The 91,841-nt window shown below is 50.0% G+C and carries 86 protein-coding genes, 1 tRNA gene, 1 other RNA gene, 1 pseudogene and 1 riboswitch; of the genes and pseudogenes, 51 read left to right on the top strand and 38 right to left on the bottom strand.

What is annotated here, in order from left to right; genetic code table 11:
• The 3 genes from IEX98_RS25980 to IEX98_RS25970 all read left to right on the top strand — a co-directional run.
• The coding region (locus tag IEX98_RS25980; RefSeq protein ID WP_188892601.1) for a BclA C-terminal domain-containing protein at positions 1-804 on the top strand (804 nt) is incomplete at its 5' end.
• 75 nt (positions 805-879) lie between these two features.
• A complete protein-coding gene (locus IEX98_RS25975) occupies positions 880-1,986 on the top strand; it encodes a tetratricopeptide repeat-containing glycosyltransferase family 2 protein (RefSeq protein WP_188892600.1) in 1,107 nt (368 codons plus the stop codon).
• The gene (locus IEX98_RS25970) at positions 1,979-3,562 is read left to right on the top strand and encodes a glycosyltransferase family 2 protein (RefSeq protein WP_188892599.1); all 1,584 of its coding nucleotides are present in this window, start codon (positions 1,979-1,981) and stop codon (positions 3,560-3,562) included. The genes IEX98_RS25975 and IEX98_RS25970 overlap by 8 nt, the downstream gene beginning before the upstream one ends.
• Before the next feature lie 58 nt (positions 3,563-3,620).
• Here IEX98_RS25970 and IEX98_RS25965 read toward each other — a convergent pair whose 3' ends face one another.
• Positions 3,621-4,670 carry an NAD(P)/FAD-dependent oxidoreductase gene (locus tag IEX98_RS25965; RefSeq protein WP_188892598.1) on the bottom strand — a complete coding sequence of 350 codons (1,050 nt, stop codon included), beginning with the start codon at positions 4,668-4,670 and terminating at the stop codon, positions 3,621-3,623.
• Between the two features lie 212 nt (positions 4,671-4,882).
• Here IEX98_RS25965 and IEX98_RS25960 point away from each other — a divergent pair, with 212 nt between their 5' ends.
• The 9 genes from IEX98_RS25960 to IEX98_RS25920 all read left to right on the top strand — a co-directional run bounded on the left by IEX98_RS25960 (position 4,883) and on the right by IEX98_RS25920 (position 16,241).
• Complete coding sequence (locus IEX98_RS25960) at positions 4,883-6,040, top strand: YhgE/Pip domain-containing protein (RefSeq protein ID WP_229692398.1); 1,158 nt, start codon at positions 4,883-4,885, stop codon at positions 6,038-6,040.
• Positions 6,041-6,103: 63 nt separating this feature from the next.
• Entirely contained in the window at positions 6,104-6,640 is a 537-nt protein-coding gene (locus IEX98_RS25955) for a PadR family transcriptional regulator (protein ID WP_188892597.1), read from the top strand.
• A 162-nt stretch (positions 6,641-6,802) separates the two neighbouring features.
• Positions 6,803-7,990 carry a GntR family transcriptional regulator gene (locus tag IEX98_RS25950; protein ID WP_188892596.1) on the top strand — a complete coding sequence of 396 codons (1,188 nt, stop codon included), beginning with the start codon at positions 6,803-6,805 and terminating at the stop codon, positions 7,988-7,990.
• A gap of 200 nt (positions 7,991-8,190) precedes the next feature.
• Positions 8,191-10,167 carry an ABC transporter substrate-binding protein gene (locus tag IEX98_RS25945; RefSeq protein ID WP_188892595.1) on the top strand — a complete coding sequence of 659 codons (1,977 nt, stop codon included), beginning with the start codon at positions 8,191-8,193 and terminating at the stop codon, positions 10,165-10,167.
• A 118-nt stretch (positions 10,168-10,285) separates the two neighbouring features.
• Positions 10,286-11,284 carry an ABC transporter permease gene (locus tag IEX98_RS25940; RefSeq protein WP_188892594.1) on the top strand — a complete coding sequence of 333 codons (999 nt, stop codon included), beginning with the start codon at positions 10,286-10,288 and terminating at the stop codon, positions 11,282-11,284.
• A 6-nt stretch (positions 11,285-11,290) separates the two neighbouring features.
• Positions 11,291-12,520: an ABC transporter permease gene (locus IEX98_RS25935; protein ID WP_188892593.1), complete on the top strand. Its 1,230-nt coding sequence runs from the start codon at positions 11,291-11,293 to the stop codon at positions 12,518-12,520.
• Positions 12,478-13,599: an ABC transporter ATP-binding protein gene (locus IEX98_RS25930; RefSeq protein WP_308421832.1), complete on the top strand. Its 1,122-nt coding sequence runs from the start codon at positions 12,478-12,480 to the stop codon at positions 13,597-13,599. The genes IEX98_RS25935 and IEX98_RS25930 overlap by 43 nt, the downstream gene beginning before the upstream one ends.
• Complete coding sequence (locus IEX98_RS25925) at positions 13,592-14,590, top strand: ABC transporter ATP-binding protein (RefSeq protein WP_188892592.1); 999 nt, start codon at positions 13,592-13,594, stop codon at positions 14,588-14,590. The genes IEX98_RS25930 and IEX98_RS25925 overlap by 8 nt, the downstream gene beginning before the upstream one ends.
• A gap of 145 nt (positions 14,591-14,735) precedes the next feature.
• Positions 14,736-16,241, top strand: a complete 1,506-nt coding sequence (locus tag IEX98_RS25920) for a Vps62-related protein (protein ID WP_188892591.1) — start codon at positions 14,736-14,738, stop codon at positions 16,239-16,241.
• Between the two features lie 74 nt (positions 16,242-16,315).
• On the opposite strand, the gene IEX98_RS25915 is transcribed toward IEX98_RS25920, so the two are convergent.
• From IEX98_RS25915 to IEX98_RS25905, 3 genes are all read right to left on the bottom strand, one after another.
• Positions 16,316-16,975, bottom strand: coding sequence for a hypothetical protein (locus tag IEX98_RS25915; RefSeq protein ID WP_188892590.1), 660 nt, complete (start codon positions 16,973-16,975; stop codon positions 16,316-16,318).
• The gene (locus IEX98_RS25910) at positions 16,975-17,874 is read right to left on the bottom strand and encodes an alpha/beta fold hydrolase (protein WP_188892589.1); all 900 of its coding nucleotides are present in this window, start codon (positions 17,872-17,874) and stop codon (positions 16,975-16,977) included. Before IEX98_RS25910 ends, IEX98_RS25915 begins: the two co-directional genes overlap by 1 nt.
• A gap of 65 nt (positions 17,875-17,939) precedes the next feature.
• A complete protein-coding gene (locus tag IEX98_RS25905) occupies positions 17,940-18,479 on the bottom strand; it encodes a YcxB family protein (RefSeq protein ID WP_188892588.1) in 540 nt (179 codons plus the stop codon).
• Positions 18,480-18,654: 175 nt separating this feature from the next.
• Here IEX98_RS25905 and IEX98_RS25900 point away from each other — a divergent pair, with 175 nt between their 5' ends.
• Entirely contained in the window at positions 18,655-19,953 is a 1,299-nt protein-coding gene (locus IEX98_RS25900) for an amidohydrolase (protein WP_188892587.1), read from the top strand.
• A 19-nt stretch (positions 19,954-19,972) separates the two neighbouring features.
• Here the strand turns inward: IEX98_RS25900 and IEX98_RS29320 are convergent.
• Both IEX98_RS29320 and IEX98_RS25895 read right to left on the bottom strand, forming a co-directional pair.
• A pseudogene (locus IEX98_RS29320) lies at positions 19,973-20,095 on the bottom strand (GNAT family N-acetyltransferase); the annotation flags it as partial.
• Positions 20,096-20,499: 404 nt separating this feature from the next.
• Positions 20,500-20,658, bottom strand: a complete 159-nt coding sequence (locus IEX98_RS25895) for a hypothetical protein (RefSeq protein WP_188892586.1) — start codon at positions 20,656-20,658, stop codon at positions 20,500-20,502.
• A gap of 498 nt (positions 20,659-21,156) precedes the next feature.
• On the opposite strand from IEX98_RS25895, the gene IEX98_RS25890 reads away from it, so the two are divergent.
• A complete protein-coding gene (locus IEX98_RS25890) occupies positions 21,157-21,819 on the top strand; it encodes a hypothetical protein (protein ID WP_188892585.1) in 663 nt (220 codons plus the stop codon).
• 775 nt (positions 21,820-22,594) lie between these two features.
• On the opposite strand, the gene IEX98_RS25885 is transcribed toward IEX98_RS25890, so the two are convergent.
• From IEX98_RS25885 to IEX98_RS25845, 9 genes are all read right to left on the bottom strand, one after another.
• The gene (locus tag IEX98_RS25885) at positions 22,595-23,659 is read right to left on the bottom strand and encodes an NAD(P)-dependent alcohol dehydrogenase (protein ID WP_188892584.1); all 1,065 of its coding nucleotides are present in this window, start codon (positions 23,657-23,659) and stop codon (positions 22,595-22,597) included.
• A 54-nt stretch (positions 23,660-23,713) separates the two neighbouring features.
• A complete protein-coding gene (locus tag IEX98_RS25880) occupies positions 23,714-24,829 on the bottom strand; it encodes a Gfo/Idh/MocA family protein (RefSeq protein WP_188892583.1) in 1,116 nt (371 codons plus the stop codon).
• 30 nt (positions 24,830-24,859) lie between these two features.
• Positions 24,860-25,684: a carbohydrate ABC transporter permease gene (locus IEX98_RS25875; RefSeq protein WP_188892582.1), complete on the bottom strand. Its 825-nt coding sequence runs from the start codon at positions 25,682-25,684 to the stop codon at positions 24,860-24,862.
• A gap of 3 nt (positions 25,685-25,687) precedes the next feature.
• Positions 25,688-26,551 (bottom strand): carbohydrate ABC transporter permease, encoded by an 864-nt coding sequence (locus IEX98_RS25870; RefSeq protein WP_188892581.1) that lies wholly within the window; start codon positions 26,549-26,551, stop codon positions 25,688-25,690.
• A 64-nt stretch (positions 26,552-26,615) separates the two neighbouring features.
• Positions 26,616-27,953: an ABC transporter substrate-binding protein gene (locus IEX98_RS25865; protein WP_229692397.1), complete on the bottom strand. Its 1,338-nt coding sequence runs from the start codon at positions 27,951-27,953 to the stop codon at positions 26,616-26,618.
• Between the two features lie 197 nt (positions 27,954-28,150).
• Positions 28,151-29,173 carry a LacI family DNA-binding transcriptional regulator gene (locus IEX98_RS25860; protein ID WP_188892580.1) on the bottom strand — a complete coding sequence of 341 codons (1,023 nt, stop codon included), beginning with the start codon at positions 29,171-29,173 and terminating at the stop codon, positions 28,151-28,153.
• 91 nt (positions 29,174-29,264) lie between these two features.
• Complete coding sequence (locus tag IEX98_RS25855) at positions 29,265-29,717, bottom strand: GNAT family N-acetyltransferase (RefSeq protein ID WP_188892579.1); 453 nt, start codon at positions 29,715-29,717, stop codon at positions 29,265-29,267.
• A gap of 16 nt (positions 29,718-29,733) precedes the next feature.
• Complete coding sequence (locus IEX98_RS25850) at positions 29,734-30,183, bottom strand: hypothetical protein (protein ID WP_188892578.1); 450 nt, start codon at positions 30,181-30,183, stop codon at positions 29,734-29,736.
• Positions 30,184-30,241: 58 nt separating this feature from the next.
• Positions 30,242-30,691: a hypothetical protein gene (locus tag IEX98_RS25845; protein ID WP_188892577.1), complete on the bottom strand. Its 450-nt coding sequence runs from the start codon at positions 30,689-30,691 to the stop codon at positions 30,242-30,244.
• A 745-nt stretch (positions 30,692-31,436) separates the two neighbouring features.
• On the opposite strand from IEX98_RS25845, the gene IEX98_RS25840 reads away from it, so the two are divergent.
• On the top strand, positions 31,437-32,675 hold the full coding sequence (locus tag IEX98_RS25840) for an extracellular solute-binding protein (RefSeq protein WP_229692401.1): 1,239 nt from the start codon (positions 31,437-31,439) through the stop codon (positions 32,673-32,675).
• Between the two features lie 81 nt (positions 32,676-32,756).
• Here the strand turns inward: IEX98_RS25840 and IEX98_RS25835 are convergent.
• The 5 genes from IEX98_RS25835 to IEX98_RS25815 form a co-directional block, all read right to left on the bottom strand.
• Positions 32,757-32,831: transfer RNA gene (locus tag IEX98_RS25835), tRNA-Arg, on the bottom strand.
• Positions 32,832-33,403: 572 nt separating this feature from the next.
• Positions 33,404-33,883 carry a hypothetical protein gene (locus IEX98_RS25830; protein WP_188892575.1) on the bottom strand — a complete coding sequence of 160 codons (480 nt, stop codon included), beginning with the start codon at positions 33,881-33,883 and terminating at the stop codon, positions 33,404-33,406.
• A 104-nt stretch (positions 33,884-33,987) separates the two neighbouring features.
• Entirely contained in the window at positions 33,988-35,814 is a 1,827-nt protein-coding gene (locus IEX98_RS25825) for an ABC transporter substrate-binding protein (RefSeq protein WP_188892574.1), read from the bottom strand.
• Positions 35,815-35,955: 141 nt separating this feature from the next.
• On the bottom strand, positions 35,956-37,464 hold the full coding sequence (locus IEX98_RS25820) for an ABC transporter permease (protein ID WP_188892573.1): 1,509 nt from the start codon (positions 37,462-37,464) through the stop codon (positions 35,956-35,958).
• Between the two features lie 14 nt (positions 37,465-37,478).
• Positions 37,479-38,924 carry an ABC transporter permease gene (locus IEX98_RS25815; RefSeq protein WP_374705384.1) on the bottom strand — a complete coding sequence of 482 codons (1,446 nt, stop codon included), beginning with the start codon at positions 38,922-38,924 and terminating at the stop codon, positions 37,479-37,481.
• 217 nt (positions 38,925-39,141) lie between these two features.
• Here IEX98_RS25815 and IEX98_RS29465 point away from each other — a divergent pair, with 217 nt between their 5' ends.
• Both IEX98_RS29465 and IEX98_RS25805 read left to right on the top strand, forming a co-directional pair.
• A complete protein-coding gene (locus IEX98_RS29465; RefSeq protein WP_188892572.1) occupies positions 39,142-40,878 on the top strand; it encodes an ABC transporter ATP-binding protein in 1,737 nt (578 codons plus the stop codon).
• Positions 40,879-41,226: 348 nt separating this feature from the next.
• Positions 41,227-41,436: an aspartyl-phosphate phosphatase Spo0E family protein gene (locus tag IEX98_RS25805; protein ID WP_042170997.1), complete on the top strand. Its 210-nt coding sequence runs from the start codon at positions 41,227-41,229 to the stop codon at positions 41,434-41,436.
• 26 nt (positions 41,437-41,462) lie between these two features.
• Here the strand turns inward: IEX98_RS25805 and tadA are convergent, their stop codons facing one another.
• Complete coding sequence (gene tadA / locus IEX98_RS25800) at positions 41,463-41,930, bottom strand: tRNA adenosine(34) deaminase TadA (RefSeq protein WP_188892571.1); 468 nt, start codon at positions 41,928-41,930, stop codon at positions 41,463-41,465.
• Between the two features lie 231 nt (positions 41,931-42,161).
• On the opposite strand from tadA, the gene IEX98_RS25795 reads away from it, so the two are divergent.
• The 3 genes from IEX98_RS25795 to rluF are packed head-to-tail and all read left to right on the top strand — an operon-like array spanning position 42,162 to position 45,575.
• Positions 42,162-44,042 (top strand): PAS domain S-box protein, encoded by a 1,881-nt coding sequence (locus IEX98_RS25795; RefSeq protein ID WP_188892570.1) that lies wholly within the window; start codon positions 42,162-42,164, stop codon positions 44,040-44,042.
• A 59-nt stretch (positions 44,043-44,101) separates the two neighbouring features.
• Complete coding sequence (locus IEX98_RS25790; RefSeq protein ID WP_188892569.1) at positions 44,102-44,875, top strand: NAD(P)H-binding protein; 774 nt, start codon at positions 44,102-44,104, stop codon at positions 44,873-44,875.
• Positions 44,865-45,575 (top strand): 23S rRNA pseudouridine(2604) synthase RluF, encoded by a 711-nt coding sequence (gene rluF, locus IEX98_RS25785; protein WP_188892568.1) that lies wholly within the window; start codon positions 44,865-44,867, stop codon positions 45,573-45,575. Before IEX98_RS25790 ends, rluF begins: the two co-directional genes overlap by 11 nt.
• A gap of 67 nt (positions 45,576-45,642) precedes the next feature.
• On the opposite strand, the gene motB is transcribed toward rluF, so the two are convergent.
• Both motB and motA read right to left on the bottom strand, forming a co-directional pair.
• A complete protein-coding gene (motB, locus tag IEX98_RS25780) occupies positions 45,643-46,455 on the bottom strand; it encodes a flagellar motor protein MotB (RefSeq protein ID WP_188892567.1) in 813 nt (270 codons plus the stop codon).
• Positions 46,439-47,239, bottom strand: a complete 801-nt coding sequence (motA, locus tag IEX98_RS25775) for a flagellar motor stator protein MotA (protein ID WP_188892566.1) — start codon at positions 47,237-47,239, stop codon at positions 46,439-46,441. The genes motB and motA overlap by 17 nt, the downstream gene beginning before the upstream one ends.
• A gap of 177 nt (positions 47,240-47,416) precedes the next feature.
• Here motA and IEX98_RS25770 point away from each other — a divergent pair, with 177 nt between their 5' ends.
• Positions 47,417-47,710, top strand: a complete 294-nt coding sequence (locus IEX98_RS25770; RefSeq protein ID WP_188892565.1) for a hypothetical protein — start codon at positions 47,417-47,419, stop codon at positions 47,708-47,710.
• Positions 47,711-47,865: 155 nt separating this feature from the next.
• Complete coding sequence (locus IEX98_RS25765; protein ID WP_188892564.1) at positions 47,866-49,086, top strand: EAL domain-containing protein; 1,221 nt, start codon at positions 47,866-47,868, stop codon at positions 49,084-49,086.
• Here IEX98_RS25765 and IEX98_RS25760 read toward each other — a convergent pair.
• A complete protein-coding gene (locus tag IEX98_RS25760) occupies positions 49,083-49,610 on the bottom strand; it encodes a GNAT family N-acetyltransferase (protein ID WP_188892563.1) in 528 nt (175 codons plus the stop codon). The two genes, IEX98_RS25765 and IEX98_RS25760, sit on opposite strands and share 4 nt — an antisense overlap.
• A 155-nt stretch (positions 49,611-49,765) precedes the next feature.
• On the opposite strand from IEX98_RS25760, the gene IEX98_RS25755 reads away from it, so the two are divergent.
• From IEX98_RS25755 to IEX98_RS25745, 3 genes are all read left to right on the top strand, one after another.
• Positions 49,766-51,025 (top strand): MFS transporter, encoded by a 1,260-nt coding sequence (locus tag IEX98_RS25755; protein ID WP_188892562.1) that lies wholly within the window; start codon positions 49,766-49,768, stop codon positions 51,023-51,025.
• Positions 51,026-51,988: 963 nt separating this feature from the next.
• A complete protein-coding gene (locus IEX98_RS25750; RefSeq protein WP_188892561.1) occupies positions 51,989-52,387 on the top strand; it encodes a VOC family protein in 399 nt (132 codons plus the stop codon).
• Entirely contained in the window at positions 52,371-53,135 is a 765-nt protein-coding gene (locus IEX98_RS25745; RefSeq protein ID WP_188892560.1) for a class I SAM-dependent methyltransferase, read from the top strand. The genes IEX98_RS25750 and IEX98_RS25745 overlap by 17 nt, the downstream gene beginning before the upstream one ends.
• A gap of 123 nt (positions 53,136-53,258) precedes the next feature.
• On the opposite strand, the gene IEX98_RS25740 is transcribed toward IEX98_RS25745, so the two are convergent.
• From IEX98_RS25740 to IEX98_RS25730, 3 genes are all read right to left on the bottom strand, one after another.
• Complete coding sequence (locus tag IEX98_RS25740) at positions 53,259-53,726, bottom strand: C40 family peptidase (protein ID WP_229692396.1); 468 nt, start codon at positions 53,724-53,726, stop codon at positions 53,259-53,261.
• A 5-nt stretch (positions 53,727-53,731) separates the two neighbouring features.
• Positions 53,732-53,899, bottom strand: a riboswitch (cyclic di-AMP (ydaO/yuaA leader).
• A 450-nt stretch (positions 53,900-54,349) separates the two neighbouring features.
• The gene (locus tag IEX98_RS25735) at positions 54,350-55,162 is read right to left on the bottom strand and encodes a hypothetical protein (protein ID WP_229692400.1); all 813 of its coding nucleotides are present in this window, start codon (positions 55,160-55,162) and stop codon (positions 54,350-54,352) included.
• Between the two features lie 18 nt (positions 55,163-55,180).
• Positions 55,181-57,196, bottom strand: a complete 2,016-nt coding sequence (locus IEX98_RS25730; RefSeq protein ID WP_188892558.1) for a M1 family metallopeptidase — start codon at positions 57,194-57,196, stop codon at positions 55,181-55,183.
• A gap of 104 nt (positions 57,197-57,300) precedes the next feature.
• Here IEX98_RS25730 and IEX98_RS25725 point away from each other — a divergent pair, with 104 nt between their 5' ends.
• The 6 genes from IEX98_RS25725 to IEX98_RS25700 all read left to right on the top strand — a co-directional run bounded on the left by IEX98_RS25725 (position 57,301) and on the right by IEX98_RS25700 (position 61,608).
• Positions 57,301-57,837: a YwhD family protein gene (locus IEX98_RS25725; RefSeq protein WP_188892557.1), complete on the top strand. Its 537-nt coding sequence runs from the start codon at positions 57,301-57,303 to the stop codon at positions 57,835-57,837.
• Positions 57,837-58,454 (top strand): NAD(P)-dependent oxidoreductase, encoded by a 618-nt coding sequence (locus IEX98_RS25720; protein WP_188892556.1) that lies wholly within the window; start codon positions 57,837-57,839, stop codon positions 58,452-58,454. The genes IEX98_RS25725 and IEX98_RS25720 overlap by 1 nt, the downstream gene beginning before the upstream one ends.
• Positions 58,455-58,615: 161 nt before the next feature.
• Entirely contained in the window at positions 58,616-59,173 is a 558-nt protein-coding gene (locus IEX98_RS25715; protein ID WP_374705386.1) for an RNA polymerase sigma factor, read from the top strand.
• Positions 59,170-59,775 (top strand): zf-HC2 domain-containing protein, encoded by a 606-nt coding sequence (locus IEX98_RS25710; RefSeq protein ID WP_188892554.1) that lies wholly within the window; start codon positions 59,170-59,172, stop codon positions 59,773-59,775. The genes IEX98_RS25715 and IEX98_RS25710 overlap by 4 nt, the downstream gene beginning before the upstream one ends.
• 34 nt (positions 59,776-59,809) lie before the next feature.
• Positions 59,810-60,979 carry a hypothetical protein gene (locus tag IEX98_RS25705; RefSeq protein ID WP_188892553.1) on the top strand — a complete coding sequence of 390 codons (1,170 nt, stop codon included), beginning with the start codon at positions 59,810-59,812 and terminating at the stop codon, positions 60,977-60,979.
• The gene (locus tag IEX98_RS25700; protein ID WP_188892552.1) at positions 60,976-61,608 is read left to right on the top strand and encodes a hypothetical protein; all 633 of its coding nucleotides are present in this window, start codon (positions 60,976-60,978) and stop codon (positions 61,606-61,608) included. The genes IEX98_RS25705 and IEX98_RS25700 overlap by 4 nt, the downstream gene beginning before the upstream one ends.
• A 70-nt stretch (positions 61,609-61,678) precedes the next feature.
• Here IEX98_RS25700 and IEX98_RS25695 read toward each other — a convergent pair whose 3' ends face one another.
• The 9 genes from IEX98_RS25695 to IEX98_RS25655 all read right to left on the bottom strand — a co-directional run bounded on the left by IEX98_RS25695 (position 61,679) and on the right by IEX98_RS25655 (position 70,907).
• Complete coding sequence (locus tag IEX98_RS25695) at positions 61,679-62,323, bottom strand: peptidylprolyl isomerase (protein ID WP_188892551.1); 645 nt, start codon at positions 62,321-62,323, stop codon at positions 61,679-61,681.
• 152 nt (positions 62,324-62,475) lie between these two features.
• Positions 62,476-62,802 (bottom strand): cytochrome o ubiquinol oxidase subunit IV, encoded by a 327-nt coding sequence (gene cyoD / locus IEX98_RS25690; protein ID WP_188892550.1) that lies wholly within the window; start codon positions 62,800-62,802, stop codon positions 62,476-62,478.
• Between the two features lies 1 nt (position 62,803).
• Positions 62,804-63,430 (bottom strand): cytochrome o ubiquinol oxidase subunit III, encoded by a 627-nt coding sequence (cyoC, locus tag IEX98_RS25685; protein ID WP_188892549.1) that lies wholly within the window; start codon positions 63,428-63,430, stop codon positions 62,804-62,806.
• Positions 63,431-65,407, bottom strand: a complete 1,977-nt coding sequence (locus IEX98_RS25680; RefSeq protein WP_188892548.1) for a cbb3-type cytochrome c oxidase subunit I — start codon at positions 65,405-65,407, stop codon at positions 63,431-63,433. It lies immediately after the preceding gene.
• A 23-nt stretch (positions 65,408-65,430) separates the two neighbouring features.
• Complete coding sequence (gene cyoA / locus IEX98_RS25675) at positions 65,431-66,420, bottom strand: ubiquinol oxidase subunit II (protein ID WP_374705385.1); 990 nt, start codon at positions 66,418-66,420, stop codon at positions 65,431-65,433.
• 322 nt (positions 66,421-66,742) lie between these two features.
• Complete coding sequence (locus IEX98_RS25670) at positions 66,743-67,033, bottom strand: hypothetical protein (protein WP_188892547.1); 291 nt, start codon at positions 67,031-67,033, stop codon at positions 66,743-66,745.
• Between the two features lie 200 nt (positions 67,034-67,233).
• Positions 67,234-68,346 (bottom strand): NADH:flavin oxidoreductase, encoded by a 1,113-nt coding sequence (locus IEX98_RS25665; protein WP_188892546.1) that lies wholly within the window; start codon positions 68,344-68,346, stop codon positions 67,234-67,236.
• 85 nt (positions 68,347-68,431) lie between these two features.
• Positions 68,432-68,743 carry an ArsR/SmtB family transcription factor gene (locus IEX98_RS25660; protein ID WP_188892545.1) on the bottom strand — a complete coding sequence of 104 codons (312 nt, stop codon included), beginning with the start codon at positions 68,741-68,743 and terminating at the stop codon, positions 68,432-68,434.
• A gap of 52 nt (positions 68,744-68,795) precedes the next feature.
• The gene (locus tag IEX98_RS25655; RefSeq protein WP_188892544.1) at positions 68,796-70,907 is read right to left on the bottom strand and encodes a transglycosylase domain-containing protein; all 2,112 of its coding nucleotides are present in this window, start codon (positions 70,905-70,907) and stop codon (positions 68,796-68,798) included.
• A gap of 234 nt (positions 70,908-71,141) precedes the next feature.
• Here IEX98_RS25655 and speE point away from each other — a divergent pair, with 234 nt between their 5' ends.
• Both speE and speB read left to right on the top strand, forming a co-directional pair.
• Entirely contained in the window at positions 71,142-71,969 is an 828-nt protein-coding gene (speE, locus tag IEX98_RS25650; protein WP_188892543.1) for a polyamine aminopropyltransferase, read from the top strand.
• A 17-nt stretch (positions 71,970-71,986) separates the two neighbouring features.
• The gene (gene speB / locus IEX98_RS25645; RefSeq protein WP_188892542.1) at positions 71,987-72,856 is read left to right on the top strand and encodes an agmatinase; all 870 of its coding nucleotides are present in this window, start codon (positions 71,987-71,989) and stop codon (positions 72,854-72,856) included.
• 68 nt (positions 72,857-72,924) lie between these two features.
• On the opposite strand, the gene IEX98_RS25640 is transcribed toward speB, so the two are convergent.
• Positions 72,925-73,359: a hypothetical protein gene (locus IEX98_RS25640; protein ID WP_308421830.1), complete on the bottom strand. Its 435-nt coding sequence runs from the start codon at positions 73,357-73,359 to the stop codon at positions 72,925-72,927.
• A 475-nt stretch (positions 73,360-73,834) separates the two neighbouring features.
• Between IEX98_RS25640 and IEX98_RS25635 the strand changes: the two genes are divergently transcribed.
• The 3 genes from IEX98_RS25635 (at position 73,835) to argS (ending at position 76,654) form a co-directional block, all read left to right on the top strand.
• Positions 73,835-74,347: a DNA-deoxyinosine glycosylase gene (locus IEX98_RS25635; protein ID WP_188892541.1), complete on the top strand. Its 513-nt coding sequence runs from the start codon at positions 73,835-73,837 to the stop codon at positions 74,345-74,347.
• Positions 74,348-74,420: 73 nt separating this feature from the next.
• Positions 74,421-74,876 (top strand): DUF1934 domain-containing protein, encoded by a 456-nt coding sequence (locus tag IEX98_RS25630; RefSeq protein ID WP_188892540.1) that lies wholly within the window; start codon positions 74,421-74,423, stop codon positions 74,874-74,876.
• Positions 74,877-74,974: 98 nt separating this feature from the next.
• The gene (argS, locus tag IEX98_RS25625; protein WP_188892539.1) at positions 74,975-76,654 is read left to right on the top strand and encodes an arginine--tRNA ligase; all 1,680 of its coding nucleotides are present in this window, start codon (positions 74,975-74,977) and stop codon (positions 76,652-76,654) included.
• A gap of 111 nt (positions 76,655-76,765) precedes the next feature.
• Here argS and IEX98_RS25620 read toward each other — a convergent pair whose 3' ends face one another.
• Positions 76,766-77,899: a S8 family peptidase gene (locus IEX98_RS25620; protein ID WP_188892538.1), complete on the bottom strand. Its 1,134-nt coding sequence runs from the start codon at positions 77,897-77,899 to the stop codon at positions 76,766-76,768.
• Positions 77,900-78,315: 416 nt separating this feature from the next.
• Between IEX98_RS25620 and rpoE the strand changes: the two genes are divergently transcribed.
• From rpoE to IEX98_RS25545, 15 genes are all read left to right on the top strand, one after another.
• A complete protein-coding gene (gene rpoE / locus IEX98_RS25615) occupies positions 78,316-78,897 on the top strand; it encodes a DNA-directed RNA polymerase subunit delta (protein ID WP_188892537.1) in 582 nt (193 codons plus the stop codon).
• A gap of 433 nt (positions 78,898-79,330) precedes the next feature.
• Positions 79,331-80,935 (top strand): CTP synthase, encoded by a 1,605-nt coding sequence (locus tag IEX98_RS25610; RefSeq protein WP_188892536.1) that lies wholly within the window; start codon positions 79,331-79,333, stop codon positions 80,933-80,935.
• A 136-nt stretch (positions 80,936-81,071) separates the two neighbouring features.
• The gene (locus IEX98_RS25605; RefSeq protein ID WP_042171102.1) at positions 81,072-81,470 is read left to right on the top strand and encodes a response regulator; all 399 of its coding nucleotides are present in this window, start codon (positions 81,072-81,074) and stop codon (positions 81,468-81,470) included.
• A 217-nt stretch (positions 81,471-81,687) separates the two neighbouring features.
• Positions 81,688-82,542, top strand: a complete 855-nt coding sequence (fba, locus tag IEX98_RS25600; protein WP_042171104.1) for a class II fructose-1,6-bisphosphate aldolase — start codon at positions 81,688-81,690, stop codon at positions 82,540-82,542.
• Positions 82,543-82,659: 117 nt separating this feature from the next.
• Positions 82,660-83,925 carry a UDP-N-acetylglucosamine 1-carboxyvinyltransferase gene (locus IEX98_RS25595; RefSeq protein WP_188892535.1) on the top strand — a complete coding sequence of 422 codons (1,266 nt, stop codon included), beginning with the start codon at positions 82,660-82,662 and terminating at the stop codon, positions 83,923-83,925.
• A gap of 102 nt (positions 83,926-84,027) precedes the next feature.
• Positions 84,028-85,392 carry a transcription termination factor Rho gene (gene rho, locus IEX98_RS25590; protein WP_188892534.1) on the top strand — a complete coding sequence of 455 codons (1,365 nt, stop codon included), beginning with the start codon at positions 84,028-84,030 and terminating at the stop codon, positions 85,390-85,392.
• A gap of 23 nt (positions 85,393-85,415) precedes the next feature.
• On the top strand, positions 85,416-86,669 hold the full coding sequence (locus tag IEX98_RS25585) for a radical SAM protein (RefSeq protein WP_188892533.1): 1,254 nt from the start codon (positions 85,416-85,418) through the stop codon (positions 86,667-86,669).
• A 118-nt stretch (positions 86,670-86,787) separates the two neighbouring features.
• Positions 86,788-86,985, top strand: coding sequence for a 50S ribosomal protein L31 (gene rpmE / locus IEX98_RS25580; protein WP_042171114.1), 198 nt, complete (start codon positions 86,788-86,790; stop codon positions 86,983-86,985).
• Positions 86,986-87,054: 69 nt separating this feature from the next.
• Positions 87,055-87,474 (top strand): hypothetical protein, encoded by a 420-nt coding sequence (locus IEX98_RS25575; protein WP_188892532.1) that lies wholly within the window; start codon positions 87,055-87,057, stop codon positions 87,472-87,474.
• Positions 87,475-87,572: 98 nt separating this feature from the next.
• Positions 87,573-87,841: signal recognition particle sRNA large type (gene ffs, locus IEX98_RS25570), an RNA gene on the top strand.
• Positions 87,842-88,028: 187 nt separating this feature from the next.
• The gene (gene dnaX, locus IEX98_RS25565; protein ID WP_188892531.1) at positions 88,029-89,837 is read left to right on the top strand and encodes a DNA polymerase III subunit gamma/tau; all 1,809 of its coding nucleotides are present in this window, start codon (positions 88,029-88,031) and stop codon (positions 89,835-89,837) included.
• Positions 89,838-89,900: 63 nt separating this feature from the next.
• The gene (locus IEX98_RS25560; RefSeq protein ID WP_188892530.1) at positions 89,901-90,212 is read left to right on the top strand and encodes a YbaB/EbfC family nucleoid-associated protein; all 312 of its coding nucleotides are present in this window, start codon (positions 89,901-89,903) and stop codon (positions 90,210-90,212) included.
• A 52-nt stretch (positions 90,213-90,264) separates the two neighbouring features.
• Entirely contained in the window at positions 90,265-90,864 is a 600-nt protein-coding gene (recR, locus tag IEX98_RS25555; protein WP_042171125.1) for a recombination mediator RecR, read from the top strand.
• 183 nt (positions 90,865-91,047) lie between these two features.
• Positions 91,048-91,341 (top strand): DUF2508 family protein, encoded by a 294-nt coding sequence (locus tag IEX98_RS25550; protein ID WP_229692395.1) that lies wholly within the window; start codon positions 91,048-91,050, stop codon positions 91,339-91,341.
• Positions 91,338-91,601: a pro-sigmaK processing inhibitor BofA family protein gene (locus tag IEX98_RS25545; RefSeq protein ID WP_188892529.1), complete on the top strand. Its 264-nt coding sequence runs from the start codon at positions 91,338-91,340 to the stop codon at positions 91,599-91,601. Before IEX98_RS25550 ends, IEX98_RS25545 begins: the two co-directional genes overlap by 4 nt.
• Positions 91,602-91,841: the final 240 nt, after the last annotated feature.

The raw sequence follows: 91,841 nt of genomic DNA, 5'->3' as shown, positions 1-91,841 counted from the left end.
GGAGCGACGGGAGCCACCGGAGCCACAGGTGGAACAGGAGTCACCGGAGTAACCGGACCAACAGGAGCCACAGGAGCCACAGGAGCCACAGGAGCAACAGGAGCCACAGGAGCCACGGGAGCAACAGGTGCGACAGGAGTCACAGGAGCAACGGGAGCGACAGGACTAACAGGTGCAACAGGAGTGACAGGGGCAACGGGAGCAACAGGAGCAACGGGAGCCACAGGTGGAACAGGAGCGACGGGAGCCACCGGAGCCACAGGTGGAACAGGAGTCACCGGAGTAACCGGACCAACAGGAGCCACAGGAGCAACAGGAGTAACGGGAGTAACTGGAACCACAGGAGCCACAGGAGCGACAGGTGCCACGGGTGAAACAGGTGCGACTGGTACGAGTACAACAAGCGTGTCGGCCTTTGCAGCAAATACAACAGGGGCCATCATTGCCGTTGTCCTGGTAGGAACGCTGGTGCCGTTGCCCAGCTCGCAAAATATAGGACCAGGCATCACCATAAACGGGGCTAACAACACGTTTACTGTAGCGCCAGCCGGTCGCTACTACATCACCTATCAAGTCAATTTGACTGCTGGTCTGCTGCTCGGCTCACGTCTTATAATCAATGGCGCAGCAAATCTGGCATCGACCATAGCGCCGGTGTTAAGCCTCTCCAGCTTTAACAATGATGTTATTGTTACACTGCCTGCAAACTCTACCGTGTCGCTTCAGCTATTCGGGCTGCTGGGCGCAGCGACTTTAATCAATAACGGTGCCGGCGCAGCGCTTACGATTATTGAGTTAAGTTAATGAATAAGAGCCGAACATGGACAATAGCACAGGAATAGGATGAAGCAACGTTATGACTCCAGGAGAGTGATGATAATGCCGAGTATTAGCCTGTGCATGATTGTCCGTAACGAAGAAAAAAGCTTAGGCCGCTGCCTCTCATCCGTCGCCCAGGCCGTCGATGAGATTATTATCATCGATACAGGATCGACGGACCGGACGATAGAGATCGCGAGATCTTACACGAATCGGATCGAATCATTTGAATGGATTGACGATTTTGCGGCGGCACGTAATTATGCATTTTCCCATGCAACGATGGACTATATATTGTGGCTTGATGCCGATGATATATTGACCCCGCTTGACTTGCGTGCCTTGCTGGCTTTGAAAAGAACGCTCGCTTCCAACGTCGATTCCGTATCGATGTACTATGATCTTGCTTTCGACGAATACGGGAAAGTAACCTCCAGACTAAGGCGAAATCGACTGGTCAAAAGAGAGCGGAATTATCGCTGGATTGGTGCCGTTCATGAGTATCTCGAGGTTTTCGGAAACATCATGCCTTCGGATATTGCCGTAACTCATCAACCGGATGAGCAGGATTCGGACAGCAATCGCAACCTTTCTATTTATGAGAAAAGACTAGCCAGAGGGGAACGTTTCTCCCCCCGCGACCTGTATTACTACGCCAATGAACTGAAGGATCATGGCAGATATGAAGCTGCTATCCGTTACTATGAGCAATTTTTGGGTACCGGGAAAGGCTGGATTGAGGACAATGTTGCCGCTTGCGCCAAGTTGGCCGATTGTTACTCGGAGCTTGAAGAGTCTCGGTTGATGGTCGATTCGCTATTGCGTTCCTTTTATTATGACCATCCGCGCCCGGAATTTTGCTGCCGGTTAGGTTTTTATTTCCTTCAGCAAAATGAACCAAAGACGGCAGCTTACTGGTACCGTTTGGCTGCAGAGGCAGACAAGCCCGAGCAGGACTGGGGCTTCGCCAGTATGACATGCACAACATGGCTGCCGCATTTGCAGCTTTGCGTTTGTTATGACCGCCTGGGCAAATACGATGAAGCTAACCATCATAACGAGCTGGCGGCTCGCTATCGTCCTGAAGACCCGCGCATTATCTCTAATCGGGAATATTTACAGAATCGTATAAGCCGCAAAGGGGAAGGGGGCGTGCTGCTTGGCTGACCGTGCGAACAGACGGGTGCTCGTCGGCTGTCCCGTGTATCAGCAAGCTAATGTACTATCCCTGTTTCTCACCTCGTTGAACCGTTTGCGGACAGAGGGAATCGACCTCCATTATTATTTTGTAGATGATAACCAGGAAGAGGCAAGCAGTGAACTGCTGCAGCGATTTTCCGAACAACAGGGAAGCGGGATCGTTACGATACGAAGCTCGGGCAAAACAGATCTATATAACCGGTCAGGAGTAACGCATTGCTGGAATGAGCATCTTGTGTGGAAAGTAGCCGATTTCAAAAATGAAATGATCGCCTACGCCCTGGCAGAGCGATTCGATTACCTGTTCTTAATCGATTCCGACCTTCTGCTGGAAGAGCAAACCTTGCTCCAGCTCATGTCCGCGGAGAAAGAGATTATATCCGAAATCTTCTGGACGAGATGGCAGCAGGATTCGAGACCTCAGCCGCAAGTGTGGCTTCGGGATGAATATAAGCAGTGGGAGCAGCAACGAGGGGAGCAGTTGAGCAACGATCAGATAGGGGAACGTCTGGAGCAGTTTCTAAGCCGTATGCAGACGCCCGGCATCTATGAGGTTGGCGGACTTGGCGCCTGTACATTAATAAGCCGCACGGCATTGGAGAAGGGTGTACACTTTGGTCCTATCCGCAACGTTTCGTTTTGGGGCGAGGATCGCCATTTTTGCATTCGAGCAGCTGCATTAGGCTTTTCTTTGTTCGTGGACACGCATTACCCCGCTTACCATATTTATCGGGATGAAGATCTGCCGGGAGCTGAGCGGTTTCTTCAGAAGGATCATGCTCCAGAGTCATCCCTGACATCGACGATTACGATTATAGAGCCTGCTACCCCCTCTTCGTCTTCAACAAGCCCGCGGCTTACATTATCGATGGTCGTTCGCAACGAAGCTGATCGTTACTTGAGGGAAGCATTGGGGAGGCATCGCCGCTATATTCAGGATGCAGTCATTATCGATGACGGCAGCACCGACGGTACGATCGAAGTCATTCAAGAAATGCTTCAAGGTATTCCGGTTCGGTTAATCTGCAATGAAACATCGAAATTTAGCAATGAAATCACGCTTCGCAAGCAGCAATGGGAAGAGACGCTCGCTGTGGAGCCAGAGTGGATACTCAATTTGGATGCGGATGAATGGTTTGAAGACCGGTTCGAACACGAGCTTGGGTTGCTGTTGTCTCAACCGGATACCAAGACCTACAGTTTTCGGCTCTATGATTTTTGGTCGCCAACGGCTTACCGGGACGACCAATACTGGAACGCCCATCATCGTTTTCGCCCTTTCCTGCTGCGGTACGAGCCGGGATTCCAGTACAGATGGAAAGAGACTCCGCAACACTGCGGCCGATTCCCGGAAAATATTTTCGAGCTGCCGAACCGGCTCTCTGGGCTGCGTCTGAAGCATTTCGGCTGGGCGGATGCCAGGCACCGGCAAGAAAAGCTGAACCGTTATATGCGGCTTGATCCTGAAGCCAAGTATGGATGGAAGGAGCAGTATATGTCCATTCTTGATCCTTCTCCCCGGCTGGTGGAATGGCAGGAGTAGCAGGACCCGCAATAAAAAAAGAAACTGCAGTGTTGTGCAGCTTCTTCCATCATAAATCTTAATGATCATCCTCATCCACAAGGACGCCAAGCTGCCGGTTCTTTTCTTTGAACCTCGAATTGTGGGAGGATACATAAGCATATTTATCGGCGGCCGGATCAATATATACTTTGGCGCTATTGAGGGCATTGACGGCATCAGTGAACGTACCGGCGATCAGATGAACTTTGCTATCATGTTTGACGAAATCGCCTGCGGCAAATATACCGGGAATATTCGTCTCCATCTTGCTGGATACATTGGCGTTCCAATCGCCCATATCCAGTCCCCATTCCTTGATCGGCCCAAAATTATATCGCAGGCCGTGGTTGACGATGACCGCATCGACCTCAATACGCTGTTGTTCGCCCGTATCGACATTGCTGATCGTTACCTCATCAATTTCCGCTCCATTCTTGCTGTGAAGAGAATCGACGGCGTAAGGTGTAAGAATCGTTGCAGAAGAAGACTTCATCTGTGAGACATTTCGTTCATGTCCGCCAAACTGATCGCGGCGGTGAACGACGGTCAAGCTGGACGCAATCGGTACCAAAGCATTGGCCCAGTCCACAGCGGAGTCGCCGCCCCCGGAGATAAGCACCCGTTTGCCCCGGAAAACCTCCAGTTCTTGAACCGTATAGTGCAAATTGCTGACTTCAAAGCGGTCCGCGCCTTCAATATCCAGCTTAGCTAATTGAAGAATGCCGTAGCCAATAGCTAGGACGACGGTTTTCGTCCAGTGGCGCTCTCCGCTCGCTGCCGTCAGAATGATCGTATCGTCAGCTTGGCGCTCGAAATTCGTAATATGCTGACCTAGGATAATAGTGGGATCGAAGGTTTTGGCCTGCTGAATGAGCTGCTCAATCAGCTTCTCCCCCAGTGTAGGCGTAAGACCGCCCACGTCCCAAATCATCTTCTCCGGATAGATAAGCACTCTGCCGCCAAGCTCTTCTCTTGCTTCGATCAGCTTCGTCTTCAAATCCCTCATGCCGCTGTAAAAGGCGGTGTACATGCCGGCAGGCCCTCCGCCGATTATGGTCACATCGTACAATTCCAATGCTTCGTTCATGTCCCGATCCCTCTTCCTATATCAACTGCACAAATGCAGTGATGTTTATAGTTGTTATTCCCATTATATTGATAACGATTATCATCGTCAATTTTATTTTGCCATAGGGATCGATAACCATTTGACAAGCGCTGCTATTTAGGACTAGAATAATCTCATCAAATTACTTTATACAGAGTAATAGATACAGAGTATTATGGAGGAGGAGCAGGATGAGAACGATGCTGGCTTTTTTAAAGAGCAAAACGCTGCTGGGAGGAGCGTTTATGCTTGTGTTTTACCAGATTATATTTGTGGGGATATTCATTGCCGGCTATAGCGCTGTTCCCAAGAACGCAACCGATCTAACGGTCGCGATCGTTAATGAGGATACGCAATATGGATCAGAGATCGCCAAGCAAATCCAAGAACAGCTTCCTTTCCATCTCAAAACAGATCTTTCTTACGAGGAAGCCAAAGAGGAGCTGAATGGACGCGATGTTCATCTCGTCGTGCATATTCCGAATGATTTTACACAAAAACTAACGCAACAAGGTGAGCAAGTCCAATTGGATTTCCTCATTAATCAGTCGAATCCACAGCTGGTAAGCGGGACGATGCAAAGCGTGGCTTCGCAAATTACGGACAAGTTAAGCCAGCAACTAACGGTAGAGAACATTAAGGGCGTGTTGCAGGGCTTGAAGCTGCCTGAGGACCAAGCGGCGCAGCTAGCAGATCAAGCTGCGAATAAATTTAAATCCAATATGATTTTGTCCAATCCGCAGCCGGCGGGAATGCACAATCAGATGGCGCCTATGTTCGTGACCATGGTCTCCTACGTTGGGGCGATGATTTACTCCATGATGGCAGTTAGCACTTTAGGACAGGTAAGGTCGAAGTTCGGGAAATGGAGAGCTTTCCTAGGGATGCAGGGTGTGAATGCACTCATTTCGTTAATTGCGCCATTAATCGGCTTATCGATTTATTTCAGCGTTCAAGGCTACGGGGCAGATGTCTTTGTGCAAATGTGGCTTACGCATGCGCTGGAAATGTTCGTCGCGATGGAAGTTACTTCAGTATTCTGCATGCTGCTCGGTCAAGCTGGTATGATGCTCAACCTGCCACTCATGCTCATTCAGACCATCAGCGGCGGCTCCGTTATGACTCAGGAAATGATGCCTGGATTTTTTAAGTTTTTCAGCACCTTTTCCGTCATGTATTACAGCACGCAAACCGACTACAACCTGCTGTTTGGCGGCAGCGGCACCTGGAAGTCGATCGTGATGATGGCGGTTATTGGATTGGGTGCCCTTGCAATTAACAGTGTCATCCATCAATTTAAAAAGGTCAGCGATAGCAAAGATTCGATTCAGCAGCCTCTTATGATGTAAACTATAGAGAGGACCGTCCAAGGAAACGGCCGGTTCTTTCTTTATACCAAGGAGGATTTCAGAATGTCCCTGCAAATTTTCATTCTCGGCGTGTTAAACAGAGCGGAGCATCATCCCTACGACGTGAAGAAAATGATTCTGGATAACACAGATAATGTGGTAAATATTACAGACGGCAATTTGTATTATAATTTCGAAGTTTTGACGAAAAAAGGCCATATTGAGAAGGTACAAGTCGTCCAGACGGATAATCGTCCCGAGAAAACGACGTATCGCATTACGGAATCGGGTAAAAAAGCGCTGGAAGAAGAAATTTACGCAAGCTTTAAAAATGCGAAAACGGTGCTGTCGCTTTATGCTTCCATCGCGTTTATCGACTTGGTGGATAAAAGCCGGCTCGCTTTCCTGGTAGAGGAAGCGATTGAAAAGCTGCAGAAGCGAATCGCTATGGTGGAAGACAAGCTGACCACGAAAATTCCGGACGGCATCGTCAATAAGCCGCAGCGTTATGGCCGGTTTATCGCTACACATACGCTGGACACGTTGCACACGGAGTTGAAGGCGTATGAAGCTTTATTGGAAATTTTACGGAGTGAATGAAGAAGGATAGACGAAGGATCGGGCGTAGGCTGCCCGGTCCTTTTCTGTATATCAGGCGGCAAATTAACATTAACTTAAAATGCGAAAGCATATACCAGTGATATAATGGCGCTGTATGAAACGATTGCAAGATATCATACTAGCGAGGGATGGGCTATAGCGATGGTCGAAAAGCAGCAGAGTCCGAGTGCAGGAAACAAGCCGCTGAATGTCAGAATTGCCGAAAATGTGAAAGCATTGATCGAGGAGCTGGGATTGCGTCCCCATGAGCCAGTTCCCTCCGAAGGCGAGCTGGCAAAGCTGTTCGGCGTCAGTAAGATGACGACGAAGCTAGCACTGGAGCGGCTTGCAAGTGAAGGCATCGTTTATCGGATGCCGCGCAGAGGAACCTTCCTATCTCCATATCAGGATGAGAGCCTTCCGCTTGAAGAGGCAACTAAGCCCGTTGCAGCGGCTGAACCTAATGTTGGATCCGCCGCCAAGCAGACAGCATCTGCTCGTGCAGATATGATTGCAATTGTGGTGCCGAACTTGGACGATTACGTGTCCCAGATCGTTGTGTCGGTCGAAGCGGAAGCTCGAGCGAGCGGCAAAGGACTGCAGCTTGTCGTCGCAGGGGCGCGGGAGGATGAATGTCTGGCGGAGCTTGCCAAGAGCGGTGTCGAAGGCATTATTTTCTACCCTCGTGATCCGAAGACCTGCAGTGATCAAGTGCTGCGGTTAAAGCTGCAAGCGTATCCGATCGTTATTATTGACCGGATTTTTCGTGATATCCAGATCGACAGCGTCTATCACGATCATTACACAGGGACGTATAACCTCGTCGAGTATTTACTGAACAAGGGGCATCGGAATATCGGCTATATTTCGAGCCCAATCGACGGCATTACGAGCCGTGAGGAACGCTATCACGGGTATATCCAAGCAATGCTGTATAACGGTTTATCCGTGAACCAGTCGTACATTATGCTGGACTTCAACCGCGAGCATGAGATGCGGTTTCTCGAGCGTAACGAGCAGCATGCTGCCTATTTGAAGCTCAATCCCGAGATTACAGCAGTAGTGTGTGCGAATGATTATTTTGCCGCTTCCCTTATCCATACTGCACTGCTGGATGGCATAGCCGTACCGAAGGATCTATCGGTCGTCGGCTTTACCGACTTAGCCTTGTCCGCACTGCTGTCTGTCCCGCTTACGACAGCCCGGCAGCCGACAGACCAGCTTGGCATGCGCGCCGTCCGGCTGCTGCTGAAGCGAATTCATTACGGCACCGCGCAGCCGATATCCGAGCAAATTCCGATTGATATTGTCGAACGGGAATCGGTTCAGGACTTGACGCTGGGGCGCTGACGATCATATCTGTTTCATAACAAAGAGCTTGTATTTCTGCCAATATCGGCGGGAAATGCAAGCTCCTTTTTTGTATTTACATATTCTTCAATTCATAGACCATTGAATATACCAGTGGTATAAAATACCATATTAGCTGTCGACTGGGAGTGTCTGGTTGAACAGGAAGTATCAAATTGATGTGGGGAGAGAAGTTTCGAATGGCAAAGAAATGGGTCTTATGCTTCATGGTTGTTTTAATGGCAGCATCCTTGTTGGCAGCCTGCACGAGCAACAATACCGGAAGCAATGGGAACAAGGGCAATAAAGGTGCCAACACCGAGCAATCGCCATCGCCTGCGGCAACCGTTAAGGCGGAAATCGCTCCAGAGGCGCCAATGTTGGCCGAGCTGGTTAAAGCGGGAACCTTGAAGCCGGTTGAAGAGCGTATGCCAGTCAAAGAAGACATTATGATTGAGCCTGTCTTCGAAGAAATCGGCCAATACGGCGGCGAGTGGAATTTCCCATGGAATGGTCCAGACGACAAATGGGGAATCTCCATGGCAACAGAAGAAGCGATGTTCCGTTTCAAGGAAGACGGTACAAGCGTAGAGCCTAACGTAGCTAAAGGATATGATGTCAACGCTGATGCGACAGAATACAAAATCTATCTTCGTCAAGGCATGAAATGGTCCGACGGTGTTCCATTTACGGCTGACGACGTCATCTTCTACTGGGAGCACATGCTGATTCCGGAGACATTCGGTAAAGCGCTGTATGACTGCTACTACTCCGTAGACCCGGTAACAGGTGAGAAAGCCCGCGCCGAAATCGTCAAAGTGGATGATTACACGGTTAAAGTTACGTTCAAGCATCCGAGCGTTTTGTTCCTGGAGCGTCTTGCCATCGACAACAAATGGTTCTTCGCACCGGCTCATTACTACAAAACGATTCTTCCTGAGTTTATCGGCGAAGAAGCAGCTCTTGCGAAAGCAAAAGAGTACGGCTTCGAAGATCTGAAAAACTTCGGGATCTGGACTGGTTACTACTACTGGCTGTACCCGCAGCGTCCGACTTTGCGCGCTTGGGTTGCCAAAAACGATATGAACAGCGACCGTTTCATCATGGAACGGAATCCTTACTACTTCAAAACCGATTCCGAAGGCCAACAGCTGCCTTACATGGATCGTATCGTATTGACGAAAATGCAAGACAAGAGTCACAAGCTGCTTGAGACGATGGCTGGGCATGTAGAAGTCGGTTCGTTCGACTTTACGGATTACACCGTACTGAAAGAAAACGAAGCGAAAGGCAACTACCGCGTTATTCCTTGGTCGACGCCAAACTGGTCGAGCACAGGCGTGCAATTGAACCAGACGACAGAGGATCCGAAGCTTCGTGCGCTGTTCCAAGACATCCGCTTCCGTGAAGCGTTGTCGCTTGCAGCGGACCGCAAAGAAATTTCGGAAATTATCACGAACGGTCTCGGCGAAGCAAGCCAAGCGTCGATTCAAAAAGGATTGCCGAACTATCAAGAGGGCTGGTCGAATCAATGGGCTGCTTATGATACAGACGGCGCTGCCAAGCTGCTTGATGAAATCGGCTTGAAATGGGATGCGGCTCATAAATACCGGACGTTTGCTGACGGCTCTGACCTGACGCTGACGATCTACCGCGAAGATCCATCCGACAATGAGAAGTTCATCGAACTGATCCGCAAGTATTACGAAGGCGTTGGTCTGAAAACTGATGTGAAAATCGTCGACCAAGGCAGCTTCTTCGACCTGAAATATGCGAATAAAATTCCGGTTACGGTGAAAACGGTCAGCGTTCTGAACGTTGCATTCCGTCCGGACGAGCTGGTTCCGCTCCGCGTAATTACGCCGTGGTTCGGTCACTATGGCCTGTACACTTCTTCGCAAGGCAAAGAAGGCGTGAAGCCTGAAGGCGACGTTGCGAAAATTCTTGAAGATTGGGATAAATTGAAGGCGTCCAAGACGAAAGAAGAAGTACAGAAGTGGACAGACGACATTATTAAGCTCCACCAGAAAAACCAATGGGTAATCGGCTATACGGCTCCAACACCAGGACTCGTGGTTGCCAGAAACGATGTAAGAAACGTGCCTTCGCTCATCGCCAGCGATGAAACTCGTTATATCGGTCATGCGCACCCGGCTCAGTTTTTCATTAAAAAATAATTGATTTGATAAGCGGCCGGCCTGTGGATTTCGTCCTCAGGCCGGTAGGATCGCCGCCGCGCTCCACAAATGCGGCGGCGGTTTCCGCTTGTTTATAGCCGGGAGGAGTTATCTGCTTATGCTTCGATATATGCTGCGAAGAACGTTGATCATGGTTCCGGTCACCTTATTCGTATCGATGATTGTATTTATTATTATTCAATTGCCGCCTGGAGACTTCGTCAGCGGGTATGCCGCCAAGATGGCGACGAGCGGTGAAATTATGGACGAGCAGGCGATGGCGCTGCTTCGTGAATCATACGGCTTGGACAAGCCGTGGTACGTGCAGTATTTTACATGGATGATCGGTATTCTTACGGAGGGCGACTTTGGCTACTCGCTTAGCTACAACCGTCCAGTATCGGATATTATCGGGCAGTACATGGGCATTACGATCATTGTCTCGCTGGTCTCAATGGTCTTCACTTACGTGGTGGCGATTCCGATCGGTATTTTGAGTGCAGTCAAGCAATATTCATTCTTTGACTATCTGGCTACCGGGTTCGGATTTCTCGGTATGGCAACGCCTAACTTCCTGCTGGCGATTATTCTCATGTTCATCTCCTTCCAGTGGTGGGGCGATCCGATGCTTGGCTTATTCTCGGCCGAGTTTACCGATGCGCCTTGGAACTTAGCTAAGTGGATGGACTTGTTTAAGCATATGATCATTCCGGTTATCGTAATCGGAACCTCCAATACATGCGAATTGATTCGCGTCATGCGCGGTCAAATGCTCGATGAGATGACGAAGCCGCATATCTTGACGGCCCGGGCTAAAGGACTGCCGGAATGGCGCATCTTGCTCAAGTATTCAGCTAGAGCGGCAATTAACCCGATTGTTAGTACGATCGGCTGGTCGCTTACGACGATATTTACGGGCTCCACTATTACGGCGATTGTCCTCAATCTGCCGACACAGGGTCCGGTTATGCACAAGGCGCTGCTTAGCCAGGATATGTACCTGGCCGGAAGCTGGCTGCTGCTGATGGCTGTGTTTACGCTGCTCGGCACCTTGATTTCCGATATTTTGCTGGCATGGCTGGATCCGCGGATTCGCATGACACGGAAGGGGACTTAGCGGTTTATGGTCACACAAGCGAAAGCGCTTATGCAGCGGTTCGTCCAGCGGCGCGCTAAGAAGGGTGCAGGACAGGATTATGCAACGTCCCACTGGAAGCTCATGTACCGGGAGCTGAAACGGCATAAGCTGGCTCGAATTAGTCTTTATATTCTTGGATTTTTTTATCTCGTCGCTCTGCTGGGCGGGTTTATTGCACCGCAAGGCCTTGAAAGCTATAGCGGCGAGTATATGAACAGCGCGCCAACCAAGGTGCGTATGGTTGATGCTAATGGAAAGTTTCATATTCAGCCGTTCGTATATGGACTGAAGTCGGAGCGTGATCCCGAGACACTGCGGAAACGCTTTGTCGAGGACCCCGAGCAGGTCTTCCCGGTGAAGCTGTTCGTTCATGGATCAGACTATTCCTTTCTAGGCCTCTTCAAGACGGATATTCATCTGTTTGGCGTAGACGAGCCGGGCCGGATTTTTCTATTCGGCACGGATAGCATGGGCAGGGATATGTTCTCCCGCGTCGTGCTTGGCAGTCAGGTATCGTTGACGCTGCCGCTTGTCGGCGTATCGATCAGCTTCTTGCTGGGGCTGCTTATCGGCGGTATTTCCGGCTACGCCGGCGGACGGGTGGATGCGATTATTCAGCGGTTCATCGATATTGTCCGCTCTTTCCCGACGCTGCCGCTTTGGATGGCACTGGCGGCGGCTATTCCTCCGCGTGTCGGAGTCGTGGAAATGTTCTTCTACATTACGATTATTATGGCATTCATAGAGTGGACCGGGCTTGCCCGTGTCGTACGAAGCAAATTTATTTCCTTGCGTTCTGAGGATTATGTAACAGCGGCGAAGATTGCAGGCGTAAGCGATTTACGCATTATTTTCGCCCATCTCGTACCAGGCTTTATCAGTTATCTGGTCGTAGCAGCAACGCTGGCGATTCCGGGTATGATTATCGGCGAGACGGCGATGAGCTTCCTTGGCCTCGGTATTCGTTCACCGGCTACAAGCTGGGGAGTGCTCATGCAGGAAGCGCAGCAGATTGAGAACGTGGCGCTGTATCCGTGGAAGCTCATTCCGCTTCTATTCGTTATTACAACGGTGCTGGCATTCAATTTCCTCGGGGACGGTCTTCGCGACGCAGCGGACCCTTACAGTCATGGCAATGGGGCTAAATCGGCGAAAAGAAAGGGGAAGCGCAAGTGGGTGAGCTTAAGGTCGAAGAAAAAACAGCTAGAGGTCTAGCAGCAGCGGCTGCGCCGGTCGTTGAAGTAAACGCCCTGCGTGTCGGTTTTCGGACGCAAGCTGGCGTCGTGCAGGCAGTAGACGGCATTGATATGAAGATCGGTGCCGGCCGGACGCTGGCATTGGTTGGCGAATCGGGTTGCGGCAAGAGCGTAACGGGCAAAGCGCTGCTGGCGCTTCAACCGAAGCATGCCGAGGTAACCGGCGAAATCTTGCTGTCGACTGCGGATACGAAAGGCAAAGAACGGCTTGATCTGGTGAAGCTGAAGCCGGACAGCAAAGAGATGAGAGCGGTGCGCGGCGGCTCTGTATCGATGATCTTTCAGGAGCCGATGACGGCTTTGTCGCCTCTCCATACGGTTGGCGATCAGATTATGGAGAACGTCCTGCTGCACCGGACGCGCAATCGGAAGGAAGCACGGCGGATTGCGCTGGATATGATGAAGCGCGTCGGCATCGGCAATGCCGAGCAGCGGCTGGATCAATATCCGCATGAGTTCTCCGGCGGGATGCGGCAGCGGGTTATGATCGCGATGGCGTTGTCCTGCAATCCGACGCTGCTGATTGCGGACGAGCCAACGACCGCGCTGGACGTAACGATTCAGGCGCAGGTGCTGGATTTGATGAGAAAGCTGCAGCGAGAGCTGGGCATGGCGACGTTATTCATCACGCATGACCTTGGCGTCGTTGCAGAAACCGCTGACGATGTGGCGGTCATGTATTTGGGACGAATCGTGGAGACGGCTCCGGTAAGGGAATTGTTCAGCAATCCGAAGCATCCCTATACGAAGGGTCTCATGAAGTCTATTCCAAGAATCGGCAGTGAGACTGGGCGTCTGGCTTCCATTGAAGGGACCGTGCCGCTGCCGCTTAACCGGCCGCCGATGTGCGGCTTTTATGAACGCTGCACGGATCGGATTGAAGGAGTGTGCAACGCCATGGACGTTCCAGAGACGCAGATCGGTCCAGCTCACCGCGTACGTTGTTTCCTTTACAACGATGAAGGTTCGAATGCGGTCAAGACCGGACATAGCGGCAACGGAAATAGGGATGCGAAGGAGGGGAAGACGCATGGCTGAACCGCTGCTGAAAGTAGAAGAGCTGACGAAGCTGTATCCGGGCGAGCGTAAAGATTCTCCTGTACAAGCTGTTGGCGGAGTATCGTTTGAAGTACAGCGTGGCGAGGTGTTCAGCATTGTAGGCGAATCGGGCTGCGGCAAAACCACGCTGGGCCGATGTATCGTACGAGGGCTTGAGGCAAGCTCAGGCAGAGTGCTGTATACGCCTGCCGATGGCGGAACGGTCGATTTTCTCCGTGCGGAGAAGCGTGACTTCAAACGGCTGCGCAAGGATATCCAGCTGATTTTCCAAGATCCGTATTCCTCGCTGAACCCGAGAATGACGGTATTCGATATTATTAGCGAGCCGTTGAAAGCGAATTTCAAGCTGAGCAAACAAGAGCTGGAGGAGCGGGTAACCGCCATCGCGCAGAAAACGGGGCTCAACCCGCAATATTTGCGCCGTTATCCGCATGCTTTCTCCGGTGGACAACGGCAGCGTATCGGTATCGCCCGTGCGCTGGTAACGGAACCGCAGCTCGTCGTATGTGACGAAGCGGTATCGGCGCTGGACGTATCTATTCAGGCGCAAATTATTAATTTGCTGAAGGATTTGCAGGAGCAGCTGAAGATGACCTACATCTTCATTTCCCATGACCTATCAGTTGTCGAGCATGTATCGGACCGGGTTGCGGTTATGTACTTGGGACGGATCGTCGAGTTGTCGCCCAAGAAAGAATTGTTTGCGCGGCCGCTACATCCGTATACGGAGTCGCTGCTGTCGGCGGCACCTGTGCCGGACCCTGACGGCAAACGCGAGCGCATTCTACTGGAGGGTGAGGTGCCGAATCCGGCGGACCCGCCAACCGGCTGTCACTTCCATCCGCGCTGCCGGTTCCGCACTTCCTTGTGCGAGACGAAGGTGCCGGAGCTTCGCGAGGTTTTACCAGGACGGATGGCGGCTTGTCATTATGGAGAGGAGTTGATGCTCAAAGGAATCGACAAGGGCTAGGGCCAAGAATAAGAGCTATACAGCTCCCGGAGTGCGAATACACCACGAGTCCTATAACTTCTGATGCCGGGTGAACGGTAAAACGCTTAGAAACAGCAGCTTGCATTCATTATCGGTTAAAACAGGAGAGGGAGTGGATGAAATAATGAAGTTGAAATCGGGTATGACGAAAAGATGGGCTAGCGTAATGGCGGCAGTTCTCTTTGTCACCTCATTGGCTGCTGCCGGCAGTACAGCGAAGGTTAGCGCAGCAGGGCCGGTTACGATCTATCGCGACGGCAATTTTTCGGGTGTTTCCCAGGAGCTGACCGCTGGCTTCTACAATGTCAATGAGCTTAAAGCCGTTGTCGGCAATGACCAGATTTCCTCTGTTCGGGTTTCGCCAGGGTACCGGGTAACGCTGTACAAGGATTATAACTTCTCCGGCGGTTCCAAGGTCATCACTGCCGACACCGAATGGCTTGACGATTTCAATGATGAAGTATCCAGCTTGAAAGTAGAAGTCATCGGCGGACCGCATAAGCCGGTTACTGTATATGCAAATGCGCCTTACGGCGGGTTGGAGCAGGAGTTTGATGTTGGCAGCTACAACGTAGAGGCGCTCAATGTTGTCGGCAACGATCAGATCTCCGCTATGCGGGTTGCTCCGGGTTATAAAGTAACGCTGTATAAAAATTCGAATTTCTCCGGCGACTCGAAAGTCTATACATCGGACGCGATTTACCTCGATGGCTTCAATGATGTCGTATCCAGCTTGAAGGTGGAGGCGATCTCGCCGCTTGACGCTACTGCCGTTGCCGTACCGGGCAATGCTTACTCGGAGAGCTCAAAGCGTGAGCTGCTGCAAACTTTTGCGCCTAGAATCTGGTTTGCACAAGGCGAAGTGTACTTCCCGTCCTCGGTGGAATACACATTCCCCTATGTCGACCGGTACTTGAACCCAAGCTCCGGCAAATACGAGTTGAAGACGAAAACCGAGTTGAATCCGTACGACAAGAAGCTGCCTTACTTCCAAGGCGATCTGGCGAATGCACCAATCTATTCATTCTGGGTAGAGAAGGAATATGGCAACGTTGACTTGGTTTACTTCCAGTTCAGCGCTTATGATCTTGGTAAAACCGTTGTTGGTCAGGAGTTCGGCAACCATGTTGGCGACTTCGAGCGCGTAACCGTCCGTTTGGCCAAATTCGAGCATGAAGGTACGAAATACCTGAAGCCGGTTCAAGTGTATTACGGTGCACACTCCTTCGGAACGACTTACAATTGGAATGAAGTGGATAAAATCAGCGGGACGCATCCCGTTGCCTATTCCGCATTTGGCTCGCATGGCATGTGGAAGGATCAAGGCAGTCATGTGTATCAAAACATCGTCGTTGCGCAGTTAACGGACGTTACGAATCAAGGAACGGCTTGGGATACGTGGAACCGCGTGCAGGCATTCGAATATTTCCCGCTGCAGTCAACGGGAGTTGGCTTAGGCAACCCATGGCCGACTTGGCTGAACAAGGACTATACGAATCCGAATAGCGGTGCAATCTACCGATTCGGCAACCCGTCGCAAGGCTCGCTGTTCGGCCAGCCGTTGCTGGCAGGCGGACCTTCCGGCCCGCAAGAAAAAACGTCCCTGACGAGCGACGTTATACTCGATTAGTACTGAGGAGAAGAAAGGCTGTCCAAAGCACGCGGTGTGCGCTGGACAGCCTTTTTTTGCATGAATATGTTCGGCTAGAGCTGGGCTTGTTGAGATGCGGCGGGTTCGAGCAGATTCAGCGCAATGAGCTTGTCGATGACCTGCTTCGCCATCTCATCCGCCGATTGGAGCCCGTCCAGCAAAATATCGCAGTCCGGTGACACGGCTTCAAACATTTTCAGATAGGAGATGCGTCCGCCGCGAAGATATTCCTCCAGAAAGTCTTCTACATATTGAACGCGCTCCTCTAATGGGAGATGAGTGAAATCATGGCGCAAATTCCGCAGCAGCCTGCGGGCTAGAGCAGTGTCTAAGGGAAGCTCGATGCATCCGACGAAATCGGTCAGATCCGCCATGCCTAGCCGGTTTTTCCCAAACGGTTCTTCGAGAATAATATATTTGGCAGGCTGCAGCTTGCGGTTCCAAGCATCGGTAACTTCGGCTCCGTGGGCTAACGCGTGTAAGTCGCGGAAGAAGATAGGGCTTTCGATAAGCTGGACATCGACTTCTCTACCATCCGCCAAGTCTTGATAGAGATTGGGAGGATACACGGTTGTTTCTTGATAAGCATCGAAGAAAAAAGTCACCGAATCCGGTATGAGCTCGCCTAACCGGGTGACGAGTGTGCTTTTGCCGACAGCGGAAGCCGAGCCGCAGATTGTAATAATAGTGCTTCTTGTTTTATCAAGGGTCATTAGGTCTGATCTTCTCCTCTCAAGAACAGATCTAGCTTCGAATTCACTTCATCCGGTTTCTCCAAATTCATCATATGTCCGGCGCCAGAGACCATTTCGGCCTGCAGGTTGAGTCCTAGGTTTCTGGCTCGTTCGAACGCTGAGGAAGCATCACTGATCACTTCCTGATCGCCAAGCAGAAGCAGGACAGGCATCGTCAGCCGGTGAAGCTCTTCATCGCTATATACACGGGGTGCAACTTGCAAGGACAACGTTCCATACTTGAAAGCGGCATAGAATTGCTCAGCCAGCAGCTTATTCAGACGATGGCGGGACAGCCATCTGAGGAACAGGTTTACATTCCATTTCACCGGCAAGGCTGCCATTAGAATGATGCGGTAAATAAAAACCTTATGCAGCGGGACGAAGGAGGCTGCTGGACTTAACAGAAATAGCTTCTTCACGCGCTGCGGCGCATGGCTTGCGAAATTGATGGCCTGGAACGCCCCGTAGGAAATACCGCCGAGCGTGAAGCTATCCACATGCAGCGCTGCAAGCGTCTCCTCCAGCCATTGCGCGCATTGCTTCAGACTGGCAGGCAGATTGCTCGGCCGGCTGTTATTCAGATCGCCGATAAAATCAAGGGCATAGACGCGATGTTGTTTGGCCAGCGTCGTGATGTTAGGCTGCCAGACTGTTGAACTAAATCCCATCGCGTGCAGCAGTACCAGCGGTTCTCCATCCTCGGGACCGCAGACGATGACATGGGTATCGCCAAAGCTAGTTGGCACATAGATGGTGGAGTGCGGAACCTCCCACTGGGCAAGGCTTTTCGCATATTGGTCCTTGTAGCGGCATTCTTTCTTTAAGGTTTTGAAATGAAGCGGGTTCTCTGATGGGGTGGTGGCAGTCTGTGGCATCACATAATCCCTCCTCGCGGTATTTGGAAGCTTCCGACTGACAGGATGGCGGTTACTGATTTTTTTCAAGACGCCTTGCGAAGCTTTAATTTGTCCTTGGCTACATTTGCGTTAAGGATAAGCTTCAAAGCGGCTACACCTTGCGGCAACTGGTTCGTAATCGTGGTTTTCGGCAATAGGAGTGCGCGATTGCTTCCCACATAGATACAAATTAGAAATTTAGATTCCGTAACTTTAAAAATTTCCTTCCAATTAATATGATAGGCTCCGGAATTAGATGCTGTGGATATACCCGTATTAGAGAAAGTGTAGGAATGATTATGTTGAAGAAGCGCATCCGACTGATACATCCGATTGGAGCGGAAAGTGACGAACAGATACATCAGGCCGCTGACAAGTACGCCTACAGCTGCTCCGCCTAGTATAGCAATCGATACGGCAAGCCCATCCAAGGGCCTGTTTTTTGCCATGAACATGACCGCAAATAGTAACCAATAGACAAAGACACTAATGACTAATAATTTCTTCTGATGCTGCAGATTGAGATGTTGAATATCTTTCCGGGTGAGACGGATATCAAATGATAGTTGTTGTGAGTCTTTCATGCTGCGGTTCCTCCTGAATGTAGTAAATCATTGATTAATAGAAGAAAAATATAGATATATAGGCAGAATATCCTTATTTTAACCTAACTCTTGCAGATGCAGCAACACATGATCGTATTGACTTTGCCGCAACGTCATCGTTTATCCTCCGATTATCCAACATCTTAGGAGGTATATGATGAGAATACGAATTAATGACGTCTTCATTCTGACCATGGCAGAGGGCGATGATTGTCCTGTACGGGGAGATATTCTAATTGAAGGCGATACGATCACGAAGCTGAGTCCGGAAATTGTGGAGGAAGCGGATGAGGTTATTGAAGGCGGGGGCAGGTTTGTTGCTATGCCGGGGCTTATTAATGCGCATCAGCATACGCCAATGAGCTTATTGAAGGGCTTCTCGGATGATCTTAAACTAATGGATTGGCTCGAACGGAAGATGCTGCCCGCAGAGGCTAGAATGACGCCCGAGGATATTTACTGGGGAGCTAAGCTTTCGATGGCCGAGATGATTAAGTCGGGAACGACCGCTTTTGCCGATATGTATATCCATATGAATGAAATTGCCACGGCAATAGATGAAGTAGGGATGCGGGCATCTTTAACCCGAGGGCTCGTGTTTCTGGAGGATGATGGGGGCAAAAGATTAGCAGAGGCACTCGAGCTTGTGGATCGCTGGCATGGAAAAGCAGAAGGAAGAATCACGACGATGCTGGGTCCGCATGCTCCTTATACCTGCCCGCCTGAGCCGCTATCCAGAGTGATTGGGATGGCTGAAGAGATGAAGCTTCCTGTCCATATTCATTTGGCCGAGACGAAAGAGGAGATTGCTAAAATTAGAGAGCAATACAATCAGACGCCTGCAGAGTATTTGTACAATCTCGGACTTTTTGAAAAAGCGCATGTTCTGTTGGCCCATAGTGTGCATTTGAATCGCAGGGATATTGGTTATTTAAAAGGAATGCGCGGTGGCGTGTCGCATAACCCGGTCAGCAATTTGAAGCTGGGCTGCGGTATTGCACCTGTTACTGAAATGATAAAGCAAGGGATTACAGTAGGGCTGGGTACCGACGGGTCGGGGAGCGCCACGACGGTCGATATGTTTGAGGAGATTAAGGCCGCGACATGGCTGCAAAAGCTGGATTATGGCGATCCGACAGTGCTTCCCGCAGGCCAGGCACTCCGCATGGCGACAAGCGAAGGGGCCAAGCTTCTGAATATTGCTCATCAAGCAGGTACTCTTGAGGTTGGGAAGAAGGCCGATCTAATCTTGATTGATATGAACAAACCGCATTTGCAGCCGCTTCATAATGCCGAATCTCTGCTGGCCTACAGTGTAAATGGTGCCGACGTAGATACGACAATCGTCAACGGGAGGGTGCTGATGCGCAATAGGAAGCTAACGACGATTGATGAAGAGGAGTTGATGAAGCAGGTCTCTGTTCGCTCTAGAAGAATTGTAGATGGGATCTGAAGCAGAGGCGTTGCTTTTATTATAGGTTGAGCTTCATACCCTCATGGCTCGCGACAAACCCAAGCCGCTCATAGAAACGATGGGCGTCCCCGCGCTGTTTATCCGTTGTCATCTGCACAAGTCCGCATCCTGCGGACTTGGCATCATGAAATACTTAAACGTTTCCTCATCTCGTTCGTTCAACTACCTTTAATTGTTTAGCGTCTCGTAACTATATTCGGCTTGCTCAAGCAGGTTAGCATCAACACTGCATCGTACTATCCGACATCTGCAGCCTTCCCCCTTCGTTAGCTCATATTACCTTCTTCCATTAAGCGATCATTGCGATGATCTAAGCAGTAACGTTTTTTATCTAAGCTTCAAAGAGTAAATGAGGATACTTACTTGCTTTGTTTTCAGAAGTTGGACAGGAAAGCGGAACGTAATCTGTTAGTCCGTTCAGAATATATTCAATTAGATGATAACATTCAATTCTATCTTTTCTGTAGTAGCACTGGTTATGCTATCCATAAGAATACCTTTAGAAATCTCTATAGTATAGTCAGTTCAATTCTTATTTTTTTTTATTAAAGCAAATACTTTTACTTTTATTCTATCAAAGAAGTTGCTTAGATATTTTTTAACTAGAAAACCTACCAGAGCAAAGAGTAGTGAAATAACTATTATAAACATAAATAGTTTTAGTCCTGTTTCTATAGATTCCATTTAAATACAGCGCCTCCTTTTCATTTAGTATTATATACTTAACATCCACTCTTAAGCCAATATCAAGAAAAAAATTAGGATTACAAGAAAGTTTTTTTCTATAGAAATTGAAATTTGTATTTTTATAAGTCGAACTAAAGAAATCAACAGTAACATCCTGATATAGAAGCAGAGGTTACCTTGGCCATAAGTAGAATAATAGGGAGGATTTGAGATTTTTCGTTAATTGGTCGAACTACGGAAATTTTTATCAAAATGTAAACATCAAATTGAACCTAGGGATGTTAGTATCCGCGAATAAGGAATTCAGAATATATAGATAAAGAAATGTTCATTATCCTTTTATCGAGATGTAAGAATATATCGACCCAATAACAAGTGACAGTAAACTAAAAAAAGGTAAATGTTCACAACATGTTCATAATTAAAAAAAATAAATATAAATACTGGATAATATGTTGTTATAGTGTTAAGATGGTGAAAAAAGGAGGTTTTATAATGTTGAAAAAGATTACTAGTTTATGTACTACTCTATGTCTATCTATCGCTCTAATTTTACCGGTTAGTGCACCGGTAAGCGCAAGTGGAACACTATCACCGGACACCATTGTAACTAAAGAAAATGTAAACCAGGTAGTGGAATATTTGGGGTTAGATCCTAGAGATTTGAAAAAAGCTAATGCTTCAGATGAATCTGTCACTGTTACCGTGGGGGAATTGCAACAAGTCATTAATCAATTAAAACAAGCGCCAAAAGAAGTTACATCAACAGAGAACCTCAATGTAATAGCTCCTCTAGCTTCGTCTGATTTTTGTACTGGATTAAAAATGTTATATTATACAACTAATCTTGGTGGATCGTTTGAATTATCATATGAAGTAGCTGCAAATTACTCGTGGAACAAATTTACTTCTGTAAATAATGCGACCGTTTCAGTAATAGATAACGATGACAATCTCCTTACTACTTTTACAATATCTAGTAGAGAAGTTGGGGCTAAAGTTATTAGTTCCGGTGCCAAAGTTGAACTGACAGCTAAGGTTAAAGTAGATTCGTGGTTATCAGTTGGAAACGTGGGAATTATCAAGGTAATGACAACATCAGTTAATACATCAAAGGAATGGAATACTACACAAGCAGGAATCCCAATGTGCGTTTAGTAGAATATCTAGTATTTCTTGTGTCTTCATTCTAGGTCTCATATTTCTTGTTACCCTTAGTCAAGCAGTGATATTAGCGCTGCTTGACTTTTATCTTTAGGAATGAAACATGGTTAAGAACTTAATTGCTAAACAGTAGCCAAACCAATGATGTATTGCGAGGTTTGCCGCTCTTTTTGTTTATCATAAGCACAATTTAATGAGATGCTCCTTTAAATAGAAAGTGGTAGCTATTTTCAGGAGAATCGTAATATAATTTCTTTTATATTCAAATGCTAAATGAAATTCAGTATTCCTTTTGAGTAATTCCTCAGAGACTCTTCGGTTTCATATAAACAATTAACTTTCTAATAAATATCAAAATTAATTGTAATTTTATGAATCAATATTTCGCGCAAACTATATGCTGTACGAGCTTTTGTCTACGATCTTCTACTTCTATATTATCCCTAATTAAAACAAAAAGAACCAAGATAATGCGGTTCTGAACATTCACATATATGGTGTGCTCGATACGATTTGAACGTAGGACCTCCAGTTTAGGGAACTGTCGCCGGGATTCCTGTTGAGGGCACGGGGTAAATTCAGTTGTATTAATGGTTATTCATTTCGATCAAGAACAATAGACTACGTTTGTAATATGCTTCCCAAATAGTAGACAGCGGGTATTTAGGGCTGCAGCAGAAATTGCGGACTTTAACCATACAAAAAGGGAAGACGGAGCATCCGGCAGCAGCCAGCCCGTCTTCCCTTTTTTATATCTAACGCCAATCAGTTATTCGTTCGGATACACCATGACTTTAAGGCTGCCCGCCTTGTTCGTCCGGGCTCTCTCCATCGCTTCTTGCGTTTGGGCAAGCGGATAGCGGTCGGTAATGAGTGACCCGACATCGGAAATACCGGAAGCAAGGGCGGCTATGCCGCTTGGATACGTATTGGCGTAACGGAATACGCCATATAGATCAAATTCATTGTCAGCAATAGAAGGAATGTTGAGCGGAATTTCGGCCTGGGCCGGGAGTCCGACGATAGCCAGCTTACCGCCGCGGCGAAGCGAACCGAGAGCTGCCTGCAAGGCGTGGGGACTGCCCGCCGTTTCCCAAGCGACGTCGACGCCAATACCGCCTGTTACCCTGCGAATTTCCTCTATTGCATTATGGTCGCGTACGTTGATAGCATGGTTTGCGCCGAGCCGGAGTGCTGCCTCCAGACGAATCGGCTCCAGATCCGTAACGAAGATTTGACTTACGCCGTAGGCTTTAGCCGCGACAACCGCCATAAGGCCGACAGGACCCATGCCCATAATGGCAATTGTCGAACCTGGCTTGAGCTGCGTGCGTGCAGCCGCATGAAGGCCAACGGAGAAGGGCTCGTTCAACGACGCTTCCTCAAAGCTCAGGTGGTCAGGAATGTGGAATAAGTTGTCCTCGCGCATGATGATGTACTGAACAAAAGCACCGTCAACGGGCGGAGTAGCCAGGAATTGTACCTCCGGACACAGGTTATATCTTCCTTGCTTACAGTATTCACAGCGGCCGCATACGATGCCGGGCTCCACCGCCACCCGGTCGCCATTCCGGAAGCGGGAGACCTTTTCTCCGGTTGCAGCAACGATACCCGCGCATTCATGTCCGAGTATGATCGGATTCTCGACAACATACGGACCGATCTTGCCATGCTCGTAGTAGTGAATGTCTGAGCCGCAGATTCCGACAGCCATTACCTTAACTAGCACCTCATCGGGACCAGGCTGTGGAACGGGAAGCTCCTGAATGACGATTTCTCCCGGTTTCAACATGACAGCCGCCTTCATAACGGCAGGAATTTCTGATTGTACCATAGCGTTGTACGCTCCTTCTGTCAGAATGGAAAGAAAGGCTGCCTCGGTAAAAAACTATACAGCCGCTGCTGCTTCTTGTTCGATCAGAGAGTCGATGATCATTTTGAAGATGGCCAGGTCATTTTTATAATCCTCGGGAGTTGTCTTTATTTCCGTACCCTTCGTAATCGCGTCATAGAAGTACCGAAGCTCTCGCGTATAGGGGTCGGTAAGTGTTGGACGAACGACGGATTGCTTGAAGGTTTCACCTGCAGTCTCGACGATATGCAATTCGGTCGGCAGATGACGGATATAAGGCGAGTTGTATTGAATCCGCACCGATTTGGTGCTGGAATACAGCTCAATATGGGCATCAAACCGGCCCTGTGCATCAACGCCAGTCTCGAAGGTTACGCCGAAATGGCCATAGTCGAGAATAGAGCTCAGGAAGTTGCCCCCTGAAGCGGTTGGAATCTCGGACAGCTTGGAGCCGATAACCCGTTTCGGCATACCAATCAATTCCCTCATAGCGGAGAGGTCATGGCTGGATAAGCCGCACAGTAGGCGATATAGCGAGCTGTATGGGGAAGAGGCGTCCAGTCCCGTCGCTTCTTTGACGAGCCGTTCTGCACGGACTCGCTTGTCCTCCTTCAATTCATCGGGAATATCATGGAAGGTCAAGACGTTGCTGGATTGTTGAACGAAAAAGCTGTTTGGCCCAATAATGTCACGTACGCGAATATAGTGGATGTTGTCAAAGCCGCCAATTTCCACTACCGCCTCTTCGAATGCTGCCGCGTAGCGTCTCATGTAGCCGACCATTACTTTGACGTTGTTCCGGTCTCGGGCTTCAATAATAGCGTCCGCCTCCGATTGCGTCAGCGTCATTGGCTTTTCGACAAGCACATGCTTGCCCTCGTTGGCTGCCGCAATAACACATTCGGCATGATACTCATCACTGTTCAATACAAATACGGCATCGATATCGGCTTGCTTAACAAGCTCAGAGGCTTCCGTATATAGATTCGTTACCCGATACTTCTCTCCCATGGCTGCGACCAGCTGAGGTGAAATATCGCAAAGGGCGACGATTTTGTATTGCTCAGGCAAGGAGTCCAGTACGGGCAGGTGAATGACTTGTGCGACTTCTCCGAGTCCTATAATGCCGACATTAATAATGTTCGTGTTCATCGAGTTTCTCTCCTTATGTGTTTTCAAGTATTAGCCTTTGACAGAGCCGGAGGCTGCGCCGTAAGCGATATATTTTTGTACGAATAGCAGGAAGATCAGTATAGGCAAAGCCGACAGTGTCGCTGCAGCCGTCAGTCCGCCCCACTGCGTGGCGTTCTGCTGCATGAACATTTGCAGTCCAAGCGGCAAGGTCATCAGGCTTTCTTTCTTAATGAAGATATTCGGAATGATATAGTCGTTCCAGGACAACAGAATCGTAAAGATCGATACCGCTGCAATGCCCGGACCTGAGATCGGGAGTACAATTCGGGTGAAGGTACTCCAGCGGTTACAGCCGTCCATCCAGGCCGCTTCCTCAATTTCGCCCGGGATGGAGTCGAAGAATCCTCTGAACATGAGGACGGACACCGGCAGACTAATCGAAGTCTGGATCAGGATAACTCCTGTTAACGTATCGATCAGATGCAGCGATCGGAACGCCAGGAACAGCGGGAGCATGATCAGCACGAAAGGAAACATTTGCAGCAGCAGCAGAACGACCGAGAAGGAGCCCGTCAGTCTTGTACGGAAACGTGAAATCGCATAGCCAGCCAGAGCGCCGATTAGGATGGTTGCCACTACGGTTAGAGAAGTTACAATAATGCTATTGATAAACTGCTGCCAGAAGGCAGATTTGTCGTTGACAAACAGATAATTTTCCATGGTCCAATGCTGCGGCATCACCTGTGTTGAGGTCATAATTTCTGTATTCGATTTGAAGGAATTCAGCACCATTGTGATGACGGGCAGGTTCACGACAATGGATATGACCAGCAAAAAGAGGAACACAAGAGCAATTAGCGGTTTTTTAATCATCGTCTAATCCTCCTTCTTCTGGACTCTCATTAGAATCAGTGCAAGAGCCAGCAGAACGATCAAGCTCAGAATGCCGAGTGCCGAGCCGATGCCGGTTGAGCTTTTGATAAAGGCATATTTATAGCTCATAATAATCAGGTTTTGGGTAGCATCAAGCGGTCCGCCAGATGTCAGCAGCCACAGGACGTCAAAGTCATTGAAGCTCCAAATGCTCATCAGAATCCAGCTTACGAAGGTTGCAGTCTTGAGCTGTTGCAGCGTAATGCTGACAAAAGTCCGCCATTTGCCGGCCCCGTCAATGCTCGCCGCTTCGTACATATCGTTGTTAATCGTCTGTAAGGTTGCCAGCAGGGAGACCATCATGAACGGGAAGCTTCTCCAGATTTTGACCATGATAACGGAGAATACGGCCCATTTTTCCGAGCTTAGGAATAGAATCGGTTCGAAGCCAAACGCTTGAATGACAGTATTGACTAGTGCGGTCTGATCTCCAATCATCGAGCGCCAGCCGACCATCGAGACGACGGAGGATACGACCCAAGGCACGAGCAAGGCTACACGGAATAGGCCTCTGCCCGGAATGTTCATATTGAGCAGCACGGCGAGGAACAGTCCGACCACATAGCTGCCTAGAACGGAGCAGATCGTAAATCCGATGCTGAAAGTGAAGGCTTTCCAAAATTCACTCATTCGGAATATCTCCGCGAAATTCGCGAAGCCGACGAAGGATCCGGAATTCAGCAAGGAGCCGTCTTTCAGACTATAGATAATGCCGGAGATGAAAGGATACAGACTGACAAGGGATATAAATAGGATTGCCGGGCCCAGCATGCGAAGCTGCAGCCACTTCACGCCTTGTTCTTTCATGGATGTCACTCACTTTCCCGGATGTGGAGGAAACGCCTCTCGGCGTTCCCCGCATCCAAGTTCATCATTTTTTGTTGCCCATGATTGTCTCGTATTTCTTGGCGGTTTCTTCCATCGATTCTTTAACAGGTTTGCCAGACATCAGCTTTTGAATCATCGTCAGCGTCGTTCCGTCGCCTTCAATCTCATTCAGCTCAGGGAATCCGCCAGTAGCTTGGAAGCCTGTCGTTTTCATAATGCCAAGGTATTTATCGGCAATAAGCTTGAGGATCGGATTGTTCTGCCAGTAAGGATCTTGGGTGAACGATTGTTTAACCGGGAATCCGCCTTGTTTGCCTTCCGTCCAGAGCGTTTTGTTGTTCTCGGACCACCACTTAAGGAAGGTTTTCGCCTCATCCGGGTGCTTGGTCGCTTTATAGATCATAATGTTGTTAACCCAGCCGAGCGTAGCTTTATCGCCATGCGGTCCAGCGAGCGGCTCCAATACGCCGATTTTATCAGCTAATTCCGGGAAGCTGTCCGGCAAGCTTGGTGTGTGAATGAACACGCCGCCACGTCCGGCGCCGAATTCTTTGACGCCGCTGTCGCCGTTGAAGCCCAGCATAGCTGGATTGACGGAGCCGTCGCTAACGATATCGGCCAAGAATTGAGCTGCCTCGACGTTGCGATCGTTCAGCAGGTCGACTTTCTTGTCTGGCGTGAAGATGCCGCCGCCGTTGTTCAGCATAAGGGAGAACAGCGCTTGAAGGCCCAGGTTCGGATCATTGCCCGGCAGTACAAGGCCGTATTTGCCGTTGCCGTTGATTTTCTTCAAGTCGGCTCTCAGCTCATCCCATGTCTTCGGAAGCTCGGTAATGCCAGCCTCTTGGAAAACATCCTTGCGGTAAAAAGGAACCCGGATGTCAATCATCCACGGGAAAGCGACATAATGTCCGTTATACTTGAGCGCCTCGACGCTGCCTGGCACGAAATCATCCAGCTTGCCTTCGCTTCGCAGCTCTTCAATAACATCATCAATTGGAAGGATGGCATCATTGTCTGTGAACTGGAATGCCTGGTAGCCTGCGCCCGTGCTGATATCTGGCGGAGCGCCTGCTGCGATTGCGGTCGTAAAGGTCTGATACCAGTTGTTCCATGGCGTGGACTGGTAGGTCACTTTAATATTCGGATGCTCGCTGTTGAATTGTTCAACCAGCTTTTGCGCGGCCTCTACATAAGATGGAGGACCCCAGACCATATCCCAAAAATTAATTTCTACAGGCTTCTCTGCAGTGCCGCTTCCCGGCTTGGAGCCGTTCGTCTGCGGTTCACCGTTGCTGCCACTGCTGCAAGCGGTTACAGAAAAAGCAATTACGATAATGAACAAAACCGTCAACCATTTCTTCGACATTCTTTTAGACATTTACATTCACCCCTGTTTATGTTCGTAGTAGCCTCTTGCCGATTTCGTAGCCGTTAGACGGGTCTGTCATCACCACCTTAGAATAATATAAAACGTTTAATTATAATTAGAATAACATGTTAAAACGCTTACAACTATAAATAAAATTGAAACGTTTATATTTTGAAGAATAGCCTATCGGCACCCATCTGTCAATATTAGATTTGGGCGCCGCTGCTTTCTCGAATAATCAGCTTCATAGGGAACGTGACTGTTTTCGCAAAATGATCGGTATCCGGCTTCTCAATTTGCTCAATCAGAATGGTAACGGCAGAGCTCGCCATCTCGGTAATCGGCTGTCTGACAGTCGTTAGAGCAGGACGGTACAGGCTGGCCATATTAATGTCATCAAATCCAACCACAGCTTTATCTGTTGGGACATGCATGCCCATATCCTCAAAGGCTTTGATTGCGCCAATTGCAATGAGATCGTTCGAGCAGAAGATCGCAGTGAATTCCACGTTATCCTTGCAAAGCTTCTTGGCACAGTCATAGCCGTACTGGCTGAAGAATTCAAATTTCTCTTCCTGTCCGCTGATCATGAGCCGTTCATCAACAGGAATCCGATTCAGCATCAGCGAATTACGGTAGCCCAGCTCCCGTTCAATGCCGCTCAAATAAGACCCGATATAGGCGATCTTCGTATGGCCAAGTGAAATCAGATGATCGACAACCTCCATGGAGCTGGCCATGTAGTCACCCCATACGGTCGTCAGCTTCTTCTCGTAAGGGTGGAAGGAAACGAGGGGGATGCCCCATTCCAGCAGCGCTTCAACATAGCGTTTGTCGGCCTTGCTTCCAAGGCCAAGGGATGCGATAATAACGCCGTCGACATTTCGCTCTTTGAGCGTGTTCAACGAAATTTGCTCCACTTTAGGGTCGGATTCGGTCGTTAAAATAAGCAGGGTGTAGCCGAAGTTGAGCAATTGTCTTTGTATATTGCCGGCGAGAGAACCCCAGAATTCATTGGAAAGGGAAGGGACGACCATGCCGATTGTGTTGGTCTTCTTCCGGATCATCGTTCGGGCAGCTTGATCCGGAACGTAATTCAGCTTTTCAATGACTCGCGTTACCTTTTCCCGCGTCTCTTTCTTTACAATATCCTTGCCGTTAATGACATTGGAGACAGTAGCGATGGATACTTTGGCTTCTCTAGCGACATCTTTAATGGTAGCCTTCATGATTGCCCCCTTGAAAAATTTAAACGTTTAATATTATCTTTAAATATTCGCAGGGGATTGTCAACCTAATTGTTGAGATGAGGCTTGCCCTCTATTCAAGAATGAGCTTCATACCCTCATGGCTGGCGGTAAATCCAAGCCGATCGTAGAAGCGATGAGCGTCCCCGCGCTGTTTGTCCGTTGTCAGCTGTACCAGCCCGCATCCGGCAGACTTGGCAATGGAAATCGCCTCTTGAAACAAAGCTTCGCCCACCCCTTTTCCCCGGTAGCTGCTGTCAACCCGCACCCCTTCGATTTGAGCACGCAGCATCCCTTGCCGGGCGAGGCCGGGTATGATAACCAGTTGGAGGCATCCAATAATTGCTTCGTCTTCGATGGCTAGAATGATTTGATTGCCGGTTTGCGCCTCCATGGCGGCAAATGCTTCGTGGTAAACTGCGGGAAGCGGGTCTTCAAAGCGCTCGCGCTGCGAGCCGAGCTCGTCGTCCGCAAGCATGCGGACAATAGCGGGCAGGTCGGTTTCTTGTGCTTTTCGAAAATGCATGGTGGTTCACTCCTATTTAATATAATCGTAGTACGGTTTCTTCGTCTAAATCCACGAGTTGGGCTACTTCCGCAGCGGAATATCCAAGTTTTCGTGCACGTACAATTAATTCCACTTTTACTGTTCCTTCTCTTATTGTATTCGCCAACAATTTATCGAAATCCATAAGGTCATCCTGTACTTCGCCATCAAGCGTAAAGATCATACTGTAGTTGGCTATGTATTCGTTCAAATACCTAATATTTAAAGTGCAACTCACATAATGAGGATTCTCTGTTAAATGAGTGAATTGATAAGATTGAAATTCGGTTTGAAGCATTTTAAGATTGGACTTCCCTCTAAAAGTGGCAAAAAAGTCACCTCTATTGTCTTTCTTCCAGTTATCCATATAGTTTGAGAAGCCTTTAGATGTTCTTTCTAATAGGTTGTGACTCTCCGCCCATTCTGACAGCCATGTAAAGCTCATTTAGGAGTAACCGCCTTTCTGATTTAATCCCGAGCGTCTTGAACCTTCCTCAAGCAACTCATTCTAAAGGTTTACTGGCTTGAAATAATTCATTTTGATTATCCAGATAGTTTAATGTTTCTTCAATATCATCTTGGTTGAGGGTCTTCATAATGATTAGATGTTGAATATTTATACCCGGGGGAGATGTAACTTGATCCATCAAATAGTTTTTCAATTTGTCAGGGGTCGTAATTAAACACCAACGTTTGCTGCTGTCTGTGAAAGTTAAGGTTACTTCTAATAGTTCAAATTCATTAATTTCATCGTCTAATTTCCAACTAGTTAAAATGGGTATTTGATGCTTTCCTTCAACGAAATAATATTTTGAGATCCATACTCTTCTTCCATGATTACCGGTAATTCTATAATTTTCATTCTTTTCGTCAAACACTGTATAAGTTTTACCTCTTAAGAGTGCATGACCATAGTTTCCTATGCTGATACAGGTTACATCAAATGTGCTCATAGGTCGAATTCCTTTTTGGAAGTATCTTGAAATTAAACATTAACCTCATCCCAATTGATGAGGATGTAACAGAGTTGAAATCCAAGCAGAATGATATAACAAAGACTTAATCGAAATCCTAATTTGAGTCGTCTGGCTTCAGACATAGATATATCATTGTTATTTTGCATGTTCGCAGGATTTAGTTTTCGGCGTAGTTTGATTATTTTTACAAGTTCAATAATTCCTAGAATGCCCCATAATGGCGTGAATACTAATTGGAGTGCATTAGCGACAGACAGAAGAAAGGGAAACCCTTCATCTGAGACCAGCCTCAATTTAAAGGATAGATTAACTAAGTAGGGTTATTATAAAAAAGAAGATCCCTGTAATACTAAATATCGGGAAATGTATATTTTCTCGCATCGTTTCGACATCCTTTAGTTCTGCCATGCTACATACTATTTATTCTAATTCCATTATATTATAATTTGCTACTCGTCCGACACTATAACTACTTGTCGCTTACTAAGAAATTTATTTGGAATTATGAGGACAATTTGGTTTGTGTATGAATTAACTAAAAAATATAGGATTATAATATATTAGAAAAAAGTACATATATGATATATTACAAGTGCGGACCAGATACGACACCAAGGGAGATGTTCTTCCCTCTAGTCGTGTCTTTTTTATAGTTTTGATAAATCTTAACTTTTATATATGTCATAGTAATAGAATTCGGAGGATTGCAAAGTTGAGAAGAATGATTGCTCTACTCGTGGTTTGCGGAATAGCGATTAGTTTGACGGCGTGTCAAAAAGATTTGAACAAAAAAGAGCCGGTAATTACGCAGGAAATACGATTTCAAGTTTTACCGTTAGGCAGAACAAAAACATTGGAAAATATCGTGGAGCGATACAATGCCGAGCATCCTCAAGTCAAGATTGTTGTTGAAGAGACAGATACTAAGCAAATAATGAGCCCTACACAATATCTACGTGAAGAATTGCCTGCTGATATCGTCTTATTTTCGAGCGGAGAACCGGGCGATCTCAAGCAACTTGAGAAGGAAGATCTGCTGCTAGACCTGAATATCTCGCTTCAATCGCTTGAAAGTTCACTACCACCTGCGTTGCTGGCTGGCTCGATTCTGAATGACAAGCAGATCGTCGTGCCGGTATCCATAAATCCATCGGTCATGTATTACAATAAGAGGCTATTTGAGCGAGCGGGATTAGACATGCCTGGGGACGATTGGACTTGGGAGCAATACGATTCGTATTCGCGTGCAATTGACCAGCTTGGAACTGATATTTATGGCTCACAATTATCGTTCGTGTTTCCACCCTTCCCCAATCAATTCAGTTGGCTCGTACAGAATAGCGGGAACAGCATTCAATCAACGGATGGATGGTACCAAGATTATATAGATAGCCCTGAGACCGTTCATGTTGCTCAATGGCTGTACAATTACTTTAAACATAATAAAGGAAAGTCAATGGAGAGTTTCCCGCGTTTTGAAGAGGGCATAGTCGGGATGTCCGGCAGGGCAATGGATACGGAGCTTTATAATAAACCTAATAGTACTGTGGAGCTGGGAATCGCAACCTGGCCGCATTTCGAAGGGACTGCCAGAGCCAATCCGGCAAGCTATGTCTATTACGGAATATCTAGCAAAAGCAAAGCTCCAAAAGAGGCATGGAAGTTTCTTGAATATTTATATTTCAACGCGAATGATGATGCGGTCGCGCTTGCGCATGCTAACTATACGGTACCGGTCTTCGAGCCGTTGCGCGAAGCTGCGCGCAAGGGGGCAGATGAGACGGCAGAACTTTACTATAGAGAAGCGGAGTATGCGTACACGATGCCGATTTCACCAAGAAATCCGATATGGAGCGACAAGGCATTGAGTATGTTCTCGGAGATTTGGACATCTCCAATCGATGAAATCCAACAAAGGCTGCATGAGGTAGGCGTCGAACTCGACAAGCTAGAAGGGTAACCGGTGAGTACAACTTCATCTCAACATCCTCAAAGAAATAAAAAGAATCGCGAAACCACGCGATTCTGAAGTGTTTTAAAATGGCGGCCCCGGCCAGAATCGAACTGACATCTACCCTTTAGGAGAGGGTTGCTCTATCCGTTGAGCTACGGAGCCGTGAAAGTAAAGTTATGACAAAAGTTGAATGAGGCCTAAAAATTTGCATCCACCAATCTCTGCTGACAGAGCTGTTCGAGCCCAATTGTTGTTGCAATACTGCCGCTCAATCCTGTTGAACTACGGCGCGCAGCAAGTATTATTTTAACATGGGAGCTTTTGGGGTGCAACTCAACTGTCACGAGCTAGCGTAGCTTTCTGTGCAACTATCATCCGTCCGCTTCTAGTGTTCTTAGAGGTCCCAAAGGGCGTTAAGTATAGAAGGGAAGTGCGTGGAAGATACATTAAAGGCCCCGCAGGGTCTTAACTATCCAGAGAATGCCCTAAATCCTCGATTTAAGGGCTGTCGGCTTTAGACAAGGTACTCCCGAGGTCTTAAGTGAAAGGGGAACGCGCCATATAGTCGTCATAAGGGCTTTTGAAGGTCTTATTGAAAACGGAGAGCTCAGAGGGTTGGCCGTGAAGTGAATTGAGCATAGTTAAGGGCTGCACCCTTTAGAATCTCATGAGCTAACCCAATACCATTCTACAGGGTGCATTTCCTTCCTCAATAGAGGACTATAACTTCAGCTTTACTTCTCAAAAAGCTCATTATACCGCTGCGCAGGCGCAACGCGATACAAGGATCGCCCGTCAGCATCGGCCACAGCGCCGCCCTCAGCTGTTAATCCCCAGCCGAACGAAAGCACTGACGCGAGCTGGGCTGCCTCAGCATCCGTCAGCGATGCGATAACGATCTCCGAGTCCGGTTCGAGGACGAGCTTCGCATCTTGCTGAAGTGCGACCAAGATCCAGCTATGAATGCCGCGGATCGTATTGTATTTGATCTGATAGCCGTTCTCCACGGCAGCTTTCAACACTGCGGGCTCCTCGGACGCTAAAGTCTTCAGACCCGCATAATCGAACTTGAACTTGCTGTCGTCTTGCGGCAGATCGCCGTTGTTTACACGTTCGATCAACTGCTCCTTCGTCCAGCCCAGTGATTTGAGCGACTCCAGCTGCAAGGCATCCCACTGTGACAGTTTTGCTTTGGTTTCATTTGCTTGAGTCATATCGATCACTCCTTATTTTCTAATTATAATAGGTCCTTATATGAAAGAGACGCCCCCGGCCAATAGGCATCGGCCGGGGGGCGTCTCTTATTCATTCCTGCAGCTTATTTGCTTGCTTTGTAAGCGTTCAGGAATTCTTTTGCTTTTGCCGCATCGGCTTTCAGTTCAAGACCTGTGTTCACCATAGGGCTAAGCGTAGATGTCGCTTTGAATTTGTTGCCGCCATAGTAAGTGATGAAGTCATCTTGGTTCAGGGAGTAAAGCACAGCTTTGCGCAGATCTGCGCTTTCTGCAACTGGACGGTTCTTCGTATTGAACAGCAGGTATGAAACTGCGTTGCTCGGAAGCGTCTGGAGCGAAAGCTTAGCGTCGCCCTTCACGATATCGAACTTCGTCTCGGAAACGCCGTAGTACAGGTGAATTTCGCCGCTGCGAAGTGCGGACAACGAGCTGTCTGCGTCTTTGATGAAGCGGATTTTGATGTTGTTGATTTTAGGCTCATGCTCCGTGCCTTTCATGTAGGCCGGGTTTTTGTAGAAGATTGCATCGTAATCGTTTTTGTACGACAAGATGTAAGGACCGCTTGTGTACAGCGTGTTGTTGTACGCGCTGCCTTCAGTTACTGTGTTTTGGTCGCCGTATGGAATATCTTTGTTCGGATCGAATTTTGCAACGTCATAAGTGTTGATTTTTTCAACTTGTTTCTTGGATACGATACCAGCCGATTGGTGAGCCAGGTAGTTGAGTACTTGCGGGAACGGTGTCGTTGTCGTCAGCTTCACGACTTGGTATTTGCCTGATGCGTTGTTTGCTTGTGTTTTATCGGAAACAAGCTCGGAAATTTTTGAATCCAGACCTTTTTCAAGAGCAGCTTTAACTGTGGAATCTCCACCGGATACTTTGACCGCATCAAGTGCAGCAAGATCCGTTACGACTTCAGCAGATTTAATGTGCTCATGCAAAGTAAAGGTACGGTGATCTGGTACGGAGTTTTTGTTCTTCGCGCGGTCCAGCGAGAAGATAACGTCGTCCGCGCCTACGCGCTCGCCTGTATCGACAGCCAGCTTGTCCTTAATTTGGGCAAAGTTGATGTCATCTCTCAGGATGAAGTAGTAGTCGGAGTTGCCTTCTGCAATCGCATGGTTGCGCGAGAGTGAACCGACGGACGTGATATGGTCGTCATCTGTCAGGTTAACCAGACGAACGTATTGGTTCGTATTGATGATGTTGATGGAGCCGTCATTGCCTTTAATCGGGTCAAGCGACGTCAGTGTAGGCATGGTGGATTGAAGCACCAGTGCGTCTTTGTTACGCTTGGATACGTCGTTGAAGTCCAGTTCTTCCCAAGGAAGTGAACGGGATTTCGACAGGCGTACGGAAGCCGGGTTCAGCACATCTTTGTTAAGAGCTTGTGCTTTGAGCGAGCTGTACAGCGGAACGATATAGGCTTTGTCGAAAACAAGCTTTTGTTCAAAATCTTTGTACGTAGCTGCAAACTCTTCAGGCGTCTGGGAAGCTGCTTGGTCGATAAGCGCATCAATTTCCGAGTCGGACAAGATGCTGTAGTCGCCGCCAGTTTTGAAGAGTGAGCGAACCGCGTAGTCCGGGTTGCCTGTTACAGTTGTCCAGCTGGACAACGAGACATCAAAGTTGCCTGCGTCTTGCTGTGCTTTGTAGCTGCTGTAGTCGGCTTGGATGTTCAGTTTCACGTTGAAGCCGTTTTTGCCCAGCTGATCGCGGATAATATTGAGATCGGCTTCGTTGGCGCTCATGCCGAGCACCTCGATGTCTACGGGATTACTGTCGACGACTTTGGTACCTTCGGTTGGCTGCGGTGATTCCGAAACGTCCTTCTTGGTTGTAAGCGAGCAGCCGCTGATCATAATAGTCAAACTGAGCAGAATGGCTGCAAATTTACCTTTGTTTTTCATGATGATGTTCCCCTCCTGGAAAAAATGTTTTTTTTTATATTTAACTCACATTCATTCATCGTCCATTCATGGTTTCGAAACGTAGATGTAGATAGAATATGAATGAGGTTACTTAAGGTAGATGTTGCTTGTGGCTAAAAGTTAATCCAGCTTCGGATCAAGCGCGTCGCGCAAGCCGTCACCAAGGAAATTGAACGACAGCACCAGCCCAATAATCGCTAGACCCGGATAGATAGCGGTATAGGAATGGGTCTCCAAATACGCGCTGCCTAGCTTTAATATATTGCCCCATTCCGGAATATGAGGCTCAACGCCTAGTCCGAGGAAGCTCAAGCTGCTCGTCGAGATCACGGCCGTACCAATTGTAAGGGTTGATTTGACGATCATCGGCGCCAAGGAATTCGGTACGATATGTTTGAACAAAATCTTCATATCACCTGAACCAAAGGCCCGTGCAGCTTGCACGTATTCGAGCGTGGACACCAGCATGACGTTCGCCCTCATCGTACGGGCGTATGTCGGAATGGCGCCAACGCTGAGCGCAATAATCAAGTTAGTCGTGCTTGCTCCGAATGCGGCGATGATTGCGATTGCCAGCAGAATACCGGGAATCGAGTACAAAATATCCAGCGCACGCATAATAATGTTGTCCGTTTGCCGCCCGTAATAACCGGATATCGCGCCAAGCGCGCCGCCGATCAATACGGGAATCAAGGTTGATAATAAGCCAACCACAAGGGAGATGCGCGCTCCGAACACGATTCGTGAGAACAAGTCCCGGCCGAAGTTGTCTGTGCCGAGCGGGTATTCAAGACTCGGCGGCTGGAAGATCGCGCTGTAATTATTATCGATTGCCATCCCATAGTCGAAGGTCAAGTAGCTAGTAACGGATACAGTGAGCAAGAACAGAATAAAGAGCAAGCCAAGCATCGAAGTGGAGCTTCTAGATAACCGGTCGACGATGTCGTTTAGCTTGGAGCCGGTTGTATAGCCCTTGTCCCGCAGCTTGCCAATCAGCAGAAGGCCAAGGAATAGGGCGAACAGATTACCGGATACTGCTGTCACAATCAATAACAAGGCGACCAGCCACATCCATGAGGGCAGCAGTGTTCCATTCGCGAATTTAGCGACGAGCAGCAAAGCTATAAACTGTACCGCTGCCGATAAGAGCAATAGAACCATACCGATCAGGAAAGTGTCCGACACGTAAGGCTTGAACAGGTTGAGAGCCGATACCGCGAATACAAGAATGGTCGTCATCAACGTATAGACGGCTAACGTGTAGGCAGCGGTTTTCTTCCGTTTAATTAGCTGGAAAGCGACAGCGGCTATGAAAATGTTGGCGGTCAACAAGCTCAACAGGAGCACGTATCCCAGACTTCGTGTTGCAGTGGTAATCTCGCCCTTGCGAATCAGGTTGCTGCGGATCAGCGCCCATACCGCAAGCTGCAGTCCGGCAAAAACGAAGTAGCCGATGCTGAAGGCGAGTACGGTTGGTCTGAACGCACCTTCCGCCGCCGAGTAGCTGTTGAGAAGGAACACCAGCGCAAGCGCTAGAGACACGATGCCTGCGAAGCTGGCTTGTCCATATTCAGAGGCTGATTTCAGCCGAAAATTAATCTCTTGTTTCGTAATAGCTGGATTCGTCACGGGTTGCACCTGCTTTAGTATTGTTTCATCTTGGAACGAATTCGCGGATCAAAGAATGCATACATCAAATCAACGATCACGTTGATAATCGAGATTGTAATAGCTGTATAGACGACGCCTCCCATAATGCTCGGGATGTCGGGTATAAATTGTTTGTCTACAATAAAGCTGCCGATACCGCTAATGTTGAATACCTTCTCTGTAACGGCAGCTCCGCCGAGCATGCCGCCGAATTGAAGGCCGATTACAGTAATGATCGGGATCAGTGCGTTGCTTACGGCATGCTTCCACAGAACGCTTCTTCGAGCGAGTCCTTTTGCCCGGGCTGTGATGATATAGTCCTCATGGATAACTTCTAGCGTCGATGACCTTGTCATCCGGGCGACGGCGGCGGTTAGCCCCGTACCCAGCACGATGATCGGCATGATCGCGGACAGCCAGTTATTCGGGCTATACGTAGCCGGAAGCCAAGACCACTTTATCGAGAAATTGAGGATGAAGATCAGGCCTTGCCAGAAGTTCGGTATTGATAATCCGAGCAGTGCAATGAACATAAATGTATAGTCAAAAAACGAGTTCGGCCGCGTTGCCGAAATAATGCCGATCGGCAGTGCGATTAATACGGCGATCAAGGTGGAGATGACCGTAAGCGTCAGCGTGACCGGAAATTTGTTCGCAATGGACACGGTCACATTCTCGTTGCCGGAGAAGGAACGTCCCAGATCGAATGTGAAAATGCCTTTGAGCGTATTCCATAGCTGCACCAGGTAAGGCTGATCCAAGCCATACAGATGGTTGAATGCCGCAATTTGCTCATCTGTCGCCGTCTCGCCAAGAATGTTGGCGGCAGGGCTCATGGGCGAAATATATAGAATCGTAAATACCAGGAATGCGACGCCCAAAATAACAAATAGTGCCATAAACAATCGTTCTGCAATGTACTTCCCGTAAGGATTGGCGTAAATCGCCATTAATAGGTACATTGGCAATCCGATCAACCATGTGATGGCGAAAAAAAGCGGATGGCCAAGCAGATAGTGAAACGTTTCGACAAAACTCAGGTTTTGTTTATGATTTCCGTTCAAGGGCAGATTATGAAGACGCTCCTGAACGAGAGCTTCGAACTTGGCGGATGCCAGCCGCTCCGCTTCGCGGTCTATTTGCTCAGCTGAAACAGTCTGTCCAAAGAAAGCATACTTCCGTCTCAGTTGGTCCTTTGCTTCCTCAAGCAGTCGTTCTTTATTGCCAGAGGCGATTAAGCCAGAACGTAAGTCTTCTGCTTGCTTGCGAGAGCCGTCTCTCGCTTTGCGATATTGGTAAACCCCGAATATAATTAACGTAATGGGTGCCCCTGCTAGCAGTAATAGCAGCCGGTAGGCGGGGTTTAAATACATTTTGTGATAGATGGCGGCAATTCGATCAGTGAAGCCGTATCCCGTTGCAGTAGCATCGCCAGTCAATCTATTTCGCTCCTTTTTCCAATTGCATTATTCCGATAGTTATAGTAGATTTTATTTTAAGGGCTGATAAAAGTCAAGTTTCACTCTATTATCTTGCCCTATTTTCGATAAGAATTGACAGGTTTTCAAGCTCGCTACAAAACTTGGCAGTCATCCAATTGTCTTATATGTGAAGAAATGCACGTAATCGCAAAAATATATAAAAAAAGGTGACATCATGAATGCATTGCTGGAGGTTAATCAATTATCGGTTTCTTTCTTCGGAAGAGACAAAGAAGTAGAGGCCGTCCGAAACGTAAGCTTCGAGGTTCGAAAGGGTGAGACGCTTGGCATCGTTGGTGAATCCGGCAGCGGCAAAAGCGTAACAGCGCGTACGATTATGCGTCTATTGCCGTCTCCGCCTTCCATGGTGAAGGGCGGGGAAGTGCTATTCCAAGGCCGGAACTTGGCGGATAGGAGCGACGCGGAGATGGAGGCGATTCGGGGCAAGGAGATCGGTATGATCTTCCAAGATCCGATGTCGTCGCTCAACCCGACGATGCGTATCGGCAAGCAGATCGAGGAAAGCCTGATTAAGCACCGGAAAATGAGCAAATCGGAGGCGCGGAGCGAAGCGATTGAGATGTTGAAGATGGTCGGTATTTCGAACGCTGAGACGCGTTACTCCCAATATCCGCATGAGTTCTCCGGCGGGATGCGTCAGCGTGTGATGATTGCAATTGCGCTGGCATGCCGGCCGTCGCTGCTTATTGCGGATGAACCTACGACTGCGCTCGACGTGACGATCCAAGCGCAGATACTGAACCAAATGAAGGTGCTTCAGAAGGAGCTCGGCACTTCTATTATATTGATCACGCATGACCTTGGCGTTGTGGCCGGCATGTGCGACCGTGTCGTCGTGATGAAGGACGGGGAGATCGTGGAGACGGGGACGACGGAGGAGCTGTTCGCGAATCCGAAGCATCCTTACACGGTTAAGCTGCTGAACGCCTTGCCGCGCCTTGATGAGAAGAAAAAACCGAAACCTGAGTCGTTAATGAAACGCGCCGGGGACGATGTGCCGCTGCTGCAGGTGAAGTCACTCAGACAGCATTTTGATCTGGGCAAAGGACAAATTTTGAAGGCGGTCAACAACATCAGCTTTGACATTCACGCAGGAGAGACGCTGGGCGTAGTTGGTGAATCCGGAAGCGGAAAGTCGACAACCGGCAGGTCGATTCTCCGACTGAATGAAGCGACCGGAGGCGAAGTGCTCTATCGCGGTATTCCGCTACAGCAGCTGAACCGTGGGGAAATGAAGCGGATGCGCCGCCATATGGGGATGATCTTCCAGGATCCCTACGCTTCACTGAATCCAAGGCTGCGTGTTGCGGACATTATCGGCGAAGCGCTGGACGTACATGGCATGTCCTCCGGTAAGGCGGTTCGTCAGAAGCGAATTGAGGAGCTGCTCGATATGGTCGGCCTTAACGCATCGCACGCCATGCGTTATCCGCATGAATTTTCGGGCGGACAAAGGCAGCGGATCGGCATTGCACGGACGCTTGCCGTCGAACCGGATTTTATCGTCTGCGACGAGCCGTTATCGGCTTTAGATGTATCCATTCAAGCCCAAATCGTAAAGCTGCTTGAAGAGCTGCAGCAGCGGCTGGGGCTGACATACTTGTTCATTGCCCATGATTTGTCCATGGTGAAGCATATTAGCGACCGTGTCGCCGTTATGTATAAAGGAAAGATTGTCGAGCTGGCGGAGAGTGAGGAGCTGTATGCGAATCCGCTTCACGAATACACGAAGACGCTGCTCTCCGCTATTCCGGTTCCTGATCCTAAGATTGAATCGGCGAAGAAGCTCATCGTCAGCACAGAAGCGTCGAAGGCCGATCCATATGGGCTTGAGCAATCAAGCTTCTTGGAAGTATCGAAAGGGCACTGGGTAGCGGTGGCGGGAGCTTAAATCAAATTGCAAAAGGGGATGTCCCAAAGGTCTGAATGGACCTCGGGACATCCCTTTTTTTTCGTTATCGTAGCGCTTCCAATTCAGGGCTTGGCCTCTCGTCATAGGTAATGGGAATGGCAAACTGTCACTACTATGCCCAGATACAGGGGAAAATCAGCTAGACAAATGGTGAGGAAGATAGTATTTTTGAACTATATCATTGGAAATTGCACCATGGATTGTCGAAAATTGCCTGAAAATTGTATTCATCTGTCGACACGTTTTTACAAACTCTTGAAATAAGAAAGCGTATAATACATTTATTACGACAAGTGTGCTAATAAGGAGCGTGCCCCAAAGCGAGCTATGGACAAAACGATATTGCTTAATCAATTGCAATCGCTGCGGATGAAGCTTCATGAAATTGCAGAGGCACGCGGCAGTTTAACCGACCCGGAAGTTCTTGCAATCAGTGAAGAGGCCGATCAATTAATCGTGGTTCTGCAACAACTGCAGCGCGATCAAATCGCTTATACGCTGCCGCGCCGTAATGAGAAAAATTGCAATTCCCAATAACGCTACAAAGGCTACAAATGTATATCTTATTTCTGCTTGCGCAGATTTCTGAAGAACTGGGTCAGCAGCGTCGCACATTCCGTTTGGAGGACGCCGCTGGTCAGTTCCGTTTCGTGATTGAACCGGGGCTCCTGCAAAAGGTTCATTAACGTGCCTGCGCACCCTGCTTTCGGATCATCGGTGCCGTATACGACGCGCTTGATGCGGGATTGCACGATAGCACCTGCGCACATTGGACAAGGCTCCAGCGTGACATACAGGGTGCAATCGAGCAGCCGCCAAGCGCCTATTTTTTCGCAAGCTTCTCTAATCGCCACCATCTCGGCATGTGCGGTAGGGTCATGCTTGGTCTCCCTTAAATTATATCCTCTGCCTATAATTTCGCCGTCTTTAACGACGATGGCGCCAATCGGCACCTCGCCGATCTGCTCGGCCTTTCTTGCTTCTTCAATGGCATATTGCATCCATGCTTGATCTTCTTGTTCTCTTATCATGATTGAAACCGTACCTCCGTATCATCAAAAAAATGCGGTTTGTTCGTATTTATTCCTCGAACAAGTATTCCGTTGTTAACATGTGGTGGATAAAACTGTGGATAACTATCTTGTTGTCCACAAAAATACGCACAACTTATTCGAAGGCTATGTGGATGAAATGTAGATAATGTGAATAACTTGTGCATAACCAGGCTGAAATCCATTCTATGCAAAGGAAGTGTCGCATTCTTGTCGTTCAAAATCAAGTTTTCATTTTTGATTACGCTGATCATTTTGACCGCATTCCTTTGCATAGTTATTGTGGAGGAAATCTCGACGATACGCAATATGGAGCAAACGGCAAAAGAGCAGATGCAGAGTATTTCGAAGCATGTGGCACAAATGATGAAAGAGGAACAAGAACAATCGATTCAAAGTACGGATGGAGGGAATTTGTATAATCATTCAGCCGAGCGTCTGAACAGCATGGTCGATGTGCTGCAAGCTTTGGACGATCAATTGCTGGAAGTTACGCTGTTTGCGAAGAAGCCTGCTGAAGAAGCTGCTGCTGCCGCTCATACGATTGCTGACTGGGGCGTTGCCTACGGAGCTTACTCTTATGTGGATGAAGGCGGAGACGCGGTATATTTGGCTAAGGCTTCGAATGATGCATTCCACTTCCGAGAGGTAGAAATTAACGGCGTCGAGTATATGAAAAGCTATTATAGTGTGGAGGGTTTTCCTTACATAATTGGTCTGGTTTATGATTGCGAATCACTGCATCAGGTGGTAAGCCTCAATCGGATTTCTGCGCTACAGTACGGCATTTTTATATTGTTATTTGTGCTGTTCAGCAGCTATTTGCTGTCAGGCTGGCTGCTTCGGCCGTTGCGCAATATTTTGTGGAAAGTGAATGAAGTGTCCCAAGGCCGATTCGATTCCGTAATCAAAGTAATCGGGAAGGATGAATTCAGTCTGCTTTCCTTGAAGATCAATGCCATGTCGCAAAATCTCACGATCTACATGGACAAGCTGCGCAAGGCTTTTGAGGATAACCGGCGAATGAAGGATTATTTGCAATCCTTTATTAATCATACAAGCGATGCCATCCACGTAGTTGATTTGGATGATCGTATTATTCAGGTGAATCAGGCGTTCGAGCAGCTCTTTGGTTATGACAGTGAAGAGGCGATCGGGTACAGTCTGATGCTTGCCCCGGAATCGCATCGCTCCGAGATGCGGCTCATTCAGAATTCGCTGCTCTCGGGCAAGGTGCTGCCGGCACAGGAAACTTTCCGGATCACGAAGAGCGGCGAAGTGATTCCGGTCAGCGTCACGGTATCTCCAATTAGGGACGAGAAGGGCGACGTACAGGCGTTTGCCAGTATTACACGCGATATGCGGAGCCGCAACCGGATGGAGGAGCTGCTGCGCCGTTCGGAGAAGCTGACGACGGTTGGCCAGCTGGCCGCCGGAGTGGCTCATGAAATCCGCAATCCGCTGACGACGCTGAGAGGGTTTCTGCAGCTTCAGCAGCAAAGTAAGAAGTTGAATGTAGAGCATACCAGCTTAATGCTGTCGGAACTGGATCGAATCAACCTAATCGTTGGGGAGTTTCTCATTCTGGCGAAGCCGCAGGCGACGCGTTTTACGACCAAAGACGTGCGCACCGTGCTCAAAGAAGTCATGTCGCTGCTCGATAGCGAAGCTCATATGTATAATGTGGTGTTCAGCCATTCGTTGACGGATGCCTCCTGTCTCGTCTCCTGTGAGGAGAATCAGTTGAAGCAGGTATTCATCAATCTATTGAAAAATGGCATTGAAGCGATGCCAAACGGCGGCCGTATCCACGCCCATGTGGCGCGTAAGCAGGATCAGATTACAATCTCGATAACCGACGAGGGGATCGGTATTCCGGAGGATATGATTGCAAAGATCGGGAGTCCGTTTTTCACCGGCAAGGAAAGCGGGACTGGCCTTGGCATGATGATCAGCCAGCGCATTATTCACAGCCACCAGGGGCTGATGGAAATTCAGAGTCAAGTCAACGTAGGGACGACGGTTACAATTATGCTCCCGGCTTTGAATACGCAATCGAATGAAGGTATACTGAAGGAATCGGAGCAATAGAATTGGGATAGCGATATGGACGGAAATCGGAATCTATTCGGGATGGCGGTGGGCTTACGATGGTTGATCACGAACGGCGGGGCTCTGAATCCGGAACTTATAGCTGCTTGGTGGCAGGTGCAACGGGATTGGTCGGTTCGGCAATCGTGAAGCAATTGCTTGCTGATCCGTCTTGTCATGCCGTTACGGTACTGGCTCGCAGACCGCTCGATTTGCCCGGAGCGGCCGGAGCCCGTTCAAAGCTGAACGTCATTGTGGCAGACTTTGAACAGCTTGGGGAGGCGCTTAGCGACGTCTCCGTCGATGTCGTGTACTGTGCATTAGGGACGACCATTAAAGCAGCCGGCTCTCAGGAGGCGTTTCGCAGAGTCGATTACGAATATCCCGCGGCGCTTGCCGATTGGGCGGAACAGACCGGCGTGAAGCACTTTCTCGTTATCACGGCGATGGGCTCTTCTGCCAGCTCACCTTTCTTTTACAGTAGGGTGAAGGGGCTGCTTCAGGAAAGGCTGGCAGCGGTGCCGATTGAAACGATGCATTTCTTCCAGCCCTCCTTGCTGCTTGGCCATCGGCAAACCGTAAGGTTTGGGGAGACGGTTGCGGCTGCATTGTCCAAATCGCTGGGCTGGCTCATGGTCGGTCCGCTGCGGCCTTATCGCGCGATCGAGGGCGAAGCTGTCGCGGAGGCGATGCGAACCGTAGCAAAGCAAGCTGTTGATGGTCAACTCGACCAGGAGCTGGGCGGCGATAAGCCAGCCTTATTCATCTATCCTTCTATAAAAATCGCGCAGTTGGCGGCACATACACATGAGGTGAACAGAAGTGCGTATTAATAAGTTTATTAGCGAGACGGGCTATTGCTCGCGTCGCGAGGCGGATAAGCTGGTGGACAGCGGCCGCGTAACCATTAATGGAGAGAAGGCGCAGCTCGGCAGCCAAGCGGAGCCCGGCGATGATGTGCGGGTGGACGGCAAGCGAATTGGCGAGCAGAAGCGCCATATCTACATTGCATTGAACAAGCCCATAGGTATCACTAGTACGACGGAGCTTCATATTCCAGGCAACATCGTCGACTTTGTCGGCCATGATGAGCGGATTTTTCCAATTGGCCGACTGGACAAGGATTCAGAAGGGCTAATTCTGTTAACGAATGACGGGGACGTCGTGAATCCGATTTTGCGTTCGGAAGGCCGGCATGAGAAGGAATATATCGTGACGGTTGACCGTCCGATTACCGCCGATTTCGTTAAAGGGCTGTCGGAGGGTGTGAAGATATTAGGCAGCATGACGCTGCCTTGCGTCGTTACTCGTATATCGGACCGGGTGTTTAAGATTATCCTTACGGAAGGCCGCAATCGGCAAATTCGCAGGATGTGTCAAGCTTATGGGTACCATGTGCGGAAGCTGAAACGGCTGCGCGTCATGAATATCGAGCTGGGCGGACTGCAAACGGGACGTTGGCGCGATCTGACCGAGCCTGAGCTGAAGGAGCTGTTCCAGACGCTGGAATACGAGCCGGCCTCGCTTGGATAAAGGAGAATAAGGAAAGGACCTTCGCGGCTGAGCCGCGAAGGTCCTTTTTTGTGTAGTTCTATACGTTCTACTGCTTCGGAGTAGCCGGAATCTGCTCAATAGCATTCTGATCGATGTACTTCCGAATAATAGAGACTTCTACGCGGCGGTTTTTCGCCCGTCCTTCAACCGAAGTGTTGGCAGAGACTGGACGATACTCGCCGTAGCCGATAGCACTGAACCGTTCTGGCTTCAGACCTGGATTTTGCAGCAGTACGTCCATGAAGCGAATCGCTCGGGAAGAGCTGAGGTCCCAGTTGGACTTAAATTCCCGCGTGGAGATCGGTTCGTTGTCAGTATGGCCGGATACGATAATTTCATATTCCGGATATTGCTGCAGCATTTTGGAAATGGCAGATGCCAGATCCTTAGAGTCATCCCTCAGCACAGCGCTGCCGGAAGCGAACAACGCATTGTCGCTAATCGTAATCATCAGCTGAGATTGATTGAGCTTCGTTTCCAGCTCCGTCATCAAGCCGTTCTTTTTAATGTATGTGTCGAGGCTTTTCTTCAGCTTCTCCAGATCCTCTTGCTCTTTCTTCATGAGCTCCTGGCGGCGTGCTTCCTCTTCCTTCTTCTTCTTATCTTCCGGGTTCTCAACAATAATCTCATCTTTCTGAGGCCCGCGTTCTGTAATAGAAGGATTATCAAGAACGCCTGACCCGCTATTGAAAGCGAGAGTGAATGCTTGGCTCAGCTCTTCGAATTTCTTAACGTCAACCGAGCTCATGGAATAGAGCACGATAAACGTAGCAAGCAGAAGAGTGAGCAAGTCAGCGTATGGGATCAGCCAGGATTCGTCAATATGATCCTCGTGGTCATGCTTATGCTTTCTGCTCAACGGCGCTTTCCTCCTTCTCCCGCAACTTAATGCGCTCGGTTGGAGTCAGGAATACCGACAGCTTCTGGTTGATCGCAATAGTAGAAACGCCGGATTGAATGGAGAGCAAACCCTCTACCATCATAAGACGAATCTCAATTTCCCGTTTCGAGAGACGTTTCAGCTTGTTGGCAATCGGATGCCAGAGTACGTAACCTGTGAAAATACCGAGCAGCGTCGCGATGAAGGCAGCCGCGATAGCGTGGGCAAGGTGATCCATGTTGCTCATGTCCGACAAAGCGGCAACCAGACCAACAACGGCACCCAATACACCGAGGGTAGGCGCGTAAGTGCCCGCCTGTGTAAAGATAAGTGCTCCTGCTTTATGGCGCTCTTCTGTTGCCGAAATATCCTCAAGCAGAACATCCCGTACGAAATCTTGGTCATTGCCGTCAATAATCATACGCATGCCATTGCGGAGAAATGTATCGTCAATATCATCGACTTTAGCTTCAAGTGCCAGCAAACCTTCGCGGCGAGTGATGGAAGCCCACTCCATGAAGCTTGCGATTAATTGATCACGCGGCATTAGTTTTTGCTCGACAAATACTTTTTTGAATAGCTTGCCAGTCTTCGACAGCTCCGATAACGGGAAAGCAATCATCACGGCAGCAACGGTTCCGACTATAATAATCATAAAGGCTGCGGGATTATACAAGTTACCAAGACCTGCACCTTTTAATACCATCCCTACCAAAACTGCTATAACTCCTAAAACGACACCAAATACCGTAGATTTTTCCATGATACACCCCGTCCAGTACGTATTCGACAATATCTACTACTATTATCGACAGGATGGCTTATTGAGATTAGACTTAAAACAATGATTTACGAGGTTCGCGTTAAAATTTATAAAATGCGGTAAAATGATAGTATAAGGTTAACGACTAAATTCAATGAGATAAAGGTGGTTATGAACATGGGTGTAAGGCATGCAAGAGAATATGTAGATATATTGAAGGAACTAACGGAAGCGGTCAGCGCGATCGGGGACAGCTATACCTTTTTCGAGATGGAAGAAGAAGAGTGGGCGGCGCTTGGCGAAGAGGATCGGCGTGAAGTGATGGAGGCGCTGGCGGACGATGTGTTTTTCGGACTGGGTGAGCAGCCGGTTATCGCGGTCGGATCGGGAGAAATTACGTATCATCCGAAGCATCATGTTATTGAAGTGTCGCAAGGCGACAATGTGACGCGGATGGTGCGGCTCATTTAAGCGATTTGAAAAAAATTCGACATCGAAAAAAGCATATACAAGGATTAGGCGGCAGAGATTCTGTCGCTTATTTACATTTATTGTCGAATCATATAGAATGAAAGCAATTATAATGGCAGGAAAAGTAACATACATATAACACAGGGGAGAGCGCGATGACCATCACTAGTAATGATTTGCCGAAAGCGCTCGGCTTGGACGACGAATATTTGGCTGCGTTCTATCAACCGATTATAGCGATGGATACAAGGAAGATTGCGGGCTATGAAGTGTTGGGGAGAGCATGCAAGGAAGAAGGGGCCGTACGCAGCTTGGGGCCGTTCTTTTGCGATGCGACCGTTCCGGATGAGGATCATATTGCAGTAGATCGTATTTTACGAGAGCAGGCTATGAGTAAATTTAGCGAGTTTGACTCGCCTCCCTTGCTGTTTATTAATTTGAAACCCAATTGGATTCAGCGCTATTCCGATTCGGGGGAGCTCTACACGTTGAACCTTATTGATAAGTACGGCATCGATCCGCGCCGGATCGTCATCGAGATTACTGAGGAAGCGTTCCACGGTTCAAGAGAGGAGCTGCGCAAGGTCGTTGATCTCTACCGGTCCAGGGGCTGCTTGATTGCAATTGATGATGTCGGCAGCGGCTTCAGCAGCACGGGCCGGATCGCTCACATTCAGCCGAACATTCTGAAGATCGACATGCATATGATCAAACGGAGCGCGACGCATGACGGCTATCTGGGAGCGCTGCGCTCCTTCTCCGCGCTTGCAGAGCAGATTGGCGCATCACTGCTTGCCGAAGGCGTCGAGACACGAGACGATTTGGAGCGGGCGATTCAGGCAGGCGCACGTTATGTGCAGGGCTTTCTTTTCTCACAAGCAGAATCGGAGTTTCAGGAAGCGCAACGGTTTGCGCCGCTGCTGGAGGAGGTGCTGGACGCTCACTTGCGCAAGCATCTTCTGTCGGAGCAATATTGGCAGCAGCAATCCCGGCAGCTTGCCGCTCAAATTGATCTGACGGTGCAGGAGCAAGGCTATTACGAGCATAAGGATATATGGATTCGCGGATTGCTTCCCAAGCTTCAGGACAACTGTATCCGTGTTTATCTATGCCGCGATGACGGTATTCAGCTGTCCTCCAACTTTTCACGCGTAGCGGATCAGGAATGGCGGCAGGAGGATGAATTTCGCGGAGCGAACTGGAGCTGGCGGCCGTATTTTATCCCCAATCTCGTGCAGTTGGGTGAAAGCCGGCCGACGATCGTATCCCGTGTCTACACCGATCTGGAATCGCATGCGTGGATTCGGACCATATCGGTACTCGCAGGTCCGGGCCTTATTTTATTTGCAGACATAAAGGCGCCGGATAACGATTAGGAGCGAGGCTGGAAAACCATGCAATGGAACGACGCAGCGCCGCGGGGCGTTGACCGGATATAGGTATCGTCAATGCGGAAGCCTGCTTTCTCGTAGGTGCGGATGGCTCGAAGATTCCAAGTCAGCACCTCAAGATCCACGGTGCAATCGGGCCGGAGGCGGAGCGCCTCCTGTGTGACGAGAGCGGCAGCAGCGGCACCAAGTCCCCGGCTGCATAAATCGGGGCGAAGGCCTAGGCCCAGCCTCGTGACGCCAGACATCGGAAACAGCTGCGCAAAGCCGATGAGCTCTTGGCGGTCATTGACGATGGCTTTATATTGTTGCTGTCTAAGGACGGGATCGCCGAATTCGATTCCGTCCTGTTTCATTTGATCCCAGCTTGGCCATTCATAGAGGCGGTAAGGGGGCTCGTAGGTCCAACCGCAAATTTGCTTAGCGCAGCTAATTTCCAGCGGGATGATAGTCATAACGGCTGGCAGTGGTTTATAATGTAAGGATGGCAAGCCGGAAAATAATTCAGTCATGGGACGACAGCTCCCTTTTATAGAAGATTTTGAAGGACGCAGGCAATGAATGAATTGCGCTTCCGGTTGCTTGGCTAAGTACAAACAATATGCTTTATTATTATACGCTACTTCGTTCTTTAGAAGAGCTACCCGTTCAAGGAGATTTTAATGACATGCGGAAATTGTTATGGCTCGGATGCTTGTCTTATCTGGTAATCGGCTTGGCTCACGTCATTGGCGGAGCTGTGCTGGAGCAAATGATGGCGAAGTACGGACTGTCTTACAGGGACAGCGGACAATGGATTATGAATCAGTTTCTCGGATTTCTTGTTGGTGTGCTGTTAGCGCCAACCATTACTTCGAAAGTGGGCAAAAGAGGCGGCGTCCTCATTGCTATCGGTTTGCTCACGATAAGCGAAGCGGCATACAGTCTGCTGCCTCCATGGGGCCTTATGCTCGCAATTGCGCCTTTCGCTGGCTTTGGTTTTGGCATGACGGAAGCGGTCGTTGGAGCGATGGTTATTGACATGGCCACGCAGAACGGCAAGGCTTCGGCTATGAGCAGGGTGGAAACCTTTTTCGGAATTGGCGCTTTTCTGATGCCAACGATGGCCGGGCTGCTTATTCGTCATGATATATGGCAGCTGTCTTTTCCCGTGTTGGCTGCGATGTCGGGTATAATGTTCATCCTGTGGCTAACGATGCAATTCGGAGGAGAGATCGACGACCGGATCAGTTATCATGGACGGCTTGGTGATCAGTCACCGTCGCCGCAAGGGACTGCTGGTATGAAGCAGGGGCTTAGTGAGGCAGGTGTTCGAAAAGGCGGCTTGCTGGGCTATCATCCGCAAACGCTGCCATTTTTGCTGCTTGGCTCGTTATTTTTCATGGTCTATGTCGGGATGGAGATGAGCTTCTCCAACTATTTGCCGTCCATATTGATTGAGCAATCCAATGTCGCGGCGGCCAACGCGCCGGCTGCGCTTAGCTTGTTCTGGGGGACGATGATCGCTGGCAGGCTGTTTGCCGGCCGTCTGGCAGATTGGGCAGGCTACTCCCGTTATTTGCTGTTTGCGACGGCGGGAGCGGCTGTCGTGTTCGTGGGCATGGCGCTTACAGGCCAGTTGACTACGATGATTGTGCTGATCGGTTTGAGCGGGCTGTTCTTCTCAGGTGTATTCGGCATCGCGCTCGTCTATGCGAATGAGCAGATTCAAGGTATGACCGAGCGGACGACGAGCTTGCTCGTGGCCTCCGGGGGGCTGGGCGGTGCGCTGTTCCCGCGATTGACGGGCTGGATGATGGATCGCTTCGGTGCTGGCAATACGTTATGGATGCTAAGCGCATCAATCATACTGCTGTTTGCGCTGCTGCTGGTTATGCTGGTGCTGGGCAGACGGCATCATGCAGGCGCTCGCTTGAGCAGGGGGTAAGTCTGTGCACACTCTAATGCTTGAGGCCGGGAAAATGTGCGATCTCTGCGGATGTTGCGAGTGGCTGGGACAGGTGAACAGTAAATAACGAACCTGCTTCGCTAGTTAACGAAGCAAGGTTTGTTCGAGGGCGCTGAAGATCGCCATATAGGATTGCAGCGAAGCAAAATGCGCTATTCGAGAACCTGAGTTCTTGAATAGCGCATTTTTGTTCGTTGCAGCAGGGCAGAGGCTGTAGAGTTGCCGCTGTAGCGAAAGTTAGTTCACTAGAGAGCGAAGGTGGTTCGTTACTGGCACCGCGCGGGACTCCTGGCGCCATCGCGGTACACGGTGCTCAATCACACGTCCGTGCTCAAATCTCTTGCAGCGGTATGATTGAGGTGGATGGGGCGCGGCGCTGTGTGAAGCGGGTCGGTGACTACGGAACAGGATGGGTACGAATTACGTTTGTGATCTTGGCGGATGATGGGATTACTGGAACGGGTGACAAGTAGATAACGAACCAGCTTCGCTGATTAACGGAACAAAATGCGCTAATCGGGCAAGAATGAGCGCCTGAAAGCTCTATAGTGAAGAAAAGCACATCCACTCGGCATCTAAATTCTGAATAGCGTTTTTTTCCTTATTGGCGGAATTGCGGAGGTTTAGACGTGGTGCAGAGGGAGTTAGAGAAAATTGGTGCATTAGAGAGCGAAGGAGGTTCGTTATGGGTGGGCGTGAGAGGAGGAGCTGTGATAAATGTGGCTATATTGCGCAGATGTCGGGTTGAAAACCTGCGAGAATTTCTTTATAATAGAAATTAGAGATATAAAATGAAACATGGTTTCACTTAATGAAACAAAAAACGGGTTCGGGCAACAAGACCAACAACAAGACCAACAACAAGACCAACAACAAGACCAACAACAAGACCAACAACAAGTTGCCCCGCTGCGATGACTAATCGAAAAGGCGGCGATGATCGTGGCTTTCGCATTTAAGGGAATTGATCATGTGCAACTCGCAGCCCCTGAGGGGTGTGAGCAGGAGGCACGGGCGTTTTATGCCAGGCTGTTGGGCTGGCGTGAGCTTGAAAAGCCGGATTCGTTGAAGAAGCGCGGCGGAGTGTGGTTTCAATGCGGCCCGCAGCAGGTGCATATCGGCGTGCAGACGGGGTTCACCCCTGCGCGGAAGGCGCATCCGGCATTCGGGGTATGCGGTATTACGGAATTGCAGAGTTGGCTGCAGGCACACGGCGTTGAGACCATTGCGGATGACAGCAGGCAGGAAGAAGGAGCGGAACGTTTTTACGTCAACGATCCTTTCGGCAATCGATTGGAATTTATGGAATGGGAGCGTGAAGTCAATGGGAAGCAGCAATAGTAAAGAGAGATTTTCGAACCGGGTAGAAAATTACGTGAAGTATCGTCCGGGATATCCGGCCGAAGCGCTTGATTATCTTTACTCTGATGTTGGCATGAAGGCCAGCTCGCGGATCGCCGATCTTGGAGCGGGCACGGGCATTTTCTCCAAGCTGCTGCTGGAGCGCGGCAGTGAGGTTATTGCCGTGGAGCCGAATCAGGCGATGCGGGAAGCGGCGGACAAGGAACTCGGCAGCTTGCCGAATTACCGCTCTGTTGCTGCTGCTGCGGAGACGACCGGTTTGCCGGAGCATTCCGTTGATTTTATCGTATGCGCGCAATCCTTCCATTGGTTTGACCGGCCTGCTGCCCAAGCTGAATTCCGCCGTATATTGAAGCCTGGCGGCAAAGGCGTTCTGATCTGGAATTCCCGGCTTACGAGCGGCACGCCATTCCTGGAAGGCTATGAGGAGCTGTTGCGTCTCTACAGCACGGATTATAAGCAAATGACCCATAAGAACATTTCGGCTGATCAGCTGCGGGTGTTCTTCCGTGAGAACGGAATGCGGGAAGCGGCATTTACGAATGGCCAATTGTTTGATCACGAAGAATTGCTCGGCAGAGCACTTTCTTCCTCCTACGTCCCGGCAGAGGGAGAACCGAACCATGAGCGGCTGAAGGAAGAGCTGGGTCAGCTCTTCGAACGTACGAATGTGAACGGTCAGGTGAGTTTCGACTATCAAACCGAGATTTTCTGGGGAGAGGTCTAGCACTTCGCCTTCAATAAAAACAACAAAGCCGCAAGTCGTACTGTCCTAGGGGACACACGACTTGCGGCTTTGTTATGGAGACCTTCAAACGCGCTTCAAAGGATGAAGCTGCGGAAGCGGGCTCTATGCTTCGTCAGCGTACTTCTCAGAAGTAGCCGCATTCATAACACGACGAGCGGTTACATAACGAGACTCATAATAGGAGTCGCTAAGTTTGCTGATTGTAACGCCCTTGCTGGACGAAGAGTGGGCAAATTTTCCATCGCCGACATAGATGCCGACATGAGAAATGCTTTTGCCGTTCGTATTGAAGAATACGAGATCGCCAGCATTCAGGTCGCTTTTTGCAACCTTTTTACCCATTTGTGCTTGAGAGCCGGAAGTGCGAGAGAGCTCGATTCCCATTTTCTCAAATACATAGGATGTGAATCCCGAGCAATCAAAGCCTTTCGTGGACGTGCCACCCATTAAATAAGGAGTGCCGATGACATCATCGATAATGCCGTCCATTTTGGAGTCCGCGAATACGCTGCCTGCTTGAAAAGCGAGCAGCAACAGGAGTCCAGCTAGCATTGCAGTAACCTTTTTCAAAGCGGTAAAGCCCCTTCCGATGCCGACGAGGTTAGCTGTGGGGTTCGGTTGAAGGATCCCTATGATTTCTCAGGCGTCCGTTCTTACCCGGCGATGCCGGTGCAGACGTCGAAATCAATTCACCCAGAGTGGTTCCCCCGTTTCCAGTACAAGGAATTAGGCAAGCTTTTTATGTACTTGGGAAATATTCGTTTTTTTTCGCAAATCTCCTTCTCCAACTGGCAAATTCTAATAATTCTCATGTAACCTTTTGCCAAAAACACGCGTTTAACATGATTTCATTGACTGATTATGTGCTTTTATGGGGCAAGGGGATTAAAATTAATAACTATTTACATTTACTATGTGTGAAGAAGAGAGAATATGTAGAGCAATCGAAGAGAGTGCCCTCATGTAAGCGGGTACAAGCATAGTGGGCGGCGATAAGATCGAGGTACAAAAGCCAGCACTGGCAAGGGAAGGACAAGCGTAGACGGTATTCGACACCGGGAAAAGCGCAACTTCAATTCTAATACTTCTAATTTTTGTAATAGAGCGGCCGGACAGGCGCAGACAGGCTGCCAAAAGCCAAAAAGAACGCCAGGGACTACCCCGGCGCTCGCATATTTGCTGTCTATTCGATGTTATCCTTGCGTCCTCGACTGTAAACAATCGTATTGTGCGCAAATGGTCCATACTTTCATCATCGTCCGAATGAGATGATAGCCTTGGTGAAGAATTAAGGCAAATAGTCCGGCCCAGATTAAGGAAATACTAGTGACGAAGAGAGCGATTCCGATTCCGATTGCCCACATGAGCAGCGATACCCCGGTGAAGGGGGCGATATGGCGCACCGCATGCCAGAGGGAATTGAAAGCCCCGTTGCTGGAAGCAACCCCAAATTGCATAGAGAGGAACAGCAGATGGAGCAGGGCGCTCCACAGCAGCCATATGGCAGCCCCAGGCAATACGGTCTGCAGCAAGTCGCCCGTTGAGCCGCTTTTCAGCAGTGCTTGGAACCCGGTAGGGAGAAGCCACCATGCCGGCGCCAAAGCGAGAAGCGTCTTGATCCAATAAAGCAGCATAACTGGCTTCCAGGTGCTGCGAATACCGTGTATAAATTTCGTCCCGCTCTCATCGGTTGCATGGTGCAAGGAATAGAACAATCCGGCATTGAATAGCGGTGTGAGCAGCATGCGGGTTAGGAATAATCCGCCAAGCAGCCATAAGTAGGGATGAATGAGGTCGGTCTTCATTAATTGGAACTGCGCTTCGCTAAAGAAGAGCCGGACTGCCGAAGGGGGCAGCGCATCGCCCGGGAAACGCCGCAGAAGCGGCGTGACGACCGAATCGACGAATCGGTAAAGGAAGAAGCCCCATAACAGCTGGTACAGAAACAAAAGAATGATGATGTTCATATGTTTGACCGCCAGCCGCCAGCCTTGCATCATATGCATTTTCAAGGAATATCCCTCCTACCAGCTCAACGTTCCGAGCAGCCCTTCGATTAATTTGGCAATGCTGAGATTCCAGCGCGTTTGCTTCGTCTCCGGCAGCTCGGCAAGCATAAAGTTGTTAATATGCTTGTTGTCGAGCACGTTGCGGTACTCGGAATCGACGGCTGCCCATGCGAGCGGAGAGTCATGGACGACTTTGTACTGGATATGCGAATCCTGCGCATCCCATTCTTTTGTTATGCTCGTACCGTCCTTAAACTGCATAACAAGGGGGACAGGGCCGATATTGCCGCCGTTTTTCTTCACCAGTACCGAGGATTCGTACATCGGCTTCCCGTCCTGCTCAATCGGACGAACCTGCACGGTTTCGATGGAAAAGTCGGCCATTTGATCGTGGTACACAAATTGATTGAAGTAGTCATGCCATTTCTGCTTCGTCACTTGCTCCACTACCCGCTGGAAGTCGCCGCTGGAAGGATGCTTGAACTTATATTTCTGGAAGTAAGTCCGCATCACTTTTTGCATCATACGGGTGCCAATCTGGTTCTCGATGCCGACCAGCACCAGCTTGGCCCGCATATATACGTTTTCGGCGTAGTGATTATGGCTGTTGTAAGCCCATGACGGCTGCTTAAGCGGTGCAGGATCCGTCATATAGCTGGCTTCGAGCGCCAAATTCGGTATGACGCCATACTCGCTTTCCATGACCTTGTCTTCGGCGTAGGAGGTGAAGCCTTCGTCGAGCCAGGCTTCCTCGAATTCGTTGGAAGCGGCCATGCCGTACCAATACTGATGACCAATTTCGTGAACGACGGTCCTCTCCAGGCTGTAGCCGGGGTTGTCGTTCTCCGCAGCGAACGCGGTTACGAGGGTCGGATACTCCATGCCGCCAGCTCCGTTAGCGCCTTTTGGAGGCACGATCACCGATAGCGTCGAGTACGGATAATCGCCGTACCATTGCGCATACTTGGTCAGCGCTGATTTGGCCGCGTGCATGTACCGGTCTTTGAGCGCTTCATGCGCCGGATCCAGATACAGCTTGATGCGTACGCCGGGAATACCGGTGCCGGAGAGCGTGTCCTCTACATAGACGAAGTCAGGAGAGGCAGCCCATGCGAAGTCATGGACATCATCGGCGTAAAATTGGTACACATGGTCGCCTTTGCCGGTACTGACCGGCGCTTTGGTCTGGAATCCGGTTCCGGCTACCGTATAAGACTCCGGTACTTGAATGTTGACCGAATAGATGCCGAAATCACTGTAAAATTCTGAGTTGCCGTGGTATTGATGAATGTTCCATCCCTCAGAGGTTCTGCCGCGCATGCCCGCGGTCTCATAGACAGCCAGCTTCGGAAACCATTGCCCGACCATGACGAAGGAACCGGAATAGCCCATCCGCGCAAACACTTCGGGCAGCTTGACTTCAAAACTCATGGAAAGCGATACCGACTTGCCTGGCGCTACCGGGGCAGGCAGCTTAAGCTTGGCCAGCGTAAAATCGTCGGTGTTGCCGTCGTCAGGCTGGACATAATGAAGACGCGGCAGCAGGCTTTCGCCTTCCATCGTATCCAAAGCGCTCAGCTTCATATAGCCTTGGCTTGCTGAGGTTGCCTTGTCCTCCCGAAGCTTGCCCTTGGATTCCTTCATAAACGTAGACTTGTCGTTAAGGAAGGCGTTCGGGTACAGGTGAAAATAGAGCTCGGACACCGTTTTTTTGCCCGGATTGGTCCAAGTCACCGTCTGCTCTCCGTACAAGGAGCGAGCGTCGTTCTGCAGCGCGACGTTGATGTGATATTCGACGACCCTCTTGCTAAGCGCTTGCGGCTTGGCTTCGGGAACATCGGGCGCGGCTGGCGGCGGGGCAGGCGGCTTGGCCGATGTCGGAACAGATTGCGGCACAGCTTTGGCGGCAGGGGCGAACGCGTATGTATATTGGGATTGCCAAGCGTGGCCGAAGCCCTGCTGGATCGACAGGCCGAGCAGGACGGCGGTGAGCGTGAATAGCAATAAACGTTTGACGTGGCGTGGAGTCATTGAACGTTTCCCTCCCGTTGACAAGCATCTACAGCATGTATATGTTGGCTTTTCACGGATTATTAGCTAAAATGTAATTATTGTACGGGGAAGGTGGAAAAGCCATGACTGAACAGCAAGGACAGCCGGAACAACAACCGGAGAAGAAGGAAAAGAAATCGTTGTCGCTCAACGTAGTGAGCAACAAACCACATAGAGGCTTTGGCGCGGGCACAATCGATTTGAGCCAAGTATCCTGCGTTATTATTGATGAGGGCGTTGCTTATATCGATGACGGAGCGATGCATGCCAAGAGCAAGGTGGAGAAGGGCATCAAATTCAGCCCGGACAAAGCCAATACGCCAAACGGCAGAACATGCTGGATTGTGTGGGTTGCGGTGGAGCGTACGGATGCAGGTACGCAATATGCAGGCGTTACAGCTTGTGAGATGCTGATTGATAAAGAAGCGCGTCGCGGATGGAAGATCCTCCCTGATCACGTTAACAAGCTGGATGCTGCGCTGAAGCGTAAAATCAAGCTGGAAGAGCTTGCTGCCGAGGAAAAAGCAGCGCTGCGCAAGCTTCTTACCCAGCATAACGAAGAATGGTGGAACCATTCCTCCGATGAGCTGAAGCAAGCACTCGCTCCCGAGAGCCTATAATGAAGCTTGTCGTCTTCGGAGCCAGCGGCGGAATCGGACGGAAAGTCGTTCGTCAAGCGCTCGATGCGGGGCATCAAGTGACCGCTTACGTTCGTGAACCGAAGCGGCTTCTGCTAGGTCATCATCCCGGACTTACCGTCGTGACGGGCGATGCGCTCCATCTTGGTTACGTGAAGCGGGAGATAGCCGGCCAGGACGCCGTTATCTGCTGTGTCGGCAGCCAAGGGCTTGGCGAGACGACGCTCATGTCTGAAGTGATGTATAACATTATTGAAGGCATGAAGGAGCATGGCGTATCGAAAGTCGCTTATGTCGCTTCGGCTGGCATTCATGGCGAGTTGAAAGGCCTGAGCGGTTATATAATGAACCGTGTGCTTCGGCATGTGCTGGCGGATCATCTCCGTGCTTACGAGCTGCTGCTTGAAAGCGGCTTGGAGTGGACGGTGGCGCGGCCGATGCAGTTGACGGATGAGCGTTGGACGGGGATTTATCGTCAGACGGACAGTGGAGTGCCCAGAGGCGGCAAAGAGATATCGCGCGCTGATGTTGCACATTTTCTGTTGACTTCGGCAGCGTCTGACGCCAATGCGGGCAAATCGATTGGTCTTGCCTATTGATGAAATAAGAGACCGGGTTACGGACGAACTTATCAGCGTTTATGCTGAAGTCATCGCGTAATCTGGTCTTTTTTTGCATATTCGAAAAAAAGTTTTGGAGAAGGTGCAGGGTTCGGAGCGTCTGGTAACGTCTATAGTATTCGGGAAGGGAGGAGAGCGAGATTCAGGACGAGGCATGGATCAAAGCCGTTCAAAACGGCGGGCCTGCGGCGTTTCAATCTTTTGTGCATGCGTATGGTCCATATTTATATCGAACGGTGTATGCTGTCGTTCGTTCGCCGCATGATGCGGAGGATGTGACGCAGGAAGTGCTGCTGCTCATCTATCGCTCCCTCCCGGAATGCCGAATGGATGGCTTCAAAACATGGATGACCCGTATCGCAGTCAATCGTGCGATCGATTGGAAACGCAGCAAAGCGCGCAAGCCGGAACAACCAATGGAGGACATGGACTGGCAAGAGGAGGATTTGCTGGCCTCGAACACAGGAATTGCCGCAGAGGAAGCCGCTATAGCGCGTGAAGGAAGGCGGCAGGTACGGGAGCAGGTACAGCAATTACCGGACAACTACCGCGAGGTTGTGACGGCTTATTATATGGAGAACAAATCGTACGAGGAAATCGCTACCGATACCGGCCTGGAGCGGAAAAGCGTAGAGTCAAGGCTTTACCGGGCGAGGAACTGGATTAAGCGGAACTGGCGGAAGGAGGACTTTGAATGAGCGGGACAGGCAATGATTCGGACAACCTGGAGAGTATAAGGCAGGTTGAGCAGTTGAAGCAGCAGCAACAGCGAAAGGATTGGCATGCAGACAGCACGACGATGCATCTCTACGTCGATGACATTCTTCCTGAAATAGAGCGTGAGAGGGTAGAGGCCCATATGGCGCAGTGTGACGTTTGTCTGGAGCTGTTCATGACAGCGGTAGAGCAAGCGGAAACGGTGACGGCTGCACAAGGCGCAGATTCATCTGACATGCCGGATATGGAGCAAATGGGAAGAAGATTGAGCGGCCTGCTGTTCCCGCCGCGTATCGTTCAGGAGAAGCCTTATCGGCGCCGTACGTGGCTCCAGCATCCAGCCGTTCATTTCGGAGCGGCTGCCGCCATTACGCTGTTGCTGCTCGGTACCGGCACGTTTAACGGCGTAGCGGAGCGGATGATGGAGATGGACGAGCATGCGAGGGTGAAGCTGGAGACTGAACATGAACCTGCTAAAGGTCCGGCCGCCGAGGTGGAGCAGCAAGACGGCTCCTGGTCGGATCGGATGGTAGACCGGACGTTAAGCTGGCTGAACGGCATCGAGAAAAGCCGATTTAAATAGATCATTTGTTAGATGAAAAGGAGTTGATAAAGTCATGCAAGGAAATAAAAGCCCGATAACGGCCTTTTTTCTATCTGTATTTCCGGGCGTCGGTCATGCCTATCTGGGGAGGCCAGTCCGTTTTGTATTATATGGGGGAGGCTTTTTCGGTTCTCTAGGACTTTTGTTATTAATGGCGATGACGCACTCTTACGAAGGGAATATCATTATATTTCTTATGTTTGTAGCTGCTGTTAGCTGGATCATCAATATGATCGATATGATTGTCTCTCTGCTCAACGGAGCAGGTCAGCCCCGACCTGTACAGCCCTACGTTGCAGATCCCGGAATGAACCCGGGATGGGATGCAAGAAGTTTCTCTTACGAACAGCGGCGAGAAAAAACGCAAACCATCCTGCTGTCATTTTTACCTGGTGTAGGTCATATGGCGATGGGGATGCTGCAGCGGGGCTTGGCCTTTCTAGTCGCATTTATAGGCTTGTTAGCCATTACGATTTTTATTAGCATCATCACGAATACGGGCAGCTTTCTGGTTTTTCTGTTAGCGTTGCCTGTCATTTGGATCTATACGTTGTTTGATGCAGTGCAGCAGCTGCAGCGCAAGCATCGCGGCGAGACGATCGATGACAAGCCTTTCTTCGAGGAACTGGAGGAGCATATCGGCTCCGGCAAGAAAAATAAAGTGCTGGCTGCAACGCTGTCGCTGTTTCCCGGCGCGGGTCATTTGTACTTAGGGCTGCAAAAGCGCGGCCTGCAAATTATGGGCGGCTTTCTTATCTCCATCTTCCTGATGGATTCCTTGCGGCTGTCGATTTTTCTCTTCTTGATGCCCCTCTTCTGGTTCTTCGCTTTCTTTGATGCGCTGCAGCAAATGTCGCGCTACGAAAGCAATCAGTTGAAGGATCAAGCGGTAGTCGCGCAGCTGGCTCCTTATCAGAAGTGGATTGGCCTTGCTTTGCTTGTGCTGGGCGCCTATTATTTGCTCGATCAAGTCATGGGTACCTATATATCCCAGACATGGCCAGCCGTCTATCGGGAGTTCATGAAGCTGAAGTATAACCTGCCGACGGCGCTCGTTGCATTTGTCATGATCGCAGCAGGGCTGCGACTGGTCTTTGGCGGCGGCTCCAGAGGCGGTTCAGGGGGTGTTCCCTCTGAAGCCCCTCCCCGTCTCCCTGAATGGGGTAAGGAGGAGCGCTCATGAAGGCCTGGCGCGTAGGTTCCTTATCTATGGGAGTGACGCTGCTGCTTCTAGGAGCAGCGATCGCCGTGTCCATCTGGAATGGCACGGATTCTGTTAATCTGCTGCTTTGGGTCGCTCCGGTTGTCTTTATATTGCTGGGCACGGAGCTGTTGTTGTATCTATGGCTGGCGGGTACGGAGCGGACGGTTATGCGTTACGATTGGATGAGCGTGTTTTTTGTATCCGTTCTTGGAGTTGGCGCAGTTGCGATGGTATCGCTGACTTCGACGGGACTGCTGGGGGAGTTTCGCCAGTCTCTTCAAATTACAGAACGGACTGCTGTCGTGAAGACGGATGCCGTCAAAGTGCCAGACACGGTGAAGAAGATCATCGTTCAATCCTTTGAGCAGGTGCAGCTGGATAAAGCCGAAGTCCAGGATGTCCGGCTATTAGGGCAAGTACAATATTGGGCCGTGGAGCCGATGAAACAGCCGGAGTCGATCATTAGTACCGATACGGTAGGAAGCACTATGTATGTCATGATCGGAAGCTTCCAGCAGAAGAACAGGGGCATCGTATCGGAGTCGTATCATCCAAAGCTCACGCTCGTTTTGCCACAGGGTATTGAAGTGGAGGAGCGGGGGTTCTAACCTAAACAAAGAGAGAGTCGAACGGCAGTCACAGCCATCGGCTCTCTCTTTTTCGTGTGCATATGGTGTATTACTTCGCAACCGTCTCCGGTTCCGGGTAAGTAACACCTTTCGTGTCGACCGTTACTTTTTTCATCGCCATCGGGGTAAGCGGACGATCGTTTTCGCCGGTTTTTTGAGCGACGATTGCATCAACCGTCTCCATGCCTTCCAGCACTTGTCCAAAAGCGGCGTACTTGCCGTCAAGGGAAGGGGAGTCGGCTGTCATAATGAAGAACTGAGAGCCAGCTGAATCGTTCATCGCCGAACGAGCCATGGAGATGACGCCGCGCGTATGCTTCAAATCGTTTTGGATGCCGTTCGACGTGAATTCACCTTTAATGCCGTAGTCAGGGCCGCCCATGCCTGTACCATCCGGATCGCCGCCTTGAATCATAAAGCCAGGAATAACGCGATGGAAGATCAAGCCGTCATAAAAGCCTTTTTGCACAAGCGAGATGAAGTTGTTAACCGTGTTAGGTGCCACTTTAGGGAACAGCTCAACTGTAATTTTGTCACCGTTGTCCATTTCGATCGTTACGACCGGATTGGAAGGGTCTGTTTTAGAAGCGCCCTGTCCTTCGTTCTGTGTCTTGCCGCCGCCGCAGCCTGCCGTCACCAGCAGAACCAGAGCTGTAACTAAAGCAAAAGTCAATTTCATGTAGTCTCGTTTCATTCGTTAATAGGCCTCCTGACCTTAATAGGTTGTCCACTAAATATCATAGCATATTGGAAGGGATATGGAGAAATCCTCACTACGCGCAAAAAAAACCGGAAGCCGATCTCATCGATTCATTCGAGAGGGCTTCCGGTTTTCTACTATTCGTATTAGCCAACTACGTTGTAAGCCATGATCCAGATGGAGCCGGCTACGACCGTAAGGAGAATGACTAAGCCGAAAATAAGAGCGATCATATTGAAGCGCGGTTTCTTCTCATCACGGATATGCATGAAGAAGAACAACTGGACTACAAATTGCAGTGCCGCCATGATCAGGATGAAGATGATCGTCGCTGTCTTGCTCATCAGACCGTTCAGAACGATGACGAGCGGCAGTATCGTAAGAATAATCGAGAGTACGAAGCCGATGACGTAGGACTTCATCGAGCCGTGCGCGTTCGCATCAGCATGTGCGTTGTGATCGTGGTTGCTCATCCTACATCACCCCCATCAGGTAGACGACCGTAAGGACGAAGATCCATACGACGTCGAGAAAGTGCCAATACAAGCTGATAATGTTCACTTTACGCTGCGTAACCGGCGTAATGCCGCGTCTGCCCAGTTGAATCATCAAGCCGACCATCCAGATCAAGCCGACTGAAACGTGGAGTCCGTGCGTGCCGACTAGCGTAAAGAAAGCGGACCAGTAAGCGCTCGTGCCGATCGTTACGCCCTCATGTACAAGCTCAATGAACTCGTAAACTTCGAGGAAAATAAACGATGCACCGAGTAATGCTGTTACAGCCAGCCAGCCGATAAGGCCCTTCTTGTTCCCTCTATGCATCTGGAGAACGGCGATACCGCTGGTGAAGCTGCTCGTAAGCAAGATGAACGTCTCGGCGATAACGCCAGGCATCTTGAACATTTCATCCGGCGTTGGTCCGCCGTCCGTGCTCAAGCGGAGCACGGCGAAGGTGGCGAACAAGGTACCGAATAGAATAACGTCTGTTATGAGAAACAGCCAGAAGCCGAATACTTTGATGGATTCATGATCGTGATGATCATGGCCGTCATGACCGTGGCCGTGGCCCTTGTCATGCGAGGATGTTGCTGTTTGTGCCATTTAGTTAGCCCCCTTTAACGCAGCTGCTTCTGTCCGTTCGATCTCATCGACAGGGATATAGAAGTCGGTGTCATAGCTGAACGAACGAGCGATCATGCAGATGGCTACGCCGAGTAGTCCTGGTACAATCATCCAAGTCCAGCCCCATACGAAGCCAAAGCCTGCGATAAAGAAGAAGACGGACATGATGAACGGAATTGCCGAGTTTTTCGGCATGTGAATCGGTTCAAGCGGCGCAAGCGGCTTAGGCTTGCCGCCATTAGCGATTCGTTGCTTCTCTTCCCACCACTCGTCCTGGCTGGTAACAACCGGTACGCGTGCGAAGTTGTACATCGGAGCAGGCGATGGAATCGACCATTCCAGCGTACGGCCATCCCAAGCGTCGCCGCTTGTTTCTTTCTTGAAGAACTTGATGCTGTGCGCAATTTGCCATACTTGGAACAAGAACGCAAGACCCATAATGAAACCGCCGATCGTCGATACGACGTTAAGCGGCTGCCAGCCCATGTCGAAGTTGTATTCGTTGAACCGGCGTGTCATGCCCATCAAGCCAAGCGCATATTGCGGCATGAAGCAGACATAGAAACCGATATTCCACAGCCAGAACACCCATTTGCCGATACCGTCATGCAGCTTGAAGCCGAACATTTTCGGCCACCAGTAGTACAGGCCTGCGAAGTAACCGAATACGACGCCGCCGATCAGCACTTGGTGGAAGTGGGCAATCAGGAAGTAGCTGTTATGGAACTGGAAGTCGGCTGGTGCAACAGAGAGCATAACGCCTGTCATCCCGCCGACGATAAAGCATGGGATAAAGGCGACGGTCCATAGCATCGGCTGCGAGAACGTAATCCGTCCCCGGAACATCGTGAACAGCCAGTTGAATATTTTAACCCCGGTCGGTATTGCGATCAGCATCGTCGTTACGGCGAAGAACGCGTTGACGTTAGCGCCGGAGCCCATAGTGAAGAAGTGATGGGCCCATGTGAAGAACGAGAAGAAGCTGATCGACATAAGCGCGAATACCATTGATTTGTAGCCGAACAGTTTTTTCTTCGAGAAGGTCGATACGATCTCGGAGAATATACCGAAGGCCGGCAATATAACGATATAGACCTCGGGGTGACCCCACATCCATATCAAGTTAATATACATCATCGGGTTGCCCCCGCCGTCAAGCGTAAAGAAGTGCGCCCCGAGATATCGGTCGATGAAGAGAAGGAACAGTGTAACGGTCAGAATCGGGAATGCGAACATGATCGTTACGGAAGATGACAGAACCGACCAAGTGAACATCGGCATCTGCATCAGCTTCATGCCCGGTGCGCGCATCTTCAGAATCGTCACGACAAAGTTGATGCCGGACGCCAGAGAGCCGATACCGGAAATTTGAATACCCCAGATGTAGAAATCCTGGCCTACGCCCGGACTGCCCGAAAGCTCCGAGAGCGGCGGATATGCCAGCCAGCCCGCGTCCGGCGAACCGCCGATAACGAACGAAACGTTGAACAGCATGGCACCAAAGAAGAACAGCCAGAAGCTCAAAGAGTTCAAGAATGGGTATGCAACGTCGCGCGCTCCGATCTGAAGCGGGACGACGATATTGAATAAGCCGAACATAAGCGGCATCGCCATAAACAAGATCATGATGACGCCATGCGTAGTAAAGATGGCGTTATAGTGGTCCGCGTGTAAAAACTCCAGATTCGGCAGTGCAAGCTGCGTCCGAATCAGCAGGGCGTCAACGCCCCCGCGGAACAACATGAGAATGGAGGCGATAATGTACATAATGCCGATCTTCTTATGATCGACGGTCGTCAGCCATTCGGTCCAAAGCCAGCGCCATTTTTTGAAATAAGTAAGGACGAACACGACAGCGACTGAAGCAAGCGCAATTGAAACTTGCGCGCCAAGAATCAGCGGATCGCCCGTGACGAAAAAGTCATTCAGCATAAAGTCCATAAAATTCTGAAACATGTGGCCTCTCCTTTCATTATATCCTAATGTCCGGCATGTTCACTGGATGCTGTCTCCACAGATCCGTGATTCTCGTGATTTTCATGCTCATTTGTTTTTGTATCGCTTTTTGGAGCAATGGCTTCCGTGCTGCCGCCACCGTGGTGGTGTCCGGTACCGCCTTTGCCGATATATTGTTTCACTACACGATCGAATAGTCCTTCAGGGAAGGAGGAGAAAAATTGCTGATTTGAAGCTCCTTTTTCGGTCAGCTTCTTGAAGCCGTCTTCCGTCAGAGCCGGATAATTGCTTTTTACTTCTTTTACCCACGCTTCGTATTCTTCATCCGAAGTCGCTTTTACATCAAACGTCATTTTGGCAAACAGCTCGCCGGTAAAGTTAGCTCCGGAGCCGTAGTATAGACCCGGTTCATCGGCTTGCAGATGCAGCGTCATCGCCATACCGGACATCGCGTATATTTGTCCGCCCAGCTGCGGAATCCAGAACGAATTCATCGCTTGGTCGGCTGTTACTTTGAATTGAATAGGACGGTCTTCCGGAATTTGAATGTAGTTGACAGTGGAGATGCCTTCTTCCGGATACGTGAACAGCCATTTCCAGTCAAGCGAAGTCGCTTCAATGACTAGCGGCGCTTTGTCGGAGACAAGCGGTTTGGACGGCTCCAATTCATACGTATATTTCACCGTAATCACGCCCAGGATGGCGATGATGATAATTGGAATGCCCCACCAGATAGTTTCCAGCTTCGTGCTGTGCTCCCAATTTGGCTGATAGGAGGCTTTGCTGTCTTTCCGGTCGCGATAGCGCCATATGATGAAGGCGGTAAGCAGCAGCACCGGAACGAGTACGATCGCGCAAAGAATGACGGTCAGGTAGATCAAGTCTTTCTGCGATTCGCCGATCGGTCCTTTCGGATCCAGCACGATCATTTGCTCGCTGCATCCTGACAGCAGGACAGCCATCAGCATAATGATCATAAAGGTCAAAAGACGAATTTTCGGTCTCACGTTGATTCAACTCCTCAGGTTTACTCTTGGCTTTAACATTACCAGAACTCAAGTGGAATAACTGCTGCCTTAACAATTACGTCAACAATTCGTCTTTTTTCTGTAATAGAAAGTTCACTAGTTCGACACCGCTCGTTCATAGCTATTTCACAAAAGGAAAAACCGTCCTTTTTTACGTTGGAAAATGGGGTTTTTAACGGTTTGAAGGGAGACTTCGAGCAACAATGTCAAGAGCCGGTTACCCGACTGCTTGTCCATGACTGGACGACTTCACAAAAAACAAAAACGGCCCCCTCTTATAGACGGGAGCCGATTTGCAGATGAACCCTTATTCCGGAGGGGACTGTTGTTCCTTCTCAGCTAGCGCAGCGCTCATTCTCGCATGCACGAGACCAATCGCCGTACCAATTACAAAGATGAACACGCTGCCTACGAGGAAACCGATGCCGAGCATAAGCAATACGTTCTCTTCGCTGAAATGGCCGAGCTTTATAAGACACAACAGAACGCCGATCGACAATGCGGTCCATGCGAAGGCGGTCATCAACGAGACCAAGCGCTTCACGGCTGCCAGAGAGGATGGTTGGATATTGCTCACTGTTGCTGTTTTAGTTGTCATAATGAACACTCCCATTAACTTGTAAGTGCTTTCTTATCTACACTATAACATAGTATATGAGTGATGTTCAAAGAAAATTCATATTTTGATCATAGTTCCGCCATATTTGGGCAAAGGTCGATATCAGAATTTGGAAATCTACTGAAAAAAAGCGGCCGCCCCGTTCAAGGGAGCAGCCGCTTTGTTAAGCGTGAGAAGAATTAGCTAAGCGTGCCGAGGGAGGCAGGCGTGAACGGTACGAGCTCGTCGAAGCGTCCTTCACGGATTTTGGCAGCCCAAGCGGGATCAACGAGCAAAGCGCGGCCAACGGCGACGAGATCGAATTGGCCTTGCTCCAGCCGGTCGGTCAGCTCTTCAATATCTTTCGTTCCCGCGTCGTTGCCCATGAAGGCACTAATAAAGTCGTTGTCGAGACCGACGGAGCCGACCGTAATGGTTGGTTTGCCTGTCAGTTTTTTCACCCAGCCCGCGAAATTCAAATCGGATCCTTCAAATTCAGCAGTCCAGAAGCGGCGGGTGGAGCAGTGGAAAATATCGACGCCGGCATCGACTAGCGGCTGTAGCAGCTGGTTCAATTGCTCAGGGTCATTCGCAAGCTTGGCATCGTAAAAGCCCGATTTCCATTGGGAAATCCGGAACACAATCGGAAAATCAGGGCCGACCGCTTCCCGGCAAGCTCGTACAATCTCTGCAGCAAAGCGTGTGCGCTTCACGAGATCGCCGCCGTATTCGTCGGTGCGGCGGTTTGTCTGCTCCCATAAAAATTGGTCGATCAAATAGCCATGAGCGCCGTGCAGCTCAATTCCGTCGAAGCCGATGCGTTTTGCATCAGAGGCTGCTTGAGCGAAAGCCTTCACGATGGATTGAATTTCATCGACGGACAACGGTTCGCTGACCTTTTCGCCTGTGAGGCTGAGTCCGGAAGGACCAGCAGACGGTGCTTCGGGATGAGGACCTTGGCCTTCTGAGCGAGCCGTTCCTTGATGCCAAAGCTGCGGAATAATTTTGCCGCCGGCGTCATGAACCTCTTTCACGACATGTGCCCAGCCTTCCAGCGCTTTCTCATCGTGGAAGTTCGGAATATTAACGTCTCCCGAAGCCGCCGAATGGTTGATTGTCGTCCCTTCCGTTACGATCAGACCGACGCCGTTCTCTGCACGCCTTCTATAGTAGCCCGCCACATTATCGCCGGGAATGCCGTTCGGTGATTGAGAGCGGGTCATGGGGGCCATTACGATTCGGTTAGGCAGGGACAATTGGCTGATTTGGTAGGGTTGAAACAGTGATTGAAGCGATGTACGGCTTGTAGACATAGTTATCTCTCCTTTTATCTTAAAAAATATATATCTATAAAAATAGATATTAATTTGCGTAAAAAAGGAATCCAGCCAGCTGCTGCTACAGCTCCTTAAGAAAGGATTCCTTGAACGCGTTAATGCCATCTTCGTTGCGCCGATAGTACGTAAATTGACCGTGGCGCTTGGATTCCAATAAACCGGATTTCTGCATCTTAACCAAATAACCGGAAACGACCGACTGAGCAAGTTCCGATTTCTCGGCAATTGCGCCGACGCAGACCCCGCCTTCGAAGTCGCAGCCCTGATGCATATAGGCCAAAGCGCCGAAATGCTTCTCGGGTTCTTTCAGCCATTCCAGTATGCGGAACCTTGTCTCGTTCGACAACGCTTTGATCACAGTTAAAGTATCCATGCATTTATTATATCGATCTAAATCGAAATGTACATCGTAATTTTTTGGTTAATCAATCCTTCCACCACCGTTTCAGGTCATTCCACCAGCTCTTCTTGTCCGCGTCACTTGGCGCTCCCGCAGCTCCTCCGGCTCCGGTATCTGCGCCGCTGTCTGCAGGTTGTCCGCACACTTCGACCGGTTCAGTTCCGCTAACGAAAGACTCCAGCCGTTTGTTCGGGCAGGTAGCGGCCGCCAGCTTGCCGCTTGTCGGATCGATATAGACGTTGACGACGCCTGCGGGAACCGGGAAGATTTTCGGCGGTACAGCTGCCAGTGCCTTCTCCGTGTAGTTTGCAAAAATCGGCGCGGCGCGGTGAGCTTCGGCTACGGTCAGTTTACGATCCTTGTCATAGCCAACCCAGACGGCAGTTGCGAGCTCTGGCGTATAGCCCACCAGCCATGCATCGGTTGCCGTCGTTCCGGTCTTGCCGGCGACGGGCCTTTTAATGAGGGAAGATATCCGGCTGGCGGTTCCGCCGTTGTCAAAAACGCTCTCCATTAAGCTGGTCATGACATAAGCATAAGCCGGTTCGACGACCTTCTCTTCTTTGCGTTCCGCTTCATATAATACCTTGCCGCTGCGATCGGTAATGCGGAGTATAGCGATGGGCTCGACGCGCACGCCGCCGTTGGCAAATACTCCAAACGCCGAAGCCATTTGGATCGGGCTGACGGGAGAGGTGCCGAGCGCAAGCGACGGAACGGGCTGCATCGGACTTGTGATGCCCAGCTTACGAGCCATTTCGACAACACGCTCCCCTCCGACAGTCATGATGGCATTGACGGCATAAATATTATCCGAGCTGGCGATCGCCGTGCGCATGTCGATAAAATCTTCGAAGTACTTATCGTTATAGTTGCGTGGCTCATACACTTTACGCCCCTCATCATAGCTGAAGGACGTAGGCTCGCTCTTAAACCGGGTAACCGGCGTCATATAGCCGCTTTGCAGCGCCGTCAAATAAAGGATCGGCTTGAAAGACGAGCCCGGCTGCCGTGTTTTCATCAGCGTTCGGTTGATCTGATTCTTCTTGTAATCGCGTCCGCCTACCATCGCTTTAATATAGCCGTTGCGGGGGTCAATTGAAACAAGCGCAGCCTGCTGCTCCTCGCTGCCTTGCATCCCGTTCTTGACCGCTTCCTCTGCCGCTTGCTGCGCGGTTGAATCCAGCGTCGTATAGATTGTAATTCCGCCTTCGTTCAGCAGCTGCTCATTGATGCCTAGCTTATCCACGGCAATATAACGGATGTAGTCCCTGAAATAAGGGGCAAAGCCGTTCTGCTCGCCAGATCCCAGAGGCTGAAATGTCAGCATCTCTCCGTAAGCGGCGTCTGCATCCGCTCTCGTAATGTCTCCGGCATTCGCCATGGCATTGAGAATAACATGCTGACGATCCTTGGCGTTCTTCATATCCATAAAGGGAGAATAATATTTCGGTCCTTTCGGAATGCCAGCCAGCATGGCGCTTTCGGCAAGCGTCAAATCGGATGCTTTCTTATTAAAATAGAGCTGGGCCGCTGCTTCGATACCGTATGCCCCATGTCCGTAGTAAATCTGGTTCAAATAGAGTCCCATGATTTCATCCTTGGAGTAGTTCATCTCCAGTTGAACGGTATACATCGCTTCCTTTATTTTACGCTGCCACGTTTTCTCATGCGTCAAATACAAATTACGAGCGAGCTGCTGGGTGAGCGTGCTGGCCCCCTGCTTGGCGGAGAGCGTTTCGATATTGACGACAATGGCCCGAGCCAGTCCTTTAATATCAAAGCCGCGGTGCTCATAGAAGCGGCGGTCCTCGATCGCGAGCGTCGCTTTTACGACGTAAGGCGAGACTTCTCCCAGCGGTACGGAACGCCGGTTTTCTCCTGTATGGAAGGTATCGATAATTTGCCCCTGTATATCGAGCATTTGCGACGTTTGGCTAATGGAGGCTGCGGGCAGCGTCTGCAGACGCAAATAAAGCAGCGTTCCGCCGATGAGCAGCATGAGTGCGGCAAGAGCGGCGAGCGGCCAGCGGAGCTTTCTTCGCAGCTTCATCAATCGGGGCAGGAATCTTTCGGTTAGTATCGGAAAATAATGAACACGGCGCGGTTGGCCCGGCCGGGGCTGCTGCTTCTTCATGGAGCGGGCTCCCTTCGAGTAACATTCGCTTTTCCTTAGTATGGAAAAACGGGAGCGCCGATATTCACGAAGTTGGCAATAGAGGGAAATAAAACGTCACGGCTCTTGCCGTTTTAGCCCGATCCGGGGACAGATAAATCGTTCATTGGCGCAATCCCAGGAAAAGGTTGCTTTTTTGCCCCGAACTACTATAATACAGGGTGAACTATCGAATGAAAGAAGGGATTCATCGACATGGAAATGTGGTATACGGAAAAACAAACCGAAAGCTTCGGCATTACGGCGAAGATCACGAAAACTTATGTGAACGAACAAACGGATTTCCAGCAGCTCGATATGATCGAGACCGAAGAGTTCGGAACGATGCTCGTTCTTGACGGCATGGTAATGACGACGGTAAAAGATGAATTCGTATATCATGAGATGGTTGCCCATCCGGTTCTGTCGACGCATCCCAACCCCGAGCATGTTCTCATCGTCGGTGGCGGTGACGGCGGTGTAATCCGCGAAGTTATGAAGCATCCGAAAGTGAAAAAAGCGGTACTCGTCGATATCGACGGTAAAGTAATCGAGTATTCGAAAAAGTATTTGCCGACAATCGCTTGCGAGCTCGATAATCCTCGTGTTGAAGTGCTCGTAAACGACGGCTTTATGCATATTCATGATCATAAAAACGAATACGATGTCATTATGGTCGATTCCACGGAGCCGGTTGGCCCTGCGGCAAACCTGTTCACCCGCGGTTTCTACCAAGGCATTTTTGAGTCTTTGAAGGAAGACGGCATTTTCGTTGCGCAAACGGACAACCCTTGGTTTAAAGCTGACCTGATCCAAAGCGTCAACAAAGATGTGAAGGAAGTATTCCCGATCGTACGCGTCTATGGTGCGAACATTCCAACCTATCCGAGCGGCCTTTGGACGTTCACGATGGGCAGCAAGAAATACGATCCGACTACGGTAGACGAAGCGTCGATTCCGGAGCTGGATACGAAATACTATACACCGCGTCTTCACAAAGCCGCGTTCGTATTGCCTAAATTCGTTGAAGACCTTATTAAATAGAGAGAGGATTTTCCCTAATGAAATTGGATCAAAAATATTCCGGCAATGTTTTTATTTTAAGCTCTGAGGATTATGCGGCTTCGAAAGCCGTTATCTACGGTATGCCGATGGACTTTACCGTCAGCTTCCGTCCCGGCTCGCGTTTCGGCCCGCCGCGTATTCGCGAGGTGTCCATTGGCCTGGAGGAATACAGCCCTTACCTCGACCGCAGCCTGGAGGATATCGAGTATTTCGATGCCGGCGATCTGCTGCTGCCTTTCGGCAACGCAGCTAAAAGCTTGGACATCATTGGCGAATTTGTCCGCGGCGTATTGGCTGACGGCAAAATGCCGGTAGGTCTTGGCGGGGAGCACCTCGTATCGTGGCCGATTTTCCGCGAGGTATATGCGAAGTACCCTGATCTTGCAATCATCCACTTCGACGCCCACGCCGATCTTCGTGAATCGTATGAAGGCGAGCCTCTGTCCCACTCCACGCCGCTGCGCAAAGCAGCCGGCCTGATCGGCGGCAAGAACGTCTACCAATTCGGTATCCGTTCCGGCTCCCGCGAAGAGTGGCAGTTTGCCAAGGAGAACATCAACTTCCATCCGTTCGAAGTGCTTGAGCCGCTGAAAAAAGTATTGCCGGAGCTGGAAGGCCGTCCGGTATACTTGACGATCGACATCGACGTGCTTGATCCTTCCGCAGCGCCAGGTACAGGTACAGCAGAAGCAGGCGGTATTACATCCAAGGAGCTTATCGAAGCTGTTCACGCGATCGCCCGTTCCGGCGTAAACGTGGTGGGCTGCGATCTGGTTGAAGTAGCTCCGGCCTACGACCCGACTGAGCAAACGCAGATCGTCGCATCAAAGGTCATCCGCGAGATGCTGCTTGGCTTTATTAAATAATAAAATAAAGAAGCTTGCCCGCGCGTTGGCGCTCGGACAAGCTTCTTTTTGCTTCCTGCCGGCAGGAGCTATTTGGTCTTGGCGATCTTATAAGTAAACTTCCATACAGCTTGATTGCCAGAATAACGTCCGCGATTTTCGGTTACCGTTACTTTAATGCTCGAGGTGAGCTCTTTCTTGATGGAGCTAACCTTGATGGTCTTGGTGGCGGAGCCTTCATCGGGAATTTTGTCTAATTCGGTCGCTTCTGCTTGAAGCTTTATGGATCCCGTGCTGGACAGCGAAAGCTTGATGGATTCTCCTTCCTCTATCGTTTTTCCGTTGGCAGTGAATGCTGTAGCCCATTCATTGCCAACATGGTCATTGGAGACGAGCTCGGTGCTGACCAGAGTGACGGTATAAGAAGCTTTGGAGGATGCCGTTGCCGCAAGTGCAGGTGTTGCTAAAGTGCTGAGTAAAGTGATAATGAGAAGCAGTGAAAACCATAAACGGCTTATTTTCAAGATCTCACTCCTTTTTATGGTAATAATCGGGTGGTTATAATTGGATTTTATAACATTCGGAAGTCTTTGGATAGATAGTGAAGCAGCTTCGCTAATTAAAGAAGGCAGTTTCGTTATTTGGCAGGTATGACGAGAAGCCGCAGAAAAGAACGAAGCTAAGTTCGCTTTTCGTGAACCTAGGATCGCCAATAGCGAAATTAGCTTCGCTGTTTGCGAATGAACGATGTTCAAACCCAGGAACAACGAAACTAGCTTCGTTATATTGCGAAGCCGCTTCGCTAAAGACAGGTATGACGAGAGATTAGAGGAAAAGCTTCGCTGTTCATAAACGAACTGGGGTTCAAGCAGCGGAGCAACGAAATTAGCTTCTTAAATGAACAGGGTTCGAGCTATGTGCAACAACGAATGTAACTGGCTTCGCTATATTGCGAAGCCACATCACAAAAACAATTTTATTAAAGGAGGGTTATTTATTATGGAACGCATTCACTCTTTCCCGCCTGTTATTGATGAACGCGCCCGCGTGCTGATCCTCGGCACCGCGCCAAGCGTAAAGTCATTGGAGAACAGGCAGTTCTATGCGCATCCGCGCAATTATTTATGGGGGATCGTTTATGGTCTGTTTGGTGCAGGGACGCCTGATGAGGATTATAGCCGGCGGCTGAACTTCCTGCAGGAGCACCGGCTTGCGGTATTCGACGTCATTGAGTCCTGTGAACGGGAGGGCAGTCTGGACGTTAACATTCGGGACGAGCGCCCGAATGATCTGCCCGCACTGCTTGCGCAATATCCCGGGCTGCGGTGCTTTGCTTTTAATGGAAGCAAGGCCTATGATACGTTCCGCAAGTATTTCCGCGATCACCCGGCCTTTCATTCCATAGCGGCAGTTAAACTGCCTTCCTCCAGCCCGATTCCGACGCAGAAGATGCGGAACCTGGAGGACCGGATTGAAGCGTGGAGCGTTCTTATGCCTTATCTGGAGGACTAGTAACCGTTGAAATTAAGAGGCTACCTGTATATAGTAGTAACATACGAGAAGACTGGGAAGTAGGAGCAATGCGATGCCAGACAGAATGCAAGTGAGCGTCACGCTGGAGAGCAAGCAGGGCAGTGAGACGACCCGCCATCAATATCCGGGCGAATGGTTCCGCAAGGACCGGTCTGTGTACCTTCGTTATAAAGAAGGGCAGGATGCGGAGGCGGTAAGGACTATTATTCGCTGCCGGCCCGATGAATTGCTGATTACAAGGCGGGGCGCGGTGGAATCCGATCAGCTCTTTGTCCGGGACGGCGGAAGGCAGCCGGGCAGCTATCGATCCCCGTATACCTCATTCCAGATGGAGACAGATACGAAGAAGCTGTCTGTACGCGCTGGCCGAGGAAGAGATGATTCCGATATGGCGCCGCCTTTTACGATAGAATGGAAGTATGAGATTTGGGTGAACGGCGAGATTTCAGGGCGGTTCCACAATCGGCTGCATATTGCCGAGGCGGGGCAAGCCGAAGCGGAAGCATAAGCATAAGAGCTTCAACACACGCATGAATGCAGACATAACTGCAAGAGTAGGGTATCAACAGAATGAGGGCTTACGATCATTAGGGGGTTGCGAGGAAGATGAGTACGAACGTATTGGATCAAATGTATGACAAAGTGAAAGAAGCGATTGCTGATGCGGCAGTAGCAGGAGGTTTGGCCGCACGCGAGGAGCTGCCTGCTTTCGTGCTTGAAGTTCCGAAGGACAAGGCGCATGGCGACTTGGCGACGAACGCAGCGATGCAATTGACGAAGCTGGCGAAAAAAAATCCGCGTCAAATCGCGGAGACGATTATCGCGAACCTGAACGGCGAGAAATTCGGCATTCAATCGGCTGAAATTGCTGGCCCCGGCTTTATTAATTTCCGTATGGACAAAAGCTATCTGTACTCCGTTATCGGAGAGGTAACGGCAGCTGGAGACAACTATGGCCGCATCGCGACTGGAGCGGGCAAACGTGTTGAAGTCGAATTCGTCAGCGCCAACCCGACAGGCAGTCTTCACCTTGGCCATGCACGCGGCGCAGCAGTAGGCGATGCGCTCTGCAACGTGCTCGACTTTGCAGGTTATGAAGTAACCCGCGAATATTACATTAATGATGCCGGCAACCAGGTGAACAATCTGGCCCGTTCCATTGAAGCCCGCTACCGTCAGTCGCTAGGCCAAGCGGCTAAAATGCCGGAGGACGGCTATCACGGCGAGGATATCGTAGGCTTCGGCAAGCTGCTGGCCGAGCAAGAGGGCGATCGTCTGCTGTCGTTGTCCGATGAAGAGCGCTTCACGTTCTTCCGCCAGTTCGGCCTGGAGAAGGAACTGGACAAAATCAAGCGCGACCTCGGCCGCTTCCGCGTCGGCTTCGATATCTGGTACAGCGAAACGTCGCTGTACGAGAGCGGTCAAGTCGAGCAGGCGCTCGACGCGCTGAGAGCCAAAGGCCAGGTCTACGAAGAAGAAGGCGCGACATGGCTGTCCACGATGCCGTACGGCGACGACAAAAACCGCGTGCTCGTGAAAAATGACGGCTCGTACACCTATTTGACGCCGGACGTTGCGTACCACCGCGACAAATTCAGTCGCGGCTATGACCGGATGATCAATATTTGGGGCGCCGATCACCACGGCTACATTCCCCGTGTGAAAGCGGCTATGGCGGCGCTTGGCAATGATCCTGACAAGCTGGTCGTGCTGATCGCGCAAATGGTCAGCCTGTTCCAGGACGGAGAGAAAGTGAAAATGTCCAAGCGCACCGGCAAAGCGGTAACGATGCAGGATCTGATGGATGAAGTTGGTGTCGACGCTATCCGTTATTTCTTCACGATGCGCAGCATGGACTCGCATCTGGACTTCGACATGGATCTGGCGATCTCGACATCCAACGAGAACCCGGTATTCTATGTGCAGTATGCGCATGCGCGTATCTGCAGCATTTTCCGCCAAGCGGAGGAGCAAGGCTTGGCGCTGGCGGACCTTGCGAGCATCGACCTCGGCAAGCTGGCTTCCGAGGCGGAGTTCGACCTGCTGCGCAAGCTCGGCGAGCTGCCGCAGGAAATTTCGGAAGCAGCGGAGCAATACGCGCCGCACCGACTCGTGCGCTATGTGTACGAATTGGCTTCGCAATTCCACAGCTATTACAAAGCGGAGCGCGTCATCACGGAAGACGCTGCACAAACGCAAGCGCGCCTCGCACTGCTTGGCGCGGTTCGCACCGTTATCGCCAACGCGCTGCGTCTTGTCGGTGTATCTGCTCCTGAGCGTATGTAATACGCTTCAGGCACGCCTCGCAGATCTGCAACAGGTAAAAGGCTTGCCCGCATCGTCCAAAAGCTGGACGGCGCAGGCAAGCCTTTTGAGTCTTATTGGCTTACATTGTATTCATCGGTCCGCGGCTTGCAGCATTCGCATAATATCAAGCTCGCCGGTCAGCTTCGGCGCTTTCGTACCCCGGAGCGGCTGAACGGACCGCTTCAGAATCGATTTGATATCGGCAGGCGAGAGCCCCGGCTTATAGGCCAGCAGCAGGGCAATCGCGCCGCTAACATGAGACGTAGCCATAGAGGTTCCGCTCATTTCGTGATATTTGCCGCGCAGCCAGGCAGAGACGATTTTGTCGCCGGGTGCGTAAATGTCGATATAAGCTCCCCGGTTGCTGAACGGCGCAACGCGCCGCAGCCTTGTGGAAGCTCCGACCGAGACCGTCTGCGGGTAGCGTGCCGGATAATCGACCGAGCGGCGCTTGCCGTCATTGCCGGATGAGGCAACGACAATAACGCCTGCGTTATAGGCGTTCGTAATGGAATTCAATAGCGCTTTGCTGCGCGTTTTCATACCGAAGCTCATATTGATGATCTGCACTTTATTGCGGACGCACCAATCGATGCCGAGAACAATGTCGGACACAAAAGCGCTCCCATTATGGTCGAACGCTTTCACGGGGTAGACTTGCGCGCGAGGAGCGATGCCAATCATACCGTGTACTTGGTTGGCGGCTGCAATCGTTCCGGCGATATGCGTACCGTGGCCGTTGTCGTCGTGGGGAAGCATGCTTCGGTTAATCAAGTTAATGCCTCGCGACAGCGAATGCCGCAGATCGGGATGACTGAAATCGACACCGGTGTCGATGACCCCGATTTTGATCCGGTGACCCGTTGTCGTGCTCCAGGCAAGAGGGGCTTTCACATGCTGGATGCCCCACGGAATCCCTTTTTCAGCGGACAACGATTTTTGCGGGGCAGCGTCTACGGTAATGCGGAAATCGTTCTCGATCCACACCCGCCCAGCGAAACGCGACAGCGTTTCTTTGGCAGGAAGACGACAGGAAATGGCGCGAATAATTTGTATTTGCTTAACGGCTTGCTGCTGTGAGGGTGTCGACAATTCCGACCATTCGCGCAGAAACTGACTGTAGTCGCTGGGTTCCTGGAAGCGAATGATTCTTCTAATTGCCGATGGACCTTCTTCTGCGGCCACCGTGTCCTGCAACCAATGGAGAAAAGCGGTTGTATCCAATTTTCGCGTCCCCTCCCGACGGACGATGCTGAACTATTGTATGAACGAGCGCTCCGCCCCGCATGAGCCACTTGCCTTTTTTCATATAATTAGGCTTCAAACCGTGTCAAAAAGCGCCTCTGGACATAGGATGATGCAAGAGCTCTTCGGGGCTCTCACGTCTCTGGACCGCACCCGGGGTGTGCGTCCGGATGGATACAGTCAAAGCGAAGGGGACAGCCCCAATGTCATTAAGTTAAAGTTAACCTAATGACATTGGAGACAGCCCTTCGCTTTTTGCTTATATGTCCAAGCCTGCCTGGAAGGGAGTCCGCACAGAGTGCGAGCTTGCTTTTTTGAAGGAAATAGGTTTTACTATACTGTGATAAAGGAATGCACCTGTAAATATAGAAGATGGCAAGAGAGGATGTGTCCATATGAGCAGCGGCGGAATTACGTTGAAGATTGATCCTGAGCGCATTAAGGAAATGCCAATGGTCGATTTGGCGTTTGAAGTGCTGAAGGCAGCTAATACCCCTTATTACTACCGTGATCTGATGATGGAAATTGCGAAAATTCGCGGTCTTTCTGCGGATGGGATTAATCAGGTTATCGCGCAGGTATATACGGAAATTAATATCGATGGCCGTTTCGCATGTGTCGGCAGCAATATGTGGGGCCTCAAGCGCTGGTATCCGGTAGAGCGCAACGAGGATCCGATCGCGAACGCGAAGCGTCCGCGTATTATTAACGACGATGACGATGACGATGTCGAGGACTTGTTTGCAGACGAGGAAGAAGAAACCTACGCAGCAGACGAAGAAGACTACGATGTGTATGACGAAGATCGTGAATTCGAGGAAGCCGAAGAAGAGGCTGAAGGTGAAGAAGAGGTTGCCATCGACGATGAAGAAATCGACGAGGATCTCTCTGAAGACGACGCTGACGAAGAAGCGGAAGACGCGGATTCGGACGACGATGAAGATGAAGACGATGAGGACGACAGCGACGACAAGTAACGTTGCTTTCGTGGGGCGAAGTCTCCTGATGGAGGCTTCGTTCTTTTTTTGTCCACAGCAAGTTCTTCCGGCCTCATTCTGCCCGTCTGTATGCAAAAGCTGGAGATGCCAGATTGGGTCAGCTTTACGCTTGACAGGTGCATTTGGGGCATGTAAACTATTGCATGGGCTTTAAGATTCGCTTAACAGTACCGTGAAGCCAATAGGGGCATACAGACTCCAAACGGCTTGGCGGCGAACTAGCGTTTTGCGGTGAAATATAGGGATGACATAAGCAGGTTTGCCTTATGTTTTCTTGTATTTTAATAATATGCTAAACGAAAAGTGCCCCGTGAAGACGGGTGTCACTTTTTTTGTTTGTACAATATCCATTTTTATCGGACAAATGGGCAAACCTAATCATAACCATAGGAGCTTGGAGGGTATTCACACAGTGACGAAATACATTTTTGTAACCGGAGGCGTTGTCTCTTCTTTGGGTAAAGGGATCACAGCCGCATCGCTGGGGCGTTTGCTGAAGAACAGAGGCTTGAAAGTGACGATCCAAAAATTCGACCCCTATATCAACGTTGACCCAGGGACGATGAGCCCTTATCAGCACGGTGAAGTATACGTAACCGACGATGGCGCGGAAACGGACCTTGACCTCGGGCACTACGAGCGTTTTATCGATATTAACCTGACGAAATACAGCAGTGTTACGGCTGGTAAAATCTATTCCAACGTCATCAGCAAAGAGCGCCGCGGCGAGTATTTGGGCGGAACGGTACAAGTTATTCCCCATATTACGAACGAAATCAAGGAACGCGTCTACCGTGCGGGCAAAGAAGCGGGTTCCGACGTGGTTATTACTGAAATCGGCGGTACGGTTGGCGATATCGAAAGCTTGCCGTTCATGGAAGCGATTCGTCAGATCAAAAGCGATATCGGGCGCGACAACGTGATGTACATTCATGTAACCCTCGTTCCTTATATTAAAGCGGCCGGCGAAGTGAAAACGAAACCGACCCAACATAGCGTAAAAGAGCTTCGCAGCATCGGCATTCAGCCTAACGTTATCGTTACGCGTACCGAGCATGCGCTTGCCGAAGATTTGAAGCGTAAAATCGCGCAGTTCTGCGACGTAGACGCGAATGCGGTTATCGAATGCCGCGATGCGGCAACGTTGTACGACGTGCCGCTGATGCTTCGCGAGCAAGGGCTTGACGAGATTGTCGTCAACCACCTGAAGCTGAACACGAACGAGCCTGATATGTCCGAATGGATCGCATTGGTTGACCGCGTGAAATCGCTTCGTCACAAGACGGAAATTGCGATTGTCGGTAAATATGTTGCACTCCACGACGCTTATTTGAGCATTGTAGAAGCACTTAGCCACGCTGGCTTTGATGCGGATTCCGAAGTGAAGCTGCGTTGGGTTAATGCAGAAGAACTGAACGATCAGAACGTAGGGGACAGACTGCAAGGCGTTCACGGCATTCTTGTGCCAGGCGGCTTCGGCGATCGCGGCATCGAGGGCAAGGTTTCGGCGATCCGTTATGCGCGTGAGAACCAAGTTCCATTCTTCGGTATTTGCCTTGGCATGCAGGTCGCGGTTATCGAGTATGCCCGCAACGTTGCAGGTCTCGACAATGCCAACAGTTCCGAGATCAATCCTTCGGCGCCTTATCCGGTTATCGACTTGCTTCCGGATCAGAAGGATATCGAAGATATGGGCGGCACGATGCGCCTTGGCCTCTATCCTTGTAAGCTTGTGCCAGGCTCGCTTGCAGCAGAGGAATACGGCGAGGAGCTTGTGTATGAGCGTCACCGCCACCGGTATGAATTCAACAATGAGTACCGCGAGCAGATCGAAGCGGCAGGCTTGCGCATTTCCGGTACGTCGCCGGACGGCCGTCTTGTTGAAATGGTCGAGATTGCGGATCACCCTTGGTTCCTTGCGGTGCAATTCCATCCGGAATTCACTTCGCGCCCTAACCGTCCGCAGCGTTTGTTCCGCGGATTTGTCCGTGCGGCGCTGGCTTATTCCGGTCAATAATACGGCTTAAAACCAGCCAAAAAGATTTTCCAATTTTTTTCTAAGCAGCAGAAGGATTATAGCCTTTGATTACCGAATATATTAACGATTATGGAAGAGTTGACCAATTGGTGCTCGGTCGTAGGAGGTAATATATTTGGAGAAGAAGAAGGTATTGATCGTAGATGACCAGAACGGAATCCGGGTGCTTCTGATGGAAGTATTCAGCAATGAAGGCTACAACACTTTCCAAGCTTCAAACGGTAAGCTCGCACTGGAAATTGTCAAAGCAGAGAGCCCGGATCTCGTACTGCTCGATATGAAAATTCCTGGAATGGACGGGCTTGAGATCTTAAAGCATGTCAAGACGATCAACCGGGACATTAAAGTCATAATGATGACGGCATATGGCGAGCTGGACATGATCAAGGAAGCGACCGATCTTGGCGCGCTGATGCATTTCACAAAGCCGTTCGATATTGATGAGATGCGCATTGCGGTGAATATGCAGCTTCATGGCGGCAACTCCAACAGCCGTTTTGCGATTGGGTCCTAATCAGGGCCCTTTTTTTATATCCGGTTAGGGTGTCTACAGGACGGGTTTTCCAATAAGCGAAAAAGGGTGTAACGCTTTCATTGGAAAACGATGGCATGCGGGGTGGAGCCTGTCAAAACAGCTTTACCATTCCTTTAATCAATATGGTATAATGGCTCAGAATGACAAGTCGGAACGGGCTTGACGATAACAGAAGATATTTTAGGAGGAAAGACAAATGCCATTGGTATCGATGAATGAGTTTTTGCCTAAAGCAAAAGCGAACAAGTTTGCAGTCGGTCAGTTCAACATGAACAACCTGGAATTTGCTCAAGCGACTGTTGAAGCAGCTATGGAGGAGAACTCGCCTTTTATTTACGGAGTCAGCGAAGGCGCTCTGAAATATATGGGCATTGAGTTTACAGTAGCTATGGCTCGTGCCGCAGCAGAAAAATCCGGTCTTCCAATCGCGCTTCACCTGGACCACGGCAGCAGCTTTGATGTTGCGATGAAATGTATCCGCGCGGGCTTCTCGTCCGTAATGTTCGACGGATCGCACTACGGTCTGGAAGAAAACATCAAGCTGACGAAAGAAGTCGTTAAAGCGGCACGCGCAATGGGCGTATCCGTGGAAGGCGAGCTGGGCACTATCGGCGGCGTTGAAGATGATCTGAGCGTTGACGAGAAAGACGCTACGCTGGCTAATGCAGAAGAAGCGATCCGTTTCTACGAAGAAACAGGCGTTGACTGTCTGGCTATCGCAGTTGGTACGGCTCACGGTATGTACAAAGGCGAGCCTAAAATTCACTATGATATCATTCAAAAGGTTGCGGACGCGATTCCAGTTCCAGTCGTATTGCACGGCGGTTCCGGCGTACCTGACGAAGCAATTCGTTTGTCCATCCAAGCTGGCGTAGGCAAAATCAACGTCAACACGGAAAACCAAGTGGCTTGCACGAACGCAATCCGCGAAGTATTGCTGGCTAACAGCGAAGTATTCGATCCTCGCAAATACTTGACGCCTGCCCGCAATGCAATGAAAGCTGTTATCCAAGAAAAAATCCGCTTGTTCGGAAGCAACAACCAAGCGTAATCAACGGAGCACGGGATACGAACCGCCATCTTGCGACGAGCGCGCCGATCGGCGCGCCTCGTTAAAGGCGGTTCTTCCTATGTTCCCTTCCAACGAAACGGGAGGATAACAAAAAAGATGGAGAAATTGATGATACGCGGCGGACGTCCGCTGCGGGGCACTGTTCAGATCAGCGGGGCGAAGAACAGCGCGGTTGCGTTGGTTCCAGCTGCTATATTGGCGGAATCGGAAGTCGTACTTGATAATTTGCCGCATTTGAGTGACGTTGCGGTATTAAGTGAAATTTTGCAAGATCTTGGCGCAACAGTGGACAGGCAGGACGATGTTATGCGAATCGATCCCTCCCGTCTTCAAGCAAAGCCAATGCCTAACGGCAAAGTAAAGCTGCTTCGCGCTTCGTATTATTTAATGGGTGCGATGCTTGGCCGCTTCGGTGAAGCGACGATTGGATTGCCCGGCGGCTGTAATTTCGAGCCAAGGCCAATCGATCAGCATATTAAAGGGTTTGAAGCATTGGGCGCTACGGTGACCAATGAGCATGGGTCTATGCATATCTCCGCGAAAGAACTGCGCGGTGCTAAAATTTATCTGGACGTTGTCAGCGTCGGGGCGACGATTAACATTATGCTTGCGGCCTCGCGGGCCAAAGGCTCTACAATTATTGAAAACGCGGCAAAAGAGCCTGAAATTATAGATGTAGCTACACTTCTTAACGCCATGGGCGCGAAAATAAAAGGAGCCGGCACCGAGACCATTCGGATCGAAGGGGTCGACAGCCTTCATGGCTGCCGTCATTCGATTATTCCCGATCGGATTCAAGCCGGCACATATATGATAGCCGCTGCTGCTACGCGCGGCGATGTTCTTATTGATAATGTCATTCCGAAGCATATGGAAGCAATGACTGCCAAGCTTGAAGAGATGGGCGTTATCGTCGAGGAAATGGACGAGTCCATCCGTATTATCGGCGGACCGAAGTATACTCCGGTTGATGTGAAAGCACTGGTATATCCGGGCTTTGCTACCGATCTTCAATCGCCGATGACCAGCTTGCTTACGCAAGCTTCGGGCGTCAGCATTTTGACCGATTATGTATACAGCAACCGGTTCAAGCATGTGCCTGAGCTTGCCCGCATGGGCGCGGACATTCGCGTCGAAGGGCGCTCGGCCATTATTGAAGGCGGTCCGCTGAACGCGGCGAAAGTACGCGCAACCGATCTTCGCGCGGGCGCAGCACTCGTTATTGCAGGGTTGACTGTTGCAGAAGGCGTTACTGAAATTACAGGCGTGGAGTATATCGATAGAGGCTATGACAACCTCGTGGACAATCTCCGCCGTCTGGGCGCCGATGTGTGGCGTGAAACCGAAACAGAATCCTCTTAATCTTGAATTCGGTGCCTCCTTGCGAATAGAAGGCACCGAATTCGGTATATAATGATAGATCAGCATTCGATAGTGAAATAAATATAACAAAGTGGTGAGAATATGACGGATCTTCAGATCGCCGATCTGGAAGAGAAGAAGCTGACCGATTTGTACAAGCTTGCTAAGCAGTATCAAATCCCTTATTACGGGCAATTGAAAAAGAAAGAATTGATCTTTGCTATTCTTAGAGCACAAGCGGAAACAAGCGGATTTATGTTTATGGAAGGCATACTCGACGTTTTGCCGGAAGGCTATGGCTTTCTGCGACCGATAAACTATTTGCCAAGCAAAGAGGATATTTATATCTCCGCCTCGCAGATTCGCAAATTCGATTTGCGCAATGGCGACCTCGTATCAGGCAAATGCCGACTGCCTAAAGAAAAGGAAAAGTATTTTGGATTGCTGCAGGTAAATGCCGTGAACGGAACGGACCCCGCCTCAGCTGCTGAACGATTGCATTTTCCCGCACTCACTCCTCTCTATCCACAGAAAAAAATCGTTATGGAGACGGCTCCCAACAAAATTTCGACGCGAATTATGGATTTGCTTGCACCTGTCGGCCTTGGCCAACGCGGACTTATCGTTGCACCGCCTAAAGCGGGTAAAACGCTGCTGCTGAAGGAAATTGCCAATAGCATATCGACGAATCATCCGGATATCGAGCTTTTTGTGCTGCTCATCGACGAGCGGCCGGAGGAAGTGACCGATATGCAGCGCTCCGTAAAGGGCGAGGTTGTCGCGTCGACATTCGACGAATTGCCGGAAAATCATATCAAAGTGGCGGAGCTTGTGTTGGAGCGGGCGCTTCGGCTAGTTGAGCATAAGAAGGACGTTGTCATTCTGATGGATAGCATTACCCGCCTTGCGCGCGCCTATAACGTTGTTGTGCCTCCATCAGGCAGAACATTGAGCGGCGGTATCGACCCTGCGGCATTCCACCGTCCGAAGCGGTTTTTCGGAGCGGCGCGCAACGTGGAGGAAGGCGGAAGCTTGACGATCCTGGCTACGGCGCTGATCGAAACAGGCTCGCGTATGGATGATATCATTTATGAAGAGTTTAAAGGCACGGGCAATATGGAGCTTCATCTCGACCGGAAGCTGGCAGAACGCCGGATTTTCCCTGCGCTCGACATTCGCCGTTCAGGCACGCGCAGAGAAGAATTGCTGCTCTCGAAGGAAGAACTGGAGAAAGTATGGGTTGTGCGCCGCAATATGACCGATACGCCCGACTTTGTTGACGGCTTCTTGAAGAAGCTGGCGGACAGCAAGTCTAACAGCGAGTTTCTGTTGTCGCTCGATACGTCCGAGGAGAAACCACAACAGCCGCGATCCAGTATTAAAAGCGGCTCCGTGTCGACATCGTCGACATCGGGAAGACGGCCTGCTCCGCGCCCTAGCTCGACACACTCGACACAGGGCTCGTAAGCGGTTCGAAGGAGGACATCAAGATGAATTTGGTTTATGCGGATGAGAAAGGGAATGTATTCGATCATCCTGAATATATAGCGCTTGCCCGCAGCGGCGACATGATCGTTGAACTGATGGAAGAGGAGCTCATTCCTTTGCCAAGCGGCGCAACACTCGTCGGTTTGCCGCATACCCGCCCGGCATGCATGGATCCCGATACGGGTGAGATGAAGCTGCTGGACGGAAGCGTTCAAGCGGTTGGCGCTTTGCTGCCGCAGGGCTTTACTCGCCTTGCGCTTCCGGGCTATGTCAAAACCGATAAGAGCGAGAAGTTTCCGTTGTTCGGTTATACGGCAGTGGTCTGGAAAAACGGCGGGTTCTACGTGGCCGCTGAGCAAAGCGATGATCCTTACAAATGGGATCCGCTCAATTGCGATCGCCGGGAAGTAAAAAGCCAGGTCGATCTGCTGCTGAACAAATATCCGGAAAACCGGCTGTACAAGCATCTTTCCAACTGTGCGCTCGGCTATGAGTGCTTGACTTCATCCAATACATTCCTGCAACGATGGGAAGGCGGCGTACCCGTTTCTTATTCCTGCAATGCAGGATGCTTCGGATGTATCTCCGAGCAGCCGGATGACAGCGGCTTTGTCGCTCCGCAAACCCGGATGAACTTCAAGCCAAGAGTGGATGAGATTACGGAAATTATGCTGGAGCATCTCCGCACGCCGGAATCCATTATTAGCTTCGGACAAGGCTGCGAGGGCGAACCTTCTACACAAGCGAAGATTATTGTAGAAGCGATGCGCCAAGTGCGCAGTCAAACTTCGCAGGGCTACATTAATATCAATACAAATGCCGGTCTCACCGATCATATTCGGGCAATCGTCGATGCGGGTCTTGACCTGATGCGCGTCAGCACGATTAGTGCATTGGACGATCATTATAATGCGTACTACAAGCCGCGTGCTTACAATCTTGCCAATGTAGAGAAGTCGCTGAAATATGCGACCGACAAAGGCGTGTACACGTCGATCAACTATTTGATTTTCCCTGGTGTCACGGACCGCGAGGAAGAGATCGAGGCTATGATCGGTTTTGCTAAGCGTACGGGATTAAAGCTCATCCAAATGCGCAACCTGAATATTGATCCGGAAAGCTATCTGGAGCTTATACCTCCGGCGCAAGGCGAAATTTACGGCATGAAGCAAATGCTGGAGATTTTCCGTGAAGAGCTTCCTGATGTCGTGATCGGCTCCTATACGCATCTTCCGCCTGCCGCTCTGCGCAGATAGTTTGGCGGAACTGGAAATGACAATGGCATTGCAAGGCGGTTAGTGTCATGCTATAATCCGTATGTGTTATTTTAACTCTGGGTCCGCATGTGGCTCAGGGCAGAAAGAGGTGAACGAGATGAAACAAGGTATTCATCCGACATACCACGTCTCCAATATTACTTGCGCTTGCGGTAACAGCTTCGAAGTAGGTTCGATTAAACAAAACCTGCGCGTTGAGGTTTGCTCCGTGTGTCACCCATTCTTCACGGGTAAGCAAAAGTTTTTGGATGCGGGCGGCCGCGTCGATCGTTTCAAAAAGAAATACGGTATTTAATTATTCCGCTAATTGGCAGAATACAAGAACCTCCCACAGCCATCCTATGGTTGAAGGGAGGTTTTTTAATTGGCGCATAAAGGTTACGCAAGTAACAACATCAAGCGTACGATGATTGGGGCAGCGGCATTTGCGGTTCTAGCCTTATGTTTGAGCGGGTGTGCGAGCAATCCCAGCACCAGACAAGCCAAAACTTATGGCCACGACGGCTATATGGGCTATTCCAACAGCAATCCGAACATCCCCAACAATTTCTCCTATTTGAATTATAAATCCGACGGCAAATTCGCCGGCGATGTGCTGAAGCAGCTGAAGGACGACGGCGTAAAGAGCAATCAGCTTTATTTTAACGGCGAGTATCTTCGTGTCTTATTGCATGTAGATAGCCGTTTGTCGGATGCCGAAGTCGATCGGCTTCGCCAAAAAGCGCAAAACTTGGTGCAATACAATATGCCGCGTTATAAGGTGACGACAGAAATCGCACATTAACAAATAAAGCAAGGTTTGGTACAAGTTGCGCGGCTTAAAAAATGGAAATCCGATCCATGAGTTGCGCTTTGTTGTCGAATGGGCTATACTTATTTTTGCCGTGCTAGATGGGGAGTTAGCGGTGCCCTGTAACTCGCAATCCGCTTTAGCGAGGTTGAATTCCTGTCTGAGGTTATGTCGATGCAGGGTTTGGCACTTGAAGATCAGTGTTGACAGTTGGGTCCTTCGCAATGAGCGCTTGTGAACCCGGTCAGGTCCGGAAGGAAGCAGCCGTAAGCAGGTTAGTTCATGTGCCGAGGGAGTGCCTGGCTCGAGCTGGGAAGCAAGAATGCCGCCTGGTTCGCATGTATCGGGGATAGGTGCACGGTTTATATTTTTACTAAATAGTAGCAAATGGACAACACCAGTGGAGCTTTTCGACGAGGTCGAAATCGCTTAAGCGGGTGTTTTTGTTTTTATATTTAGGTATTCTAACGGTTCAGTAGTTTTTATCAGAGAGTCGTTGTTGTATAATAGAGGGGAATTCGAACGGGAAGCTGGAGGGAACGGTCCGCGTGACACATATTGCATTATATCGTGCCTGGCGTCCGCAGACGTTTCAGGATATGGTCGGGCAACAGCATATTATTCAGACTTTGCAAAATGCCATTCGCGAGAATCGGGTTTCGCATGCTTATTTGTTTAACGGTCCACGAGGTACTGGAAAAACTACTGCTGCCAAAGTATTGGCAAAAGCGGTTAACTGCGAGCGGGGACCCGCAACGGAGCCATGCAATGAATGCGATGCTTGCCGGGGGATTACAGCAGGTCATATTATGGATGTTGTGGAGATCGACGCCGCTTCCAATCGAGGCATCGATGAAATTCGGGACATTCGCGATAAAGTTCGCTATGCCCCATCGGAAGTACGTTACAAAGTATATATAATTGATGAAGTCCATATGCTTACGGCCGAAGCTTTCAATGCTTTGCTCAAGACGCTGGAGGAACCGCCGGGCCATGTGATATTCATACTGGCGACGACGGAGCCGCATAAGCTGCCGGCCACCATTATCTCGCGCTGTCAGCGTTTCGATTTCCGCCAGGTATCGTTGGCGGAGCAGTCGGAGCGGCTTATCCAAATCTGCCGCGAAGAAGGCATTGATGCCGATGAAGACGCGATTTCTTATATCGCTCGTCTATCGGAAGGCGGTATGCGTGACGCGATTAGTCTGCTGGAGCAGGTATCGGCATTCGGCAATTCCAGAATTACGCTGGAAGCTGCAGTCGATGTAACGGGAGGCATGGCAGCGGAGCAATTCTATGAATTGGCGGAAGCGGTACGGGACCGCAACGTTGCGGCCGTGCTGCCGCTGGTCGAAAGTTTGACGCAGGCGGGCAAGAGCGCGGACAAATGTATGGAAAATCTAATTTATTATTTCAGAGATCTCTTGGTATTGAAGCTGGCTCCGCAAGGCGCGGCGACGGAACGCGTCGTTGACGCCGAGCGATTCCGGTCGATGGCGGAAGCCTTCACTCCGGAGAGGCTGTTCAAGATGATCGATACGCTTAATCGCTATCAATCCGATATGAAGCATGCTTCTCAGCCGCAAACGTTGTTCGAGGTTGCATTGATGAAGCTCTGCACGGGTGATGCGCATTCGGCGGCAAGCAGTTCTTCTGCTTCCGCTGGTGAAGCGCCATCCGCGGGAGCTGCGCCGGCAACTGGAGAAATGCAGCGGCTGCGTCAGCAGGTCGAAGTGCTGGAGCGCAAGCTGGAGCAGCTGCTGCAGAACGGAGGCGCTGCCGCTGGCGGCGGTCAAGCCGGCGATGGGGCGCAATCCCGCGCAGCGGGCAACCGCCAGCCAGGTGCCGGCGGCCGGGGCAGCTTTGGCGGCACCGGCGGTGCTGGCGGAGTAAGACTCGCTGCAGTGAAGCTTGATCCATACCTTGGCGTTGCCGGAAGTCCGGCAAGCGGTCAGGTCCGGATGAAGTGGAGCGAGGTGCTTCAACGGGTGAAGGAAGCAAGAATCACCGTTCACGCTTGGTTAGTAGACGGGGAACCGGTCTCGGTTACGGATGATTCGGTGCTCGTGGCATTCAAGAACACGATGCACCGGGAGACAACTGAGAAACCGGCGCACCGGGAAATTATCGAGCGTGTACTGCAAGATGTGATTGGCACACCGCTTCGTCTCGCTACCGTCATGCTCAAGGACTGGCAAGCTGCAGTTGACCGCTCTGGCGGCGGCGGTGGCGCTGAAGATCCGCTTGAACTGACTGCTGATGCCATCGATACGGGAGAGGCGGCGCCTCAACCGAAGTGGGTGGAGGAAGCGGTGAAGCTGTTCGGCGAGGATTTGGTCGTCGTTAAGGAAGATTAGCTTCAAGCTTGATGTTGAATGATTAATGAAAATGAAATCTACTACATTTATGAGGTGATTAGAATGAACAATATGAACCAAATGATGAAGCAAGTGAAGAAAATGCAGGATCAAATGATGAAAGCGCAAGAGGAGCTTGTGAACAAGACGGCTGAAGGTACAGCAGGCGGCGGCGTTGTTACCGTTACGGCTAACGGCCACAAAAAAATCATCAGCATTGCTATCAAACCGGAAGCTGTTGATCCGGACGACGTAGAAATGCTGCAGGATCTTGTACTGACAGCGGTAAACGATGCCCTTACTAAAGTGGATGATATGGCGAACCAGGATATGAGCAAATTTACAGGCGGTATGAAAATCCCTGGTCTGTTCTAATTATTGAACGACCTCTGTTTGCTTGTTGGCTGCGTGAAAGGAGCTGCACTTCTTGTATTACCCCGAACCGATAGCGAAATTGATTGATGCCTTTTCACGGCTTCCGGGCATTGGTCCCAAAACGGCTGCAAGGCTCGCTTTTCATGTGCTGCGAATGAAAGAGGATGACGTCATCGATTTCGCCAAGGCGCTGGTTAGCGTCAAGCGGAACCTGACTTATTGCTCGGTCTGCTGCAATATTACAGATACGGACCCATGCCGCATTTGCCAAGACAAGTCGCGCGATAACTCCGTCATTTGCGTCGTACAGGAATCGAAGGATTTAGTCGCGATGGAACGGATGAAGGAGTTCCAAGGCCATTACCATGTGCTGCAAGGTGCAATTTCCCCTATGGAGGGAATTGGGCCGGACCAGATTCGTATTGCCGAGCTGCTTCAGCGTCTGAGTGATGAGCGGGTACAGGAGCTTATACTTGCGACGAATCCGAACATCGAGGGCGAAGCGACAGCGATGTATATCTCGCGATTGGTGAAGCCCTTCGGTATTCGCGTAACGCGGATCGCGCATGGACTGCCGGTAGGCGGCGATTTGGAGTATGCGGATGAAGTCACGCTCTCTAAAGCGATGGAAGGCCGTAGAGAATTAAGCTAATGAATCATAAGGCTGTTTTCAGAGGATGCTTTTGCAGCTCCTTTGAAAACAGCCTTTTTCGTTTTCTGCAGGGAGTAAGTGAAATAGCCTCGTTTTCTTGTTCTATTTTCAGCCTAATGCTTATACATATGAAGTAGTTAGGGGCAGTAGGTGAAGTGGACAAGCAAAGGAGGATGTTAAAGCATGGGTATGCTGAAGCTTCGTCAGAGGGAACAGGAAGTTCGAACCGAGTCCAAGCGCCGGGCAGCGGTAGAGATGGATACGATACAATGGACCGAGCATTTGCGCTCGGAAATTGCGGAGGCTCACCAGGAATGGGTAAATGCAAATCGTTTCTTCGATGTTGCGGAGGGGCAGGATCAAATCGACTATGCGATCTATTCGATTATAACGGCAGAGAAGCGTTATGAAATGCTGCTTAGGGTGGCCAAAAGGACATGCCGGGTGTGGCCGGAGTGGAAGGGGGCGCTGCGATGAAGATCATTTGGCTGGCTACACTGCTTATTTCATCTCTGTTATTGGTGATTGTACTGCTTCGCAATAAACTGTCGATGGCCTGGCTGAAAGGCTTTGCCGTCCATCTCGTGCTTGCAGCGGTTGTATTGTATGTTCTGAATTATTCGGGACTGATTCCGAAAATGTATATCCCGCTAAATCCTGCGACGATAGGTACAGTCGTTGTTCTGGGGGTTCCCGGTATCGCGTTGATAGCGGGTGTTCAGTACTTTATCGTATAGAATAAGTGATTGGGGTTGACGGCGGCCCAGATTGTATGTTAAATTATATCTCGCGCCAAAGAGCAAGGGAAATGAGCTTTAAAAAAGAATTTTAAAAAAAAGCTTGCATTGATCTGGGCGTCTGTGATATATTATAAAAGTCGCCGCTGAGCAAAACGCGGTTGACACGAAAAAGAAATTGTTCTTTGAAAACTGAACAACGAGCAAAACTGCCCTTATGAATGGTTTGCCATTCATGAG

It is taken from the genome of Paenibacillus radicis (ex Gao et al. 2016) (genome assembly GCF_014641555.1).
Lineage (GTDB): Bacteria > Bacillota > Bacilli > Paenibacillales > Paenibacillaceae > Pristimantibacillus > Pristimantibacillus radicis.
This window is presented reverse-complemented; position numbering and strand designations above follow the sequence as displayed.

What these genes read in the sequence shown, in the direction of transcription:
- IEX98_RS25840 (WP_229692401.1), top strand. Translation starts at nt 31,437, where the DNA reads ATGATTGCTCTACTCGTGGTTTGCGGAATAGCGATTAGTTTGACGGCG.
- cyoD (WP_188892550.1), bottom strand. Translation starts at nt 62,802, where the DNA reads ATGAGCAACCACGATCACAACGCACATGCTGATGCGAACGCGCACGGC.
- IEX98_RS25710 (WP_188892554.1), top strand. Translation starts at nt 59,170, where the DNA reads ATGAGCGGGACAGGCAATGATTCGGACAACCTGGAGAGTATAAGGCAG.
- IEX98_RS25845 (WP_188892577.1), bottom strand. Translation starts at nt 30,691, where the DNA reads ATGAGCACATTTGATGTAACCTGTATCAGCATAGGAAACTATGGTCAT.
- IEX98_RS25585 (WP_188892533.1), top strand. Translation starts at nt 85,416, where the DNA reads ATGAATTTGGTTTATGCGGATGAGAAAGGGAATGTATTCGATCATCCT.
- speE (WP_188892543.1), top strand. Translation starts at nt 71,142, where the DNA reads ATGGAAATGTGGTATACGGAAAAACAAACCGAAAGCTTCGGCATTACG.
- IEX98_RS25975 (WP_188892600.1), top strand. Translation starts at nt 880, where the DNA reads ATGCCGAGTATTAGCCTGTGCATGATTGTCCGTAACGAAGAAAAAAGC.
- IEX98_RS25905 (WP_188892588.1), bottom strand. Translation starts at nt 18,479, where the DNA reads ATGAAAGACTCACAACAACTATCATTTGATATCCGTCTCACCCGGAAA.
- IEX98_RS25730 (WP_188892558.1), bottom strand. Translation starts at nt 57,196, where the DNA reads ATGACTCCACGCCACGTCAAACGTTTATTGCTATTCACGCTCACCGCC.
- IEX98_RS25915 (WP_188892590.1), bottom strand. Translation starts at nt 16,975, where the DNA reads ATGACCCTTGATAAAACAAGAAGCACTATTATTACAATCTGCGGCTCG.
- IEX98_RS25850 (WP_188892578.1), bottom strand. Translation starts at nt 30,183, where the DNA reads ATGAGCTTTACATGGCTGTCAGAATGGGCGGAGAGTCACAACCTATTA.
- IEX98_RS25860 (WP_188892580.1), bottom strand. Translation starts at nt 29,173, where the DNA reads ATGAAGGCTACCATTAAAGATGTCGCTAGAGAAGCCAAAGTATCCATC.
- IEX98_RS25890 (WP_188892585.1), top strand. Translation starts at nt 21,157, where the DNA reads ATGTTGAAAAAGATTACTAGTTTATGTACTACTCTATGTCTATCTATC.
- rho (WP_188892534.1), top strand. Translation starts at nt 84,028, where the DNA reads ATGACGGATCTTCAGATCGCCGATCTGGAAGAGAAGAAGCTGACCGAT.
- IEX98_RS25745 (WP_188892560.1), top strand. Translation starts at nt 52,371, where the DNA reads ATGGGAAGCAGCAATAGTAAAGAGAGATTTTCGAACCGGGTAGAAAAT.
- IEX98_RS25705 (WP_188892553.1), top strand. Translation starts at nt 59,810, where the DNA reads ATGCAAGGAAATAAAAGCCCGATAACGGCCTTTTTTCTATCTGTATTT.
- IEX98_RS25545 (WP_188892529.1), top strand. Translation starts at nt 91,338, where the DNA reads ATGAAGATCATTTGGCTGGCTACACTGCTTATTTCATCTCTGTTATTG.
- IEX98_RS25825 (WP_188892574.1), bottom strand. Translation starts at nt 35,814, where the DNA reads ATGAAAAACAAAGGTAAATTTGCAGCCATTCTGCTCAGTTTGACTATT.
- motA (WP_188892566.1), bottom strand. Translation starts at nt 47,239, where the DNA reads ATGGAAAAATCTACGGTATTTGGTGTCGTTTTAGGAGTTATAGCAGTT.
- speB (WP_188892542.1), top strand. Translation starts at nt 71,987, where the DNA reads ATGAAATTGGATCAAAAATATTCCGGCAATGTTTTTATTTTAAGCTCT.
- IEX98_RS29465 (WP_188892572.1), top strand. Translation starts at nt 39,142, where the DNA reads ATGAATGCATTGCTGGAGGTTAATCAATTATCGGTTTCTTTCTTCGGA.
- fba (WP_042171104.1), top strand. Translation starts at nt 81,688, where the DNA reads ATGCCATTGGTATCGATGAATGAGTTTTTGCCTAAAGCAAAAGCGAAC.
- IEX98_RS25655 (WP_188892544.1), bottom strand. Translation starts at nt 70,907, where the DNA reads ATGAAGAAGCAGCAGCCCCGGCCGGGCCAACCGCGCCGTGTTCATTAT.
- IEX98_RS25895 (WP_188892586.1), bottom strand. Translation starts at nt 20,658, where the DNA reads ATGGAATCTATAGAAACAGGACTAAAACTATTTATGTTTATAATAGTT.
- IEX98_RS25695 (WP_188892551.1), bottom strand. Translation starts at nt 62,323, where the DNA reads ATGAAACGAGACTACATGAAATTGACTTTTGCTTTAGTTACAGCTCTG.
- IEX98_RS25950 (WP_188892596.1), top strand. Translation starts at nt 6,803, where the DNA reads ATGGTCGAAAAGCAGCAGAGTCCGAGTGCAGGAAACAAGCCGCTGAAT.
- IEX98_RS25945 (WP_188892595.1), top strand. Translation starts at nt 8,191, where the DNA reads ATGGCAAAGAAATGGGTCTTATGCTTCATGGTTGTTTTAATGGCAGCA.
- IEX98_RS25670 (WP_188892547.1), bottom strand. Translation starts at nt 67,033, where the DNA reads ATGACAACTAAAACAGCAACAGTGAGCAATATCCAACCATCCTCTCTG.
- IEX98_RS25735 (WP_229692400.1), bottom strand. Translation starts at nt 55,162, where the DNA reads ATGCATATGATGCAAGGCTGGCGGCTGGCGGTCAAACATATGAACATC.
- IEX98_RS25760 (WP_188892563.1), bottom strand. Translation starts at nt 49,610, where the DNA reads ATGACTGAATTATTTTCCGGCTTGCCATCCTTACATTATAAACCACTG.
- IEX98_RS25925 (WP_188892592.1), top strand. Translation starts at nt 13,592, where the DNA reads ATGGCTGAACCGCTGCTGAAAGTAGAAGAGCTGACGAAGCTGTATCCG.
- IEX98_RS25920 (WP_188892591.1), top strand. Translation starts at nt 14,736, where the DNA reads ATGAAGTTGAAATCGGGTATGACGAAAAGATGGGCTAGCGTAATGGCG.
- IEX98_RS25720 (WP_188892556.1), top strand. Translation starts at nt 57,837, where the DNA reads ATGAAGCTTGTCGTCTTCGGAGCCAGCGGCGGAATCGGACGGAAAGTC.
- IEX98_RS25560 (WP_188892530.1), top strand. Translation starts at nt 89,901, where the DNA reads ATGAACAATATGAACCAAATGATGAAGCAAGTGAAGAAAATGCAGGAT.
- IEX98_RS25660 (WP_188892545.1), bottom strand. Translation starts at nt 68,743, where the DNA reads ATGGATACTTTAACTGTGATCAAAGCGTTGTCGAACGAGACAAGGTTC.
- IEX98_RS25900 (WP_188892587.1), top strand. Translation starts at nt 18,655, where the DNA reads ATGATGAGAATACGAATTAATGACGTCTTCATTCTGACCATGGCAGAG.
- IEX98_RS25885 (WP_188892584.1), bottom strand. Translation starts at nt 23,659, where the DNA reads ATGGTACAATCAGAAATTCCTGCCGTTATGAAGGCGGCTGTCATGTTG.
- IEX98_RS25770 (WP_188892565.1), top strand. Translation starts at nt 47,417, where the DNA reads ATGGGTGTAAGGCATGCAAGAGAATATGTAGATATATTGAAGGAACTA.
- IEX98_RS25935 (WP_188892593.1), top strand. Translation starts at nt 11,291, where the DNA reads ATGGTCACACAAGCGAAAGCGCTTATGCAGCGGTTCGTCCAGCGGCGC.
- IEX98_RS25940 (WP_188892594.1), top strand. Translation starts at nt 10,286, where the DNA reads ATGCTTCGATATATGCTGCGAAGAACGTTGATCATGGTTCCGGTCACC.
- rpmE (WP_042171114.1), top strand. Translation starts at nt 86,788, where the DNA reads ATGAAACAAGGTATTCATCCGACATACCACGTCTCCAATATTACTTGC.
- IEX98_RS25665 (WP_188892546.1), bottom strand. Translation starts at nt 68,346, where the DNA reads ATGTCTACAAGCCGTACATCGCTTCAATCACTGTTTCAACCCTACCAA.
- IEX98_RS25595 (WP_188892535.1), top strand. Translation starts at nt 82,660, where the DNA reads ATGGAGAAATTGATGATACGCGGCGGACGTCCGCTGCGGGGCACTGTT.
- IEX98_RS25700 (WP_188892552.1), top strand. Translation starts at nt 60,976, where the DNA reads ATGAAGGCCTGGCGCGTAGGTTCCTTATCTATGGGAGTGACGCTGCTG.
- IEX98_RS25790 (WP_188892569.1), top strand. Translation starts at nt 44,102, where the DNA reads ATGGTTGATCACGAACGGCGGGGCTCTGAATCCGGAACTTATAGCTGC.
- IEX98_RS25870 (WP_188892581.1), bottom strand. Translation starts at nt 26,551, where the DNA reads ATGAAAGAACAAGGCGTGAAGTGGCTGCAGCTTCGCATGCTGGGCCCG.
- IEX98_RS25680 (WP_188892548.1), bottom strand. Translation starts at nt 65,407, where the DNA reads ATGTTTCAGAATTTTATGGACTTTATGCTGAATGACTTTTTCGTCACG.
- IEX98_RS25875 (WP_188892582.1), bottom strand. Translation starts at nt 25,684, where the DNA reads ATGATTAAAAAACCGCTAATTGCTCTTGTGTTCCTCTTTTTGCTGGTC.
- IEX98_RS25960 (WP_229692398.1), top strand. Translation starts at nt 4,883, where the DNA reads ATGAGAACGATGCTGGCTTTTTTAAAGAGCAAAACGCTGCTGGGAGGA.
- IEX98_RS25725 (WP_188892557.1), top strand. Translation starts at nt 57,301, where the DNA reads ATGACTGAACAGCAAGGACAGCCGGAACAACAACCGGAGAAGAAGGAA.
- IEX98_RS25910 (WP_188892589.1), bottom strand. Translation starts at nt 17,874, where the DNA reads ATGCCACAGACTGCCACCACCCCATCAGAGAACCCGCTTCATTTCAAA.
- IEX98_RS25635 (WP_188892541.1), top strand. Translation starts at nt 73,835, where the DNA reads ATGGAACGCATTCACTCTTTCCCGCCTGTTATTGATGAACGCGCCCGC.
- IEX98_RS25955 (WP_188892597.1), top strand. Translation starts at nt 6,104, where the DNA reads ATGTCCCTGCAAATTTTCATTCTCGGCGTGTTAAACAGAGCGGAGCAT.
- IEX98_RS25550 (WP_229692395.1), top strand. Translation starts at nt 91,048, where the DNA reads ATGGGTATGCTGAAGCTTCGTCAGAGGGAACAGGAAGTTCGAACCGAG.
- IEX98_RS25630 (WP_188892540.1), top strand. Translation starts at nt 74,421, where the DNA reads ATGCCAGACAGAATGCAAGTGAGCGTCACGCTGGAGAGCAAGCAGGGC.
- cyoC (WP_188892549.1), bottom strand. Translation starts at nt 63,430, where the DNA reads ATGGCACAAACAGCAACATCCTCGCATGACAAGGGCCACGGCCACGGT.
- IEX98_RS25880 (WP_188892583.1), bottom strand. Translation starts at nt 24,829, where the DNA reads ATGAACACGAACATTATTAATGTCGGCATTATAGGACTCGGAGAAGTC.
- IEX98_RS25805 (WP_042170997.1), top strand. Translation starts at nt 41,227, where the DNA reads ATGGACAAAACGATATTGCTTAATCAATTGCAATCGCTGCGGATGAAG.
- argS (WP_188892539.1), top strand. Translation starts at nt 74,975, where the DNA reads ATGAGTACGAACGTATTGGATCAAATGTATGACAAAGTGAAAGAAGCG.
- IEX98_RS25965 (WP_188892598.1), bottom strand. Translation starts at nt 4,670, where the DNA reads ATGAACGAAGCATTGGAATTGTACGATGTGACCATAATCGGCGGAGGG.
- tadA (WP_188892571.1), bottom strand. Translation starts at nt 41,930, where the DNA reads ATGATAAGAGAACAAGAAGATCAAGCATGGATGCAATATGCCATTGAA.
- IEX98_RS25765 (WP_188892564.1), top strand. Translation starts at nt 47,866, where the DNA reads ATGACCATCACTAGTAATGATTTGCCGAAAGCGCTCGGCTTGGACGAC.
- IEX98_RS25830 (WP_188892575.1), bottom strand. Translation starts at nt 33,883, where the DNA reads ATGACTCAAGCAAATGAAACCAAAGCAAAACTGTCACAGTGGGATGCC.
- IEX98_RS25855 (WP_188892579.1), bottom strand. Translation starts at nt 29,717, where the DNA reads ATGCATTTTCGAAAAGCACAAGAAACCGACCTGCCCGCTATTGTCCGC.
- IEX98_RS25755 (WP_188892562.1), top strand. Translation starts at nt 49,766, where the DNA reads ATGCGGAAATTGTTATGGCTCGGATGCTTGTCTTATCTGGTAATCGGC.
- IEX98_RS25865 (WP_229692397.1), bottom strand. Translation starts at nt 27,953, where the DNA reads ATGTCTAAAAGAATGTCGAAGAAATGGTTGACGGTTTTGTTCATTATC.
- rpoE (WP_188892537.1), top strand. Translation starts at nt 78,316, where the DNA reads ATGAGCAGCGGCGGAATTACGTTGAAGATTGATCCTGAGCGCATTAAG.